The sequence below is a fragment of the Actinokineospora diospyrosa genome, from assembly GCF_024171925.1.
GTDB lineage: Bacteria > Actinomycetota > Actinomycetes > Mycobacteriales > Pseudonocardiaceae > Actinokineospora > Actinokineospora diospyrosa.
Genome location: NZ_JAMTCO010000011.1, coordinates 1 through 111,475, shown reverse-complemented (window position 1 = coordinate 111,475; position 111,475 = coordinate 1). Strand labels below are relative to the sequence as shown.

123 protein-coding genes and 4 tRNA genes are annotated in these 111,475 nt (G+C 69.0%); 90 read left to right on the top strand and 37 right to left on the bottom strand.

Going from position 1 to position 111,475, the window contains the following annotated elements:
- The first annotated feature begins 15 nt into the window (after positions 1-15).
- Positions 16-2,118: a sunset domain-containing protein gene (locus LV75_RS22845; protein ID WP_253889037.1), complete on the top strand. Its 2,103-nt coding sequence runs from the start codon at positions 16-18 to the stop codon at positions 2,116-2,118.
- A 147-nt stretch (positions 2,119-2,265) separates the two neighbouring features.
- Positions 2,266-2,652: a sunset domain-containing protein gene (locus LV75_RS22840; RefSeq protein ID WP_253889036.1), complete on the top strand. Its 387-nt coding sequence runs from the start codon at positions 2,266-2,268 to the stop codon at positions 2,650-2,652.
- Here the strand turns inward: LV75_RS22840 and LV75_RS22835 are convergent.
- From LV75_RS22835 to LV75_RS22800, 8 genes are all read right to left on the bottom strand, one after another.
- Complete coding sequence (locus tag LV75_RS22835) at positions 2,649-3,695, bottom strand: hypothetical protein (protein ID WP_253889035.1); 1,047 nt, start codon at positions 3,693-3,695, stop codon at positions 2,649-2,651. The genes LV75_RS22840 and LV75_RS22835 overlap by 4 nt on opposite strands.
- Complete coding sequence (locus tag LV75_RS22830) at positions 3,692-5,560, bottom strand: hypothetical protein (protein WP_253889034.1); 1,869 nt, start codon at positions 5,558-5,560, stop codon at positions 3,692-3,694. Before LV75_RS22830 ends, LV75_RS22835 begins: the two co-directional genes overlap by 4 nt.
- On the bottom strand, positions 5,557-6,375 hold the full coding sequence (locus tag LV75_RS22825; RefSeq protein WP_253889033.1) for a hypothetical protein: 819 nt from the start codon (positions 6,373-6,375) through the stop codon (positions 5,557-5,559). The genes LV75_RS22830 and LV75_RS22825 overlap by 4 nt, the downstream gene beginning before the upstream one ends.
- 89 nt (positions 6,376-6,464) lie before the next feature.
- Positions 6,465-7,028 carry a Crp/Fnr family transcriptional regulator gene (locus tag LV75_RS22820; RefSeq protein ID WP_308211027.1) on the bottom strand — a complete coding sequence of 188 codons (564 nt, stop codon included), beginning with the start codon at positions 7,026-7,028 and terminating at the stop codon, positions 6,465-6,467.
- A 219-nt stretch (positions 7,029-7,247) separates the two neighbouring features.
- On the bottom strand, positions 7,248-8,306 hold the full coding sequence (locus tag LV75_RS22815; protein WP_253889031.1) for a 2-oxoacid:ferredoxin oxidoreductase subunit beta: 1,059 nt from the start codon (positions 8,304-8,306) through the stop codon (positions 7,248-7,250).
- Positions 8,303-10,204 carry a 2-oxoacid:acceptor oxidoreductase subunit alpha gene (locus tag LV75_RS22810; RefSeq protein ID WP_253889030.1) on the bottom strand — a complete coding sequence of 634 codons (1,902 nt, stop codon included), beginning with the start codon at positions 10,202-10,204 and terminating at the stop codon, positions 8,303-8,305. Before LV75_RS22810 ends, LV75_RS22815 begins: the two co-directional genes overlap by 4 nt.
- Positions 10,205-10,430: 226 nt before the next feature.
- Positions 10,431-11,195, bottom strand: a complete 765-nt coding sequence (locus LV75_RS22805; protein ID WP_253889029.1) for an enoyl-CoA hydratase — start codon at positions 11,193-11,195, stop codon at positions 10,431-10,433.
- 29 nt (positions 11,196-11,224) lie between these two features.
- Complete coding sequence (locus LV75_RS22800; protein WP_253889028.1) at positions 11,225-11,677, bottom strand: Lrp/AsnC family transcriptional regulator; 453 nt, start codon at positions 11,675-11,677, stop codon at positions 11,225-11,227.
- Between the two features lie 74 nt (positions 11,678-11,751).
- On the opposite strand from LV75_RS22800, the gene ddaH reads away from it, so the two are divergent.
- From ddaH to LV75_RS35090, 3 genes are all read left to right on the top strand, one after another.
- Entirely contained in the window at positions 11,752-12,609 is an 858-nt protein-coding gene (gene ddaH / locus LV75_RS22795; protein WP_344800999.1) for a dimethylargininase, read from the top strand.
- Positions 12,610-13,335: 726 nt separating this feature from the next.
- Positions 13,336-14,013: an HAD family hydrolase gene (locus LV75_RS22790; protein WP_253889027.1), complete on the top strand. Its 678-nt coding sequence runs from the start codon at positions 13,336-13,338 to the stop codon at positions 14,011-14,013.
- Between the two features lie 159 nt (positions 14,014-14,172).
- Entirely contained in the window at positions 14,173-14,307 is a 135-nt protein-coding gene (locus tag LV75_RS35090) for a hypothetical protein (RefSeq protein ID WP_301319628.1), read from the top strand.
- Here LV75_RS35090 and LV75_RS22785 read toward each other — a convergent pair.
- Both LV75_RS22785 and LV75_RS22780 read right to left on the bottom strand, forming a co-directional pair.
- Positions 14,288-14,812: a TetR/AcrR family transcriptional regulator gene (locus tag LV75_RS22785; protein ID WP_253889026.1), complete on the bottom strand. Its 525-nt coding sequence runs from the start codon at positions 14,810-14,812 to the stop codon at positions 14,288-14,290. The two genes, LV75_RS35090 and LV75_RS22785, sit on opposite strands and share 20 nt — an antisense overlap.
- The gene (locus LV75_RS22780; RefSeq protein ID WP_253889025.1) at positions 14,809-16,140 is read right to left on the bottom strand and encodes an amidase; all 1,332 of its coding nucleotides are present in this window, start codon (positions 16,138-16,140) and stop codon (positions 14,809-14,811) included. Before LV75_RS22780 ends, LV75_RS22785 begins: the two co-directional genes overlap by 4 nt.
- 75 nt (positions 16,141-16,215) lie before the next feature.
- Here LV75_RS22780 and LV75_RS22775 point away from each other — a divergent pair, with 75 nt between their 5' ends.
- Together LV75_RS22775 and htpX are read left to right on the top strand one after the other, a co-directional pair.
- Positions 16,216-16,998, top strand: coding sequence for a siderophore-interacting protein (locus tag LV75_RS22775; RefSeq protein ID WP_253889024.1), 783 nt, complete (start codon positions 16,216-16,218; stop codon positions 16,996-16,998).
- A 75-nt stretch (positions 16,999-17,073) separates the two neighbouring features.
- Positions 17,074-17,940 carry a zinc metalloprotease HtpX gene (gene htpX, locus LV75_RS22770; RefSeq protein ID WP_253889023.1) on the top strand — a complete coding sequence of 289 codons (867 nt, stop codon included), beginning with the start codon at positions 17,074-17,076 and terminating at the stop codon, positions 17,938-17,940.
- A 482-nt stretch (positions 17,941-18,422) separates the two neighbouring features.
- Here htpX and rfbA read toward each other — a convergent pair whose 3' ends face one another.
- Both rfbA and LV75_RS22760 read right to left on the bottom strand, forming a co-directional pair.
- Positions 18,423-19,304 carry a glucose-1-phosphate thymidylyltransferase RfbA gene (gene rfbA, locus LV75_RS22765; RefSeq protein WP_253889177.1) on the bottom strand — a complete coding sequence of 294 codons (882 nt, stop codon included), beginning with the start codon at positions 19,302-19,304 and terminating at the stop codon, positions 18,423-18,425.
- Positions 19,305-19,536: 232 nt separating this feature from the next.
- The gene (locus LV75_RS22760; RefSeq protein WP_253889022.1) at positions 19,537-20,028 is read right to left on the bottom strand and encodes a YajQ family cyclic di-GMP-binding protein; all 492 of its coding nucleotides are present in this window, start codon (positions 20,026-20,028) and stop codon (positions 19,537-19,539) included.
- A gap of 157 nt (positions 20,029-20,185) precedes the next feature.
- On the opposite strand from LV75_RS22760, the gene LV75_RS22755 reads away from it, so the two are divergent.
- Positions 20,186-20,266: transfer RNA gene (locus tag LV75_RS22755), tRNA-Tyr, on the top strand.
- A 225-nt stretch (positions 20,267-20,491) separates the two neighbouring features.
- Here LV75_RS22755 and LV75_RS22750 read toward each other — a convergent pair.
- On the bottom strand, positions 20,492-20,740 hold the full coding sequence (locus LV75_RS22750) for a hypothetical protein (RefSeq protein WP_253889021.1): 249 nt from the start codon (positions 20,738-20,740) through the stop codon (positions 20,492-20,494).
- A gap of 527 nt (positions 20,741-21,267) precedes the next feature.
- Between LV75_RS22750 and LV75_RS22745 the strand changes: the two genes are divergently transcribed.
- Positions 21,268-21,762 (top strand): DUF1842 domain-containing protein, encoded by a 495-nt coding sequence (locus LV75_RS22745; RefSeq protein WP_253889019.1) that lies wholly within the window; start codon positions 21,268-21,270, stop codon positions 21,760-21,762.
- A gap of 59 nt (positions 21,763-21,821) precedes the next feature.
- Here the strand turns inward: LV75_RS22745 and LV75_RS22740 are convergent, their stop codons facing one another.
- Together LV75_RS22740 and LV75_RS22735 are read right to left on the bottom strand one after the other, a co-directional pair.
- The gene (locus LV75_RS22740; protein WP_253889018.1) at positions 21,822-23,045 is read right to left on the bottom strand and encodes a hypothetical protein; all 1,224 of its coding nucleotides are present in this window, start codon (positions 23,043-23,045) and stop codon (positions 21,822-21,824) included.
- Complete coding sequence (locus tag LV75_RS22735) at positions 23,042-23,551, bottom strand: sigma-70 family RNA polymerase sigma factor (protein WP_253889017.1); 510 nt, start codon at positions 23,549-23,551, stop codon at positions 23,042-23,044. Before LV75_RS22735 ends, LV75_RS22740 begins: the two co-directional genes overlap by 4 nt.
- 99 nt (positions 23,552-23,650) lie before the next feature.
- Here LV75_RS22735 and LV75_RS22730 point away from each other — a divergent pair, with 99 nt between their 5' ends.
- Positions 23,651-24,070: a VOC family protein gene (locus tag LV75_RS22730; protein ID WP_253889016.1), complete on the top strand. Its 420-nt coding sequence runs from the start codon at positions 23,651-23,653 to the stop codon at positions 24,068-24,070.
- Positions 24,067-25,032 carry a winged helix DNA-binding domain-containing protein gene (locus LV75_RS22725; RefSeq protein ID WP_253889015.1) on the top strand — a complete coding sequence of 322 codons (966 nt, stop codon included), beginning with the start codon at positions 24,067-24,069 and terminating at the stop codon, positions 25,030-25,032. Before LV75_RS22730 ends, LV75_RS22725 begins: the two co-directional genes overlap by 4 nt.
- Here the strand turns inward: LV75_RS22725 and LV75_RS35605 are convergent.
- A complete protein-coding gene (locus tag LV75_RS35605) occupies positions 25,029-25,919 on the bottom strand; it encodes a GNAT family N-acetyltransferase (RefSeq protein ID WP_253889014.1) in 891 nt (296 codons plus the stop codon). The two genes, LV75_RS22725 and LV75_RS35605, sit on opposite strands and share 4 nt — an antisense overlap.
- Positions 25,920-25,951: 32 nt before the next feature.
- Between LV75_RS35605 and LV75_RS22715 the strand changes: the two genes are divergently transcribed.
- The 13 genes from LV75_RS22715 to rplA all read left to right on the top strand — a co-directional run bounded on the left by LV75_RS22715 (position 25,952) and on the right by rplA (position 35,478).
- On the top strand, positions 25,952-26,755 hold the full coding sequence (locus LV75_RS22715) for a PhzF family phenazine biosynthesis protein (RefSeq protein WP_253889013.1): 804 nt from the start codon (positions 25,952-25,954) through the stop codon (positions 26,753-26,755).
- 145 nt (positions 26,756-26,900) lie between these two features.
- Positions 26,901-29,591, top strand: a complete 2,691-nt coding sequence (locus LV75_RS22710) for a putative bifunctional diguanylate cyclase/phosphodiesterase (protein WP_253889012.1) — start codon at positions 26,901-26,903, stop codon at positions 29,589-29,591.
- Positions 29,592-29,656: 65 nt separating this feature from the next.
- Positions 29,657-29,729 (top strand) — tRNA-Thr (locus tag LV75_RS22705).
- A gap of 62 nt (positions 29,730-29,791) precedes the next feature.
- Positions 29,792-29,864: transfer RNA gene (locus LV75_RS22700), tRNA-Met, on the top strand.
- A 304-nt stretch (positions 29,865-30,168) separates the two neighbouring features.
- Positions 30,169-30,333, top strand: a complete 165-nt coding sequence (gene rpmG, locus LV75_RS22695) for a 50S ribosomal protein L33 (RefSeq protein ID WP_092777594.1) — start codon at positions 30,169-30,171, stop codon at positions 30,331-30,333.
- A gap of 109 nt (positions 30,334-30,442) precedes the next feature.
- Positions 30,443-30,901: an FAS1-like dehydratase domain-containing protein gene (locus LV75_RS22690; RefSeq protein WP_253889011.1), complete on the top strand. Its 459-nt coding sequence runs from the start codon at positions 30,443-30,445 to the stop codon at positions 30,899-30,901.
- Positions 30,898-31,341, top strand: a complete 444-nt coding sequence (locus LV75_RS22685) for a MaoC family dehydratase (RefSeq protein WP_253889010.1) — start codon at positions 30,898-30,900, stop codon at positions 31,339-31,341. The genes LV75_RS22690 and LV75_RS22685 overlap by 4 nt, the downstream gene beginning before the upstream one ends.
- A 76-nt stretch (positions 31,342-31,417) precedes the next feature.
- Positions 31,418-32,515, top strand: a complete 1,098-nt coding sequence (locus LV75_RS22680) for an aminotransferase-like domain-containing protein (RefSeq protein ID WP_253889009.1) — start codon at positions 31,418-31,420, stop codon at positions 32,513-32,515.
- A 214-nt stretch (positions 32,516-32,729) separates the two neighbouring features.
- Positions 32,730-32,802: transfer RNA gene (locus LV75_RS22675), tRNA-Trp, on the top strand.
- Positions 32,803-32,867: 65 nt separating this feature from the next.
- On the top strand, positions 32,868-33,287 hold the full coding sequence (gene secE, locus LV75_RS22670; RefSeq protein WP_253889008.1) for a preprotein translocase subunit SecE: 420 nt from the start codon (positions 32,868-32,870) through the stop codon (positions 33,285-33,287).
- A 52-nt stretch (positions 33,288-33,339) separates the two neighbouring features.
- Entirely contained in the window at positions 33,340-34,098 is a 759-nt protein-coding gene (gene nusG / locus LV75_RS22665) for a transcription termination/antitermination protein NusG (RefSeq protein WP_253889007.1), read from the top strand.
- A 114-nt stretch (positions 34,099-34,212) separates the two neighbouring features.
- The gene (gene rplK / locus LV75_RS22660) at positions 34,213-34,644 is read left to right on the top strand and encodes a 50S ribosomal protein L11 (RefSeq protein ID WP_092777606.1); all 432 of its coding nucleotides are present in this window, start codon (positions 34,213-34,215) and stop codon (positions 34,642-34,644) included.
- Positions 34,645-34,758: 114 nt separating this feature from the next.
- A complete protein-coding gene (gene rplA / locus LV75_RS22655; RefSeq protein ID WP_253889006.1) occupies positions 34,759-35,478 on the top strand; it encodes a 50S ribosomal protein L1 in 720 nt (239 codons plus the stop codon).
- 54 nt (positions 35,479-35,532) lie between these two features.
- Here the strand turns inward: rplA and LV75_RS22650 are convergent, their stop codons facing one another.
- Positions 35,533-35,754 carry a hypothetical protein gene (locus LV75_RS22650; protein ID WP_253889005.1) on the bottom strand — a complete coding sequence of 74 codons (222 nt, stop codon included), beginning with the start codon at positions 35,752-35,754 and terminating at the stop codon, positions 35,533-35,535.
- A 127-nt stretch (positions 35,755-35,881) separates the two neighbouring features.
- On the opposite strand from LV75_RS22650, the gene LV75_RS22645 reads away from it, so the two are divergent.
- Positions 35,882-36,394: a hypothetical protein gene (locus tag LV75_RS22645; RefSeq protein WP_253889004.1), complete on the top strand. Its 513-nt coding sequence runs from the start codon at positions 35,882-35,884 to the stop codon at positions 36,392-36,394.
- Between the two features lie 3 nt (positions 36,395-36,397).
- Here the strand turns inward: LV75_RS22645 and LV75_RS22640 are convergent, their stop codons facing one another.
- Positions 36,398-37,165, bottom strand: a complete 768-nt coding sequence (locus tag LV75_RS22640) for a hypothetical protein (protein WP_253889003.1) — start codon at positions 37,163-37,165, stop codon at positions 36,398-36,400.
- A gap of 261 nt (positions 37,166-37,426) precedes the next feature.
- On the opposite strand from LV75_RS22640, the gene rplJ reads away from it, so the two are divergent.
- Positions 37,427-37,987, top strand: a complete 561-nt coding sequence (gene rplJ / locus LV75_RS22635) for a 50S ribosomal protein L10 (RefSeq protein WP_253889002.1) — start codon at positions 37,427-37,429, stop codon at positions 37,985-37,987.
- 61 nt (positions 37,988-38,048) lie between these two features.
- Positions 38,049-38,435, top strand: a complete 387-nt coding sequence (gene rplL / locus LV75_RS22630; protein WP_253889001.1) for a 50S ribosomal protein L7/L12 — start codon at positions 38,049-38,051, stop codon at positions 38,433-38,435.
- Positions 38,436-38,495: 60 nt separating this feature from the next.
- Here the strand turns inward: rplL and LV75_RS22625 are convergent, their stop codons facing one another.
- The 3 genes from LV75_RS22625 to LV75_RS22615 are packed head-to-tail and all read right to left on the bottom strand — an operon-like array spanning position 38,496 to position 39,615.
- Positions 38,496-38,702, bottom strand: a complete 207-nt coding sequence (locus LV75_RS22625) for a hypothetical protein (protein WP_253889000.1) — start codon at positions 38,700-38,702, stop codon at positions 38,496-38,498.
- Entirely contained in the window at positions 38,696-39,286 is a 591-nt protein-coding gene (locus LV75_RS22620) for a hypothetical protein (protein ID WP_253888999.1), read from the bottom strand. Before LV75_RS22620 ends, LV75_RS22625 begins: the two co-directional genes overlap by 7 nt.
- The gene (locus LV75_RS22615) at positions 39,283-39,615 is read right to left on the bottom strand and encodes a PadR family transcriptional regulator (RefSeq protein WP_253888998.1); all 333 of its coding nucleotides are present in this window, start codon (positions 39,613-39,615) and stop codon (positions 39,283-39,285) included. Before LV75_RS22615 ends, LV75_RS22620 begins: the two co-directional genes overlap by 4 nt.
- Positions 39,616-39,854: 239 nt before the next feature.
- On the opposite strand from LV75_RS22615, the gene LV75_RS22610 reads away from it, so the two are divergent.
- From LV75_RS22610 to LV75_RS22550, 13 genes are all read left to right on the top strand, one after another.
- Positions 39,855-40,931, top strand: a complete 1,077-nt coding sequence (locus LV75_RS22610) for an ABC transporter ATP-binding protein (protein ID WP_301319626.1) — start codon at positions 39,855-39,857, stop codon at positions 40,929-40,931.
- On the top strand, positions 40,928-41,716 hold the full coding sequence (locus tag LV75_RS22605) for an MlaE family ABC transporter permease (RefSeq protein ID WP_253888997.1): 789 nt from the start codon (positions 40,928-40,930) through the stop codon (positions 41,714-41,716). Before LV75_RS22610 ends, LV75_RS22605 begins: the two co-directional genes overlap by 4 nt.
- 1 nt (position 41,717) lies before the next feature.
- Positions 41,718-42,518, top strand: a complete 801-nt coding sequence (locus LV75_RS22600) for an MlaE family ABC transporter permease (protein WP_253888996.1) — start codon at positions 41,718-41,720, stop codon at positions 42,516-42,518.
- Positions 42,515-43,843, top strand: coding sequence for an MCE family protein (locus tag LV75_RS22595; RefSeq protein WP_253888995.1), 1,329 nt, complete (start codon positions 42,515-42,517; stop codon positions 43,841-43,843). Before LV75_RS22600 ends, LV75_RS22595 begins: the two co-directional genes overlap by 4 nt.
- A complete protein-coding gene (locus LV75_RS22590) occupies positions 43,840-44,874 on the top strand; it encodes an MCE family protein (RefSeq protein ID WP_253888994.1) in 1,035 nt (344 codons plus the stop codon). Before LV75_RS22595 ends, LV75_RS22590 begins: the two co-directional genes overlap by 4 nt.
- The gene (locus tag LV75_RS22585) at positions 44,871-45,866 is read left to right on the top strand and encodes an MCE family protein (protein ID WP_253888993.1); all 996 of its coding nucleotides are present in this window, start codon (positions 44,871-44,873) and stop codon (positions 45,864-45,866) included. The genes LV75_RS22590 and LV75_RS22585 overlap by 4 nt, the downstream gene beginning before the upstream one ends.
- Positions 45,863-47,056, top strand: a complete 1,194-nt coding sequence (locus LV75_RS22580) for an MCE family protein (protein ID WP_253888992.1) — start codon at positions 45,863-45,865, stop codon at positions 47,054-47,056. Before LV75_RS22585 ends, LV75_RS22580 begins: the two co-directional genes overlap by 4 nt.
- Entirely contained in the window at positions 47,056-48,219 is a 1,164-nt protein-coding gene (locus LV75_RS22575; protein WP_253888991.1) for an MCE family protein, read from the top strand. Before LV75_RS22580 ends, LV75_RS22575 begins: the two co-directional genes overlap by 1 nt.
- Positions 48,219-49,484, top strand: a complete 1,266-nt coding sequence (locus tag LV75_RS22570) for an MCE family protein (RefSeq protein WP_253888990.1) — start codon at positions 48,219-48,221, stop codon at positions 49,482-49,484. The genes LV75_RS22575 and LV75_RS22570 overlap by 1 nt, the downstream gene beginning before the upstream one ends.
- Before the next feature lie 27 nt (positions 49,485-49,511).
- Positions 49,512-50,072 carry an Rv1363c family protein gene (locus LV75_RS22565; RefSeq protein ID WP_253888989.1) on the top strand — a complete coding sequence of 187 codons (561 nt, stop codon included), beginning with the start codon at positions 49,512-49,514 and terminating at the stop codon, positions 50,070-50,072.
- 10 nt (positions 50,073-50,082) lie between these two features.
- The gene (locus LV75_RS22560) at positions 50,083-51,111 is read left to right on the top strand and encodes a hypothetical protein (protein ID WP_253888988.1); all 1,029 of its coding nucleotides are present in this window, start codon (positions 50,083-50,085) and stop codon (positions 51,109-51,111) included.
- 334 nt (positions 51,112-51,445) lie between these two features.
- Positions 51,446-54,949: a DNA-directed RNA polymerase subunit beta gene (gene rpoB / locus LV75_RS22555; protein WP_253888987.1), complete on the top strand. Its 3,504-nt coding sequence runs from the start codon at positions 51,446-51,448 to the stop codon at positions 54,947-54,949.
- 99 nt (positions 54,950-55,048) lie between these two features.
- Positions 55,049-58,945 (top strand): DNA-directed RNA polymerase subunit beta', encoded by a 3,897-nt coding sequence (locus tag LV75_RS22550; protein WP_253888986.1) that lies wholly within the window; start codon positions 55,049-55,051, stop codon positions 58,943-58,945.
- Positions 58,946-58,997: 52 nt separating this feature from the next.
- Here the strand turns inward: LV75_RS22550 and LV75_RS22545 are convergent, their stop codons facing one another.
- The 8 genes from LV75_RS22545 to LV75_RS22510 all read right to left on the bottom strand — a co-directional run bounded on the left by LV75_RS22545 (position 58,998) and on the right by LV75_RS22510 (position 64,586).
- Complete coding sequence (locus LV75_RS22545; protein WP_253888985.1) at positions 58,998-59,663, bottom strand: hypothetical protein; 666 nt, start codon at positions 59,661-59,663, stop codon at positions 58,998-59,000.
- The gene (locus LV75_RS35600) at positions 59,660-60,250 is read right to left on the bottom strand and encodes an RNA polymerase sigma factor (RefSeq protein ID WP_253888984.1); all 591 of its coding nucleotides are present in this window, start codon (positions 60,248-60,250) and stop codon (positions 59,660-59,662) included. The genes LV75_RS22545 and LV75_RS35600 overlap by 4 nt, the downstream gene beginning before the upstream one ends.
- Positions 60,247-60,507, bottom strand: coding sequence for a hypothetical protein (locus LV75_RS22535; RefSeq protein WP_253888983.1), 261 nt, complete (start codon positions 60,505-60,507; stop codon positions 60,247-60,249). Before LV75_RS22535 ends, LV75_RS35600 begins: the two co-directional genes overlap by 4 nt.
- Positions 60,508-60,608: 101 nt before the next feature.
- Complete coding sequence (locus LV75_RS22530) at positions 60,609-61,343, bottom strand: DUF4082 domain-containing protein (RefSeq protein WP_253888982.1); 735 nt, start codon at positions 61,341-61,343, stop codon at positions 60,609-60,611.
- A 141-nt stretch (positions 61,344-61,484) separates the two neighbouring features.
- A complete protein-coding gene (locus LV75_RS22525) occupies positions 61,485-62,357 on the bottom strand; it encodes a DUF4082 domain-containing protein (protein ID WP_253888981.1) in 873 nt (290 codons plus the stop codon).
- A gap of 16 nt (positions 62,358-62,373) precedes the next feature.
- Positions 62,374-63,267 (bottom strand): DUF4082 domain-containing protein, encoded by an 894-nt coding sequence (locus LV75_RS35595; protein WP_253888980.1) that lies wholly within the window; start codon positions 63,265-63,267, stop codon positions 62,374-62,376.
- Between the two features lie 17 nt (positions 63,268-63,284).
- Positions 63,285-64,136 (bottom strand): DUF4082 domain-containing protein, encoded by an 852-nt coding sequence (locus LV75_RS22515; protein ID WP_253888979.1) that lies wholly within the window; start codon positions 64,134-64,136, stop codon positions 63,285-63,287.
- A gap of 249 nt (positions 64,137-64,385) precedes the next feature.
- Positions 64,386-64,586, bottom strand: coding sequence for a hypothetical protein (locus tag LV75_RS22510; protein ID WP_253888978.1), 201 nt, complete (start codon positions 64,584-64,586; stop codon positions 64,386-64,388).
- A gap of 151 nt (positions 64,587-64,737) precedes the next feature.
- Between LV75_RS22510 and LV75_RS22505 the strand changes: the two genes are divergently transcribed.
- Genes LV75_RS22505 through LV75_RS22495 form a run of 3 tightly spaced genes read left to right on the top strand, consistent with a single transcriptional unit; the run spans position 64,738 to position 65,928 of the window.
- On the top strand, positions 64,738-65,604 hold the full coding sequence (locus tag LV75_RS22505) for a helix-turn-helix domain-containing protein (protein WP_253888977.1): 867 nt from the start codon (positions 64,738-64,740) through the stop codon (positions 65,602-65,604).
- 13 nt (positions 65,605-65,617) lie between these two features.
- Entirely contained in the window at positions 65,618-65,776 is a 159-nt protein-coding gene (locus LV75_RS22500) for a DUF397 domain-containing protein (RefSeq protein WP_253888976.1), read from the top strand.
- 2 nt (positions 65,777-65,778) lie between these two features.
- The gene (locus LV75_RS22495; protein ID WP_253888975.1) at positions 65,779-65,928 is read left to right on the top strand and encodes a DUF397 domain-containing protein; all 150 of its coding nucleotides are present in this window, start codon (positions 65,779-65,781) and stop codon (positions 65,926-65,928) included.
- An 88-nt stretch (positions 65,929-66,016) separates the two neighbouring features.
- Here LV75_RS22495 and LV75_RS22490 read toward each other — a convergent pair whose 3' ends face one another.
- Positions 66,017-66,223 carry a hypothetical protein gene (locus LV75_RS22490; RefSeq protein WP_253888974.1) on the bottom strand — a complete coding sequence of 69 codons (207 nt, stop codon included), beginning with the start codon at positions 66,221-66,223 and terminating at the stop codon, positions 66,017-66,019.
- Positions 66,224-66,318: 95 nt separating this feature from the next.
- On the opposite strand from LV75_RS22490, the gene LV75_RS22485 reads away from it, so the two are divergent.
- The 26 genes from LV75_RS22485 (at position 66,319) to rplO (ending at position 81,909) form a co-directional block, all read left to right on the top strand.
- Positions 66,319-66,903, top strand: coding sequence for a hypothetical protein (locus LV75_RS22485; protein WP_253888973.1), 585 nt, complete (start codon positions 66,319-66,321; stop codon positions 66,901-66,903).
- A 532-nt stretch (positions 66,904-67,435) separates the two neighbouring features.
- Positions 67,436-67,810, top strand: coding sequence for a 30S ribosomal protein S12 (rpsL, locus tag LV75_RS22480; RefSeq protein ID WP_092777655.1), 375 nt, complete (start codon positions 67,436-67,438; stop codon positions 67,808-67,810).
- Position 67,811: 1 nt separating this feature from the next.
- Positions 67,812-68,282: a 30S ribosomal protein S7 gene (gene rpsG / locus LV75_RS22475; RefSeq protein ID WP_026424116.1), complete on the top strand. Its 471-nt coding sequence runs from the start codon at positions 67,812-67,814 to the stop codon at positions 68,280-68,282.
- 67 nt (positions 68,283-68,349) lie between these two features.
- Positions 68,350-70,455, top strand: coding sequence for an elongation factor G (gene fusA / locus LV75_RS22470; protein WP_253888972.1), 2,106 nt, complete (start codon positions 68,350-68,352; stop codon positions 70,453-70,455).
- Positions 70,456-70,590: 135 nt separating this feature from the next.
- Positions 70,591-71,784 (top strand): elongation factor Tu, encoded by a 1,194-nt coding sequence (gene tuf, locus LV75_RS22465; RefSeq protein WP_253888971.1) that lies wholly within the window; start codon positions 70,591-70,593, stop codon positions 71,782-71,784.
- Positions 71,785-72,132: 348 nt separating this feature from the next.
- Positions 72,133-72,438, top strand: a complete 306-nt coding sequence (rpsJ, locus tag LV75_RS22460) for a 30S ribosomal protein S10 (RefSeq protein ID WP_003938093.1) — start codon at positions 72,133-72,135, stop codon at positions 72,436-72,438.
- A 35-nt stretch (positions 72,439-72,473) separates the two neighbouring features.
- A complete protein-coding gene (gene rplC, locus LV75_RS22455) occupies positions 72,474-73,124 on the top strand; it encodes a 50S ribosomal protein L3 (protein WP_253888970.1) in 651 nt (216 codons plus the stop codon).
- Positions 73,124-73,816, top strand: coding sequence for a 50S ribosomal protein L4 (gene rplD, locus LV75_RS22450; protein ID WP_253888969.1), 693 nt, complete (start codon positions 73,124-73,126; stop codon positions 73,814-73,816). Before rplC ends, rplD begins: the two co-directional genes overlap by 1 nt.
- Positions 73,813-74,112: a 50S ribosomal protein L23 gene (gene rplW, locus LV75_RS22445; protein WP_018682831.1), complete on the top strand. Its 300-nt coding sequence runs from the start codon at positions 73,813-73,815 to the stop codon at positions 74,110-74,112. Before rplD ends, rplW begins: the two co-directional genes overlap by 4 nt.
- Before the next feature lie 14 nt (positions 74,113-74,126).
- Positions 74,127-74,963: a 50S ribosomal protein L2 gene (rplB, locus tag LV75_RS22440; protein WP_092777665.1), complete on the top strand. Its 837-nt coding sequence runs from the start codon at positions 74,127-74,129 to the stop codon at positions 74,961-74,963.
- 16 nt (positions 74,964-74,979) lie between these two features.
- Positions 74,980-75,261, top strand: a complete 282-nt coding sequence (gene rpsS, locus LV75_RS22435) for a 30S ribosomal protein S19 (RefSeq protein WP_092777667.1) — start codon at positions 74,980-74,982, stop codon at positions 75,259-75,261.
- Positions 75,262-75,311: 50 nt separating this feature from the next.
- On the top strand, positions 75,312-75,737 hold the full coding sequence (gene rplV, locus LV75_RS22430; protein ID WP_253888968.1) for a 50S ribosomal protein L22: 426 nt from the start codon (positions 75,312-75,314) through the stop codon (positions 75,735-75,737).
- Positions 75,737-76,561: a 30S ribosomal protein S3 gene (gene rpsC / locus LV75_RS22425; protein ID WP_204449053.1), complete on the top strand. Its 825-nt coding sequence runs from the start codon at positions 75,737-75,739 to the stop codon at positions 76,559-76,561. Before rplV ends, rpsC begins: the two co-directional genes overlap by 1 nt.
- 4 nt (positions 76,562-76,565) lie before the next feature.
- Positions 76,566-76,985, top strand: coding sequence for a 50S ribosomal protein L16 (rplP, locus tag LV75_RS22420; protein ID WP_204449052.1), 420 nt, complete (start codon positions 76,566-76,568; stop codon positions 76,983-76,985).
- Entirely contained in the window at positions 76,985-77,230 is a 246-nt protein-coding gene (gene rpmC, locus LV75_RS22415) for a 50S ribosomal protein L29 (protein WP_253888967.1), read from the top strand. Before rplP ends, rpmC begins: the two co-directional genes overlap by 1 nt.
- Positions 77,227-77,520 carry a 30S ribosomal protein S17 gene (gene rpsQ / locus LV75_RS22410; RefSeq protein WP_253888966.1) on the top strand — a complete coding sequence of 98 codons (294 nt, stop codon included), beginning with the start codon at positions 77,227-77,229 and terminating at the stop codon, positions 77,518-77,520. The genes rpmC and rpsQ overlap by 4 nt, the downstream gene beginning before the upstream one ends.
- 67 nt (positions 77,521-77,587) lie before the next feature.
- On the top strand, positions 77,588-77,956 hold the full coding sequence (gene rplN, locus LV75_RS22405) for a 50S ribosomal protein L14 (RefSeq protein WP_018682823.1): 369 nt from the start codon (positions 77,588-77,590) through the stop codon (positions 77,954-77,956).
- A 1-nt stretch (position 77,957) separates the two neighbouring features.
- A complete protein-coding gene (gene rplX, locus LV75_RS22400; RefSeq protein WP_253833580.1) occupies positions 77,958-78,275 on the top strand; it encodes a 50S ribosomal protein L24 in 318 nt (105 codons plus the stop codon).
- A 2-nt stretch (positions 78,276-78,277) separates the two neighbouring features.
- Complete coding sequence (rplE, locus tag LV75_RS22395; protein ID WP_253888965.1) at positions 78,278-78,841, top strand: 50S ribosomal protein L5; 564 nt, start codon at positions 78,278-78,280, stop codon at positions 78,839-78,841.
- Between the two features lie 3 nt (positions 78,842-78,844).
- Complete coding sequence (locus tag LV75_RS22390; protein ID WP_035279543.1) at positions 78,845-79,030, top strand: type Z 30S ribosomal protein S14; 186 nt, start codon at positions 78,845-78,847, stop codon at positions 79,028-79,030.
- Positions 79,031-79,217: 187 nt separating this feature from the next.
- Positions 79,218-79,616, top strand: a complete 399-nt coding sequence (gene rpsH, locus LV75_RS22385) for a 30S ribosomal protein S8 (RefSeq protein WP_253833584.1) — start codon at positions 79,218-79,220, stop codon at positions 79,614-79,616.
- Positions 79,617-79,628: 12 nt separating this feature from the next.
- Positions 79,629-80,168, top strand: a complete 540-nt coding sequence (rplF, locus tag LV75_RS22380) for a 50S ribosomal protein L6 (RefSeq protein ID WP_253888964.1) — start codon at positions 79,629-79,631, stop codon at positions 80,166-80,168.
- Positions 80,169-80,170: 2 nt separating this feature from the next.
- Complete coding sequence (gene rplR / locus LV75_RS22375) at positions 80,171-80,572, top strand: 50S ribosomal protein L18 (RefSeq protein WP_239573263.1); 402 nt, start codon at positions 80,171-80,173, stop codon at positions 80,570-80,572.
- A gap of 31 nt (positions 80,573-80,603) precedes the next feature.
- A complete protein-coding gene (gene rpsE, locus LV75_RS22370) occupies positions 80,604-81,269 on the top strand; it encodes a 30S ribosomal protein S5 (RefSeq protein WP_253888963.1) in 666 nt (221 codons plus the stop codon).
- 5 nt (positions 81,270-81,274) lie between these two features.
- Positions 81,275-81,457 (top strand): 50S ribosomal protein L30, encoded by a 183-nt coding sequence (rpmD, locus tag LV75_RS22365; RefSeq protein ID WP_204456040.1) that lies wholly within the window; start codon positions 81,275-81,277, stop codon positions 81,455-81,457.
- Positions 81,454-81,909, top strand: coding sequence for a 50S ribosomal protein L15 (rplO, locus tag LV75_RS22360; protein ID WP_253889176.1), 456 nt, complete (start codon positions 81,454-81,456; stop codon positions 81,907-81,909). The genes rpmD and rplO overlap by 4 nt, the downstream gene beginning before the upstream one ends.
- 59 nt (positions 81,910-81,968) lie before the next feature.
- Here the strand turns inward: rplO and LV75_RS22355 are convergent, their stop codons facing one another.
- Positions 81,969-82,763 (bottom strand): class I SAM-dependent methyltransferase, encoded by a 795-nt coding sequence (locus LV75_RS22355; protein WP_253888962.1) that lies wholly within the window; start codon positions 82,761-82,763, stop codon positions 81,969-81,971.
- 149 nt (positions 82,764-82,912) lie between these two features.
- On the opposite strand from LV75_RS22355, the gene LV75_RS22350 reads away from it, so the two are divergent.
- The 15 genes from LV75_RS22350 to truA all read left to right on the top strand — a co-directional run bounded on the left by LV75_RS22350 (position 82,913) and on the right by truA (position 92,828).
- Positions 82,913-83,527, top strand: a complete 615-nt coding sequence (locus LV75_RS22350; RefSeq protein ID WP_253888961.1) for a LysE family translocator — start codon at positions 82,913-82,915, stop codon at positions 83,525-83,527.
- Between the two features lie 208 nt (positions 83,528-83,735).
- Positions 83,736-85,043: a preprotein translocase subunit SecY gene (gene secY / locus LV75_RS22345; RefSeq protein WP_253888960.1), complete on the top strand. Its 1,308-nt coding sequence runs from the start codon at positions 83,736-83,738 to the stop codon at positions 85,041-85,043.
- The gene (locus tag LV75_RS22340; RefSeq protein WP_253888959.1) at positions 85,040-85,594 is read left to right on the top strand and encodes an adenylate kinase; all 555 of its coding nucleotides are present in this window, start codon (positions 85,040-85,042) and stop codon (positions 85,592-85,594) included. The genes secY and LV75_RS22340 overlap by 4 nt, the downstream gene beginning before the upstream one ends.
- 53 nt (positions 85,595-85,647) lie before the next feature.
- Positions 85,648-86,418: a type I methionyl aminopeptidase gene (map, locus tag LV75_RS22335; protein ID WP_253889175.1), complete on the top strand. Its 771-nt coding sequence runs from the start codon at positions 85,648-85,650 to the stop codon at positions 86,416-86,418.
- Between the two features lie 213 nt (positions 86,419-86,631).
- Positions 86,632-86,982: a hypothetical protein gene (locus LV75_RS22330; protein WP_253888958.1), complete on the top strand. Its 351-nt coding sequence runs from the start codon at positions 86,632-86,634 to the stop codon at positions 86,980-86,982.
- A gap of 321 nt (positions 86,983-87,303) precedes the next feature.
- Entirely contained in the window at positions 87,304-87,666 is a 363-nt protein-coding gene (locus tag LV75_RS22325; protein ID WP_253888957.1) for a hypothetical protein, read from the top strand.
- A 324-nt stretch (positions 87,667-87,990) separates the two neighbouring features.
- The gene (infA, locus tag LV75_RS22320) at positions 87,991-88,212 is read left to right on the top strand and encodes a translation initiation factor IF-1 (protein WP_005166804.1); all 222 of its coding nucleotides are present in this window, start codon (positions 87,991-87,993) and stop codon (positions 88,210-88,212) included.
- A gap of 81 nt (positions 88,213-88,293) precedes the next feature.
- On the top strand, positions 88,294-88,407 hold the full coding sequence (gene rpmJ / locus LV75_RS22315) for a 50S ribosomal protein L36 (protein WP_018682809.1): 114 nt from the start codon (positions 88,294-88,296) through the stop codon (positions 88,405-88,407).
- Positions 88,408-88,582: 175 nt separating this feature from the next.
- Complete coding sequence (rpsM, locus tag LV75_RS22310; protein WP_253888956.1) at positions 88,583-88,963, top strand: 30S ribosomal protein S13; 381 nt, start codon at positions 88,583-88,585, stop codon at positions 88,961-88,963.
- On the top strand, positions 88,960-89,142 hold the full coding sequence (locus LV75_RS22305) for a hypothetical protein (RefSeq protein WP_253888955.1): 183 nt from the start codon (positions 88,960-88,962) through the stop codon (positions 89,140-89,142). Before rpsM ends, LV75_RS22305 begins: the two co-directional genes overlap by 4 nt.
- 15 nt (positions 89,143-89,157) lie before the next feature.
- Positions 89,158-89,565: a 30S ribosomal protein S11 gene (rpsK, locus tag LV75_RS22300; protein WP_091454169.1), complete on the top strand. Its 408-nt coding sequence runs from the start codon at positions 89,158-89,160 to the stop codon at positions 89,563-89,565.
- Between the two features lie 23 nt (positions 89,566-89,588).
- Positions 89,589-90,194: a 30S ribosomal protein S4 gene (gene rpsD, locus LV75_RS22295; RefSeq protein WP_253888954.1), complete on the top strand. Its 606-nt coding sequence runs from the start codon at positions 89,589-89,591 to the stop codon at positions 90,192-90,194.
- Positions 90,195-90,323: 129 nt separating this feature from the next.
- Positions 90,324-91,373 (top strand): DNA-directed RNA polymerase subunit alpha, encoded by a 1,050-nt coding sequence (locus tag LV75_RS22290; RefSeq protein ID WP_204449037.1) that lies wholly within the window; start codon positions 90,324-90,326, stop codon positions 91,371-91,373.
- A 46-nt stretch (positions 91,374-91,419) separates the two neighbouring features.
- A complete protein-coding gene (gene rplQ / locus LV75_RS22285) occupies positions 91,420-91,986 on the top strand; it encodes a 50S ribosomal protein L17 (RefSeq protein WP_253888953.1) in 567 nt (188 codons plus the stop codon).
- 68 nt (positions 91,987-92,054) lie between these two features.
- Positions 92,055-92,828, top strand: coding sequence for a tRNA pseudouridine(38-40) synthase TruA (gene truA / locus LV75_RS22280; protein WP_308211026.1), 774 nt, complete (start codon positions 92,055-92,057; stop codon positions 92,826-92,828).
- 1,038 nt (positions 92,829-93,866) lie between these two features.
- On the opposite strand, the gene LV75_RS22275 is transcribed toward truA, so the two are convergent.
- The 3 genes from LV75_RS22275 to eccE all read right to left on the bottom strand — a co-directional run bounded on the left by LV75_RS22275 (position 93,867) and on the right by eccE (position 97,908).
- A complete protein-coding gene (locus tag LV75_RS22275) occupies positions 93,867-95,495 on the bottom strand; it encodes a S8 family peptidase (protein WP_372504212.1) in 1,629 nt (542 codons plus the stop codon).
- A gap of 411 nt (positions 95,496-95,906) precedes the next feature.
- Positions 95,907-96,635 carry a hypothetical protein gene (locus tag LV75_RS22270; RefSeq protein WP_204449034.1) on the bottom strand — a complete coding sequence of 243 codons (729 nt, stop codon included), beginning with the start codon at positions 96,633-96,635 and terminating at the stop codon, positions 95,907-95,909.
- Between the two features lie 40 nt (positions 96,636-96,675).
- Entirely contained in the window at positions 96,676-97,908 is a 1,233-nt protein-coding gene (gene eccE / locus LV75_RS22265) for a type VII secretion protein EccE (RefSeq protein ID WP_253888950.1), read from the bottom strand.
- A 471-nt stretch (positions 97,909-98,379) separates the two neighbouring features.
- Here eccE and eccB point away from each other — a divergent pair, with 471 nt between their 5' ends.
- The 4 genes from eccB (at position 98,380) to LV75_RS22245 (ending at position 102,296) form a co-directional block, all read left to right on the top strand.
- On the top strand, positions 98,380-100,014 hold the full coding sequence (eccB, locus tag LV75_RS22260) for a type VII secretion protein EccB (protein ID WP_253888949.1): 1,635 nt from the start codon (positions 98,380-98,382) through the stop codon (positions 100,012-100,014).
- A gap of 79 nt (positions 100,015-100,093) precedes the next feature.
- Entirely contained in the window at positions 100,094-100,408 is a 315-nt protein-coding gene (locus LV75_RS22255; protein ID WP_253888948.1) for a hypothetical protein, read from the top strand.
- Positions 100,409-100,418: 10 nt separating this feature from the next.
- Positions 100,419-101,642, top strand: coding sequence for a WXG100 family type VII secretion target (locus LV75_RS22250; RefSeq protein WP_253888947.1), 1,224 nt, complete (start codon positions 100,419-100,421; stop codon positions 101,640-101,642).
- 276 nt (positions 101,643-101,918) lie between these two features.
- The gene (locus LV75_RS22245; protein ID WP_253888946.1) at positions 101,919-102,296 is read left to right on the top strand and encodes a hypothetical protein; all 378 of its coding nucleotides are present in this window, start codon (positions 101,919-101,921) and stop codon (positions 102,294-102,296) included.
- Positions 102,297-102,318: 22 nt separating this feature from the next.
- Here LV75_RS22245 and LV75_RS22240 read toward each other — a convergent pair whose 3' ends face one another.
- The 3 genes from LV75_RS22240 to eccD form a co-directional block, all read right to left on the bottom strand.
- Positions 102,319-103,125, bottom strand: a complete 807-nt coding sequence (locus LV75_RS22240) for a hypothetical protein (protein WP_253888945.1) — start codon at positions 103,123-103,125, stop codon at positions 102,319-102,321.
- A 73-nt stretch (positions 103,126-103,198) separates the two neighbouring features.
- The gene (gene mycP, locus LV75_RS22235) at positions 103,199-104,641 is read right to left on the bottom strand and encodes a type VII secretion-associated serine protease mycosin (protein ID WP_253888944.1); all 1,443 of its coding nucleotides are present in this window, start codon (positions 104,639-104,641) and stop codon (positions 103,199-103,201) included.
- Positions 104,638-106,032: a type VII secretion integral membrane protein EccD gene (gene eccD / locus LV75_RS22230; RefSeq protein ID WP_253888943.1), complete on the bottom strand. Its 1,395-nt coding sequence runs from the start codon at positions 106,030-106,032 to the stop codon at positions 104,638-104,640. Before eccD ends, mycP begins: the two co-directional genes overlap by 4 nt.
- A 133-nt stretch (positions 106,033-106,165) precedes the next feature.
- Between eccD and LV75_RS22225 the strand changes: the two genes are divergently transcribed.
- Together LV75_RS22225 and eccCa are read left to right on the top strand one after the other, a co-directional pair.
- Entirely contained in the window at positions 106,166-106,525 is a 360-nt protein-coding gene (locus LV75_RS22225; RefSeq protein ID WP_253888942.1) for a hypothetical protein, read from the top strand.
- Positions 106,526-106,571: 46 nt separating this feature from the next.
- A complete protein-coding gene (gene eccCa / locus LV75_RS22220; RefSeq protein WP_253888941.1) occupies positions 106,572-110,564 on the top strand; it encodes a type VII secretion protein EccCa in 3,993 nt (1,330 codons plus the stop codon).
- The last annotated feature ends 911 nt before the right edge of the window (positions 110,565-111,475 follow it).

The window sequence follows — 111,475 nt, the reverse complement described above, 5'->3', positions numbered from 1 at the left end:
AGGGAGACTTCGGCGATGCCGTTCTTCGGGCAGGTGTGGGTCTACAGCCTCGCCGGTTTCCTGGTCGGTGCGGCACTGTGCTGGCTCCTGCTCGCCCTGCCCGCCCGCAAGCGCGCCACCGAGCTGCAGGACCGGCTCGCCGCGGTGCGCAAGCGCGAGTCCCGGCTCGCCGCCGAGGACAGCGGCTACACGGCCTCCGCGCTGGTACCCGGTTTCGCCGAGGACCGCGGCTACGCGCAGCAGCGGCCCACCAAGCCGGGCGAGGAGTCGATCCGCCGCGGCCTGCTCACCCTGTCCGACGATGACGAGGACGGTCTGCGCGCGCTGCCCGCGCCCGACCAGCGCCACGATCACGACGACCGGCACGATCACGACGACCGGCACGAGCACGGTGAGCACGACGAGCACGGCGACCGGGCTGACCTGCTTGAGCACGGTGACCAACTTGACCACGGTGACCACGACCGTCGCGATGACCGTGACGACCGTGCTGACCACAGCGATCACGACGACCGCGATGAGCACGACCGCCGCGATGACGACCTGCGCGCCGGGGCGGACGACGACCGGGTCGAGCACCCCGACGAGCACGGCGAGCTGGACCGGCGGGACGAGGTGGGCGCGCCGGACTGGGAGCGCGAGCCGGAGCCCGTGTCCGCCGCGGAGCTGACCCAGTACATCCCGCCCGCCGTCGAGCCCGGCGAGGACTACCGCGACGAGCAGCGCGAGGGCGCCGAGGCCGACCCCGACCGCGACTGGTTCGGCGACCGCGACCGCGCCGCCGGTGACCGCCTGATCGACGACCTCGACGAGACCGAGGACACCGCCGGGCGCCCCGCCGAGTACCGGGACGAGGCGGGGGAGTCCGGGGAGCCCGGCTACCAGGGCGACTACAGCGACGACGAACGCGCCGACGAGTACGAGCGCGCCGACGACACCGGCACGATCTTCACCCAGCACACCACGCCGATCCCGGCCGAGCTGATCCGCCGCATCGACGCCGAGGGCAAGGTCGACGGCGACGCGGACCTGCCGCACGCGGACGCCGACCGCGCCGAGTACGCCGACGCCGACCGAGCTGACTACGCCGACGCCGATCGGGTCGGCTACGCGGACGCCGAGCGCGCCGACCACGCGGACGAGCGCACCGAGTACACCGACCCCGCCGAGTACGCCGACGAGGTCCCGGCCCGCGCGAGCGCCCGGGCCGACGACGACGCCGCGCTGGTCGACGACCTCGACGGCGAGCCGGACTACGACCGCACCGGGTACCTCGACCCCGAGCAGGTCGCCCGCTACGGCGACCACGCCGCCCGCGGCGACCTCGCCGACCCCGAGGACCGCTACCAGGACCCCGTCCGCGCCGAGGAGCGCTACGCCGACGAGCGGCCGGTCGAGGAACCAGCACTGCTGCAGGTAGACGCCACCCAGTTCGTCCCGGTGGTGCGCGACGAGCCGGTCGAGGTCGACCCGGTCGTCGTCGAGCCAGATGTCGAGCCACAACGCCAGCCCGCCCACGCGGCCGTGGAGAACGCCGTCGGGTACGCCGATCTCGAGCCTTCGCGGACGGCGGTGACCGAACAGCCGGGGTTCCAGCAGCCGATAGAGCCCACCCCGGCTTACGGGCAGGCGCCGCCGGAAAGGAACTCGAGCTTGTTGCCGAAGCGGATCCCGTCGAAGCCGCAGAACCGAATCCCCTTCGGCGTGCAGACCGCCACCGCCCCGGTTCCGGCCCCGGTGGTCCCGGAGCCCGCCCCGGTGCTGCAGACCACGCCGGACCGCGAGCGCTCCCTGTTCGAGCCGATCCTGCCCGCGGACCTGTCGGAAGCGGCCAAGCCCGCGCCGCCGCCCCCGCCGAACCGGCTGCGCGGCGCCCGCACGCTGCAGCAGGCCCCGACCGGGATCGACCCGTTCGTGCCCCCCGGCCCGTTCGGCCCCGGCTCGGCCATGCCGCTGCCCGGCGGCCGGTCCCCGTCGAGCGAGTACACGATCAAGGCCAGCGTCACCGCGCTGCGCTACTGCGCCCCGGAGTCGGCCAAGTTCGACCGCACGGTCGCCGAGGTCTGGTTCCGCTCGGTCGCCGACGCCGAGCGGGTTGGTTTCCGCCCGCTCGCCTGACCAGGCGTCACTCGATGGTGCCGGGTACCCGCACCGTCCGGCCGCGCCTAGGTGGCAGCTGTCCACCCAGAGTGATACAAGGGATCTCTGGTTACGGACACTGTTGAACCCCGGTGACGGTCAGACGGCGGCGCGAGGAGGCATCCGGTGAGGCGACCGGTTCTGTGGTGCGTGCTGTCGTTCCTGGCGGGGGTGGTCCTCACCTGGGCCTACCTGGCCCGCAAACTGACCCCCCAACCCCCCTGGGTCCTCCCCACCCCCGCCGTCCGCATCCCCCTCCAAACCCGCGACGACGAGTACACCGGCGTCTCCGGCACCCTCGACAACGCGTTCGAGGGCCCAGCCGCCCCCGCGGGCCCCGACGGCCTAGCCCCCTCCACCGACTTCACCGTCAAAGGCAACCACGGCATCTTCCACACCACCGAATCCCCCGCCTACCCCACCACCACCGCCACCGTCTGGTTCCGCACCCCCGCCGACGCCGAACGCGCGGGCTTCACCCCCTGGAACGCCGAGGAAACCAGCGAGCCCTAGTCCTCCGGCCCCGGTTGTTCCACGGGTTCCGCACCGGCGGCCGACCAGTCGTCCACCCCGTACCGCTGCCTGGCCTTGGCTGCCAGGTCGCTGTGGCCGTGCCGGTCCAGCAAGATCACCAGGTCGCGGCCGAACAGCGCGTGGTTGTCGTCATCCGGGTCGGGGAGCAGGTCCGGCGCGTCTTGCCCGTTGGTGGTGGGGCTGTCGACGACGAACAGGCTGTGGCCGTTGTCCGACCAGGTGCTGCCGGGGACCAGCGCCCGGAACGCCCGGTCGACCTCCCGGTCGTTGGCCGCTGCCGACAGCTGGGCGAGTGGGCCGATCAGGTCGACGGTCTCCCGGACCTTGGTCGAGTCCTTCGCCAGCCACCACACCACGGTGCTCCCGGCGCTGGTGAGCACCTCTTCGGTCAGGTAGCCGCGGAGGAACCGCTCGTTGTCGATCTCCAGTTGGGCGAGTTGCCGCTGCCTGCCCAGCCGCAGCCGGTTCCGCAGGTAGGAGTCGTGCTCCTCACCGACGGTCAGGTTCACCTCGGTCGCCCAGGCCTGCACCGCGTTCCCGCTGTCGGTGCCGGGGGTGCTGAGCTCCGCGGCCAGGGCGTGGACCGCGCCGCTGTCCTGCGGGTGGTGCAGGTGGGTCAGCTGCCGGGCCCGGCTGATCACCGACTGGACCGCGAGCGCGCCGGGGTCCGGGTGTCCCTGCCCCCGCGGGTACCAGCGCACGGTGCAGGTGAGGGTGAACGGGATGTCCTCGATCGCGCTCGGCAGCCGCACCGAGGTCAGCGTGCGCGCCCCCGGCGGCGGGGGAGCCGGGGCGGGTGGGGGCACGACGACCGGTTCCGGGAACCGCCGGTCCCCGAGTGGGCGGCCGCGCAGCCGGGCGGCCGTGGGGGAGACCTGCGGCGCCACCACCGCGACCGCGCCGAGCAGCACGGCGATGACCACGGCGGTGATCCAGCCGTCCCACTTGAAGATCGCGCCGACCACGAATGGCACCATCACCGCCGCCACGGCGGCGATGACTACTCGCATGTCCCTGGTCATCCTTGTCCTTCCGGCGTTGTCACGTGCGGTGCCGCGTCGATGTGGCGCAGCAGTTCCCCGGCGCGGTCGTGTGCCACCCGCAGCTCCTCGGGGTCGATGGCGTGGCGCACCCGTTCCCGGGTGAACACGAAGAGTTGGTTCAGCAGGTCCGGGTTCCCGTCGCAAGCGCGCACCACGAGGTCTGGATCCCGTCCGATCCACGTCCACAGGCCCTCTTGTGGAACTGCACGGGTGCCGGACGAGAGCATCTGCCGCCACAGCTCCAGCAGGTTGTCGCGCGCCTGGTGCTCCCGCGCAAGGCGGACCGGGATATCGAGGTTGGCCAGGATCGCGTGGTCGTGCTCGGTGAAGTTGTACTTGCGCAGGTGGTAGAGCAGCCAGCGCTGGAAGCCGTACTGCCGCACCTGGCCCAGGAGCGCGTCGAGCGCGGTGTCCCGAATAGACGTTCGACTGTGCCGGGTGAGGTGCCGCAGTCGCACGAGCGCCTGCGGCGGCTGGTTGGGCGCGATGTCCTCGACGCACGCCTCGATGAGGACGCGGGCCAACGGCTCCGGCAGCTCGCGCTCACGTGACCAGTCGTAGACGTACCGCCGGAACTCCTTCGACCGCCCGTCGTGGCGCAGGCCGATCGCCAACACCTGCGCGGCCAGGTCCGGATGTCCCCCGGTGGCCCAGGCCCTGACCAGGTGCCGCAGTGGTTCAGCGGGGCCGGTCGCGAGTTGGACATCGGCGAAGCGGTCCACCAGTTCGGCCTTGGCGGAGTAGGGCAGGACCGCCGACGGGGCCACCTCCTGGACCCAAGCCGCGACACCGTCGCGCAAAGTCGGGAAGTAGGTCCAGAAGTGGGTGCGCAGGGCGCCGTCGAGGGCGAGGTCGGCGAACTCCACGCGGTCGTGGCCGTCCACGCGCAGGTTCACCGCGGCCATGCGCTCGGCCAGGTGGGCGCCGTCGAGGGTGTGCCGCTGCGCGGCGGGGATCGCGGTCTTCTCGTGGAACACCGCCTCGGCCGTTGCCAGTGCCTCGACTGGCGCGCCCGGTAGGAAGGCCGCGACCGTGAGCAGTGCCCGGTCCGCCGCGCCTTGTTGGCCGGAGAACAACTTCCTGGCTTGCGCGGCGCGCTCGGACTGGGCCGCGAGCGCCTCGGTGAGCCAGTCCGCCAGGTTGTCACCGTGCTTGGTGTCGCGGGCCTTGACGACCAGCCTGGCCAGGGCGGCTATGCCCCCGGTCGACTCGGACCGCAGGAAGCGCGCCAACCGATCTGTCGCGAGCAGCGGGTCGGGCGGGGTGATGCCCTCCGCGGCCAGGTGTGCTCGCAGTACCTGTGCCCCGTCCGGGCGCTCGACGTGGATGTGCAGTGCGGCAAGCGAATCGGCCAACAGGTCGACCTGGTTGGGCCGGACCAGGACGACGAGCCTGGCTTGCCCGACGGCGGCCTGGTAGGTCTCCAGTTCGGAGCGCAGTGCCACGACGCTGCTGTCGTCCGCCGCGCACAGGTCGAGCAGCAACCGGTCTTGGGGCCGCAACTCCGCGGTGTCGAGGGCTGATTCCCGGTCGTCGGCCCGGTAGTCGAGCACCCGGAGGTGGTCCACGTGCCTCGTTCCGCGCTCGGTCAGCAGCATCAGCGCGGTGGTGCGGGTACCCGCCTCGGCCGATCCGGCCAGCACGGCCGTGTTCGACCGGCTGAACGCCGCGAAGGGGTAGCCGCGTGGTTCGACGAACCGCTGCGCGCGCCGGTGGATCTCCTCGGCGGCGATGAACCGGCGTTCTCGCCGCCTCCGCATCGCTTGCGTGATGTGCAGGTTGAACTGCGGACCGGGGCCGTTGTTGACGTTCCCGATCTCTTCGAACTGGTAGTTCGACGTCATCGCGATCCGCGGTGGTCGTTGTAGGTGGCGCCCGATCCGTTGATCTGGGCGCCGGAACCGTTGTTGACGTTGCCGGGCCCGTTGAACGTGTAGGTCGTGTTCCCCTGGTTGACGTCGCGGCCCGCGTGGATGGCGGCATCGCCCGGGCGGTGTGTGTCCTTTGTGTCCGCTGAGCTCTCGCTGTGCGGCAGGAAACCGTGGTGCAGCAGGTCGCCGGTCGGGGACGGCACCCTGAGGTAGGCGACGTCGGTGAAAGCCTTGACCCGCACCGGGGCCGGGACGTAGAGGTCGGCCGGTTCACGGCTGTACCCGCTCGCGACGGCGTCGTGGAAGGCGCGGCCGGACACGATCGCCGCGACCCTGGTGGCTGTGCCGGAGCGGATCAGCAAGTCGCGCACCGGATCCGCGTCGAGCAGCCGGTGGGTCTCGATCCGCGCGACCCCGCTGCCCTCGCTGACCAGCCCGCGGCCGGTGTCGGTCACCGGCCCGACGTTGACGCTGACCCGCATCCGCAACGGCACCGGATCGGCCCGCACCTGCTCCCGGTAGTCCAGTTCGCCTTGCAGCGAGGCGAGGAACGGGGTGAGCAGCAGCGGCAGCACATCGGTGTCGAAGCCCGCCAGGTACCCGTCACCGGTGTTGAAGCCGAAGCGCTGCTCGTCCCACACCGCCCGCAGCCCGCACTTCTCGAACGCCGTGGCCAACACCACCGCGATCCGCTCGGTGATCTCGGCGTGGTGGCGCCCGGCCACCCCGCTGAAGTCCTTGATGTCCACCCCGAGCAACGCCCGGTACGGCGGCAGCCTCGACGCCACGTCTTCCTCCTCGTCGCAGTTCGCGACGAGCCTCGCGGTACCGGCCTAACGGAACTGTCCGGCAGCGGACAGTTCCGCGGCGACGTGGGTCACAGTCCGGCGATGCCGCGCAAGCGGGCGACGTCCGAGATCACCAGCCGCGGCCCCGGCCGCAGCGCGCCGCTGTCCTTGAGCCGCTGCAGGTGGTTCGCGACGGTGCTACGGGCCATACCGAGCGAGTCGGCCAGTTCCTGTTGCGAGAACGGCACCCGCTCGGCCCCACCACTGCTGTCGTCAGCCAGCGCGGCGACCTCCAGCAGCAACCGGGCGATCTTGCGCTCCGGTCCGAAGTGCACCAGTCCAACCTGGTAGGCCGCTGTCTGCGAGAGCTTCGACATCGTGTACTCCAACAGCGCCGACTGCCCGTCCTGCTCAGCGAGAAAGCTGTTGAGCCGCTCCGCCTGCACCACCCGAACACTGCACCGGTCAATGGTCTCCACAGTCGCGGTCCGCCGCTCCGCCGACCGCGCCGCCAACTCCCCGAGCAAGTCCCCGGCACCGCGCAACGCCAGCAACAACCGTCCCCCGTCCGGTTCCGTACCGAACACCTTCACCCGCCCGGAAACCAACAACAGAACCGCTGTCCCTGGTTCGCCTTGGCGCAATAACGGCACCTTGGGCCCATGAACCCGCGGCAACCCCAACTCCAGTAGTTGCGCCCATTTCCGCTCCCCCAAAACCGCGCGGAATCCCCGCGCCCCTCTGCTCACGCAGAGATGAATACCGCACCACCCGCAGTGACTGCGGCCCCTTCTTCGCCCTTCACCCGAACGCTCGAACCGCAAAGCAAACAGGCCCCCGCCGAAGCGGGGGCCTGTTCACGCGATAGGGACTTAGGCGATCACGGTCCAGGTGTCCTTGCCGCGCAGGAGCGAGGTCAGGTCGGCAGCCTTGGAGGCCTTGGCGTCGTCTACCTGTGCTCGGGCCTGGTCGTCGTACGTGGCCCTGGAGACTGAGCGGAACACGCCGGTGACGGTGTGGCTCAGGTCTTGGGTGGAGAGGCGGGACAGGGCGAAGGCGAAGGACGGGTCCTCGGCGTGGGCGTCGTGGACTACGAGGGCGTCTTCGCCGACCTCGCTGACCTTGGCCACCTCTAGCGAACCGAATCCGGCCCGCACGACGCCGTACTCGCCCGAGGCGCCGAAGCGGATGGGCTTGCCGTGCTCCAGGGGGATGAGGCGGCGCTCGGCTTCGCCTGCTTCCTTGAGCACGTCGAACGCGCCGTCGTTGAAGATGGGGCAGTTCTGGTAGATCTCGACCAGGGCTGAGCCGCGGTGTTCGGCCGCCTGGCGGAGGACCTCGGTGAGGCCAACGCGGTCGGAGTCCAGCGCGCGGCCGACGAAGGTCGCCTCGGCGCCGAGGGCCAGCGAGACCGGGTTGAACGGGTAGTCCAGCGAGCCCATCGGGGTGGACTTGGTGACCTTGCCCGGCTCCGAGGTCGGCGAGTACTGGCCCTTGGTGAGCCCGTAGATCCGGTTGTTGAACAGCAGGATCTTCAGGTTCACGTTGCGGCGCAGCGTGTGGATCAGGTGGTTGCCGCCGATGGACAGCGCGTCGCCGTCGCCGGTGACGACCCAGACCGAGAGGTCCGGGCGGGCGGTGGCGAGGCCGGTGGCGATGGCCGGGGCGCGGCCGTGGATGGAGTGCATCCCGTAGGTGTTCATGTAGTACGGGAAGCGCGACGAGCAGCCGATGCCGGAGATGAAGACGATGTTCTCCCGGCGCAACCCCAGCGTCGGCAGGAACGACTGCACGGCGTTGAGCACGACGTAGTCGCCGCAGCCCGGGCACCAGCGGACTTCCTGGTCGGACTTGTAGTCCTTGGCCTTCTGCGGTTCGTCGGTGGTCGGCACCCCGGCGAGTCCGGGGAGCCCCAAGTCGATCGTGGTCATGCCGCATCGACCCCCTTCACGATGTCGGTGAGCACGTTCTGCAGTTCCTCGGCTTTGAACGGCAGGCCTGCGACCTTGGTGTAGCTGACGACGTCGACCAGGTACTTGCCCCTGAGGAGCAACGCCAGCTGACCCAGGTTCATTTCCGGCACGACGACCTTGTCGTAAGAGCGCAACACGTCGCCGAGGTTGGCCGGGAACGGGTTCAGGTTCCGCAGGTGGGCCTGCGCGACCGAATGGCCGAGCTTGCGCACCCGGCGGCACGCGGCGCCTATAGGCCCGTAGGACGAGCCCCAGCCCAGTACCAGGACCCGCGCCTTACCGGACGGGTCGTCAACCTCTAGGTCGGGAACCGGGATGTTGTCAATCTTGGCCTGCCGCAACCGGACCATGCGGTCGTGGTTGTCGGGCTCGTAGGAGATGTTGCCGGTGCCATCGGCCTTCTCCAGCCCGCCGATGCGGTGCTGCAGACCGGGCGTGCCCGGGACCGCCCACGCGCGCGCGAGCGTCTCCGGGTCGCGCAGGTACGGCCAGAACGCCGACCCGTCCGGCGAGTTCGGCTCGGTCGCGAACTCCACGGTCAGGTCGGGCAGGTCCTCGACGTCGGGGATCAGCCAGGGCTCGGAGCCGTTGGCGACCGCGCCGTCGGACAGCAGCAGCACCGGGGTGCGGTACTTAAGCGCGATGTGCGTGGCTTCAAGCGCCGCGGCGAAGCAGTCGGCGGGCGACTGCGGCGCGATGATCGGCACCGGGGACTCGCCGTTGCGGCCGTACATCGCCTGCAGCAGGTCGGCCTGCTCGGTCTTGGTGGGCAGACCGGTCGACGGGCCACCGCGCTGCACGTCGACGACCAGCAGCGGGAGTTCGGTCATCACGCCGAGGCCGATGGTCTCGGACTTAAGCGCGACACCCGGCCCGGAGGTCGAGGTGACGCCCAGGGCACCGCCGTAGCTAGCGCCCAGCGCGGCGCAGATACCCGCGATCTCGTCTTCGGCCTGGAAGGTCGTAATGCCGAACTGCTTGTACTTAGACAGCTCGTGCAGGATGTCCGACGCCGGGGTGATCGGGTACGTGCCAAGCAGCACAGGCAGCTTCGACTGCTGCGCGGCGGCGACGATCCCGTACGCCAAGGCAGTGTTGCCGGTGATCTGGCGATAAGTGCCCGGCGCGAGCTTGGCGGGGGCGACCTCGTAGGTGACCGCGAACGCCTCGGTGGTCTCGCCGTAGTAGAAGCCCGCGCGGAAGGCCAAGACGTTCGCCTCGGCGATCTCCGGCTTCTTAGCGAACTTCTCGCGCAAGAACCGCTCGGTGCCCTCGGTCGGCCGGTGGTACATCCACGACAGCAGACCCAGCGCGAACATGTTCTTGCAGCGCTCGGCGTCCTTCTTACCGAGCCCGGTGTCGGCGAGCGCGCCTTGGGTGATCGTGGCCATCGCGACCTGGTGCACCTGGTACCCGGCGAGGGAATCGTCCTCGAGCGGGTTGGCCGCGTAACCGACCTTGGTCAGGTTCCGCTTGACGAACTCGTCGGTGTTGACGATGAGGGTGCCGCCCGCGGGCAGGTCGGCGATGTTGGCCTTGAGCGCGGCCGGGTTCATCGCGACCAGCACGTCCGGCCGGTCACCCGGGGTCAGGATGTCGTAGTCGGCGAAGTGCACCTGGAAGCTGGAGACCCCGGGGATGGTGCCCTGGGGGGCGCGGATCTCCGCGGGGAAGTTGGGCATGGTGGACAGGTCGTTGCCGAAGGCCGCGGCCTCCGAGGTGAAGCGGTCGCCGGTGAGCTGCATGCCGTCACCGGAGTCCCCGGCGAACCGGATCACCACTCGATCGAGTTTGGTGACCGCGGCCGCCCGCGAGGTCCCGGTGGCGGCCGTACCACCGTCCACACCTGTGCTCATGAGCTGCCGAACCCTCTCTCCTGACACCCGGACTCGCTGGTCGTGTCGCGTTCAACGGTAGGCATCGCCGGTCCCCGGACCCGTGCAACGCGCTGCAGATCACAGTCCCGCGCGAGACCCCATCCCAAAGTATCGGGTAAGGGCCTGGTGCGGTCCCAGTTTGAGTGTAACCGGCGGTTACACTTATCTCGCATGGTGGGCGGTCCGGTGGGACGCCGCGAACAGCCTACGGGGTCGCCGCCGAGGAGATCCGCGCCTTCATCTCGGCCAGGAGCTGGGCGAACGCCGGGGAGTCCATCGAGGTCAACTGGGCCGCGAGTTCGGTTTCGATGGCGTCGTCGTGGCTGACCTGCGCCGCTGTGGCGCGCATGGACCTCTTGATCGAGAGCACTAGTTCTTTAGGGGCCGCTGTGGTGGGCGCGGCAAGGTCAACCGCGGCCTGGACGAGGGCCTCGTGGTCACCTTCGATCGTGCTCAAAGTCAGGCCGACCCGCCGTGCCTCGGCAGCGTCAACGACGTGCCGGAAGAGGGTCATCGCAGTGGCTGTCTGGGGCCCGACGAGCCGCTGCAGCATCCACGTCATGCCACCCCCGGGGTGGATGCCCAACTGCAGGAAGCGCGCGTCGAACCGCGCCTTGGGTCCCGCGATCCGGACGTCTGCCGCTAGCGCCAAGTTCAGCCCGGCGCCCACGGCAGCCCCGCCGACCGCCGCGATCGTCGGTAGCGAGCACCGCGCGACGGCGAGGAAGCCCGCGTAGATCCCACGCAGCCCTTCTTCGCGCGACTCACCGAGCACGCTTAGGTCTGCCCCGGCGCAGAACGCTGGCGGGGTGCCGGTCACTACGAGCGCCGCGATCTCCGGGTCGGCCTCGCACTCGGCGACCAGCTCGGCCAGCCGTGCGGACATGGGCAGCGTAAGAGCGTTGCGCCGGTCGGGGTCGTTGAGCGTGATCACGGCGACGCCCTCGCGCCGCTGCAGCAGGACGGTCATGTCAGCGCACCCTAGCGGCTCAATTCACGTCATTGGCCGGGCTCTGGGGCGGGTGGGCGCTCCAAGAGGGTCGAGAGGACGACCGTGGAGACGGTGCGCGAGACCATGTCGACCGCCCGCAGCCGCTCCAGGGCGTCCTCCAGGTGGTGGATGTTGGCCGCGCGCAGGTGCACGATCGCGTCGGCCGCCCCGGAGACGGTGTACGCGGCCACGACCTCGGGCAGCGGTTCGAGGCGCTGGCGGATCCGGTCGGGGGACACGTTGCCCTGGCAGTGCACCTCGACGAACGCCTCGGTGCCCCAGCCGAGCGCCTCGGGGTTGACCACGGCGGTGAACCCGCGCAGCACCCCGGTCTCCAGCAGCCGGTCCACCCGCCGCTTCACCGCGGGCGCCGAGAGCGAGACGGCCTTCCCGATCTCGGCGTAGCTGGACCTGGCGTCGGCCACGAGCCGTGAAATGATTCGCTGATCAATGACGTCCACACGCAACATTCTGCATGCTGAAGGGCAGCGAAGCGACATTGATGGTTGCTTCAGGTGCCCTTACATTTCGATCCATGACCTCGGCACCCGTGCGCCAGCCCGCGACCACCCGGCTCGCCACCTCGCGGCGGTACCTCATGTGCGCGCCCACGTACTTCGCGGTCGAGTACGCCATCAACCCCTGGATGGACCCGACGCGGCCGGTGAGCACCGCGGGCGCGATCGCGGAGTGGTCGGCCCTGAAGGAGACCTACGAGCGGCTGGGCCACGTGGTGGAGACCATCGCCCCGCAGCCCGGCCTGCCGGACATGGTCTTCTCGGCCAACTCCGGCACGGTCATCGACGGGGTCGTGCTCGGTGCCCGCTTCCGCGCCCCCCAGCGCGCCGCCGAGGCCGACTTCTTCCGCACCTGGTTCCTCGACCACGGCTACCGCGACATCGTGATGCCCGAGAAGATCAACGAGGCCGAGGGCGACCTCACCTGGACCGGCGATTTGTTGCTCGCGGGCACCGGCTTCCGAACCGACCCCGGCGCCCACGCCGAAGCCCAGGAGATCCTCGGCGTCCCCGTGGTCTCCCTGCAGCTGGTCGACCCCCGGTACTACCACCTCGACGTGGCCCTGGTCGTGCTCACGGAGGCAGGCCCCGGTTCCCGAGCCCACATCGCCTACTACCCAGCCGCGTTCTCCCCCGGCACCCAACGCCTACTCCGCCGCCTCTACCCGGACGCCATCCTGGCCACCGAAGAAGACGCCGCCTGCCTGGGCCTCAACGCCGTATCCGACGGCCGGAACGTGATCATCGCCAAAGAAGCCACCAACCTCGCCGCCCAACTAGAAGCCCACGGCTACGCCACCCACCACGTAGACATCACCGAACTCCGCAAATCCGGCGGCGGCCCGAAGTGCTGCACCATGGAACTCCGGGGCTGATTCATCACTTTCGGTGGATATCGTTCCGGGACCTTGGCCGACCGCCGAGGCTTGCCAGACGGTGAGCACACGGCCACCAGTCAGGTCGACCTTGTCTGGGGACGGTGCAGTGACCTGAACCGGGCTCGGCAGCTCGAGTCGATCGAAAGACTGCGCTTGCCATGCGAGTAGGGCCGGGCGGTCGCAATTGGTTCGTCGGTGAGTGCCGCCTCAGCCGCCAGCAGACCGCTGGTCTATCACTCTTGATCTCCGGGGAGCGGAACTCACAGCCCTTCCGCTGTGTCCGTCGAGGGCTACACCGTGATGGCCACGCTGATCGAAAGAGCCCTGAGAGCGGCAAGACAGGAATGCCCCTCAGGTGAGCGTCAGCCATGAGCGTTCAGCTACGCTACGTGCATGGAAAAGTGCCCTGAGTGCAAGGCGGGCGAGCTGGTTTTCGTCAAGATCGACAGCTTGCCAGGTGGCGGCCTCCGCAAGTGCAACAACTCTGACTGCGAGGCCACGTTCCCCGCGAGATAGCGCCGCGGGCTCCAGGCTGACGTGCGCCGACTAGGTACGGGACCGGTGCAGGACACCAGACTCAACGTCGGGCCTTCCTCAGTGGAAGGGATGGAGCCCAGATGGCCAAGTGCTGAACCATGAAACTCCTGGGCTAGCCGACAACATCGACGAGTTGGGCTCACTCGGCCTAGGCACGTGGAGCGCGGTCAGGGTCGAGGTCAGCGCGTGACTGTGGTCGACGACGCGCGCGGCCTTCGGCGGCTTTTGGCTGGTGCTGATGTTCTGCTGCTCGACTTCGACGGGCCCATTTGCTCTGTCTTTGCGGGCGTTCCGGCCCCTGTCGTGGCTGGTCGACTGCGTGGGGTGCTCGCGAGCGGTGGGCGTGGGCTTCCGCATGGGGTTAGCGTCAGCCAAGATCCGTTCGACGTTCTCCAGTACGCGGTGACTCTTGGCCCTGAGGAAGCGGGCGTCGTCGAGGCGGCTCTGGCTGCGTATGAGGCTGAGGCCATCGTCGGGGCTGTTCCCACGCCGGGCGCGCGCGAGTTGATGCGCGCGTGGCACGGGAGCGACCGTCCACTGGTGGTCGTCAGCAACAACAGCCGCGTAGCGATCGAGGCGTATGTTGCCCGCCACGGTCTAACGCACCTGATCAGTGGCATCTCGGCACGTGAGGACGCTCGGGTAGACCACCTTAAGCCGAGCCCGTATCTCGTTGACCAAGCGCTGGCTGGTCGTCCACCGGCATCGGCTGTCTTCGTCGGTGACTCGGCTAGCGACATGCTCGCTGCCCGAGCATCAGCGGTGCCGTTCGTCGGCTACGCGAACAAGCCGGGCAAGGTCGACCGCTTGGCTGGCGCTGCTGCTGTGACCACGTCAATGAAGCTGCTGGGCGACGTTCTATAGGGGGCTTGCCTGTCCACGTGCGACAAGAGCACCCGCTTCGGTGACGTGTCCTGCGCGGAACTGTCGTACCCCGGTGGTCCAATTTTCGCGAGGCCGTTAGGGCTCGGCGGGAGCTGGGCACTTCAGGGCCGACAGTGATCACTTGCCAGGAGGAAAGTCATGATCAGCACTACGCGTCCGGACAAGCCCGCGATGCCGGTGTTCCGGGGCTCGGTTGTCGTTGAGGAGCCCAAGGTGGTTCCCGCGCCGCGGGTGTCGGTGGAGAACCCGGTGTTCAGTTCGGGGAAGCGCTGACCAGCAGCAACAGGGCGGCGGCGATCTCCGGGGTGGTGCCGGTGGCGAGGCGGCGGAGTTGCATGCCTGCTACTAGGGCTACGACGGGGGCGGTGAGGGGTTCGGGGTTGGGGAGGCCCAGGGCCTTGAGGACAGTTAGGGCTAACGCGTCGTAGGCGGCGAAGCAACGGGATGCGGCGTCGCGTAGAGATGGGTCTCGGGCGGCTTGTAGGTAGAGCTCGAAGGGGGCCAACTCCGACGGCAGGCTTTCGATCACCTGTTGGACCAAGACCGCGGCTTGTTCGACCGTCGCTGGTTGTTGGGCTAGGGCTGCCAAGCGGGTGGTTTCCTCGTGGACGAACAACAAGAGGCTCTCGCGCAGTAGGTCCGACTGCGTGGCGAAGTGGTAGGTGATCGACCCCAGGGACACCTCTGCCTCTCGGGCGATCCGCCGGTTGGTCACCCCGGCGACCCCTTCGGCCGCGATCACCCGCAGCACTGCGCGCAAGATCCGCTCTCTAGTCACGACGGCCACCTCTGGTCCCACCGCTCTACCGACTCCAGTTGCGCGGCAAGGGAAATCAGCTGCCGCTCGCTGTTGGCAGGCCCAAGCAACTGCGCGCCCACCGGTAGCGGCGTAAGACCCGCGGGCACGTTGATCCCTGGCCACCCCAACACATTCCACGGCCACGCGTACGGACACGCCCTGACAATCGCTTGGTCGGTCTGCCATCCACGCAGGCCGTCGATAGCGCCAACAGGCAGCGGCAGGGTCGCCGTGGTTGGGGTCAGTAAGACGTCGACGCGGTCGAAGACCCGGCCGATTCGGCGTTGGAACGACCGGAGGGTGGCGTTGGCCGCGCGCAAGCCTTGGCCGCGCAGCAGCGCGCCGAGGCGGCTGTTGTCGCGCGTGCGTGGGTCGAGCAGCGCCTGGTCCGGCACGCGGCCGTGCCAGTCGTGAACGCCACCGAGGGAGCGGGGGAGGAAGTTGAGTCCGATGAGGCCGTAGTCGGGGTTCACGATGGAGATCTCGTGTCCTAGTGATCCCAACACCCGCGCCAGTCGCACGACCGCCGCCCGCACCAACGGATCCAGCACAACGCCGCGTACACCGGTAAAGGCAGGGCGCAGCGATAGTCCTACCCGTAGTCGGCGGGGCTCCACAGTGGCCGCATCCCGGAACGGCCTATCGGCAAGGACTTCCAGCAATAGAGCGGCGTCAGCGACTGTACGGGCCAAGACGCCGTCGGTAGTGATGCCGTGGAACAAATCTGGACTGGACACCCGTCCCCGCTGGGGTTTGATCCCCACCAGGTGCGTCCACGCTGCCGGGATCCGGACCGAACCAGCGCCGTCAGACCCAACTGCCGCAGGTACTAACCCGGCAGCAACCGCGGCAGCAGACCCACCGGAGGACCCGCCAGGCGTGCGCGAGAGATCCCAAGGGTTCCGCGTGGTCCCAAACGCGGGCCCTTCGGTGATCGGCCACTGACCGAACTCAGGCGTGTTGGTCTTACCGACGATGACGGCCCCGGCATCCCGAAGGCGACCTACTAAGGCACAGTCGGCCTCCGCGGCTGGGAACTCGCCCGCGCATCCAAACGCGGTGGGCTCGCCAGCGATGTCGATGTCGTCCTTGATGGCGACCGGCACGCCCAGCAAAGGCTTGCGTACCCCTTCGCGCAAGAGTCCGTCGGCGGCTTCAGCCTCAGATAGGGCTGCCTTGCGAACGAGCCGAAACGCGTTGAGCGTCGGTTGGCTCTGCCCGATCGCGGCTAGAACCTGGGCAGTTAGGTCTACCGAGGTGGTCTCCCCGGCGGCAAGAGCATGAGCGGTGGCCTCGAGTCCGAGCACGGCGACCTCCTTGTTCGTTCGAACGAACAGTAGCCCGCGCGAGCGCCGAGGACCACGGGCGCGAAGATGGGGGTGATGAGCACGAACCCCGAAACCCGCAGGCGTTCCCGCAGGCAAGAGACCCGCCTCTGGCGCGTCCCGGTCGTCCGCGTCGAGCGCGTCACCCCGCACATGGCGCGGGTCACCGTCCAGGACGAGTCGCTGGCGAGCCTGGCGGGCGCGGGCACCGACCAGAACGTGATGCTCTACCTCTACCCCGAGGGCACCGTGCTCCCCGAGCCGCTGACCCTGGAGTCCGCACGCGGATTGTGGGCCCAGGTCCGGCCGCTCACCCGGACCTACACGCTGCGCAGGCACGACCCGGTCACCAACGAGGTCGACTTCGACTTCGTGCTGCACGGCGACGCCGGACCGGCCTCGGCGTGGGCGGCCAGGGTCCGCCCCGGCGACCAGATGATCTTCGTAGGTCCCTCGCCCGCCTACCAGCCCGACCCGGCCGCCGACTGGTACCTGCTCGCGGGCGACGAGACCGCGATCCCCGCCATCGCCGCGATCCTGGCCGCCCTGCCGCCGGACAAGCAGGTCCTCGCCTACGTCGAGGTGGCGGACGCGGCCGAGGAGCAGCCCATCGACGGCATCACCTGGCTGCACCGCGACGGCGCGCCCGCGGGTCAGAACACCGTTCTGGTCGACGCCATCCGCGCCGCCGAACTACCGGGGGGACTGCCCGAGGTCTGGCTGGCAGGGGAGCGGTCGGCCATGCTCGCCGTCCGGGCGCACCTGCTCGACGATCGAGGCTATCCCCGCCAGCGCGTCCGCCCCACGACCTACTGGCGGCTGGGCGAAAGCGGCAACTGATCGACTGTCTGGTTGGAACTTCTCACCCGGGGCGCTCGTTGAACCCAGCGGACCAACCGGACTGAGGAGGCGGGCGTGCACGGGCATTTCAACGGACTGCGCACCGCCCTCCTGCTCGGCGGCATGAGCGGGCTGATCATCGCGATCAGCTCGTTCTTCGGCAGGACCGCGCTGATCATCGGCGTGCTGGTCGCCGTCGGGATCAACGGCTACGCCTACTTCAACTCCGACAAGCTGGCCCTGCGCGCGATGCGGGCCCGGCCGGTGTCGCAGGCGGAGCACCCCGCGCTGTACCGGATTGTGCGCGAGCTGGCGACCGCCGCGCGGCAGCCGATGCCGCGGCTCTACATCAGCCCGACCCAGGCCCCGAACGCCTTCGCGACCGGCCGCAGCCCGCGCACCGCCGCCGTCTGCTGCACCACCGGCCTGCTCGAGCTGCTCGACGAGCGCGAACTGCGCGGCGTCCTGGGCCACGAGCTCTCGCACGTCTACAACCGCGACATCCTCATCTCCTGCGTCGCGGGCGCGCTCGCCAGCGTGGTCAGCCTGCTGGCCAACCTCGCCATGTTCGCGGGCATCTTCGGCGACGGCGACGACGAGGACCGGATGAACCCGCTGGCGCTGCTGCTGGTCGCGCTGCTCGGCCCGATCGCGGCGACCATCGTGCAGATGGCCGTCAGCCGCTCCCGCGAGTACCAGGCCGACGAGTCCGGTGCCCGGCTCACCGGCGACCCGCTGGCCCTGGCCTCGGCGCTGCGCAAGCTCGACGAGGGCACCCGCGCCGCGCCGCTGGCCCCCGAGCCCGCGCTCGCCGCCCAATCGCACCTGATGATCGCCAACCCCTTCCGCCCCGGCGACGGCATCTCCCGGCACTTCTCCACCCACCCACCGATCGCCGACCGCATCGCCCGCCTCGAACGCATGGCGATGGAACAGCAGTAGCCCAGCTTGCGGCCTTCGCGGTTCGCCTGCCTGGAGCGGATGGCGCTTGGCCTTCGCGACGCATCTGCCGATCGTCGAGCGAATCGCCCGCCTGGTGCGGAGGGCTTTGGTCGGGCGGTGGCAGCCTTGTCGACGCTTTCGCCGATCGCCTGCTTGGAGCCGATGGCGTTAGGGCGGCGGTGACTCAGTCGGCAGTGCCAGTGGCCATCTCGACGCTCTCGGCAAGAGTCGCCCGCATCGCTCGCCTTGAGTGCACGGCGATGGAGCAGCGGTAGCTCGGCCTGTGGCCTTCGCGATGCATTCGCCGATTGCCTGCTTGGGGCGGATGCCGTTGGGGCAGCGGTGAGTCGGTCGGTGGTGCCTGCGGACTTCGCGAGGCACTCGGCGATCGCCTGTTTGCAGAGGACGGCGTGGGGCAGCGTGACTTAGCAGTGGTGCCCTGCGGTCTCGGCGATCGTCGAGCGGGGTGGTTGGGCTTTGGCTCAGCCGGTGGTGCCTGCGGCCTTGGCGACGCTCATGACGTACTCGCCGTAGCCGGACTTGGCCAGCTTGGCCCCGAGGGCGTGACACTCGTCCGGGGTGATGAAGCCGCGGTCGAGGGCGATCTCCTCGAGGCAGGCGATCCGCACGCCGGTGCGGTGCTCCAGGACCTGCACGAACTGGCCCGCCTCCAGCAGCGAGTCGTGCGTGCCGGTGTCCAGCCAGGCGAACCCGCGGCCCAGGTCGATCAGCCGCGCCCGGCCCTGGCGCAGGTACTCGGCGTTGACGTCGGTGATCTCCAGTTCGCCGCGGGCGGACGGGGTGAGGCTCTTGGCGATCTTGATGACGTCGTTGTCGTAGAAGTACAGCCCGGTGATCGCCCGGTTCGACTTCGGCGCCTGCGGCTTCTCCTCGATCGAGACCAGCCTGCCGTCCCCGTCGACCTCGCCGACGCCGTAGCGCTGGGGGTCCTTGACCGGGTAGCCGAACAGCACGGCGCCGTCGAGGTCGGTGGTGTTGGCCTGCATGATCTGGGAGAACCCGAGGCCCCAGAAGATGTTGTCGCCGAGCACCAGCGCGACGGGGTCCCCGCCGACGAAGTCCTCGCCGATGATGAACGCCTCGGCGAGCCCGTTGGGCTGGGCCTGCTCGGCGTAGGAGAAGGCGACCCCGAACTGGCTGCCGTCACCGAGCAGCCGCTGGAAGTTCGGCAGGTCGGCGGGCGTGGAGATGATCAGGATGTCCCGGATCCCGGCCAGCATCAGCACCGAAAGCGGGTAGTAGATCATCGGCTTGTCGTACACCGGCAGCAGCTGCTTGGACACCGCCTGCGTGATCGGGTGCAACCGGGTCCCACTGCCCCCGGCTAGAACGATGCCCTTCATCGCGGCTCCTGTCGTGTTCACCGATCCGAGGCTACCCACGTAAGAGACGCCCACATCCCCTATCCGAAGGCGACCCCCCGACAGTGCATCGCCCCTACTACACGCAGGGTTACCGGTGACCCAGGACACGATGACGGTGCGTTCACTCGGTCGGCTCAGCCGCAGCCGGCCTGCGCAGTGCAACCGGGTCTGACGACTGTGGCGGGCGTCACGCGACGCCCGCCACAGCGGGTCAGCGGTAGTTGGTGAACTGCAGGGCGATGCCGAAGTCGGCGCCCTTGAGCAGGTTGATGACGTCCTGGAGGTGGTCCTTCTTCTTGCCCGAGACGCGCAGCTGGTCGCCCTGGATCTGCGCCTGGACGCCCTTGGGGCCCTCGTCGCGGATCTTCTTGGCGATCTCCTTGGCCTTCTCGGTCGAGATGCCCTGGACCAGGCTGCCGGTCACCTTGTGCACCTTGCCCGAGAGCGCCGGGTCGCCGATGTCGAAGGCCTTCTGGGAGATGCCGCGCTTGATCAGCTTCTCCTTGAAGACCTCGATCGCGGCCGCGCAGCGCTCCTCGGTCTCGGCCTCGAAGGCGATCGCCTCCTCGCCGGACCAGTTGACCTTGGCCCCGGTGCCGCGGAAGTCGAACCGGGTGGACAGCTCCTTCGCCGCCTGGTTGAGCGCGTTGTCCACCTCCTGCCGGTCAACCTTGCTCACCACGTCGAATGACGGGTCCGCCACGTGCTTCGCACCTCCGCGTTCAGGGGTTGGTCAAGTCGGCACGGATGCTACCGCCGTGACCGCCCACCAGGGGGTCGCCGCGCAGAAGGGGTACCCGTTGGAACTCCCCCCGCCCCATTGGGTATGGTTCCGGTCGTCCAGCAACACCGGACACCCCGGCGGGTTGCCCGAGCGGCCAATGGGAGCGGACTGTAAATCCGTCGCGAAAGCTTCAGAGGTTCGAATCCTCTACCCGCCACAACATGCTCTGACCAGCGTTTATGGTCAACTGGTAGATCGCCGAGCGCGGCGATGACGGTCTCTGGGTGCGGCCCCGGGTGCGAACGCACCCGGGGCCGTTCTTCTTTTGCCTGGTGGTTCCCCTGCCCGCACGCCGGTGGTCACCGAGGTTGTGCACGGGGGGATCGTGGGCCACGAGGCCCTTTGTCGCGGTCATCAAGGGATCCGCAATTGGTGGACCGCGTCAGTCAGCGGTGGTCGAGCGGCGGCCGCGGTACCAAGCGAGGGTGCCGGAGGCGGTTAGGCCTATGCCCGCGGACAGCGGTAGGACCGGCCACGAGATGCCGTCTTCGTAGTGGGCGGGGCATTCGGGCATGCATTGGGTGATGGTGTAGCCGGGGCTGGGATTCTCGTTCGGGGTCAGCAGGTATGCGGAGCTGATTGTCAGGGCTATGCCGGTGAGTAGCAGGGTGTTGCGCCAGTCTGGCGTCATCTGGCCTTCCCGGGGTTCGCGATTGGGGTGCGGGGCCCTAGCGTGCCAGGGCCCGGAATGGGGGACCGGCCACACCCCTGCACAGTGTGGCCGGTCCCTGCGTCCGCATCGCGCGCGAGGGCGGCGCGATGCGGACGCTATTTCCGCGGGGGAGCCAACCCGGCGGAAAACCCTTGTTCACATATACCCAGAATAGGTTCGCCGCGGCCCGGTCCGCTCGTGCGGACGCGCGACACCCTGGCTGGACCAGTGGTCGGTGGCAGCCGGTAATTCACAGAACATCCCCACTGCGCTGAACGGCGGTGACCTCTGGTCCGCTCAGTCATCGGTGATGCAACCATCTGCGTCATTACCCCTGGTCAACGGCCTATTTACCGGTGGTGTCACCCGAACGCCGGACGTGCGGTGCGCGGTGCACTGGCTAGCTTTCCTTTCCTGTCTTCCGGGTCCTAGTCGCGGGGGTTTAGCCCATGTCTTCGATAAAGCGTTTTGCCGCTGTTCTTCTGGCAATAGTGGCGGTGTCCTCGGTGACCACCGAGGCCGCCGCCGATGCCAGGGACAAGAACGACGACCTGGTCGAAGTGGCCAAGTTGACCACCGCTCGACCAAGTCCAGGCGCTCCGGTGCTGCCATTGCTCCCCGATGACGGCAAGGACCGGCCGACCGGGGACGGGGTCGTCGCCCAGGCCGCCCAGTTGCCGTTCACCTACGCCTTCGACTTCTCCTCGTCGCTGGTCTCGCGCACCTTCTGGCCCACCAGCGGTGGCCGGGCCTGCGTGAGCCTGCGCGGCACGGGTGGGAGCGATCCCAGCTACTACGGCAAGGAGATCAGAGTCGAGATGTGGAACGCGTACGGCACCGACACCAGGGTCGGACCGTCGGTGCGCTACACCCTCAACGGCAACTCCTACGGCTACTGCTGGAGCGGCCTCTACCCCTACCACGAGCACTACTTCCGGCTGGTCAAGGACTGGAGCCCGACCATCCGGGTGTGGGGCACCGGCTGGGCCTCGGCGACCTGAGCGGGTCCACGGGCGGGACGACCCCGGTCGTCCCGCCCGCGTCCTGCCGACCCGCCCGGTCACGGGCTCCCGACCCGCAGCGCCGACGTCGCGGACACCAGGCCCGGGACGCGGTCGGTGAGCCAGCCCTGGTTGCCCTGCCTGAGCTTGCCGATGTTCAGCGCGATCTGCGGCCGGTTCCACGCCAGCAGCACCAATCGGTTGCCCGGCGCGAGCGGCCCCATCGCGGTGGGCGCGAAGCTGACCCCGGCGGCACCGTCGACCAGCTGACCCGGCACCGCCGAGACCGCGGTCTGCACCCGACCCGCGGTGGCGAGCGAGCTCAGCCTGGTGTCGACGGTCCCGTCCGGGGCGCTGACCACACCGACCACCCCGTCCGGGGTCGCGATGAGGTCGCCCCGGCGCACGCCCTGCCCGGTCGCGCGCAGCACACCGCCCTCGGTCCGCAGCGCCACCTGGTCGACCGGCACGTCGCCGAGCCCGGCCGCGATGGGGTACCGCTGCTTGTGGTCACCGGGGGTGCGGACCACCAGTTCGGCGTTCCACGCCCCCGCCCCCTGCTCCGGCGCGGGCCACACCGCGCCGATCGGGGTGTTCGTCTGCGGGGTCGGGTAGTCGACCGCCGAGGTGCGCACCTCGATCTCGGCGACGCCCGGCGCCGTCAGCGCCAGCCCGACCGGGCCGCCGCTGATGATCGGTTCGTCCTGGGGGTCCGGGGTGGCCGCGAGGAAGCCGACCGCGCGCTGCCCGTCGGGCACCGTGGTCAGCGCCCGCAGCAGCAACTTCGACCGGTCCGGTTTGCCGGTCACCGAGACCGGCGTGGTCACGAACGCGACCTGTTCGCGGCCGCCGGAGATGTCGGCGACCAGCACCACGATGTCCAGGCACGCCGACACGTTCGGCGACCGCCCGGCGAACACCGCGCGCACCGCGCCGGACGGCGGGTGGGCGGAGGTCTTCCACGTCTGTTCCGCGCGGTGCACCAGGTCGGCGTCCCCGGCCAGGTCCCCGCGCAGTTGCCACTGCGTGACCGCGGCGACGGTGGTGCCCTCCTGGTCCGGTCCGGTGTCGGACTGCGAGGTGACCACGAACGCCCCGGCCACCGCGAACACCACCACCGCGACCGCGGTCAGCATCTGCACCCGCTGGTGCCGTTGCGCGCGCCTGCGCCCGTGCACGTGCCGGAGCACGCGGTCGACCTGGTCGCCGCTGCTCGACAACCGCACCGAGCCCAGTTCGTCGCGCAGCCGGGCGATGGCGCGGTCTTCGTCTTCCGCGATCACGCCCCCCTCCTTCCGGGTGACGCGGGTGCTTGGGCCGCCCACAACTGCCTGACCCGAGCCATCCCCCTGCTTGTTAGCGACTTGACGGTGCCAACGGAGCAGGCAAGCTCAACTGCGGTCTGTGCTTCGGACAGGTCCAGCACCACTCTTGCCACTACCGCCGCCCGTTGCCGGGGCGGTAGCTGTTGCAGTACGACCAGGACGTGGTCTCGCTCGACCACCGCGCCTGCGAAGTCGTCCAAGTCCAGTTGCTCGGTTAGCTCATCGAGCGACACTTGTTGCTTCCGCTTGGCCACGCGCAAGAACTCGTTGTAGACGGCCTTACGCGCATACGCGAGGGCGTTGTCCGCGGGCACACGGCGCCACCTGCGTAGACAGCGTAAGAGCGCCTCCTGGACGATTTCCTCAGCGTCCCAGCGCCTGCCGGTGAGCATGACGGCGTAGCGCAGCAGTTGGTCGTACCGGTCCCGGACGAACTGGTCGAAACCGGTCTCACTGCCGTGCACTCCGTCACCCCCTCCCAAACCCAGTCACCCCCTAGACCGGACCCACCCCGGGAAAGGTTGCCAAGTCCGCCGGAAATTTCTGCCGGTACCGTCAGGACCATGACCAGGCCCGCCTTCCACCTCGCCATCCCGGTCGACGACCTGACCGCGGCCAGGCACTTCTACGGCGAAGTCCTCGGCTGCCCGCAGGGCCGCGACTCCGACTCCTGGGTCGACTGGAACCTCGCGGGCCACCAGGTCGTGACCCACCTCGCCCCCGGCCGCCGCGGTGACGCGGCCACCAACCCGGTCGACGGCCACGGCGTCCCGGTCCCGCACTTCGGCTTGGTCCTGGCCGTCCCCGACTTCCACGCCCTCGCCGACCGGCTGCGCGCCGCGGGCACCGAGTTCGTCATCGAGCCGTACGTCCGGTTCGAGGGCCAGCCAGGTGAGCAGTGGACCATGTTCCTGCGCGACCCGGCGGGCAACGCCCTGGAGTTCAAGGCGATGGCCGACCCGGACCTGCTGTTCGCCAGGTGAGCGGGCCCAGCCACGCGGACCTGGTGGCCCGCACCGTCGCCAACGGCCTGGCCGGACCGCGCGCGGCCACCGTGCTCGCCGCGGTCGAGCGGGTGGTCGGCGTCCAGTCGCAGGACGTGCGGCCCGCGCGCCTCGCCGTCCGCGCCCGCAGCACCGGCCTGCGCAGGTCCGATGTGGACAGAGCGGTCGCCGACGGCACCGTGGTCCGGACCTGGGCCATGCGCGGCACCCTGCACATGGTCGCCGCCGGGGACGCGGGCTGGCTGGTCTCGCTGCTCGGCCCGCGCTTCGCCCACGCCAACCGCGGCAGGCGGCACAGCCTCGGCCTCGACGACGCGCTCGCCGAGGTGGGCGCCCAGGTCATCGCCACCGAGCAGCCGCACAGCCGCGCCGAACTGGTCGCGCTGCTGGCCGACAACGGCATCCGGCTCGACCCCAAGACCCAGGCGCCCGCGCACCTCATCGCCTACGCCGCCATGACCGGCCGGATCCGCCGCGGCCCCGACCGCTCCGACACCGAACCCACCTACGTCCGCTTCGACCCCGGCCCGCCGGTCGACGAGCAGCGGGCCGTCGAGCGCTTGGCTGACCGCTACCGCAGCGGCTACGGGCCCGCCACGGCCGAGGACTTCGCCGCCTGGTCGGGCCTCCCGCTCGGCAAGGCCCGCGCGGGCTTCGGTGAACCAGGCGATCCAGGTGAACCAGAGCTGGTCGCCGACCCCGGGCCCACGACCAGGCTGCTCGGTCACTTCGACACCTATCTACTGGGCTACAAGAGCCGCGACGGCATCGTGCCGCCCGAGTTCGCTAAACGCGTGCAAGCGGGCGGCGGCTTCATCATGCCGGTGGTCCTGCGCGACGGCGTGGTGGTCGGCACTTGGCGCATGGACAAGAACAAGGTCGTCAGCGAGGTCGACGTCGAAGAGGAAGCCCAGGACATCGCCCGCTGGAACTCCGACTAGCGCAAGATCGGCCGCCGCATCCAGGTCGTCCACAGCGGGCGGTACCCGTTGCGGTACCAGAACGGCGTCGACCGGGGATTCGGCAGCGCGTGGTGCAACAGGGTCAGGGGAGCGCCCGCGTCCATCACGGCGTGGGCGTGCGCCGCCAGCGCCGTGCCCACACCGGAACCGCGTTGATCAGCCCGGACGCTCATGCTGGCCAGGTACGCGGGGCCGGGCACGGATGTGTACCTCGCGCACCACGCCGACTCCGGCGGGAGCTGGACGTAGACCGAGCCGAGGACCTCCCCGTCTCGGCAGCCGACCCAGATCCGCGGGTCGGGCGTGGCTAAGAGACCGGCCATCTGGTCCCGCAGGGCCTCGATGGCCGCTGGCCGCGGGGTGATCTTCCCGAACGGCGCGTCGTACTCGACCACGGCGACGGCCAACTCCAGCACGGTCGCCAAGTCCGCGGGCTCGGCCGGGCGGACCAGCACGTCGGCGGGCCCCGCCAAACCCCGGCCCGCCATCCGGGCCGCCGCGACGCTCACGGGGACGAAACCGCGCTGCACCAACGCGAACACGCCCTCGGTGTCGCGGCTGGGCACCTCCACGACCGCCGCGCACTCCAGGTCGCCGGGCTCCACCGAGCTGTGGATCAGGTCGAACCACTGGTCCAGCAGGTCCCCGAGCGCGTCCGGCCGCGCCAACCGCACCTCCAGCAGGTGCCTGCGCAGCGGCCCCCACGGATCGCTCTCGAGACCCCGCTGCGGCCACGCGATCGCCGCACCGCCCGTGCTCGTCAGCAGGTGACCCGCGCCGGGCGCGAGCGGCGGGGGAGCGGGCAGCAGCGGGTCGAGCGCGTGCACCCGGGCGGCGTGTTCGGCCTCGATCTCAGCGACATCCACCCGGCCATCCAAGCGCAGTACCGTCGACGCCCATGGACGTTTACGTGGTTGACGCGTTCACCGACCAGGCCTTCCGGGGCAACCCCGCGGCGGTCGTGCTGCTGACCGAGGACCGCTCCGCCGAGTGGATGCAGTCGGTCGCCGCCGAGATGAACCTCTCCGAGACCGCCTTCGCCGACCTCCGCTGCACCGACCCCACCCACCCCATCCCAGCCCCTCTTGACCCCACCCACCCCATCCCACTGCGCTGGTTCACCCCCAAAGCCGAGGTAGACCTCTGCGGCCACGCGACCCTCGCGACCGCGCACGTGCTGGAAGGCGCGCGCCGCTTCAGCACCCGCAGCGGCGTGCTGACCGCGACCCCCACCGACACCGGGATCGAACTCGACTTCCCCGCCGACCCGCTGCAACCGGTCGAACCACCCGCCGCACTGGTCGCCGCGTTGCCCGGCGTGACCGTGCTGTCCGCCCACCGCGGCCGGGAGGACTTCCTGATCCGGGTCGCCTCCGCCGACGAGGTGCGGGCGCTGAGGCCTGATCTCTCTGCGTTCGCCCAGGACTCGTCCAGAGGAGTGATTGTCACCGCACCCGGTGATCAGGGCGCCGACTTCGTCTCCCGCTGCTTCTACCCGGCCGTAGGCATCGACGAGGACCCGGTGACCGGTTCGGCGCACTGCACGCTGGCAGGCTTCTGGGGCCACGAGCTCGACCGGTCCTTGCTGGTCGGCAAGCAACTGTCGGCGCGCGGGGGCACTGTGACGGTCCAGCTCGACGGCGACCGGGTGCGGTTGACGGGCCGGGCCGTGACGGTGCTGTCCGGCCGTCTCACCTGCTGAACGGCCGCTGAACTTGGTGGCCGCGGGTAACTAGCACACGTGCCTCTTTCGCCTGATCGGGGTACAGTCAGCGGGCCGTCGGGGTCCCGCCACGCGCGGGAAGGTCACCAGGACCACCCTCCCGCGGCCGTTGGAGGAGGTTGCAATGCCGGACCACCCTGGCGCGGACCACCCCGGCGCGGCCGAGCAAGGACCGGCACTCGCGGACCCCGCTGAACCGGGTGCGCACCCGGAGCAGTGGCAGGCCGAGGAGCAGGCACCGGACCGCCGCTTCCTCTTCTTCTCCATCCTCGTCCTGGTCTCCGGTCTCGTCGCGGCCGGACTGACCTCCTGGTGGCTGCCCGCCCGCGACACCCCGCAGGTTGTCGTGGTCGGCCTGCTGCTCGCGCTGGGCTTCCTGCTCGCCGAGCAGCTCGCGATCAACATCGACGTGCGCACCGGGGTGTCCTGGTCGATCTCCTTCTGCGAGATCCCCCTGGTGATCGGCCTGTTCGTCGCCCCGTTCGAGGTCGTGCTCGCCGCGCACCTGCTCGCGGGCGTCGGCACCCTGCTGGTGCGCAAGGTGCAGGACCGGATCCTCTACAACGCTGGCGCGATGATCTTCGAGATCACCAGCGCGTTCGCCGTCGCCAAGTGGGTCAACGACGTGCTGCAGGGCATCGGCCCGGCGTGGGCCGGTGTGCTGGCTGGCGCGCTCGTCGCGCCGCTGTCGAGCACCCTGCTCGCCCTGGTCTGCGTGCGGGTGCTCGGCCGCACGATGCGCCTCAACGCCGCCGTCCGGCTCGTGCTGCGCACCCTGGTCCTCGGCCTGGTCAACGCCTCGATGGGCGTCGTCGGCTACCAGGTCGTCTCGCACGCCGAGGCGGGCTGGCCGCTGCTGGTGCTCGCCCTCGCCGGCCTGTCCGCGCTCTACATCGCCTACTCCGGCCTGCTCCGCGAACAGCGCGACCTCGAGGCGCTCTCCGAGGTCAGCCTCATCGTCGCCCGCTCGGGTCACCAGGCCGCGGCGAAACCGTCGTTGGGCCGCACCGACCCGACCGAGACGGCCAAGGTCGCCGACTGCGACGAGTGGCAGATCATCGCCGACCGGATCAAGGACCAGCTCGGCGCCGCCCGCGTCGTGCTCCGGCTGCGCTTCGAACCGCAGTTGCCGCTGCACACCGTCGTCTCCGGCGACGAGCTGCCGCCCGAGTCGCACGACGTCGAGGCCACCGGCTCCCGCGCCGACGCCCTGCTGCGGCTGCCCGGCTCGCACGTGCGCCACTTCCGCCGCGGCGACGCGACCCCCGAGATCCGCCACGCCCTGCTGCGCCGCGAGGCCGACGAGGCGCTCGTCGTGCCGCTGCGCAGCGCGAGCCACCTGCTCGGCGTGGTCGAGGCGCACGACAAGCTCTCCCGCTGGCGCGGCTTCGGCCAGGCCGACCACCGGCTCATCGGCACCATGGCCAGCCACCTCGCCACCGCCATGGACAACCGGCGGCTGCTGGCCACCCTGCGCCACGACGCCTACCACGACCCGCTGACCAACCTGCTCAACCGGCCCGGCTTCCGCCGCGCAGCCGGTGACCCGCTGCGCCGCCACCAGGACTCGGTGGTGCTGCGCATCGACCTCGACGTCCTGTCCACCGTCAGCGACGCGCTCGGCTACGCCTGGAGCGACCGGATGGTCGTCGCCGCGGGCCGCAGGCTGCGCGACGCGCTCGGCCCCGACGTGGCGCTCGCCCGGCTCGAAGGCGGCCAGTTCGCCGCGTTGCTGCTGCGCACCACCCCCGAAGAGGCGCACGGGATCGCCGAGCGGTTGCGCGCCGAACTGGCCGCCCCGTACCCGGTCGACCGGCTCACCGTCGAGGCCAACTCGGTCGTCGGCTACTCCGGTCCGCGCTGCGGCGAGCACGACGGCGCCCAGGTCGAGACCGACGTCGACGCCCTGCTGCAGCGCGCCGACGTCGCGCTGCGGGCCGCCCGCTCCAGCGGCGACACGGTCAAGGCGTACCTGCCCACGATGGGCCAGATCTTCCTGCGCCGGTTCCAGCTGGTCACCCAGTTCCGCCAGGCGCTGGAGACCGGCCAGGTCAAGGTGCACTACCAGCCCAAGGTCGCGCTCCCCAGCCGCCAGGTGCTCGGCGTCGAGGCGCTGGTCCGCTGGCGCCACCCCGAGTTCGGCCGCCTGGACCCCGACGAGTTCGTGCCAGCCGTGGAGGCCGCCGGTCTCGTCGACGCGCTCACCACCTTCGTCATGGACCAGTCGCTGATCCGGGTCCGCAAGTGGATGGACCGCGGTCTGCGCATCGCCGCCGCGGTCAACCTGTCGGTGCGCAGCCTCGACGACCCGACCTTCCCGGACCGGGTCGCCGCCGCGCTCGACCGGCACAACGTGCCGCCGGAGCTGCTCACCCTGGAGCTCACCGAGTCCGGCGTGATGGCCGACCCGCAGCGCGCGCTGCCGGTGCTGCGCCGCCTGCACACCCTCGGCGTCGTGCTCGCGGTGGACGACTTCGGCACCGGGTACTCCTCGCTCGCCTACCTGCGCCAGCTCCCGGTGGACGAGGTGAAGATCGACAAGAGCTTCGTGCTCGGCATGGGCACCGATCTCGGCGATCTCGCCGTGGTCCGCTCGATCGTGGAACTGGGTCACTCGCTCGGGCTGACCGTGGTCGCCGAGGGTGTCGAGGACGACGCCGCGCGCGACCAGCTCGCGGGCATGGGCTGCGACGTCGCGCAGGGCTACTTGATCTCCCGGCCGCTGTCGGAGAGCAGGCTCGAAGCCTGGCTGCAGGCCAGGACCACGCAGGCCAGGGGCCTGCGGGACGAGACGGTGCTGACCCTGCTGTCCTAGATCGACCCCCCGTTTTGGACCCTGCGGGCAGGCTGTGTAAAGTACTGCTCGTCCCCAGGGACAAGGCCCCTTTAGCTCAGTCGGCAGAGCGTCTCCATGGTAAGGAGAAGGTCTACGGTTCGATTCCGTAAAGGGGCTCGACGGTTCGGCCGCGGTACACCGGGAACATCAGCGGTGTGGCGCGGCTTGATCCATGTCACAGCGGTGTAGCTCAGTTGGTAGAGCAAGCGGCTCATAATCGCTGCGTCGCCGGTTCAAGTCCGGCCACCGCTACGCGATGGGTGACGTGTGTCAATGGAGAGCATTGACCTTGTCGCTTCGCCATTGTTCTGGGGGCCAGCCCCCAGGCCCCAGCCGGGGCTCGCCCCGGACCCCAACCCGGGGGGCGGCTCGCCGGGACCCCACACCCGGGGGTGATTCACCGGGGACCCCAACCCGGGGGGTGGTTTGCCGGGGACCCCGCCGAGGGGGGCGAGATCTCGGAACCCAGCCGGGGTTAGGCCCCGGACCCCCATGCCGGGGCGGCCCTGTTGGGTTGGCTTCGGGGTTGTTGATCTTTTGTGAAGGGCTGGTTGTTGTGGCTTCTACTGACGTGCGGCCGAAGATCACGCTCGCGTGTGAGAGCTGCAAGCACCGCAACTACATCACCAAGAAGAACCGGCGCAACGACCCGGACCGGGTGGAGCTGAAGAAGTTCTGCCCGAACTGCAAGACCCACAAGCTGCACAAGGAGACCCGCTAAGACGGGTTCACCGGGGCTCACCGTGCGCGGTGGCTTTGGTGATGTGAACGACGCGAGGCCATCCCACCTGTGTGGGGTGGCCTTTGTCGTGCATGGGTAGGGTTGCCGCGTGGCGCTTGAGCAGTCGTTCGTGGGGCGGGAGTACCCGCCGGAGTCGGTGTACGAGGTCGGCCGGGAGAAGATCCGGGAGTTCGCGGAGGCGATCGGGGACCCGCGGCCGGAGTACGTGGACGTCGAGGTGGCCCGGTCGCTCGGGTACGCCGACGTGGTCGCCCCGCCGACGTTCACCACCATCGTGAACCTGGCGTCGATCAACCGGATCGTCAACGACCCCGAACTGGGGCTGGACTACAGCCGGATGGTGCACGGCGACCAGAGCTTCACCCACCACAGCCCGGTCGTGGCCGGTGACCGGCTCGAGGTCACCACCACCGTGGAGAGCATCTCGCGGCGCGCGGGCAACGACTTCATCACCCTCAGGGCCGAGATCCGCACCGAGGCGGGCGACCCGAGGGTGACCACCAAGGCCCTGCTCGTGGTGCGCGACGCGGACGAGGAGCAGGCGTGAGCGAGATCCTTGGTGATTCGGCCGCCTCCAGCGAGGCTGGACCGGCCGTGGCCGTCGGGGACCAGTTGCCCGAGCTCAAGGTGCACCTCACCCGGGCCGACCTGGTCCGCTACGCCGGTGCCGCGCTGGACTTTAACCCGATCCACTGGAACGAGGCGTTCGCCAAGGGCGTCGGCCTGCCGGACGTGATCGCGCACGGCATGCTGACCATGGCGCTGGCCGGTCGGGTCGTCACCGACTGGGGCATGGGCGCCCTCGTCGACTACCAGGCCCGCTTCACCCGCCCGGTCGTCGTGCCCAACGACGACACCGGCGCGCTGGTGGAGCTCAGCGGCAAGGTGGGCGCGATCCTCGACGACGGCAGCATCCGGGTCGACCTGTCCGCCAAGTTCGAGGGCCGCGCGGTGCTCGGCAAGGCCATCGCGATCGTCCGGCCCTAGGCCGGGCCCCAGGAGCACCGGGAGGCGTGGTCGACCCCGACGGTTCGACCACGCCCGGTTCATCTAGATTCCACGCGTGACGGCATCAGAACTCATCTCCTTCGCCCGCGGCGCCCCCTCCCTCGACATCATCGACGTGGAAGGCCTCAAGGCCGCCGCGGACGCCGCACTCACCAAGGACCCCGGCGCCGCGCTCGGCTACGGCACCGCGGTCGGCTACCTCCCGCTGCGCAGGCACCTCGCCGAGCAGCACGGCGTCGCCGAGAACCAGGTACTGGTCACCAACGGCTCGATGCAGGCCGACGCGTTCCTGTTCGACCGGTTGGTCACCCCGGGCGCGCCGGTCGTCGTCGAGCGCCCGACCTACGACCGCACGCTGCTCGGGCTGCGCCAGCGCGACGCCGACGTGCGCCCGGTGTCGCTGCAGGTCGACGGGATCGACACCGACGAGCTGGCCGAACTGCTGGCCGGTGGCCTGCGCCCGACCTTCGCGCACGTCATCCCCAACTTCCAGAACCCGGCGGGCTACACGCTGAGCCTGGCCAAGCGCAAGCGCTTGCTGGAGCTGGCCGAGCAGTACGACTTCGTCATCTTCGAGGACGACCCGTACGTCAAGATCCGCTTCGCAGGCGAGTCGCTGCCGACGATGCTGGAGCTCGACGAGGGCCGCGGCCGCGTGGTCTACGCGAGCTCGTTCTCCAAGACCGTCGCCCCGGGCACCCGGGTCGGCTACCTGGTCGGCCCGGCCGCGCTGATCGACGACATCCGCGTCGCGGCGACCAACACCTACATCTCGCCGAACATGCTGGCGCAGGCGATCGTGCACCAGTTCAGCATCGGCGGGCGCTTCGACGCCGCGGTCGCGGGCGTCAACGCCGCGCTGGCCGAGCGGGTCCGGGTGCTGTGCGACTCGCTGAGCGAGCACCTGCCGGAGGCGAAGTTCACCGCCCCCGAGGGCGGGTACTTCATGTGGGTCGAGCTGGCCGGGGACGTGGACGTGGCCAAGCTGCTGCCCGCAGCCGAGGAGCGCGGGGTGACCTTCGTGAAGGGCACCGACTTCCTGCTCGACGGCGGCCAGTCGACCATGCGGGTGGCCTACTCCGGCGTGCGCGCCGACCAGATCCCCGAGGGCGTCGCCCGGCTCGCAGCCGCGCTGGGCGCCCTGCGGGGCTGAGCGGTCCCGACCGTCCCGCCGGTTCGCCGTGTTCTTGATCACCACGGCGAACCGGCTGGTCAGGGCCGTGATCGGTACTCGGTTTAGGTCCGTGCGAGCGGGTACCGTATGCTCTCGTGCTTGGAACGACTTGACCGTCCCCCTCGGGTCTCCGGTGGGGATAGTGGAGTGCGTCCGAACGCGGTCCGCCGGTAGTGTTGGTGGCGGAGTGCGAAGGGGTGTAGCTCAATTGGCAGAGCAGCGGTCTCCAAAACCGCAGGTTGCAGGTTCGATTCCTGTCGCCCCTGCGTTTGACGTCCGGTCCGGTTGATCCCGCGCCGGGTCGGGAGTTTCCAGCGAGCGGAGGAATCGCGTGGCCGAGGACCAGGAGCGGGAAGAGGGGCAGGAGCGCCCGTCTCGTCCGTCCACCGCCGCTGCCCGGCGTGAGCGCCGGGGCACGGCTCGCCCTGCCGCGCGCAAGGACGCCGACGGCAAGTCGGAGGCGCGGGCCAAGGCCCGCCCGGAGCGCGCGGCCAAGTCCGACGCCGTCGACGCCAAGGGCCGACCGACTCCCGCGCGCGACCGCAACAAGGACGACAAGGGCTCGATCTTCAGCCGGATCACCCGGTTCCTCCGGGAGGTCGTCTCCGAGCTGCGCAAGGTCATCTGGCCCACCCGCAAGCAGCTGATCGGCTACACCGCCGTCGTACTGGTGTTCGTCGCCTTCATGGTGGCGCTGGTCGCGGGTCTGGACGTCGCCCTGGGCAAGGGCGTGTTCTGGCTGTTCGGCTGAGTCCCCGCCGCTCGGCCGAACACGTGCTGCACGAAAGGAAGCGAGACCAACTGTGACCTCCGAGAACGGCGCGGCCCAGGCCGGCGACCTGACCGAACTCTCCGAGGACCACCCCGTCATCGACGCCGAGAACGCCGACGAGGTCCACGCGGACGAGGCCGCCGAGGCCCCCGTCGACGAGACGCCGATCGACGCCCCCCCGGCCGACCCGGTCGCCGAGATGCGCGACGCGCTGCGCGCCGCCCCCGGTGACTGGTACGTGGTGCACTCCTACGCGGGGTACGAGAACAAGGTCAAGACCAACCTCGAGACGCGCATCCAGACCCTGGACATGGAGGACTACATCTTCCAGGTCGAGGTGCCGACCGAAGAGGTCACCGAGATCAAGAACGGCCAGCGCAAGCAGGTGCAGCGCAAGGTGCTGCCCGGCTACATCCTGGTCCGGATGGAGCTCAACGACGGCTCCTGGTCCGCCGTGCGCAACACCCCCGGCGTCACCGGGTTCGTCGGCGCGACCTCCAAGCCGTCGCCGCTGACCATCGACGACGTGCTCAAGTTCCTCCTCCCCCAGGTCGAGGAGGCCAAGCCGAGCTCGGCCAAGGGCTCCGCCGGGTCCGCCTCGCGCGGCCCGACCGTCGAGGTGGACTTCGAGGTCGGCGAGTCGGTCACCGTCATGGACGGCCCGTTCGCCACGCTGCCCGCCACCATCAGCGAGGTCAACGCCGACGGGCAGAAGCTGAAGGTCCTGGTGTCGATCTTCGGCCGGGAGACCCCGGTCGAGCTGTCGTTCAACCAGGTCTCCAAGATCTGACCGGTCCGAGGGATCGGGCCGGGCAGGCACAACCGGGACGCAGCCATTCGTCGCGGGTGTGTCCACCGCGGTGCCGCGCGCGCCGCACACCGGAAGCACTAAGGAAGCACTGAGATGCCACCCAAGAAGAAGAAGCTCGCAGCGATCATCAAGCTGCAGATCAAGGCGGGTCTGGCCAACCCGGCCCCGCCGGTCGGCCCCGCGCTGGGTCAGCACGGCGTCAACATCATGGAGTTCTGCAAGGCCTACAACGCCGCGACCGAGTCGCAGCGCGGCACCGTGGTGCCGGTCGAGATCTCCGTGTTCGAGGACCGCTCGTTCGACTTCAAGCTCAAGACCCCGCCCGCCGCGAAGCTGCTGCTCAAGGCCGCCGGGATCGAGAAGGGCTCGGCAGAGCCGCACAAGACCAAGGTCGCCAAGGTCACCTGGGACCAGGTCCGCGAGATCGCCGAGACCAAGAAGACCGACCTCAACGCGATCGACATCGACCAGGCCGCGAAGATCATCGCCGGTACCGCCCGGTCCATGGGCATCACGGTCGAATAAGGCAGCAGCAGTACCCCGTGGGAGGGCCACGCGCTGGCTCGCACCACACCTGATCCGCGCTCGGCTGGTCCGCTTCCCGATCGGCCGCGCACACTTTCGTTAGAAGGAACAGCAATGGCAAAGCGCAGCAAGGCATACCGCCAGGCGGCCGAGCTGATCGACCGCGAGCGGCTCTACACCCCGCTCGAGGCCGCCCAGCTCGCCAAGGAGACCTCCAAGGTCAAGCTGGACGCGACCGTCGAGGTCGCCATCCGCCTCGGCGTCGACCCCCGCAAGGCCGACCAGATGGTCCGCGGCACCGTCAACCTGCCGCACGGCACCGGTAAGACCGCCCGCGTCATCGTGTTCGCGACCGGCGACAAGGCCGCCGAGGCCGAGGCCGCCGGAGCCGACGCGGTCGGCTCCGAGGACCTGATCGAGCGCATCCAGGGCGGCTGGCTGGACTTCGACGCCGCGATCGCCACCCCGGACCAGATGGCCAAGGTCGGCCGGATCGCCCGCATCCTCGGCCCGCGCGGCCTGATGCCGAACCCGAAGACCGGCACGGTGACCCCCGATGTCACCAAGGCGGTCAACGAGATCAAGGGCGGCAAGATCAACTTCCGGGTCGACAAGCAGTCCAACCTGCACCTGGTGATCGGCAAGGTCTCCTTCGACCAGTCCAAGCTGGTCGAGAACTACGCCGCCGCGCTCGACGAGGTCATGCGGGCCAAGCCGTCCGCGGCCAAGGGCCGGTACCTGCGGAAGATCACCTTCTCCACCACGATGGGCCCCGGCATCCCGGTCGACCCGGCGAAGCTGCGCAACCTCCTCGAAGAGGACGTGCAGGCCTGAGTTTCCCCAAAAGGGGCCCCGCTGCGGCGGGGCCCCTTTTGCGTTACCGGGTGCTTACCGGACCCGTTTCTTGGCCCGGTCGAGCAGTTCCAGCAGCACCAGGCAGATCACGACGACCGCCGCGGCGACGATCCACCACAGCGGCGCGGGCAGCCGCAGCGGGAAGGCCAGGAACGGGTCCCAGTCGAAGACCTTGGACGCGAAGGGCAGCAACCCCTCGTAGATCCCGACCAGGAACACCACCGCCTGCAGCCCGTCGTACCCCTTCTCGTCCATGGCCCACACGCTAGGACCGGGCGGTCTAGCGCCGAGTCATGCTGGGGTCGGGCCCGGTACTACCCCTTCGGGTGGAGATGCCGGTTTCGAGTGATCATCACCGCGGCCCGCTCGGGACCATCGGCGCATGATGAACCTCGCTCGCGTTCTCGCGGCCGCCGTCCTGGCGAGCGCCGCCCTGATCGTCCCCGCCACCTCGGCGCAGGCCGCCCCGACCACGGTCGTCGAACCGCACTGCGGTGAGTGGGTCGACTACAACAGCAACGAGAACCGCCGGATGAAGAGCTGGCTGTGCTTCTACGACTCCGGCGACGGCGGCGTCTACCCGGTGCTGTGGACCGAGTGCGGCTGGCTGGCCCTCTTCGGCATCGGCTGGGAGAAGCCGCCGAACGGCTGCCGGATCTGGGAGCCGAGCTACTACGAGATCACCTTCCCGGACGGCACCAAGACGCGGGACAAGACCTTCCCCGGCGCCTCCGGCTCCAACACCGCCAACTCCACCGCCGAGACCTACCCCTGCCAGCCGGGCGACTGGCGGATCCACTCCTACTACGGCGTCCAGATGAAGGACGTCCTCGGCAACTGGGGCAGCAGCGTCTCCGCCACGCACGAGGTGACCGTCAGCGTCAGCTGTCCATGATCGTCAGCCGGTGGGCTGGGTCGCCTTGGCCGGGCAGGGGTTCGGTTCGTCGTCGTGGCGGGAGATGGTCCACTGGTCGCCGCGGGAGCCGGGGATGACCTTGACGGTGAACCTGCCGAGGCGGGGGCCGTCGTAGACCTCCATCTCGCACGAGCTGACCACGATCGTGCCGTCGGTGCGCGGGGTGAAGTCCATCGCCAGCGGGAAACGGGGTTCCGCGTACTCGTTGGCCGTGCCGACCTCGGCGTTGAGGCGCTGGACGGCCGTGCGGCAGTCGGGGGCGTTGAAGTGCCGGGCGAACTGGTCCTCGACCTGCTGCGTCTCGAACCGAGTGCAAGCGTCGTCCGGGATGTTCTGGGCGATGTTGTCGTAGAACGCGCGCACGGCCTCTTTGGGAGTGGTCGCGAAGAGGACCGTGCGCGTGGTCTTACCGCCGCCGGTCTGCGAGGCGGGCAGGTCCTCGTCGGGGCCGCCGAAGAAGTGCTGGTAGGCCCAAGTGAGGGCGAGGAGCACGAGGAGCAGGTAGACCAAGCGGCGGAACCACTTCGCCAGCAGCACGCGCAGCCACAGCGGTCGGCGCTTAGCGCGCGGCGGCGGGGGGAGCGTGCCGTCGGCCTGGCCGCGTTGGAAGTCCTGGAACCGCTGGAACTCCTGGAACTGGCGCCACTGCTCGTCATCGGGCATCGGCACCGCGGGTGGCTGGCCCGGTGGTCGGATCGCGGGCGGCCCGGCGGGTGGTTGGTCGCGGTCCGGCTGCTCGTGATCGGCCATGGTCACCATCATGCCGTTGACCCCGGTTTGGAGTCGACGGTGGACACCGCGTACGCTGGATCCCGGTTCACCGAAGACCGCTGGTCTCCGCCGCGCTAGTGGCGGATGAAGGTCCCACCGACGTGGGCGGCCCGCGCAGGAGGACATGGATCGTGCTTCTCCGGCTGTTCGCAGCCTGTCGCGCCCCGTGCCGCCTCACGCGCCGGGGCGTTCCTCGTTCTCGGGGTCGGCCAGCGACCCGAACACGAGAGGAGGCGACCCATGGCGAAGCCAGAGAAGGTGGGCGCAGTCGCCGAGATCGCGGACAAGTTCCGCACCAGCTCGGCCACCGTCGTCACCGAGTACACCGGCCTCTCCGTGGCCCAGCTGACCACGCTGCGTCGCGCTCTCGGCACCGGCACGTCCTACCGTGTCGCGAAGAACACCCTGGTCAAGCGGGCAGCCGCGGACGCCGGGGTGGAAGGTCTGGACAGCCTGTTCATCGGTCCGACCGCGATCGCCTTCGTCGAGGGCGAACCGGTCGACGCCGCGAAGGCCATCCGCGACTTCGCGAAGGACAACAAGGGTCTGGTCATCAAGGGCGGCTACATGGACGGCCGCCCGCTCACGGTGGAAGAGGTCGCGCAGATCGCGGACCTCGACAGCCGTGAGGTGCTGCTCGCCAAGCTGGCGGGCGCGATGAAGGGCAACCTCGCCAAGGCCGCCGGGCTGTTCAACGCCCCGGCCTCGCAGATCGCCCGCCTTGCCGCGGCCCTGCAGGAGAAGAAGGCAGCCGAAGGTGGCGCCGCCGCTCCCGCCGAAGACGCCGCAGCCGAGAGCTGAACACCCCACCCGGAAGAATCGCGCCCGCTAGCCCGGGTGTGTTAGTGAAAGGAACGCCACCATGGCGAAGCTCAGCACCGACGAGCTGCTCGACGCGTTCAAGGAGATGACTCTCCTCGAGCTCTCCGGCTTCGTGAAGCAGTTCGAGGAGACCTTCGAGGTCACCGCCGCCGCCCCGATCGCCGTTGCCGCCGCCGCCCCCGGCGCCGCCCCGGCCGAGGCCGTCGAGGAGCAGGACGAGTTCGACGTCATCCTCGAGTCCGCTGGCGACAAGAAGATCCAGGTCATCAAGGTCGTCCGCGAGGTCGTCTCCGGCCTGGGCCTGAAGGAGGCCAAGGAGCTGGTCGAGGCCGCTCCCAAGGCCATCCTGGAGAAGGTCGCCAAGGAGGCCGCCGAGGCCGCCAAGGAGAAGCTCGAGGCTGCGGGCGCCAAGATCTCGGTCAAGTGATCTAGCACCACCCTCGTCGAAGGGCCCGACACCGCACCGGTGTCGGGCCCTTCGCGTTCCTCAGGTCCGCCTCCGGCGCAGGGCGGACAGCCCGGTGGCCGCAGTGACGACTCCCGCGGCGGCGAACGGGTTGACGACCAAGAGCGCGATCGCCACGAGAACCGCGGCTGGGACGATCCACCTGAGCAGCCGCAACGCCTGACTGGTTCGGGTGGCGTCCTCGAGGACATAGCCGATCAGGCCGTGGGGGTGTTTGCGGGTCACCACGACCGGATCCGCTCAGCCGGGGTGCGTAGTTCGCGGCGCAGCAGTGGGGCGCGGACCAGGACTCGGAGCGCGTGGCGTGCTTGGGCCCGTTTGCTGCCGGCTTCGGCGATCTCCCAGATCTCGGCGAGGAAGTCTTCCCGGAACCGCTCGCGGTCTGCGGCGGGGAGCAATCGCACGGCCAGGCTGGTCAGCCCGCGCGACAGCCGCCCCACCGGGGGTGCTGTGACTGGATAGGTGGCTGCGACCTCGGCTGCGAGGCGATCGAAATCGCGGGAGAGCTGTTTGAGGGTGCTGCCCAGACTCGCGGGGTGGTGCTGTTCCCGGCGCTCGTTCCTCAGTAAGAAGGCGGTGTAGCGCAACCTGTAGAAGGCATCGATGGAGGCCCCGGGTACCACCAAGGTATGAGGGTCCACGCGTTTGAGCACGGCGCTCAACCGCAGGGCATGTTCCAGTGCGTATTCGGGCAAGCGGTCGGGGTCGCCAGTGATCATCACCCCTGGGGTGGGGTGGAGCATCTTGATGATCGACTCCGCGTCCTGCAGGGCGTCTTCGAGGATGTGGGGGAAGACGATGAAGTCGATCACTGGGCACCCCCGGCGATGCCCGGGCGGAGACGGGCGAGTGCGGCGCGGCTGGCTTCGGTGCGGCTGAGGGCGGCGCGGATCGTCGCGGTGCTGTTGGGGTCGAGGCTGTAGTAGCGGCGCCGGGGCCTGCCCTCGTGGGCCGGGTCGACCTGCTCCCAGCGGCTGCGCAGCCAGCCGACCCGCTCCAGCCGGGCCAGCAGGGGGTGGATCGTGCCGCTCGGCAGCCCCGCCGCCGCGCAGATCTCCAACCCGTACCGCTCCTGGTCGGGGTCTTCCAGCAGCACCCGCAGCACCAGTTGGGTCGGCAGTGTCATCCGTGGACCGGCCATACCCAGAACTCTACCTAGCCCTATCTAGAGATGTACCGAGATGGCTGAAACCGGCTGGTCGCGCAGGGTGTCGACGGGTGACCCAAAGCGATGGTGTGGGCAATCTCATAACCCGGTTGAGCGAATGGGGAGGGATCCGAGTACTTTTCCAACTCGGCAGTAACTTCGCGAGTAACCCGGTCGGGTCGCCCTCGTTGCACGGGGGTGAACGCCGGTGGGCAACACGGGCTGGAGGGTCGATGGGCGCCGAGGTGGTCGTCGAGGGGCTGACGAAGTCCTTCGGGAACCAGGCCATCTGGCGGGACGTCACGCTGACCCTCCCGCCGGGTGAGGTGTCGGTGATGCTCGGGCCGTCGGGGACCGGGAAGTCGGTGTTCCTCAAGTCCATGATCGGCCTGCTCAAGCCCGACCGCGGCCGCTGCGTCATCAACGGCGTCGACATCGTGACCTGCTCGGAGGCCAAGCTCTACGAGGTCCGCAAGCTCTTCGGCGTGCTGTTCCAGGACGGCGCCCTGTTCGGCTCGATGAACCTCTACGACAACGTCGCCTTCCCGCTGCGCGAGCACACCCGCAAGTCCGAGGCCGAGATCAAGCGCATCGTCCTGGACAAGCTGGAGCTGACCGGCCTGCAGGGCGCCGAGCGCAAACTCCCCGGCGAGATCTCCGGCGGCATGCGCAAGCGCGCGGGCCTCGCCCGCGCCCTGGTCCTCGACCCCGAGATCATCCTGTGCGACGAGCCGGACTCCGGCCTCGACCCGGTCCGCACCGCCTACCTGAGCCAGTTGCTCATCGACCTCAACGCCCAGATCGACGCCACCATCCTGATCGTCACGCACAACATCAACCTGGCCAGGACCGTGCCGGACAACCTGGGCATGCTCTTCCGCAAGGAACTGGTGATGTTCGGCCCCCGCGAGGTCCTGCTGACCAGCGACGAGCCCGTGGTCGCCCAGTTCCTCAACGGCCGCCGCCTCGGCCCGATCGGCATGTCCGAGGAGAAGGACGCCGCGCAGATAGCCCAGGAAGAGGCCCACGCGGCGGCAGGCCACTCCGACGGATCGTCCGAAGAGGACCTGCGCGGGGTGGTGCCGCAACTGGAGCCGACGCCCGGCCTCCCGGAGCGGATGGCGGTGCGCAGGCGCAAAGACCGGGTCATGCAGATCCTGCACTCCCTCCCGCCCGCGGCCCAGCAGGGCATCATCGAGTCCCTCACCCACGACGAACTCCTCCGCTACGGCCTCACCGCCCCCCGCCCCCGCCCCGCCGAGGTCGACGACACCCAAGAAATCCCAGCCTGGCCCGGCGGCCGCCCATGACCGCTCCCACCAGGTCTTTCCCCGGTGCGGGTGCCCTGCGCGAGACCGGGCGGCTGTTCGCGCTCGCCATCGACGTGGTCGTGAACATCTTCAAGCGGCCGTTTCAGACGCGGGAGTTCATCCAGCAGTGCTGGTTCATCGCCAGCGTCACGATCTTGCCGACCGCGTTGGTCGCGATCCCGTTCGGTGCCATCGTCGCCCTGCAGCTCGGCACGTTGATCGTCCAGTTGGGAGCGCAGTCCTTCACCGGTGCCGCCAGTGTTCTGGCGATCATCCAGCAGGCGGCGCCCCTGGTCACCGCCCTCCTCGTCGCGGGTGCGGGCGGTTCGGCCATTTGCGCCGACATCGGCTCGCGCACCATTCGCGAGGAGATCGACGCCATGGAGGTCCTCGGGGTTTCTCCGGTGCAGCGGCTGATCGTCCCCAGGGTCCTCGCGGCGATGCTCGTGGCGGTCCTGCTCAACGGTCTGGTCAGCGTCGTAGGTGTGATGGGCGGCTACTTCTTCAACGTCGTCCTACAAGGCGGCACCCCCGGCGCCTACCTGGCCAGTTTCTCCGCTCTAGCGCAGCTGCCCGACCTCTGGATCAGCGAGCTCAAGGCCCTGATCTTCGGCTTTATCGCGGGTGTCGTCGCTGCCTATCGCGGGCTCAACCCGAAGGGCGGGCCGAAGGGGGTCGGTGACGCGGTGAACCAGTCCGTGGTCATCACCTTCCTCCTGCTGTTCTTCGTCAACTTCGTGCTGACCGCGGTCTACCTGCAGGTCGTCCCGGCGAAGGGGAGCTGACGTGGTCCTCAAAGCGCTCGACAACCTCGGCGACCAGCTGTCCTTCTACGTCCGCGCGATCGCCTGGATCCCGCGGGCCCTGCGCCGCTACACCCGGGAGACCCTCCGCCTGCTGGCCGAGGTCAGCTTCGGCAGCGGCGCGCTCGCGGTCATCGGCGGCACCGTCGGCGTCATGGTGGGCTTGACCGTGTTCACCGGGGTCGTGGTCGGCCTGCAGGGCTACGCCGCGCTGGACCAGATCGGCACCGCCGCGTTCTCCGGGTTCGCCTCGGCCTACATCAACACCCGCGAGATCGCCCCGCTCGTCGCGGGCCTGGCCCTCTCCGCGACCGTCGGGTCCGGCTTCACCGCGCAGCTCGGCGCGATGCGCATCTCCGAGGAGATCGACGCGCTGGAGGTCATGGCCGTCCCGAGCCTGCCGTTCCTGGTCACCACCCGGATCATCGCGGGCTTCATCGCGGTCATCCCGCTCTACATCATCGGCCTGCTGACCTCGTACCTCGCGTCCCGGACGATCACCGTCCACTTCTACGGCCAGTCCGCGGGCACCTACGACCACTACTTCAACCTGTTCTTACCCCCCGAAGACGTCTTCTGGTCCTTCGGCAAGGTGCTGATCTTCGCGATCATCATCATCCTGTCGCACTGCTACTACGGCTACACCGCCAGCGGCGGCCCTGCCGGGGTCGGCATCGCGGTCGGGCGGGCCGTGCGGACCACCATCGTCACCGTCGCGCTGGTGAACTTCTTCATCGGCTTCGCGATCTGGGGCACCACGACGACCGTGCGGATCGCCGGATGAGCGCGACGATCCGGCGCAGGCTCAACGGGCTGCTGTTCATCGTGGTGGTCGCGGCCCTGGTCGGGCTCAGCATCGCCATGTACACCAAGGCGTTCACCCCGGTCGCCGCCGTCACGCTGACCACCGACAAGGTCGGCAACCAGCTGTCGGTGCACTCCGACGTCAAGGTGCGCGGCCTCATCGTCGGCGAGGTCCGCAAGATCACCCCGACCGCGGGCGGCGCCGAGCTGGACCTGGCGCTGGACCCGGACAAGATCGACCTGATCCCCGGCAACGTCTCCGCCCGGTTCCTGCCCAAGACCCTCTTCGGCGAGCGCTACGTCGCCCTGCAGATCCCCGAGGACGCCTCGCCGCGGCCGCTGACCGCGGGGGACCGGATCAAGCAGGACACCTCGGTGCGCGCGGTCGAGCTGGAGGAGGCCTTCGAGAGCCTGCTCCCGGTCCTGCAGGCCGTCCAGCCGCAGAAGCTGTCCAGCACGCTGACCGCGATCGCCACCGCCCTCGAAGGTCGTGGCGAAGACCTCGGCAAGACCCTCGCTGACCTGGGTGAACTCGTCGGCGAGCTGAACCCGCACCTGCCCCGGCTGCAGCAGGACCTGCGCACCCTCGCCACCGTCGCCGACACCTACAGCGACGCCACACCCGACTTGGTCGCCGCGCTGACGGACCTGACCGCCACCTCGAAGACCATCGCCGACCAGCGCGCCAACCTCGACGCCCTCTACGCGACCACCACCACGGCCGCCCGCGACCTCGACGCGTTCCTGCGGGTCAACAAGGGCAACCTGATCCAGCTCGCCGACTCCTCCCGGCCGACCCTGGAGACGCTGGCCAGGTACTCCCCGGAGTACCCGTGCCTGTTGCAGCTGATGGCCGAGGCCGTGCCGGAGCTGGACAAGGCGTTCGGCAAGGGCACCAACAAGCCCGGCCTGCACGCGACCATCGAGATCACGGTCAACCGCGGCCCCTACCGGCCGGGCAAGGACGAGCCGCGCTACGAGGAGAACCGCGGCCCGCGCTGCTACGACTTCACCCAGTTCCCCTCGCCGTTCCCGCAGTCCCCGCCCGACGGCCCGCTGCGCGACGGCGCGAGCAGCCCGGCGCCCGCCCGGTCCGTCCAAGATGGACTGCTGCCGCCGGGCAACACCACGCCCAACGCCGCCACGGACGGCGCTGACATCGGCATCGCCAACTCCCCGCAGGAAGCGGCGTTCCTGGCGCAGATCATCGCCCCCGAGCTGGGCGTCGAACCGGAGCAGGTCCCCGGCTGGTCGACCATGCTGCTCGGCCCGGCGTTCCGGGGCGCGGAGGTGAGGTTCCAATGAGGGGTCTCGCGGCACCGCTGATCAAGCTGGCCGTGTTCACGGTCGTCACGATCGCGGCCACGGCGGTCCTGGCGATCAGCATCGCCAACGTCAACCTCAGCTCCACCACCGGCTACCAGGCGCGGTTCACCGACGCGACGCTGCTGCTGCCCGGTGACGACGTGCGGATCGCGGGCGTGCGGGTCGGGCAGGTCGACGAGGTCGAGGTGGTCGACCGGACCCAGGCGCTGGTCCGGTTCTCCGTCGCCGCCGACCGCAAGCTGCCCGCCGCGGTCACCGCGCAGATCAAGTTCCGCAACCTGGTCGGCCAGCGCTACGTCGCGCTCGGCCAGGGCGCGGGCGACGACCCGAACGCGGTCCTCAACCCCGGCGACACCATCTCGGTGCAGCGCACCAAGCCCGCGCTCGACCTTACGCAGCTGTTCAACGGCTTTAAGCCGCTGTTCCAGGCCCTATCGCCGGACGAGGTCAACAAGCTGTCCTACGAGATCATCCAGGTGCTTCAGGGCGAGGGCGGCACGGTCGAGACACTGCTGTCGCACACGGCGTCGCTGACCAGCACCTTGGCCGAGAAGGACCAGGTCATCGGCGAGGTCATCACCAACCTCAACAGCGTGCTGACCACCGTCAACGCGCACGGCGACCAGCTGTCCACGGTGATCACCCAGGTGCAGCAGCTGGTCAGCGGCCTCGCCGAGGACCGCGAGCCGATCGGGCAGGCCATCGACGCCCTCGGCGGCCTGACGACCACGACCGCGGGCTTGCTCGACGAGGCGCGTGAGCCGCTCAAGCAGGACATCGCCAACCTCGGCGGCCTGGTGCGCACGCTCAACGAGAACGAGCAGACCGTCGAGCACTTCATCCAGTTCCTGCCGACCAAGACCTCCGCGCTGACCCGCACCGTCAGCTACGGCTCGTGGTTCAACTTCTACCTCTGCGAGGCGTCCGGCGAGGTGAGCGTGCCCGGGCTGATCAGCACGCCGCTGAACATCCCCGTGCTGCCCGCGAGCCAGGCGAGGTGCCTGCGATGAGCCGGTCGTTCCGCTCCCGCAACCCGATCCCGATCGGGCTGGTCAGCCTGCTCACCATCGCGCTGGTCCTGCTGGCCGCGATCAACTCCGACGACCTGCCGATCATCGGCGGCGGCACCACCTACAGCGCGGAGTTCAGCGAGGCCGCGGGCATCCAGGCCGACGACGAGGTGCGGATCGCGGGCATCAAGGTCGGCACGGTGTCCGACGTGGCCCTCGACGGCGACCGCGTGGTGGTCCGGTTCAAGGTCCGCGACGCCTGGGTCGGCGACCGCACCAGGGCCGAGATCAAGATCAAGACGCTGCTGGGCCAGAAGTTCCTGTCGTTGCAGCCGGACGGGACCGACGTGCTCGACCCCGGCACCCGCATCCCGCGCTCCCGCACCACCGCCCCCTACGACGTCCTGGAAGCCTTCCGCGGCCTGGCCGACACCGTGAACGAGATCGACACGACCCAGCTGGCCCGCAGCTTCGAGGTCATCGCCGACACCTTCGCCGACACCCCCGGCGAAGTCCGCGGCGCCCTCACCGGCCTGCAGTCCCTCTCGCGCACCATCTCCTCGCGCGACGACCAGCTGGCCTCCCTGCTGGCCAACACCCGCGAAATCTCCACCACCCTGGCCGACCGGGACGCTGAGGTCGCCAAGCTCCTGGCGGACGGCAGCCTGCTGCTCAACGAGCTCAACAACCGCAAGAACGCCATCTCCGCCCTGCTGACCGGCACCAAGAACCTGGCGACGGAACTCCAGGGCCTGGTCGCGGACAACAACGGCCAGTTGGCCCCGGTCCTGCAGAGCCTGGACCAGCTGACGACGATGCTGCAGCGCAACCAGGACTCCCTGGCCGAGGGCATCAAGAAGTTCGCCCCCTTCGTGCGCCAGTTCAACAACGCGATCGGCAGCGGCCGCTGGTTCGACAACTACATCTGCGGCCTGCTCCCCCCATCAATCGGCCAGTTCAACCAGCCCGGATGCCTGGGGGAGGCCAAGTGAGCACCTTCACCACCAAGGCCCGTCGGGACGCGACGAGGATTCTGGTTCTTCTCTGTGTCCTGGCCCTAGTCGTCGCAGGCGCACTGTGGTGGTTGCTGCGCGAGCCCAACGACAAGCGGTACACGGCTGTGTTCTCCGGTGTCGTCGGGCTCTACGAGGACAACGATGTGCGGGTCCTCGGCGTTCGGGTCGGCACCGTCAACAAGATCACGCCGAGGGGAGACCGGGTCGAAGTCGAGATGTTGGTAGACCGGACCGTCGAGGTGCCCGGGGATGCCAAGGCGGTCATCGTCGCGCCGTCCCTCGTGTCGGACCGGTATGTGCAGCTCACCCCCGCCTACACCGGCGGCGCCGTCCTCGCGACCGGCGCGGTCATCCCCCGCGAGCGCACCGCGACCCCGCTGGAGGTCGACGACCTGTACGCCAGCCTGGCCCGGGTCAGCGAGACCCTCGGCCCGAACGGCGTCAACAAGGACGGGGCCCTCTCCGACTTGCTGACCACCCTCGCCAAGAACCTCGACGGCAACGGGCAGGCGGTCAACGACACCGTCACGCAGCTCGGGCAGCTCAGCAGCACCCTGTCCGGCAACTCCGAGGACCTCTTCGCCACCATCACCCAGCTGCAGAAGTTCACCAGCACACTGGCCGCCAACGACAAGAACGTCCAGACCTTCACCACCGAGCTCGCCGAGGCGTCGAAGTTCCTGGCCGGTGAGCGCGGCAACCTCGCCGCCGCCGTCGACCAGCTCGGGATCGCCCTCGGCGCGGTGCAGCGGTTCATCAACGAGAACCGGGGCAGCATCAAGTCCAATGTGGACAAGTTGGCCTCGGTGACCCAGGTGCTGGTCGACCAGCGGGCCGCGCTCGCCGAGACGCTCGACATCGCCCCGCTGGCGTTGAGCAACGTGATCAACACCTACAACGCGTCCTCGGGCACCCTCGACGCGCGGGCCAACCTCAACGAGTTGACCCAGCCGCCGATCGTGACCGTGTGCAAGTTGGTCCGCCAAGGCACCGCGCAGCCGCTGCCAACGACCCTCGCGGACCTGTGCGATCAGCTGGCCCCGGTCGTGCAGGGCGCGATACCGCTGCCGTCTCCCGCGCAGGTCATTGAGGGCATGCGCAGCGGCAAGCTCCCGACTCTTCCGCTGCCTATCGCCGGTGACGCCTACTCGCTCGGAGGCCGGTGATGAAACGTCTCGCTGTCACGCTCGCAGCTGCGATGGCCCTGTCTGGCTGCGGTTTTACCGGCATCTACGACCTCCCCCTCCCCGGCGGCGCTGACCTCGGCGACCACCCATACAAGGTGAAGGTCCAGTTCCACGACGTCTTGGACCTAGTGCCTCAGTCCGGTGTGAAGGTCAACGAAGTCACCGTCGGCCGAGTCGACGAGATCGCGCTCGCTGCCGACGGCTGGACCGCTGAAGTCACCGTTCTGGTCAACGGCGAGGTAGAGCTACCTGCCAACGCATTGGCCAAGCTGCGGCAGTCGAGCCTGCTCGGGGAGAAGTACGTCGAGCTAAGCGCGCCTTCGGCAGCCAGCGGCAAGCTCACCGACGGCGCTCTTATCCCTCTCGACCGCACCAACCGCAACACCGAGGTCGAAGAAGTACTAGGCGCGTTGTCGCTGCTGCTCAACGGTGGCGGGGTCGAGCAGTTGCAGACCATCACCAAGGAGCTGAACGCGGCCACGTCCGGCAACGAGACCGCCCTCCGCGCGCTGCTCGACAACGTCAACACCATGGTGACCACCCTCGACGCCGGGAAGTCCGACATCACCCGCGCCCTCGACGGCGTCAACCGGCTCGCCAGCACCCTCAACGCGCAGAAGGACCAGCTCGTCGGCGCCGTGGACGACATCGGCCCGGGCCTGCGGGTCCTGTCCGACCAGCGCCGCCAGCTGGTGACGATGCTGCAGAGCCTCGACACCCTCTCCGACGTCGCCGTGGACACGGTCAACAAGAGCCAGGCCGACCTCGTCGCCGACCTCAAGGCGCTCGCGCCCACCCTGCAGAAGCTCGGCGAGGCGGGCGCGAACCTGCCCAAGTCGCTGGAGCTGATGCTGACCTTCCCGTTCACCGACCAAGCGGTGAAAGGCGTGCAGGGCGACTACTTCAACCTCTACGCGAAGATCGACCTGAACCTGCAGAGCGTGCTCGACAACCTCAGCCGCAGCCGCCAGAACCCGTTGCAGGACATCCCGATCATCGGTCCGGCGACCAGCGGCACCAGCGGCGTCCCCGCGAACGCGCCCGCCCCGTTGCCGTTGCCCGCGCTCGGCATCCCGCAGCCGACCCAGAACCAGCCCGGGCTCGGCGGCCTGTTCGACATCCTGCTGGGAGGCGGTTCCTGATGCTCACAAAGAAGGTCCGCCTCCAGCTCGTCGCGTTCTTCCTGATCGCCGTCGTCTCCGTGGTCTACGCCGCGTTCCGGTTCACCGACGTCGGCCGGGTCTTCGGCGCCAGCGGCTACCGGGTCACCCTCCAGCTCACCGACTCCGGTGGCATCTTCACCAACGCCGAGGTCACCTACCGCGGCGTGAACGTCGGCCGGGTCGGCGAGATCCGGCTGACCCGCGCGGGCATGGACGTCGACCTCGACATCGAGCCCTCCGCCCCGGACATCCCCGCCGACCTGGACGCGGTGATCGCCAACCGCTCGGCCGTCGGCGAGCAGTTCGTCGACCTGCGCCCGCGCGCCGAGGGCGGCGACCACCTGACCGAGGGCGCGGTCATCCCCGCCGACCGCGCCAAGACCCCGGTCAGCACCGACACCGTCATCCGCGACCTGGACAACCTCGCCACCTCGGTCCCGACCGACGCCCTGCGCACGGTGGTCGACGAGCTGGACAAGGCCTTCGCGGGCACCGGCGACGACCTGCGGCTGCTGATCGACACCACCGGCGAGTTCACCCAAGCCGCCAAGGCGAGCCTGCCGCAGACCATCAAGCTCATCGACGACGGCGCGATCGTGCTCGGCACCCAGGCCGCCCAGTCCGGCAACATCAAGTCCTTCGCCGCCGATCTACGCGACCTGTCCGCGCAGCTGCGCACCTCCGACCCGGCCATCCGGCAGTTGATCGCGGCCACCCCCGGCGCTGCCGACGCCGTCACCGGCCTGCTGCGCGAATCCGGCCAGGGCATCGGCTACCTCACCGCGAACCTGCTGACCACGTCGAACATCCTGCTCACCCGGGTCGACGGCCTGGAACTCGCGCTGGTCGCCTACCCCGTGGTCGCCGTGGGCCCGAAGACCGTCGTCCCCGGCGACGGCACCGCCCACCTCGGCCTCGCGCTGAACCTGTTCGACCCGCCCGCCTGCACCCGCGGCTACGAGGGCACCCAGCGCCGCGCGGGCAACGACACCGCCCCGGTCCAGGAGAACGCGCAGGCCTACTGCGCCGAACCGGTCGGCAGCCCCATTAACGTGCGCGGATCGCAGAACGCGCCCTTCGGCGGCAAGCCCGTCCAGCCGACCCAGCAGGACCTCGCCGCCAACCGGGACCGCCCGGCCCAGCAACTCGCCGACATGGCCCAGAACAGCATCCCCGGCACGATCACCCAGCCCGGCCTCGGCGGGTTGGCCAGCCTCGCCGGGCTGCTCGGCCTGGGGGGCTAACCTACCTCCGGGTAGAGAAGGAGTGCGATGACCGCCGACACCGAGCCGGACACGCGGGAGCGCCGACCGCGGTTCCGCGCCACCGCGAGCATGCTTGGCGCGCTCCTGCTGATCACCGTGGCAGCGTTCGGCTTCGCCGCGTGGTTCGGCATCGCCTGGTTGCGCGCGGGCACCGACGACGACCTGGACATCGCGGGCACCCGCGACGAGGTCTCCCGGGTCGCGAGCGCCGCGCTGGTCACCGTCAGCACCCTGGACTACCGCAAGGTCGACGAAGACCTCACCCGCTGGATCAACGCCTCGACCGGCCCGCTGCGCGAGGAGTTCGAGACCCGGCGCACCTCCAGCAAGGCCGCGTTGGAGCAGGCCAAGACGGTCACCACCGCGACCGTGCTCAAGATCGCGGTGACCGACCTGCGCGAGCGCGAGGGCAAGGCCGAGGTCATCGCCGCGGTCCGGGTGGACGTCACCCCGGAGGGCAAGCAGGCCACCCCGAAGTACCTGCGCCTGCAAGCCGCGGTCGACCGCGTCGGCGACGACTGGAAGCTCAGCGGCGTCACCCCCGTGCCCTTCACCCCGGCAGGCTGAGAGGACACCCGTGCCAACCCCACCCCGCCGCCGCACGCCAGCCGCCGGTCCGACCCGCCGCCCCCGCGTCGCGGGCCTGCGCAAGCCGAGCGCCCCCGCGCCGGAGACACCGGGAACGCCGGACGAAGCGATCCCGGCCGAACCCGCGCTCACCGAACCCGCGCTCACCGAACCCGCGCTCACCGAACCCGCGGTGACCGAACCTGCGGTGACCGAGCCCGAGCCTGCCCCGGAGCCGGAACCCGAGGTCGCCCTCGGTCAGCCGGTGGACCTCGCCGCGCCCGCGCGAGCGGTGCCCGCCCCCGCCGAGCCCGCCCCGGACCGTGTCGAAGACCAGGTCGAGGACCAGATCGGTGACCAGGTCGTCGCCGACGGCGTCATCGGTGCCGAGCCGGTGTCCCGCCCGACCGGCAAGCGCCGCGAGGCGGGCACGCCGGTGCCCGCCCGAATCCCCGAAGTCCTCGAGCTCGCGGCCGACACCGAGCCGAAGCGCTCCGGCCGCGGCACGGTCCTCCTCCTGCTCGTCCTGCTCACGGTCCTCTTCACCGCGGGCGCGCTCTACTTCAAGGGCCAGTACGACTCGAAGACCTCCGGCGTCGACAGCACCAACGAGGCCCTGGTCAACGCGGCCCTGACCAGCGAGGTCACCGGCAGGCTCACCGTGGCCGTCGAGCGCACCCTCTCCTATAGCTACACAGACCTCGACGCGAACGCCCAGGCGGTGAAGGAGACGCTCGCCGGTACCGCCACCTGCGAGTACGACAAGCTCTTCGGCCAAGTGCGCAAGCTCGCCCCCGAGCAGAAGCTCGTGCTGACCACCAAGGTCCGCAAGATCGGCGTCACCCGGCTCGCCGGGGACAAGGCCGACCTCCTGGTGTTCGTCGACCAGTCGACCACCCGGGCCGACCAGAACCAGACGACCGCCAGCGGCGCGGTCTTCGGGGTGCGCGCGGAGAAGGTCGACGGAGCGTGGAAGATCACGGATTTCGACATGCTCGACCAGGCCCTCCCGGGCGGCCAGCAGGCCACCGGGTGCTAGTGCGCGAACGGGCTAGCAGCTGCGTTTGCGCTGGTCAAGCGTTGATCGGTGAACGGATTCGGACTGCTGCAAAAGTGGTCTGGTTCGCGTGGCATCTTGACTCGGCGACCACTCGGGGTCAGTCTGTTACCCAGCACGTACTGAGCGGGAGGACCGATTGAGCGGCGGGCCTCGACAGTCGCCTCTATAGTGGCTAGACTGCCCCTTTGCGCTGCCCACTTTCCGCACGCCCTTTGCCAAGAGCTAGGATGTTGGGCACCACGGCACCCTTGACAGGCGCTCTAACTGTTGCTAGCGCGACTGTCAACCGCTCATAGTCCTGGAAGGACGCATCTTGGCAGTCTCCCGCGCGACCAAGGCCACTGCTGCGACCAACTCCACCCCCTCGAACTCGGGCATCCCGAACGCCCCCCGCCGGGTCTCGTTCGCCAAGATCCGCGAGCCCCTGGGTACCCCCAACCTGCTGGACCTGCAGATCCAGTCGTTCGAGTGGTTCACCGGCGCCGAGGCGTGGTTCCAGCGCCGCGTCGACGCCGGTGACGAGAACCCCGTCGGCGGCCTTGAGGAAGTCCTCAACGAGATCTCCCCGATCGAGGACTTCTCCGGCTCCATGTCCCTGTCCTTCTCGGACCCGCGCTTCGACGAGGTCAAGGCCTCCGTGGAGGAGTGCAAGGACAAGGACATGACGTACGCGGCCCCGCTGTTCGTCACCGCGGAGTTCACCAACAACACCACCGGCGAGATCAAGAGCCAGACGGTGTTCATGGGCGACTTCCCCGTGATGACCAACAAGGGCACGTTCATCATCAACGGCACCGAGCGTGTCGTTGTCTCGCAGCTGGTCCGGTCGCCCGGTGTCTACTTCGACACCAACATCGACAAGACGACCGACAAGGACGTCTTCAGCGTCAAGGTCATCCCGAGCCGGGGTGCGTGGCTCGAGTTCGACGTCGACAAGCGCGACACCGTCGGTGTGCGCATCGACCGCAAGCGCCGCCAGCCGGTCACCGTGCTGCTCAAGGCGCTCGGCTGGACCACCGAGGCGATCCGCGAGCGGTTCTCCTTCTCCGAGACGCTGCTCGCCACGCTGGAGAAGGACCACACCGCGGGCACCGACGAGGCGCTGCTCGACATCTACCGCAAGCTGCGCCCGGGTGAGCCGCCGACCAAGGAGTCCGCGCAGACCCTGCTGGAGAACCTGTTCTTCAAGGACAAGCGCTACGACCTGGCCAAGGTGGGCCGCTACAAGGTCAACAAGAAGCTGGGGCTGCGGTCGCCGACCCAGGTCGGGGTGCTGACCGAGGACGACATCGTCACCACCATCGAGTACCTGGTCCGCCTGCACGCTGGCGACACCAACATGACCGTCGGCAAGGGCGAGAACGCGATCGACGTGCCGGTCGAGGTCGACGACATCGACCACTTCGGCAACCGCCGCCTGCGCACCGTGGGTGAGCTGATCCAGAACCAGATCCGGGTCGGCCTCTCCCGGATGGAGCGCGTGGTCCGCGAGCGGATGACCACCCAGGACGTCGAGGCGATCACCCCGCAGACCCTGATCAACATCCGGCCCGTGGTGGCGGCGATCAAGGAGTTCTTCGGCACCTCGCAGCTCTCGCAGTTCATGGACCAGACCAACCCGGTCGCGGGCCTGACCCACAAGCGCCGCCTGTCCGCGCTCGGCCCCGGCGGTCTGTCGCGTGAGCGCGCGGGCATGGAGGTCCGCGACGTCCACCACAGCCACTACGGCCGCATGTGCCCGATCGAGACCCCGGAAGGCCCGAACATCGGCCTGATCGGCTCGCTGTCGAGCTACGCGCGGGTGAACCCGTTCGGCTTCATCGAGACCCCGTACCGCAAGGTCGTCGAGGGCCAGGTCACCGACCAGATCGACTACCTGACCGCGGACGAGGAGGAGCGCCACGTCATCGCGCAGGCCAACGCGCCGCTCGACGACCAGAGCCACTTCGCCGAGGAGCGCGTGCTCGTGCGCAAGAAGGGCGGCGAGGTCGAGTTCATCGAGCCGTTCGACGTGGACTACATGGACGTCTCGCCGCGCCAGATGGTCTCGGTCGCGACCGCGATGATCCCGTTCCTCGAGCACGACGCGGCCAACCGCGCGCTGATGGGCGCCAACATGCAGCGCCAGGCGGTGCCGCTGCTGCGCAGCGAGTCGCCGCTGGTCGGCACCGGCATGGAGCTGCGCGCCGCGGTCGACGGCGGCGACCTGGTCACCGCCTCGAAGGCCGGTGTGGTCGAGGAGCTCTCCGCCGACTTCATCACGATCATGGCCGATGACGGCACCCGGCAGACCTACGGGATGCACAAGTTCCGCCGGTCCAACCAGGGCACCTGCATCAACCAGAAGCCGATCATCGCCGAGGGCGACCGGATCGAGGCTGGCCAGGTCATCGCCGACGGGCCGTGCACCGAAGACGGCGAGATGGCGCTCGGCAAGAACCTGCTCGTGGCGATCATGCCGTGGGAGGGCCACAACTACGAGGACGCGATCATCCTGTCGCAGCGCCTCGTGCAGGACGACGTGCTCACCTCGATCCACATCGACGAGCACGAGATCGACGCCCGCGACACCAAGCTCGGCGCCGAGGAGATCACCCGGGACATCCCGAACGTCTCCGAGGAGGTGCTCGCCGACCTCGACGAGCGCGGCATCATCCGCATCGGTGCCGAGGTCGGCGCCGGTGACATCCTGGTCGGCAAGGTCACCCCCAAGGGCGAGACCGAGCTGACCCCGGAGGAGCGGCTGCTGCGCGCGATCTTCGGCGAGAAGGCGCGCGAGGTGCGCGACACCTCGCTGAAGGTGCCGCACGGCGAGACCGGCAAGGTCATCGGCATCCGGGTGTTCTCCCGCGAGGACGAGGACGAGCTGCCCCCCGGCGTCAACGAGCTGGTCCGGGTCTACGTCGCCCAGAAGCGCAAGATCCAGGACGGCGACAAGCTCGCGGGCAGGCACGGCAACAAGGGCGTCATCGGCAAGATCCTCCCGGTCGAGGACATGCCGTTCCTGCCCGACGGCACCCCGGTCGACGTCGTGCTGAACACCCACGGTGTGCCGCGTCGTATGAACATCGGGCAGATCCTGGAATCGCACCTGGGCTGGATCGCGAAACAGGGCTGGCAGATCGAGGGCAACCCCGAGTGGGCCTCGAAGCTGCCCGAGGACCTCTACGACGTCGAGCCGGACACCAACACCGCCACCCCGGTGTTCGACGGCGTCAAGGAGAACGAGCTCTCCGGTCTGCTCGCCTCCACCCGGCCCAACCGCGACGGTGAGCGGATGGTCAAGGAGGACGGCAAGGCGCAGCTGTTCGACGGCCGCAGCGGTGAGCCGTACCCGTACCCGGTCTCGGTCGGCTACATGTACATCCTCAAGCTGCTGCACCTGGTCGACGACAAGATCCACGCCCGCTCGACCGGCCCGTACTCGATGATCACCCAGCAGCCGCTCGGCGGTAAGGCCCAGTTCGGTGGCCAGCGCTTCGGTGAGATGGAGTGCTGGGCGATGCAGGCCTACGGCGCCGCGTACACGCTGCAGGAACTGCTGACCATCAAGTCCGACGACGTCCTCGGCCGCGTGAAGGTCTACGAGGCGATCGTCAAGGGCGAGAACATCCCCGAGCCGGGCATCCCGGAGTCGTTCAAGGTGCTCCTCAAGGAGCTCCAGTCGCTGTGCCTGAACGTGGAGGTCCTCTCCAGCGACGGTGCCGCGATCGAGATGCGCGACGGGGACGACGAGGACCTGGAGCGCGCCGCGGCCAACCTCGGCATCAACCTGTCCCGCAACGAGTCGCCGTCCGTCGACGACGTGGTGAATTAACCTCGCTGCCGCCGCCGGGACGGCTCGGAAAACCGTCCCGGCGGGCAGGCGCTGATCCCCCATTTACGTGCTGTAACCAAGAAGGGGAGAAGAACAGACGTGCTGGACGTCAACTTCTTCGATGAGCTCCGCATCGGTTTGGCCACTGCTGACGACATCCGCCAGTGGTCCTTTGGTGAGGTTAAGAAGCCCGAGACCATCAACTACCGGACGCTGAAGCCGGAAAAGGATGGGCTGTTCTGCGAGAAGATCTTCGGTCCCACCCGGGACTGGGAGTGCTACTGCGGCAAGTACAAGCGCGTGCGCTTCAAGGGCATCATCTGCGAGCGCTGTGGCGTCGAGGTCACCCGCGCCAAGGTGCGCCGCGAGCGCATGGGCCACATCGAGCTGGCCGCGCCGGTCACCCACATCTGGTACTTCAAGGGCGTCCCGTCCCGGTTGGGCTACCTGCTCGACCTGGCCCCCAAGGACCTCGAGAAGATCATCTACTTCGCCGCCTACGTGATCACCTCGGTGAACGCCGAGCTGCGGCACAACGACCTGCCGACGCTCGAGTCCGAGATGGGCGTCGAGCGCAAGCAGGTCGAGAACAAGCGCGACGCCGACATCGAGGGCCGCGCGCAGAAGCTCGAGGCCGACCTGGCTCAGCTCGAGGCCGAGGGCGCCAAGAGCGACGTCCGGCGCAAGGTCAAGGAGGGCGGCGAGCGGGAGATGCGCCAGCTCCGCGACCGCGCCCAGCGCGAGCTGGACCGCCTCGACGAGATCTGGACGACCTTCACCAAGCTCGACTCCAAGCAGCTCATCGCCGACGAGCTGCTCTACCGCGAGCTGATCGACCGCTACGGCGACTACTTCACCGGCTCGATGGGCGCCGAGGCCATCCAGACCCTGGCCCGCGACTTCGACGTCGACGCCGAGGCCGACATCCTGCGCGAGACCATCCGCAGCGGCAAGGGGCAGAAGAAGCTGCGCGCGCTCAAGCGGCTCAAGGTCGTCGCCGCGTTCCAGGCGACCCGCAACTCGCCGATGGGCATGGTCCTGGACTGCGTCCCGGTCATCCCGCCGGACCTGCGGCCGATGGTGCAGCTCGACGGTGGCCGCTTCGCCACCTCCGACCTCAACGACCTGTACCGCCGCGTGATCAACCGCAACAACCGGTTGAAGCGGCTGATCGACCTCGGCGCGCCCGAGATCATCGTCAACAACGAGAAGCGGATGCTGCAGGAGGCCGTCGACGCGCTGTTCGACAACGGCCGCCGCGGTCGTCCGGTCACCGGCCCGGGCAACCGGCCGCTGAAGTCGCTGTCCGACCTGCTCAAGGGCAAGCAGGGCCGGTTCCGCCAGAACCTGCTCGGCAAGCGCGTCGACTACTCCGGCCGTTCGGTCATCGTCGTCGGCCCGCAGCTCAAGCTGCACCAGTGCGGCCTGCCCAAGGCGATGGCGCTCGAGCTGTTCAAGCCGTTCGTGATGAAGCGGCTCGTGGACCTCAACCACGCGCAGAACATCAAGTCCGCCAAGCGGATGGTCGAGCGCGCCCGCCCGGCCGTGTGGGACGTGCTCGAAGAGGTCATCACCGAACACCCGGTGATGCTCAACCGCGCACCCACCCTGCACCGCCTCGGCATCCAGGCCTTCGAGCCCCAGCTGGTCGAGGGCAAGGCCATCCAGCTGCACCCGCTGGTCTGCGAGGCGTTCAACGCGGACTTCGACGGCGACCAGATGGCGGTCCACCTGCCGCTGTCGGCCGAGGCCCAGGCCGAGGCCCGCATCCTGATGCTGTCCTCGAACAACATCCTGTCCCCGGCCTCGGGTCGCCCGCTGGCGATGCCGCGACTGGACATGGTCACCGGCATCTACCACCTGACCCGCCCGAAGGACGGCGGACTGGGTGAGGGCCTGGCGTTCTCCTCGCCCGCCGAGGCGATCATGGCCTTCGACCGCAAGATCATCGGTCTGCAGTCCTCGGTCAAGATCCGCATCCACGACCGCTACCCGGGCCCGGGCATGCAGCCCGAGGACTGGACCCCCGGTCAGCCGTGGCTGGCCACCACCACCCTCGGTCGCGTGCTGTTCAACGAGCTGCTCCCGGCGGACTACCCGTTCATGAACGAGCCGATGCCGAAGAAGCGTCAGGCCGCGATCGTGAACGACCTCGCCGAGCGGTACCCGATGGTCACCGTGGCGCGGACGCTGGACAAGCTCAAGGACGCGGGCTTCTACTGGGCCACCCGCTCGGGTGTCACCATCGCGATCTCCGACGTCGTCGTGCCGCCCGCCAAGCAGGGCATCCTCGACGAGTACGAGAAGAAGGCCGACACCGTCGAGAAGCGCTACCAGCGCGGCCAGCTCTCCTCGACCGAGCGCAACAACGAGCTCGTCAAGGTGTGGTCGAACGCGACCGAGGACGTCGCGCGCGCCATGGAGGAGAACTTCCCCGACGACAACCCGATCCCCACGATCGTGAAGTCCGGCGCCGCGGGCAACATGACCCAGATCCGCCAGCTCGCTGGCATGAACGGTCTGGTCACCAACCCGCGTGGTGAGTTCATCCCGCGCCCGATCAAGGCCAACTTCCGCGAAGGCCTGTCGGTGCTGGAGTACTTCATCGCGACGCACGGTGCCCGCAAGGGTCTGGCCGACACCGCGCTGCGCACCGCCGACTCGGGTTACCTGACCCGGCGTCTGGTGGACGTGTCGCAGGACGTCATCGTCCGCGAGGTCGACTGCGGCACCTCGCGCGGCATCCTGATGAAGCTCGGCGAGCACGCGGGCGACAAGGTCGTGCGCGCGCAGTACGTCGAGACCGGCGTCTACGCGCGTTGTGTCGCCGGTGAGGTCAAGGACTCCTCGGGCGAGGTGCTGCTCAACCGCGCCGACGACCTGGGCGACCCGGCCATCGAGCGGCTGCTGTCCTCGGGCGTCACCGAGGTCAAGGTGCGCTCCGTGCTCACCTGCGAGGCCCAGGTCGGCGTCTGCGCGACCTGCTACGGCCGTTCGATGGCGACCGGCCAGCTGGTCGACATCGGTGAGGCCGTCGGCATCGTCGCCGCGCAGTCCATCGGTGAGCCCGGCACCCAGCTGACCATGCGCACCTTCCAGCAGGGTGGCGTCGTCAACGACGACATCACCACCGGTCTGCCGCGTGTGCAGGAGCTGTTCGAGGCCCGCGTCCCCAAGGGCAAGGCCCCGATCGCCGACGTCGACGGCCGCGTCCGGATCGAGGACGGCGACCGCTTCTGGAAGATCACCCTCACGCCGGACGACGGCAGCGAGGAGATCATCTTCGAGAAGCTGTCCAAGCGCCAGCGGCTCGCGGCCACCCCGGACGGCCCGCTGTCCGACGGCGACCACGTGTCGGTCGGCCAGCAGCTGCTCGAGGGCACCCGGGACCCGCACGAGGTCCTGCGCGTGATGGGTCCCCGCGAGGCGCAGCTGCACCTGGTGGACGAGGTCCAGAAGGTCTACCGCGCGCAGGGTGTGTCGATCCACGACAAGCACATCGAGGTCATCGTCCGGCAGATGCTGCGCCGGGTCACCATCCTCGACAGCGGTGCCGCGGAGTTCCTGCCCGGAGCGCTCATCGAGCGCGCCGAGTTCGAGTCCGAGAACCGCCGCGTCGTGGCCGCAGGCGGCGAGCCCGCCTCCGGTCGCCCGGTCCTGATGGGCATCACCAAGGCCTCGCTGGCCACCGACTCGTGGCTGTCGGCGGCCTCCTTCCAGGAGACCACCCGCGTGCTCACCGACGCGGCCATCAACGGCCGCTCGGACCGGCTCGTGGGCCTGAAGGAGAACGTCATCATCGGTAAGTTGATCCCGGCCGGTACGGGCATCAACAAGTACCGCAACATCCAGGTCCAGCCGACCGAAGAGGCCCGGGTCGCCGCCTACGCGATCCCCTCCTACGACGACGGCTACTACACCCCGGATGTCTTCGGTACCGGCACCGGTGCTGCCGTCCCGCTGGACGACTACGACTTCGGTCGCGACTACCGCTAGTCCTATAGACAACGGAACGCCCCCAGCCACCACGGCTGGGGGCGTTCCGCTTTTAAGCGCCCGCCGCGATGTCTGGCTTTCCACGGGGGTGCTCCGCGAGAATCTTGTCGATCTTGGCCAGCCCGCGTTCGGACTTTCCGGTCACCTTGCCGATGCGGGTTGAGACCTCTTCGATCCGCCGGTTCAGCTCGGCCAGCTTGTCGCGCACTGGCCCAATGGCTTCCAGCGCCGCAAGCCTGGCGCGCACCTCGTCCAGGGTGTTGAGGACCTGCTGCTCCTCGCGCTCCCGGGTTTCGGCCGCGCGGGTGAGCGTGGAGCGCATCCGCGCGAACGCCGCCGCCTGGCTGTCTCCGGTGATGACCTCGGCCTGGGCAATCGCCCGTGCGGACTCGAAGCGGCTGGTCTCGAACGTCCATGCGGGCTTGGGGGCAGCAGGGGTGCCACGACCGCCCGTGGCCTCGATGCGCGCGTCGACCCCCGCGAGCATCAACTCCGCACCGGGGGCGTCGTTGCGGGCCGCAGTAGCCAGCCACTGCCTGGCACGGGCCAAGTCGTCCCGGGCGAGGAACTCCGCACCGAGGGCAGCCGCCTCCAAACCGAGGGCGACCCCTTCGGCGAGTTGGAGTTCAGCTCGACGCTCTTCGGCGCTCATCGCATCGATGGCCCCGGTCAGTGCGGCCATGTCGAAGGCTTTCGGAGAACGCTCGGGAGTGGTCATCGCGCCTCCTTGGGGTCTGTGCTGATGCCGAACTGGTCGCTGACGTCCCATTTCCGCAGCTTCGTGCGCGCTGCGGCGAGGTGCTTCTGGACCGTGCTGATGGACACCCCCATGATCCGGGCGGTCTCGTCCTGCTGACGTCCCTCGAGGCAGTGCAATTCGATCGCCTGCTGTTGTCGATCGGTCAACGGGATGTCCCTGGTCGCACCGACCATGCGCTGCAGCAGCCCGTCGAGCCAGTCTTCGCCGGATGGGTCAGCGAGGTCGTGCCCGTTGTTGCCGTGCTCCCACGGCGGCGCGGTGAGCGGGGAAGTGCGCTTGTGTTCGCGTATGAGGAAGCGGAAGTGGTCAGCGACCTTCTTGTTCGCGATGCCATAGAGCAGCGGGGCGGCCTCAGCCGCCTCGATCCCAGCTCGCGCTCGCCACAAGAGGATGAATGCCGTCGCAGTCTGCTGTCGCACGTCTTCGGCCCTGTGGGTGTCGTTGACCCGGTGCCTGACGTACTCGTACAGGACCGGCCACTCCTGCTTCAGGAAGGCGGCGAGCGATTCCTCGTCAGCGCCCTGGTCGGTGTGCCCGGACGTCACCGGTCCCGTGGCTCCCTCGATGCGTGCCCGCTGGTGAGGGTCACCGACCACGTGCTCCCGTCCGGCTCGACCACGTGGATCTCGGCGTCGAGGTCGTCGGCGGCGGCGATGCTGTCCACCAACGACACCATCGTTGTCCCGCGGTCGCGTCCTCGGACCGTGTGTCCCCGGCTGACCACCACCGTCTCGGCCAACCGTCTCGCACCTCGGCTGCTCGCCGCGGCACCCGCGGCTGCGGCGATCTCCTCGATCGTCATTTCCACCTACCTCGTCCAGTACCGCCTTGCGTGTACCGGGTTCATCGCTGACGGGGCCCATCACCCCCAGTAGCCCATCCGGGTGATCTAGTGGGCCGTGGCTAGCGGGTAGGCAGGAAAGTCGGGGAGACCCAGTAGTAGCTGGATTTGTAGGTCTTCGTGGGGAAGCCGCCGGTTTCGGGTTCGGGGCCTTCGTCGGCGTAGTAGTAGACGCCTGCGTCGGGGGGTGCGGTGAAGGGGGGTTGGACTATGGCGCCGCGGTGGTGGTTCTCGGTTACGGCGTACTGGCCCCAGGGGGTGAAGAAGGACGCGATGTAGGTGGCGCCCGCGGTGATGGGGACCGGGGTGGGGAAGGTGAAGGTGAAGGTGTCCGAGGTGGCCTCGGCCAGCAGGGTGCCGTCTGCGGCCCACAGGCGGACGTGCGGGGTGCCGGGGCCGATGGCGTAGTGGGTGACCTTGACGCCGGTGATGGTGCCGGGGCGGTCTACCTGGAAGCGGAGACCTAGCTCTACTGGGCGCGGGTCTGAGTCGGTGCGCAGGAACGTTGTGCTGGGGCCGAGGTTGGGCTGCTTGAACTCGCAGGGGGAGCAAGCGACGAACCCGATTGGGCCGGTGCCAACGGTGAAGTGGCGGGTAAGAGGGCGAAATGTGGTGGTGTCGTCCCGGACTCGGGTGAGGACGGTGAGGATGCCCGGGACCGTCGGGGTGTAGATGATCGCCCACTGCTCCGTGCCGGGAGCGACTTGCCAGGTAGTGCCGCCGTCGAAGGACAGGTCTACCGCGGTGATGTTGTCCCAGAGGGTGCGGTTGACGTGGCCCGCGAAGGTGATCGGCACGTTAAGAGGGACCACCCCGTTGTCGGAGGGCGTGGTGATGATTGCTCCGGGTATCGCGTGCGCTATCCCTGGCGAGACTGTTGGGAGCAGCAGGAGAGCAGACAGGATCGAGATGAGTCTGCGGAGCAAGGGGGCCTCCGGTTAGGGCTTGAACACGGGCATAACCCAGTAGTAGCTGCCTTCGTAGGTGTGTTCCGGGAAGCCACCGTCTGTCGGCGTGGGGCCTTCGTCGCCGTACCTATAGACACCCGCGTCCGGTAGGGCCGTGAAGGGGGCACGGACAGTCGCCGCGGTGAAGTGACCTTCGGAGACCGCGTAGTGGCCCCACGGGGTGTAGTACGACGCGATGTAGGTCTTGCCAGGCTCAACGGGGACCGGCTGGGCGAAGGTGAAGTCGATGGCAGACGGGTAAGACTTGGTGCCTTCCGCCAGGAGTTCACCGTCGGAGCTCCAGAGTCGGCCGACCTGGGTGCCTTCGCCGTTGTAGTGGTTGAAGCCCATGACGGCGGTGATGTGACCGGGGCGGTCCACCTGGAAGCGGGTCCCCACCTCCACCGGGCGCGCGTCGGAGTCAGAGTCGACGTAGGTGACGTCGCCGCGGGTGGGCTGCCAGAACTCGCAGCGGGTGCAGTCCAAGGCCGGGAGAGGACCCGCTCCCGCCCACAGATGACGCTGCCGGTGCGGGGTCTCCACCTCATTTCCCGCCCAAGCGCGGGAAATGACGACCAACGGCCCCGGCGTGGTCACCGTCTTCACCAGGCTCCACGTGCCCGTACCGTCCGCCAACTCCCAGGTGTCTCCGCCATCGAACGAGACCTCCACCGAGGTGATGGCCTGAGGATTGCTGCCGGTGTACCCAGCCCCGCCCGCGAACACCACCGGTACGTCAAGAGGCACGACGTTGCTCTCTAGCGGGGACTGCACAAACGAGTCGGGGTGCCCGGCAACGACATCTGCGCTCGCCGCGACCGGCACGAGCAAGAGAACCGATACGAGCGCGACCAGTTTGCGCAACAAAGCCCCTCCAGGCCTAAGAGGTGAAAACGGGGACCACCGAGTAGCTGCTCCCACGGTAGGTCTGTGTGGGAACACCCTCCGAGCCCTCGTCTGTGTACCTGTACACCCCAGCATTCTCGTTGATGATGAAGGGAGACTGAACGACAGAAGCCGTGAAGTAGCCCTCGACCACGGGGTAGTGACCCCACGGGACAACGTAAGAGGCCACGTACGTCTTGCCAGGCTCTACCGCCACCGGAGGATCGAAGACGAACTCCGAGGTCCGTGGGGACCCCTCTGGCGCCTCTCCAAGCAGCTCGCCGTCGGTGTTCCAAAGCCGGGCTGTCCGGGTGCCTTCGCCCTCGGAGTAGTTGTTGCCACCCCAGATGCTCTGGATGTGACCAGCCCGGTCGACCTCGAACCGCACGCCGAGCTCCACCGGCCGCGGATCGGGGTCTATGTCGACGTAAGAGACGTCGGCACGGGTGGGTAGGCGTAGCGAGCACTCCGTGCAGGGCAGCGCAGGCAGCGGGCCAGAGCCGACCCAGTAGTGCGCTTGCTCCAACGGGGCGGCCTGCACCTCGGTAGCGGTAGAGGCGCGCGAGAGCACGGTGACCGGGCCAGGACTGGTAAAGGTGTGAATAAGACTCCAGGTCGTCGCTGAGTAGCGCTTGCCCACCACAGCGCCAACCCAGGTCTGCCCGCCGTCGAACGATAGGTCTACCGCCGTGATCGGCTGCTCCGGCGCACCTGACCAGACGGAGTGTCGCGCGGTCCCCGCGAGGAGCACTGGGCTGCCAAGAGGCAGCACGTTGTCCGGCCCGGGGGAGTCGATCCACGACAAGACCCGGTCGGGAGGTACGGCAGCGGAAGCGGTGAGCGGCACGAGTAGCACGACGGCGATCAGCGCGACGAGCCTGCGGAACACGAGTTGTCTCCTCCGGTTCACGAGGTGAACACGGGCGACACCCAGTAGTTCCCGCCGTTGTAGGTGGACCGCGGGAACGCTCCGGGTGCGCCGAAGATGCCGGGGGCCGAGTGCGGGAACGGCTCGTAGTTGTCGTAGTGCGCGACGATCGGCGGGATGCCGACGCGCTGGGTGAAGTAGCCCGAGGTGGCGTAGTAGACCCCGTTGGGTGAGGTGTAACTGACCACATAAGCAGCATAGGGATCTACAGCGACCGGGGTGGCGAAGTTAAGACGGGGATAACTCCCGTGCTCCGTAGTTGTCGCGAGTAGGGATCCCTTGGCGCTCCACAGATGCGCGGTAAGCCCCTCAGTCCAAGGCAGGTCTGCCGCGAGCTGAACACCGGTAATGCTGCCGGGGCGATCGACGAAGAATCGCAGCCCGAGCTCTAGAGGTGTGCGCTCGTTGTAGAGCCTGCCCGCGCCCGGCGGTTCAAACACGCAAGGACACATTGCCGTGGGCCGCTGGCTTTCACCGACTCGAAGATTCAGCACCTCAGCCGTGGTCGTCTGCCTGCTGTCGAGCACAACCCGCGCGAAGACGACCAGCGGTCCTACTTGCGGCGCGGTGGGGGTGAAGGTGTATTCCCAGTCGGTCTGGCCCGCGCCCGCGACGATGACGAAGTGGTTCTGGTCGTGCAGCGCGATCTCGGTGTACTTGACGCCATCGCCCGGGAGGCCGAGGGAGTGACCGCGCAGCGTGATCGACTGGTCGACCGGCACCAGCGCGTTGTCGACGGGGAGGTCGACCCAGACTCGGGGGCTCTCGGCGGTGGCCGTGCCCGGGGTGAGCAGCAGGATGGCGAAGATGAGCGCGACCAGACGGCGCACGGTGCCTCCCTCGGTGGAAACGTTGCGCGCCAACGTAACCGAGCCGGTGGAGGACCGGACGCGGCCAAGCGGGTGACTAGCGCCGCACGGGTCATGACCACTGCGACGAGCGGCGGCCGACACCCCGAGTGGGCGGCTCGGCCCAGCTCGGGGGGCCGGGCGGGGGGCGGCCGAATGCGTTCACCCGGCCGTCCGCACCGGACACGTGCCCCGCGTGTCGACACCACCCGGGGACCGTGTCCGCCCCGGCTACCTGCCTGCCAGCGCCTCGGTGGCGACCGAGACCAGGCGGCGCAGGCCCTCGGTCCGGTAGACCATCTCGACCCCGTCCCTGCCGTCGCCGAGCACGATGACGATCGAGTCGTCGCCGTTGTCGTAGCTGCGCATGGCGCAGTCGGCGGAGACCTCGAGCCCGGTGCTCACCCGGACCTCGGTGTTGGTCGCGTACATCGGAAGTTCCTCCTCGTCGCTGCTGTTGCGTGCCCGGTCAGGGTATAGCTATCAACTCAGCTCGATCTATAACACTATCGGGTGATATCGCTGAGGGTGACGAATGCGGCACACTGGGCTGCCTCAACGACCAACCGGGAGAGCGAAGATCGTGGAACGTGTTGACCCCTCGGCGCTGCGCTGGCTGATCGGTGTCGAGCTGACCAACTACCGCAAGCAGGCGGGCGCGTCGCAGGCGGAGGTCGGCAAGGCCTTGAAGATATCGGGCGGAATGGTCGCCCACTTCGAAGTCGGACGGCATTTGCCCTCACCGCAACAGATAGACGTGATGCTCACCCACTACGGCGCCCCGCGCTACGACATCGACCGGCTGAGCTACCTCGCAGGTCGGGCCGATAAAAGCAGCTGGCTGGCGCGCTGGAACGACGTCATCCCGGACTGGCTGCGCACCTACATCGGCCTGGAGGGATTGGCCTCCCACGTTGTCACCTACGCACCATTGGTGCTCAATGCGCTGACGCAGACACGGGAGTACTCGGCAGGCGTGACAGCGCCAAGTTCAAGGGTGCGGCCAGACCAGGAAGAACGCTTGGTGAATCTGCGGATGGAGCGCCAAGAGCGCGTGTTGGCCGATGAGAATCCTTTGCACCTAACGATGATCCTCGAGGAGTCGGTGCTTTCTCGGCCTATAGGCGGCCTGGAAGTGATGCGCGGTCAGTTGCGGCACCTGCTCGAACTGGGCGAGCGCGACAACATTGAGATTCGCGTGCTGCCAACGGCAATCGGCCGCCACGACGGTCTCGAGGGGCAGTTCAGCTTGCTCCACTTCCGCGACGCGGAGGACAACCTCCAGGCGCAGTCGGTTGTCTACGTCGAGATCCCGGATGACGCGATCTACATCCAGGAGCAGCGGCAGGTGTCCCAGTACACTCGTAACGCGGACCAGCTCACCGAGGTGGCTCTCTCACCGGCAGAGTCCGCCACCGCGATCCGAACCCGGCTGGCCGCGTTCGAGTGATCCGGAGGCCCCTGTGCAGAACCCCACCTGGCGCAAGTCCACCCGCAGCAGCAACGGCAGCAACTGCGTCGAGGTCCGCAGCGACCTCTCCGCGGTCCGGGATTCCAAGAACCCCGGCGGTCCCGCGCTGCCCGTGGACATCCAGTCCCTGGTCCGCCACCTGAAGGGGTAGTCATGACTTGGCGCAAGTCCACCCGCAGCAACAACGGCACCGACTGCGTCGAGGTCCGCAGCGACCTTGCCGCTGTGCGGGATTCCAAGAACCCCACGGGCGCCGCGATCTCCATCGACGTCCGCGACCTGGTCCGCCACCTCAAGGGCTGACCCCCGGCGCCCCTGGCCCCCGATCCCGGGTCAGGGGCGCCACCCGCCAGATACCGTGATCAGGTGCCCGGCGGCTGGCAGACCGTTGCTATAGCGGCAACACAATCCCCGGAAACCGCCCCTCCGTATCGCAGTGCAAACACGGCCGCCCGTTGTCCAACGTCTTCGCGACCCCGCCCACCACCGCGAACTTCGGATCGGCGATCAGCCCACCACCCCCGCACAGGTGGCACACCGTGTGCACCTCATCCGGCACATCCTGCCCATCCTCAAACTCATCCTCGTCGTCATCCACCGCCCCATCACAGCGCGAATCCCCGCTGTCCGCCATCCCCGATACGCTTTCCGCTACTTCATTGGCCGTCGATCGGATGTGGACGGGCAAGTTCAGTGGATTTCATCCCCCAGCGGATCGCCTACATCGACGAGACGAGCGCGAAAACGGGTGCGGGCACCCGTCTCTACGGCCTCGCCGCGGTGCTCACCCAAGCCCGGGACCACCCGGTGATCGAGGCCGAGCTGACCGCCGCGCTGACTCCCGGGCGCGACTACCTGCACCACTACGACGAGACGCCGGTCCGGCGGGCGGCCATCGCGAAGGTCATCGCGAACCTCCCCCTCGACGGGGCCATCCTGTGCACCGAGGTGGCGTCGAGCCAGCAGCAGGAGCGGGCGCGGGTCCGACTGCTCGCGCACCTGCTGCCCCGGCTGCAATACGACGAGGGGGTCGAACAGGTCTTCCTGGAGAGCCGCTCCGGCGCCGACCGGCACGACCGCAGGACCCGCGAGCGGCTCCGCTCGTCCCGGCGCATCTCCACCGACTTCCGCGTCGACCACGTCGGCAAGTCGGCGACGCCGCTGATCTGGTTGCCGGACTTCGTCGCGGGCGCTTACATCGCCGCCGCGTTCCACGCGGAGGGCGAGCCGTGGGGGATGATCTGCGCGAGCCACCTGGTCGACGTGACCCGGCTCTGAACAGCGCGAAACCCGGGGTCCCACGACGACGCGGGCACGTTCCCGGGTTCACTTCTGCCGCATCCGCGGACCGGCAGCTAGGGCTAAGGTTAGCCCGGTCGCACCGGATCTTCAAACGGAGTTGGCCGCGCCGCCGCGCTGACTGAGAGCGACACCACACCACCGGGTGCTTTCGAACACTCCTTCGAGTGGACCAGCCGCGCGCCCGCTTGGGTACCCCCGTTTTGACCTCCCCGTCACGACCAAGGTATCTTTGCTACTCGTGCCCGACCCATGTCGGGTCGGTCCGTGTGCCTGTGCCGTGCGGTCCGCTGTGGCGACGCCGGTCACCCGGATGTCGTTTGGTGGACTCCTGCCAGACACGCCGGAGTTCCTCCCGAACCCCGCTGGGATGGTTTTCTTCCCGTGCGGGAGCCGCGAGAGCGGGCGACACGCCCGACCTCGGGGGGCGGGCGGAGTAGCAGGAACCGCAAGTACACAGTGCCTTCGGCACCCCGCGCGGGTGTCGAGAGTGATCAGAGAAAGCCGGTCTATGCCCACGATCCAGCAGCTGGTCCGCAAGGGCCGCCAGGACAAGGTCGCCAAGCAGAAGACTGCGGCTCTCAAGGGGAGCCCGCAGCGGCGTGGCGTGTGCACCCGCGTGTACACCACCACCCCGAAGAAGCCGAACTCCGCGCTCCGCAAGGTCGCCCGCGTGAAGCTGACCAGCGGTATCGAGGTCACGGCGTACATCCCGGGCGAGGGGCACAACCTGCAGGAGCACTCGATGGTGCTCGTCCGCGGCGGCCGTGTGAAGGACCTCCCGGGTGTTCGGTACAAGATCATCCGCGGCTCGCTGGACACGCAGGGCGTGAAGAACCGCAAGCAGGCGCGCAGCCTCTACGGCGCGAAGAAGGAGAAGAGCTGACATGCCCCGTAAGGGACCGGCCCCGAAGCGGCCGCTGATCTCCGACCCGGTGTACAGCTCGCCGCTGGTCACCCAGCTCATCAACAAGGTGCTCAAGGACGGCAAGCGCTCGGTCGCCGAGCGCATCGTCTACGGCGCCCTGGAAGGTGCCCGCGACAAGACCGGCACCGACCCGGTCGTCACCCTCAAGCGCGCCCTGGACAACGTGAAGCCGACCCTGGAGGTCAAGAGCCGCCGCGTCGGTGGTGCGACCTACCAGGTGCCGATCGAGGTCAAGCCGGGTCGTTCGACGACCCTCGCGCTGCGCTGGTTGGTGTCCTTCTCGCAGGCCCGCCGTGAGAAGACCATGATCGAGCGGCTGATGAACGAGCTCCTCGACGCCTCCAACGGTCTTGGCGCCAGCGTCAAGCGCCGCGAGGACACGCACAAGATGGCCGAGTCCAACAAGGCCTTCGCCCACTACCGCTGGTGATCACGGGCGTCCGCCATCCCGGTGGACGCCTCAGCGGCGCCGTAGCTCAAGGACAGGGGAAGAACCCGTGGCACTCGACGTGCTGACCGACCTCGCCAAGGTCCGCAACATCGGGATCATGGCCCACATCGACGCGGGCAAGACCACGACGACCGAGCGGATCCTCTTCTACACGGGGATCAGCTACAAGATCGGCGAGGTGCACGACGGCGCCGCGGTCATGGACTGGATGGAGCAGGAGCAGGAGCGGGGTATCACCATCACCTCCGCCGCCACCACCTGCTACTGGAAAGACCACCAGATCAACATCATCGACACCCCCGGGCACGTCGACTTCACCGTCGAGGTGGAGCGGTCGCTGCGGGTGCTCGACGGCGCGGTCGCGGTGTTCGACGGCAAGGAGGGGGTCGAGCCCCAGTCCGAGCAGGTGTGGCGCCAGGCGTCCAAGTACGACGTGCCGCGCATCTGCTTCGTGAACAAGATGGACAAGCTCGGCGCGGACTTCTACTTCACCGTGCGCACCATCTCCGAGCGCCTGGGCGCCAAGCCGCTGCCGATCCAGCTCCCGATCGGGTCGGAGGGCGACTTCATCGGCGTCATCGACCTGGTCGAGATGCGGGCGCTCACCTGGCGCGGCGAGGTCAAGAAGGGCGAGGACTACGCCATCGAGGAGATCCCGGCGGATCTGCTCGAGAAGGCGCAGGAGTACCGCGAGAAGCTGCTCGAGGCCGTCGCCGACGTCGACGACGACCTGGCCGAGCTCTACCTCGGTGGCGAGGAGCTGACCGTCGAGCAGATCAAGTCGGGTATCCGCAAGATCGTCACCGACGGTTCGGCGTACCCGGTGCTCTGCGGCTCGGCGTTCAAGAACAAGGGCGTGCAGCCCATGCTCGACGCCGTGATCGACTACCTGCCCTCGCCCCTGGACGTCCCCGACGTCGAGGGCACGCTGCAGGACGGCGAGACCAAGGTGACCCGCAAGCCCAGCGTCGACGAGCCGTTCGCCGGGCTGGCCTTCAAGATCGCCGCGCACCCGTTCTTCGGCAAGCTGACCTACGTCCGCGTCTACTCGGGACGGGTCGCCTCCGGTGCCCAGGTCATCAACTCGACCAAGGACCGCAAGGAGCGCATCGGGAAGCTCTTCCAGATGCACGCCAACAAGGAGCAGCCGGTCGACGAGGCCATCGCCGGGCACATCTACGCCGTCATCGGGCTCAAGGACACCACCACCGGTGAGACCCTGTCCGACCCGGCGAACCCGATCGTGCTCGAGTCGATGACCTTCCCGGACCCGGTCATCCAGGTCGCCATCGAGCCCAAGACCAAGGCCGACCAGGAGAAGCTGGGCACCGCGATCCAGAAGCTGGCCGAGGAGGACCCCACCTTCAAGGTCAGCCTGGACGAGGAGACCGGCCAGACGATCATCGCTGGCATGGGCGAGCTCCACCTGGACATCCTGGTGGACCGCATGCGCCGCGAGTTCAAGGTCGAGGCCAACATCGGCAAGCCGCAGGTGGCCTACCGCGAGACCATCCGCAAGACGGTCGAGAAGCTGGACTACACCCACAAGAAGCAGACCGGTGGGTCGGGCCAGTTCGCGAAGGTCGTCATCAAGCTCGAGCCGCTGGACACCACGACCAGCGACGGCGCGCTCTACGAGTTCGCCAACGCGGTCACCGGTGGTCGCGTCCCGCGCGAGTACATCCCCTCGGTCGACGCCGGTGCGCAGGACGCCATGCAGTACGGTGTTCTCGCCGGTTACCCGCTCGTGGGGCTGAAGCTGACGCTGCTCGACGGTGCCTACCACGAGGTGGACTCCTCCGAGATGGCGTTCAAGGTCGCCGGTTCCATGGCGATGAAGGAAGCGGCCCGCAAGGCCGGTCCGGTGATCCTGGAACCGATGATGGCGGTCGAGGTGACCACGCCCGAGGACTACATGGGCGATGTCATCGGCGACCTCAACTCCCGCCGCGGCCAGATCCAGGCCATGGAGGAGCGCAGTGGTGCTCGCGTCGTCAAGGCGCTCGTGCCGCTGTCTGAGATGTTCGGGTACGTGGGCGACCTGCGGTCCAAGACCCAGGGCCGAGCCAACTACTCGATGGTGTTCGACTCCTACGCCGAGGTTCCCGCGAACGTGGCGAAGGAAATCATCGCCAAGGCGACGGGGGAGTAATCCCCTACCCCGCGTAAGCGGGGGCCACCACGGCCCCCGCGGCCCGCACAGACCCAGATAGCCGCTCCCGGGTCGGGCAGATAATGTCCGGCCCGGAAGTGGAACAAAGCGAATCCAGTCCAGGAGGACAGTCCAGTGGCGAAGGCCAAGTTCGAGCGGACCAAGCCGCACGTCAACATCGGCACCATTGGTCACATCGACCATGGCAAGACCACGCTGACCGCGGCCATCTCGAAGGTCCTGCACGACAAGTACCCCGACCTGAACCCCTTCACGCCGTTCGACGAGATCGACAAGGCGCCGGAGGAGAAGCAGCGCGGCATCACCATTTCCATCGCGCACATCGAGTACCAGACGGAGAAGCGCCACTACGCGCACGTCGACTGCCCCGGTCACGCGGACTACGTGAAGAACATGATCACCGGTGCGGCGCAGATGGACGGCGCCATCCTGGTGGTCGCCGCGACCGACGGCCCGATGCCGCAGACCCGTGAGCACGTGCTGCTGGCCCGCCAGGTCGGCGTGCCCTACATCGTGGTCGCCCTGAACAAGGCCGACATGGTGGACGACGAGGAGATCCTGGAGCTCGTCGAGCTCGAGGTCCGCGAGCTGCTGTCCGCTCAGGACTTCCCGGGCGACGACCTCCCGGTCGTGCGCGTCTCCGCGCTCAAGGCCCTCGAGGGCGACGCCGAGTGGGGCGCCCGCCTGATCGAGCTCATGGACGCTGTCGACGAGAGCATCCCGGAGCCCGAGCGCGACGTCGTCAAGCCCTTCCTCATGCCCGTTGAGGATGTCTTCACGATCACCGGCCGCGGCACCGTCGCGACCGGCCGGATCGAGCGCGGCATCATCAACGTCAACGAGGAGGTCGAGATCGTCGGCATCCGCGAGAAGGCGCAGAAGTCCACCGTCACCGGTGTCGAGATGTTCCGCAAGCTGCTCGACCAGGGCCAGGCGGGCGACAACGTCGGCCTCCTGCTGCGCGGCATCAAGCGCGAGGACATCGAGCGCGGCCAGGTCATCGTGAAGCCGGGCACCACGACCCCGCACACCGACTTCGAGGCCCAGGTCGTCATCCTGAGCAAGGACGAGGGCGGTCGGCACACCCCGTTCTTCAACAACTACCGCCCGCAGTTCTACTTCCGCACCACCGACGTGACCGGTGTGGTGACCCTCCCCGAGGGCACCGAGATGGTCATGCCCGGTGACAACACCGGCATGACGGTCGCGCTGATCCAGCCGATCGCCATGGACGAGGGCCTGCGGTTCGCGATCCGCGAGGGTGGCCGCACCGTCGGCGCCGGTCGGGTCGTCAAGATCATCAAGTAGTCCCCTCGGGGGGTCGGACCAGCCGGTTCGACCCCCCGATTTGGATCGCCACACCCGCGTGTGGCATCCTTCATGGGTTGCTCGTCGCGGGGCGGCCGGTGCTGTGGTGTTCCACCGCACGAACCGGCCGCCTCCGCGTGAGAGCCGGGGTCTGAAGACCCCTCTAGACGACAGATGCTCGGCTTGCCCAAGGATTTCGTCCAAGGGACCGCCATGCGAAACGGGCGCGACACGCCCGACCGCGTGGACCGGGAGCCGCGGGATCGCAGCATGTGAACAGGGAAGCGGCGCGGTTCGGCCTGACAGGTCTGCCGACATCGCAACGAACTAGAGGAACGGCAAGCCACCATGGCGGGACAGAAGATCCGCATCCGGCTCAAGGCCTACGACCACGAGGCGATCGACGCGTCCGCGCGAAAGATCGTGGAGACCGTGACGCGCACTGGCGCGCGGGTCGTGGGGCCAGTGCCGCTGCCCACGGAGAAGAACGTCTACTGCGTCATCCGCTCGCCGCACAAGTACAAGGACTCGCGCGAGCACTTCGAGATGCGCACGCACAAGCGTCTCATCGACATCCTCGACCCGACCCCGAAGACGGTCGACGCGCTCATGCGCATCGATCTGCCTGCGAGTGTCGACGTCAACATCCAGTAAGCGTGCGGCGCTGAGCGGCGGAGAGAAACACAGTCATGTCTGACAGGCAGATGAAGGGAATCCTGGGCACCAAGCTCGGGATGACCCAGGTCTTCGACGAGAACAACCGGATCGTCCCGGTCACCGTCGTCAAGGCGGGACCCAACGTGGTCACGCAGGTGCGCACCCAGGACACCGACGGTTACGTCGCGGTCCAGCTCGCGTACGGCGCCATCGACCCGCGCAAGGTGAACAAGCCCGAGGGTGGGCACTTCACCAAGGCCGGAGTCACCCCGCGCCGCTTCCTCGCTGAGCTGCGCACCACCGACGCCGCGTCCTACGAGCTCGGCCAGGAGATCACCGCAGAGGTGTTCGAGGCGGGCCAGGTGGTCGACGCGACCGGTACGACCAAGGGCAAGGGCACCGCCGGTGTCATGAAGCGGCACGGCTTCAAGGGTCTGGGCGCCTCGCACGGCACCCAGCGCAAGCACCGCTCGCCGGGCTCCATCGGCGGCTGCGCGACACCCGGCCGCGTCTTCAAGGGTCTGCGCATGGCCGGCCGTATGGGCCACGTGCGCGTCACCACCCAGAACCTCACGGTGCACCAGGTGGACGCCGAGTCCGGCCTGATCCTGCTCAAGGGTGCCGTTCCCGGCCCCAAGGGCGGCTTGGTGTTCCTCAAGACTGCCGCGAAGGGCGGTGCCTGATGAGCAGCGTTGACATCAAGGCCCCGGGCGGTAAGACCGACGGCAGCGTTGAGCTGCCCGCCGAGATCTTCGACGTCCAGGCCAACGTGCCGCTGATGCACCAGGTCGTGGTGGCCCAGCTGGCCGCGGCCCGCCAGGGCACGCACTCGACCAAGACCCGTGGCGAGGTCGCTGGCGGTGGCAAGAAGCCGTACCGCCAGAAGGGCACCGGCCGGGCCCGCCAGGGCTCGACCCGCGCACCGCAGTTCGTCGGCGGTGGCGTCGTGCACGGTCCCCAGCCGCGCGACTACTCGCAGCGCACCCCCAAGAAGATGAAGGCGGCCGCCCTGCGCGGTGCCCTCTCCGACCGGGCGCGCGCGGGCCAGGTGCACGTGGTGACCGGTCTGTCCGACGGGGACACCCCCTCGACCAAGACCGCCCGCCTGCTGCTGGAGTCGATCACCAGCGCGCGCCGCGTGCTGGTCGTGCTGACCCGCGACGAGGACGTCGCCTGGGTGTCGGTGCGCAACCTGCAGCACGTGCACGTGATCGCGCCCGACCAGCTCAACACCTACGACGTGCTGGTCAACGACGACGTGGTGTTCACCAAGGCCGCCTACGACGACTTCCTGTCCCGGCCGGTCAAGGTCGGCAAGGGGCGGGCCACCTCGGCCGAGGCCGTCGCGGTTGAGAAGTCCGAGGAGGACAAGTGATCCCCGACCCACGAGACATCCTTCTCGCGCCGGTGATCTCCGAGAAGTCCTACGGGCTGCTCGAGGAGAACAAGTACACCTTCGTGGTGCACCCCGACGCCAACAAGACCGCCATCAAGATCGCGGTGGAGAAGGTGTTCGGCGTCAAGGTCGTCAGCGTCAACACGTTGAACCGCAACGGCAAGCGCAAGCGGACCCGCACCGGGTACGGCAAGCGCAAGGACACGAAGCGGGCAATCGTGACGCTGTCCGCCGAGAGCAAGCCGATCGAGATCTTCGGCGGCCCGGCCGCGTAAGGGACTGAGCAGACATGGGTATCCGCAAGTACAAGCCGACGACCCCGGGTCGTCGCGGCGCCAGTGTCTCGGACTTCGCCGAGATCACGCGGTCGACGCCGGAGAAGTCGCTGATCCGTCCGCTGCACGGACGGGGCGGTCGCAACGCGCACGGCAAGATCACCACCCGGCACAAGGGTGGCGGTCACAAGCGCGCGTACCGACTGATCGACTTCCGGCGCAACGACAAGGACGGCGTGCCCGCCAAGGTCGCGCACATCGAGTACGACCCCAACCGCACCGCGCGCATCGCGCTGCTGCACTACGCCGACGGCGAGAAGCGCTACATCATCGCGCCGAACAAGCTGTCGCAGGGCGACCCGATTGAGAACGGCCCCCGCGCCGACATCAAGCCGGGCAACAACCTGCCGCTGCGCAACATCCCGGTCGGCACCGTGATCCACGCGATCGAGCTCCGCCCCGGTGGCGGCGCGAAGATCGCGCGGTCCGCGGGCACCAGCGTGCAGCTGGTCGCCAAGGACGGTCCCTACGCGCAGCTGCGCATGCCGTCCGGCGAGATCCGCAACGTCGACGTGCGCTGCCGCGCCACCGTCGGCGAGGTCGGCAACGCCGAGCACTCCAACATCAACTGGGGCAAGGCGGGCCGCATGCGCTGGAAGGGCCGCCGCCCGACCGTCCGCGGTGTCGCGATGAACCCGGTCGACCACCCGCACGGTGGTGGTGAGGGCAAGACCTCCGGTGGTCGCCACCCGGTGAACCCGGCCGGTAAGCCCGAGGGCCGCACCCGCAGCCGCAAGAAGGCCAGCGACAAGATGATCGTCCGCCGCCGCCGTACCGGCAAGAAGCGCTGAGCAGGAGGTTAAGACAATGCCACGCAGCCTGAAGAAGGGCCCGTTCGTGGATGACCACCTGCTCAAGAAGGTGGACGTCCTCAACGAGTCCGGCAAGAAGACCGTCATCAAGACCTGGTCCCGTCGCTCCACGATCATCCCCGACATGCTCGGGCACACGATCGCGGTGCACGACGGCCGCAAGCACGTCCCGGTGTTCGTCTCCGAGGCCATGGTGGGGCACAAGCTGGGCGAGTTCGCCCCGACGCGCACCTTCAAGGGCCACATCAAGGACGACCGCAAGGCCCGTCGCCGCTAGTCGGCGGCTCGATCACCAGAGCAAGCTAGAAGAGAGCAAGGGAAGCAGCGATGAACGCCCGTAACGATGCCGAGGCGCAGGAAGAGTTTCCGCGCGCCGTGGCACGGGCTCGCTACGTTCGCGCCACGCCGATGAAGGTGCGCCGCGTCGTCGAGCTCATCAGGGGACGTAGCGCCAGCGAGGCCCTGGCCGTGCTCCGGTTCGCGCCGCAGGCAGCCAGCGACCCGGTGGCCAAGGTGCTCGCGAGCGCCGTCGCCAACGCAGAGAACAACCTCAACCTCGACCCCGACACCCTCTGGGTGGCCGTGGCGTACGTGGACGAGGGCCCGACGCTGAAGCGGTTCCGGCCGCGCGCCCAGGGGCGTGCCTACCGGATCCGCAAGCGCACGAGCCACATCACGGTCGAGGTGGAGTCGCGTCCGGTGGCCAAGCAGGCGCCCAAGCGCCGGACGAGCACGAAGGGTGGTGCCCGCTAATGGGGCAGAAGATCAACCCGCACGGCTTCCGACTCGGCATCACGACCGACTGGCGGTCGCGCTGGTACGCCGACAAGCAGTACGCGGAGTACGTCGCTGAGGACGTGAAGATCCGCAAGCTGCTGTCCAAGGGCATGGAGCGCGCTGGCATCTCCCGCGTGGAGATCGAGCGCACCCGTGACCGCGTCCGCGTCGACATCCACACCGCCCGGCCGGGCATCGTCATCGGCCGCCGCGGCGCCGAGGCCGACCGCATTCGCGGTGAGCTCGAGAAGCTCACCAAGAAGCAGGTGCAGCTCAACATCCTCGAGGTCAAGAACCCCGAGGCCGACGCCCAGCTGGTCGCCCAGGTGACCGCCGAGCAGCTGTCCAACCGCGTGTCCTTCCGGCGCGCGATGCGCAAGGCCATTCAGTCGGCCATGCGCTCGCCGCAGGTCAAGGGCATCCGGGTGCAGTGCGGTGGCCGCCTCGGTGGCGCTGAGATGTCGCGCTCGGAGCACTACCGCGAGGGTCGGGTCCCGCTGCACACGCTGCGCGCGGACATCGACTACGGCTTCTTCGAGGCCCGCACCACCTTCGGCCGCATCGGCGTCAAGGTGTGGATCTACAAGGGCGAGGTCGTCGGCGGTCGCCGCGAGTCCGACGTCCGCTCGGCCGCTCCGGACAACCGGCGCGAGCCGCGCCGCGAGCGCCCGAACCGCGCTCGCCGCTCCGGTGCCACCGGCACCACCGCTACCAGCACCGAGGCGGGCCGCGCGGCCGCCGAGGCGCAGACCAAGGTCGACGCCCCCGCGGCGGAGACCGCTTCCAACGGGGAGGGCTAGACCCATGCTGATCCCCCGCAGGGTCAAGCACCGCAAGCAGCACCACCCCAAGCGGGCGGGTGCGGCCAAGGGCGGCACCAGGGTCACCTTCGGCGAGTTCGGCATCCAGGCGCTCGAGCCCGCGTACGTGACCAACCGGCAGATCGAGTCCGCTCGTATCGCCATCAACCGGCACATCCGCCGCGGTGGCAAGGTGTGGATCAACATCTTCCCGGACCGGCCGCTGACCAAGAAGCCCGCCGAGACCCGCATGGGTTCCGGTAAGGGTTCCCCGGAGTACTGGGTGGCCAACGTCAAGCCGGGTCGCGTCGTCTTCGAGATGAGCTTCCCGAACGAGCAGGTCGCGCGCGAGGCGCTGCGTCGCGCCATCCACAAGCTCCCGATGAAGTGCCGGATCGTCACGCGTGAGGGTGGTGACTTCTGATGGCGGCTGGGACCACCGCTACGGACTTGCGCGAGCTGACCGACGAGGAGCTGGTGCTGCGTCTGCGCGAGGCGAAGGAAGAGCTGTTCAACCTCCGCTTCCAGATGGCCACCGGACAGCTGGACAACAACCGCAGGTTGCGCACCGTCCGGCACGACATCGCCCGGGTCTACACCGTGATGCGCGAGCGCGAGCTCGGCCTGTCGACGTCCCCGGACGCGTCCAGCAATGAAGGTGCCGCATGAGCGAGAACGAAACCGCAGTGACCGAGACCGAGACCGAGGCGCGCAACAACCGCAAGGTCCGCGAGGGCCTCGTGGTGTCGGACAAGATGGACAAGACCATCGTCGTCGCGCTCGAGGACCGCAAGAAGCACCCGCGCTACGCCAAGGTCCTGCGCTCCACCACCAAGGTGAAGGCGCACGACGAGGCCAACACCGCGGGTGTCGGTGACCGGGTCCTGCTGATGGAGACCCGCCCGCTGTCGGCGACCAAGCGCTGGCGGCTGGTGGAGATCCTCGAGAAGGCCAAGTAAGCACAGCTAGGCCGAGCCTGTCAGGTCGGAAATCTGGCAGGCCACGAATGGTCAGGGAGTTGAGCAAGTGATCCAGCAGGAGTCGCGGCTGCGCGTCGCCGACAACACCGGTGCGAAGGAAATCCTTTGCATCCGTGTTCTCGGTGGCTCCGGCCGCCGCTACGCGGGTATCGGCGACATCATCGTCGCCACCGTCAAGGACGCGATCCCCGGCGCCGGTGTGAAGAAGGGTGACGTCGTCAAGGCGGTCATCGTCCGCACCGTCAAGGAGCGTCGCCGTCCGGACGGTTCGTACATCCGCTTCGACGAGAACGCCGCCGTCCTCATCAAGAACGAGGGCGAGCCGCGCGGAACCCGCATCTTCGGCCCGGTCGGCCGCGAGCTGCGCGACAAGAAGTTCATGAAGATCATCTCGCTGGCTCCGGAGGTGCTCTGACATGAAGATCAAAAAGGGCGACACCGTCGTTGTCATCTCGGGCAAGGACAAGGGTGCCAAGGGCAAGGTCATCCAGGCCTACCCGACCACCAACAAGGTCCTGGTCGAGGGCGTCAACCGGATCAAGAAGCACACCCGGATCTCGCAGACCCAGCGCGGCGCGCAGTCCGGCGGCATCGTGACCCAGGAAGCCCCCATCCACGTCAGCAACGTGATGCTCGTGTCCGACGGCAAGGCCGTCCGGGTCGGCTACGCGTTCAACGACGACGGCCGCAAGGTCCGCGTGGCCCGCGGCAAGGGCAACGGGAAGGAGATCTGATCATGACTACCACTGAGAAGGTCATCCCCCGGCTCAAGACCCGCTACCGCGAGGAGATCGTCACCTCGCTGCGGGGCGAGTTCGACTACGCCAACATCATGCAGATCCCGGGCGTGGTGAAGGTCGTCGTCAACATGGGTGTCGGTGACGCCGCCCGCGACGGCAAGCTCATCGAGGGCGCCGTGCGCGACCTGGCCACCATCACCGGCCAGAAGCCCGAGGTCCGCAAGGCCCGCAAGTCCATCGCCCAGTTCAAGCTGCGCGAGGGCATGCCGATCGGTGCGCGCGTCACGCTGCGCGGCGACCGCATGTGGGAGTTCCTCGACCGCCTGCTGACCATCGCGCTGCCCCGTATCCGCGACTTCCGCGGCCTCTCGGGCAAGCAGTTCGACGGCAACGGCAACTACACGTTCGGTCTCAACGAGCAGTCCATGTTCCACGAGATCGACCCCGACTCCATCGACCGGCAGCGCGGCATGGACATCACCATCGTGACCACCGCGACCAACGACGAGGAGGGCCGGGCGCTTCTCAAGCACCTGGGCTTCCCCTTCAAGGAGCAGTGATCCATGGCTAAGAAGGCTCTGGTCGCCAAGGCAGCGCGCAAGCCGAAGTTCGCGGTTCGCGCGTACACCCGGTGCAACCGCTGCGGCCGCCCGCACTCGGTGTTCCGCAAGTTCGGCCTGTGCCGGATCTGCCTGCGGCAGATGGCACACCGCGGCGAGCTCCCCGGCGTCAGCAAGTCCAGCTGGTAGGCAGTCCCGCCTCCCCGGAATTTTGACGGGTGGTTGCCGTGGCGGCGACAGGCTCGGAGTGCGTACTCCGGGGTTGGCCGCCGTCACGGTGCCCCTGAGGCCAAGTAGCGGGACAGCTAGTTCTCCACCCCCAGTTCGCCGTAGGCCCGTCACAGGGAACCCCGGCGAGAAAGGTTGACAGGTCACCATGACGATGACCGACCCGATCGCAGACTTCTTGACGCGTCTGCGCAATGCCAACTCGGCGTACCACGACGCGGTCGTGCTGCCGCACAGCAAGCTCAAGGCGAACATCGCCGAGATCCTCAAGCGCGAGGGCTACATCGCGAGCTACCGCGACGAAGACGGCGAGAAGGGCAAGAACCTCGTCGTCGAGCTGAAGTACGGCCCGAACCGTGAGCGCAGCATCGCCGGTCTGCGTCGGGTGTCCAAGCCCGGCCTGCGGGTGTACGCGAAGTCGACCAACCTGCCCAAGGTCCTCGGCGGCCTCGGCGTGGCGATCATCTCCACGTCTGGTGGCCTGCTGACCGACCGCCAGGCTGGCAAGCAGGGCGTGGGCGGCGAAGTCCTCGCGTACGTCTGGTAAGGGGGAAACAGAATGTCTCGCATCGGAAGGCTTCCGATCCCCGTCCCAGCCGGGGTTGACGTCACCATCGAGGGACAGAGCGTCAGCGTGAAGGGCCCCAAGGGTTCCCTGTCGCTGACCGTGTCCGAGCCGATCACCGTGGAGCGCGCCGACGACGGCACGCTGCAGGTCACCCGGCCCAACGACGAGCGGCAGAACCGCGCGCTGCACGGCCTGACCCGTTCCCTGGTCAACAACGTCGTCATCGGCGTGACCGCGGGTTACGAGAAGAAGATGGAGATCCACGGCGTCGGTTACCGCGTCGTGGCGAAGGGCTCGGACCTGGAGTTCGCGCTCGGCTACAGCCACCCGGTCAAGGTCGCTGCCCCCGAGGGCATCACCTTCGCGGTGGAGAGCCCCACCAAGTTCTCCGTCTCCGGCATCGACAAGCAGCGGGTCGGCGAGGTCGCGGCCAACATTCGCAAGCTGCGCAAGCCCGACCCGTACAAGGGCAAGGGCGTGCGGTACGCGGGCGAGAAGATCCGCCGCAAGGTCGGAAAGACGGGTAAGTGATCATGAGCGACACGACTGTCACCAAGCGCAAGCCGGTGGGCAAGGACATCTCGACCCGCCGCCGCGTTGCCAAGACCCGCAGGCACTTCCGGCTCCGCAAGAAGGTCGCGGGCACCGTGGAGCGCCCCCGCCTCGTCGTGCACCGGTCCGCGCGCCACATCACCGCGCAGATCGTCGACGACCTCGCGGGCCACACCCTGGCCAGCGCCTCCAGCCTGGAGGCCGACGTCCGCGCGGTCGACGGCGACAAGAAGGCCCGCGCGGCCAAGGTGGGCGCCCTGCTCGCCGACCGCGCCAAGGCCGCTGGCATCGCCAAGGTCGTCTTCGACCGGGGCGGCAACAAGTACACCGGCCGCATCGCCTCGCTGGCCGACTCGGCCCGCGAAGCGGGGCTGGAGTTCTGATGACTGTTCTGTACAAGGGAAGGAACGCCTGATGCCGGGACGTACACGGCAGTTCGGCGGTGGCCAGGGTGGCGGCCAGGGCGGCGGTCAGGGCGGTAACGACCGCGGCGAGCGCCGTGACCGTCGCGACCGCCGTGACGGCGGCGGCCGCGGTGCCGCGGCCGAGAAGACCCCGCACCTCGAGCGGGTCGTCGCCATCAACCGGGTCGCCAAGGTTGTGAAGGGTGGTCGTCGCTTCAGCTTCACCGCCCTGGTCGTCGTCGGTGACGGCGACGGCATGGTCGGTGTCGGCTACGGCAAGGCCAAGGAGGTGCCCGCCGCGATCGCCAAGGGCGTCGAGGAGGCGAAGAAGAACTTCTTCCGCGTCCCCCGCATCGGCGGCACCATCCCGCACCCGATCCAGGGCGAGAAGGCGGCTGGCGTGGTGCTCCTGCGCCCGGCCAGTGCCGGTACCGGCGTCATCGCCGGTGGCCCGGTCCGCGCCGTCCTGGAGTGCGCGGGTGTGCACGACGTGCTGTCGAAGTCGCTGGGTAGCGACAACGCCATCAACATCGTGCACGCCACCATGGCCGCCCTGCGCGGCCTGCAGCGCCCCGAGGAGGTCGCGGCCCGCCGCGGCTTGCCGCTTGAGGACGTGGCACCCGCCGGCATGCTCCGCGCCCGCGCCGCCGCGGCCACCGCGGGTACGGGGGCGTGACGACCATGGCTCAGCTGAAGGTCACGCAGGTGCGCAGCTCCATCGGCACCAAGCGCAACCACCGTGAGTCCCTCCGCACCCTCGGCCTGCGCAAGATCCGGCAGACCACCGTGCGCGAGGACACGCCAGAGGTGCGCGGCCTCATCCACACCGTCCGCCACCTCGTCACCGTCGAGGAGGTCGACTGATGGCCATCAAGATCCACCACCTGCGGCCTGCCCCCGGCTCCAACACCGCCAAGACCCGTGTCGGTCGCGGTGAGGGCTCCAAGGGCAAGACCGCTGGCCGCGGCACCAAGGGCACCAAGGCGCGCAAGAACGTCCCCGCGCGCTTCGAGGGTGGCCAGATGCCGATCCAGATGCGGCTCCCGAAGCTCAAGGGCTTCAAGAACCGCTTCCGCGTCGAGTACCAGGTCGTCAACGTGGGTGACATCGCCACCGCGTTCCCCGACGGCGGCAAGATCGGCATCGCCGACCTGGTCGCGGCTGGTCTCGTCCGCAAGAACAACCTGGTCAAGGTCCTCGCGGACGGCGACCTGAACGGCGTCAAGCTCGACGTCACCGCCGACAAGTTCTCCGCGTCCGCCGCGGAGAAGCTCGCCTCGGCCGGTGGCACCGCCACCGCGCTCGTCAGCGCGTAAGAGCTGCTCAGACCGCGGGGCCCCGGGCGTTTGTCCGGGGCCCCGCGGTCTTTGCGCTGTCAGGCGCTCGTGTCCGTGGCGGCCGGGTGCGAGGTGACCAGGATCAGGGAGCCCGCGTAGGTGGGCTGGTTGCGCAGCTGCCCGTACTTGCGGTCCCAGGTCCCGTCGGCCAGGTCCTCCTCGAGGCGGGTCGCGAACCGGTCCGCCACGGCGCCGTCGACGAAGCTCCAGGCGGAGCAGGCCTGGCGGGCGGTGGGGTCGAGGAACTTCTCCGGGCGGCCGTAGTAGGCCTCGTTGAAGCCGTCGACGCAGTTGTTGGGGATGGGCACGAGGTCGACCCGGACGCCGCCGCCGAGCCCGCTGGCCAGGTCGGTGATCGCGGGGTAGCGGCGGGCCTCGACGTCGAGGACCTCGGGGGCGTACTCGTAGAGCCAGAAGTCGCGCACCAGGTCCGGGTCGGCGGTCAGCAGCACGACCGGGCCCCTGGTGACCCGGCGCAGCTCGGCGAGGCCACCGGCGAGGTCGCTCCACTGGTGCACGGTGAAGGTCGCCATCGCCGCGTCGAACGCGGCGTCGGGGAAGGGGAGCGCCTCGGCGGTGGCGTCGACGGCCGGTCGGCTGGCCGGGCGCAGCGCGCGCATCGACGCCGACGGCTCGACGGCCGTCACGTCCCGGTCGAGCGGTTCGTACGACCCCGCGCCCGCGCCGACGTTCAGCACCGACCGCGCGTCGCCGATGGCCGCGGTGATGGCCGCCGCGATGCGCGGGTCCGGGTTGCGGTGCCCGGTGTAGACCGTCCCGATGTCGCCGTAGTCCGCGTCGCCCGCGCTGCCGTCCGCCTTCCGAGGTGTCATGGGCCGAGGCTAGCCGGCGCCTGTGGACAACTGCCCGTGATCTTGGGGACAACTCGGCGCTCCCTGTGGACAGACCGCCGCGCCGCACTCTGGTGATTTCCCGGATTAACCCCTTGGCCACCCGGTAGGTCGGATGATAGGACTCCCTCATGTGGGTCCTCGTCTTCCTCGGTGCCGCCTTCCTGGTCGCCATGACGCCCGGTGCGAACAACCTGTTGGGCATGCACCACGGCATGCGGTACGGGCCCGCCAGGGGTACCACCGCGCTGCTGGGGAGGCTCACCGGTTTCGCGCTGCTGATCACCGCCGTCGCGGCCGGGCTGGGCGGTCTGCTGGCCGCGTCGGAGGTCGCGCTCACCGTCGTCAAGTGGCTCGGTGTCGGGTACCTGGTCTACCTCGGCGTCCGCATCCTGATGACCAAGTCCACCCGGGAAGACGCCCCCGATGACCTGGCCGCGCCGGACCTGTTCGCCCTGGCGCGCAAGGAGTTCCTCGTCGCGGTCAGCAACCCGAAAGCGGTGCTGATCTTCACCGCTTTCGTGCCCCAGTTCGTCGAGCCCGACCGCGGTTCGGTGACCGCCCAGGTGCTGGTGCTCGGCGCGCTGTACCTGGTCGCCGAACTGGTCGCCGGAACGATCTACGTCGGGGTCGGCGCGGTCGTGCGGGCGGTGCGGATGAGTCGGCGGGCGCACCGCCGGTTGGACCAGGGGACCGGTGTGGTGCTCCTCGGCATGGCGGCCCTGTTAGCCACATCACCCCGGTGACGGCCCCGGGGCGCCAGGTTGTGGGTACCTCGGGGTGCTGAACCCAACAGCCGTGCTGTTAGAGTCGAGAGCACGCTTTGGGGTCTCTTGCTCCGGAGCGCTCCTGGCCTGCCAACACCTGGTAGCCCTGGCCCTGTAACCGCCGGCGACTAGCCGGTTAAGCCGTTCACCGGCAATGAGCTGCCGGTGACGCCGAGGAGGTTCTTGCGTGTTCAGCGCCTTCCGCTCGGCTCTCGCGACGCCGGACTTGCGCCGTAAGATCCTTTTCACGCTCGGGATCATCGTGGTCTACCGAGTCGGCGCACTGCTCCCTTCGCCGGGCGTGTCCTACCCGAACGTGCAGAAGTGCTTGGACCTGGTGTCCGACAGCAACAGCAGCGTCTTCGGCTTGCTGAACCTGTTCAGCGGCGGCGCCTTGCTGCAGCTGTCGGTTTTCGCGCTCGGGATCATGCCCTACATCACCGCGAGCATCATCATCCAGCTGTTGACGGTGGTGATCCCCCGGTTCGAGCAGCTCAAGAAGGAAGGCCAGGCAGGCCAGGGCAAGCTCACGCAGTACACGCGCTACCTGACGATCGCGCTCGCGGTCCTGCAGGCGACCGGCATCGTCGCCATGGCCGACCGCAAGCAGCTGTTCGGCAACTGCCCGGACGACATCATCCCGAACAGCAACGTGTTCACGCTGGCCGTCGTGGTCATCACGATGACTGCGGGCACCGCGCTGATCATGTGGTTCGGTGAGCTGATCACCGAGCGCGGGATCGGCAACGGCATGTCGCTGCTGATGTTCGTCAACATCGCCGCGCGCATCCCGGCCGAGGGCGGCAACATCCTCAACCGCAACGGCGGTCTGGTGTTCGCCATGGTGCTGGTGTTCGGCCTGCTGATCATCGGCAGCGTCGTCTTCGTCGAGCAGGGCCAGCGCCGGATCCCGGTGCAGTACGCCAAGCGCATGATCGGTCGCCGGATGTACGGCGGTACCTCGACGTACCTGCCGCTGAAGGTCAACCAGGCTGGCGTCATCCCGGTCATCTTCGCCTCGTCGCTGCTCTACCTGCCCGACCTGATCTCGCGGTTGGTCGGCCAGGACAGCTCCGCCTGGCAGCGGTTCATCTCCAACCACATCGTGAACCAGGCCAGCTGGGTGCACATCGGCGTCTACTTCGCGCTGATCATCTTCTTCACGTACTTCTACATCACCATCACGTTCAACGTGAACGAGCGCGCTGACGAGATGAAGAAGTTCGGCGGCTTCATCCCGGGCATCCGCCCCGGCCGCCCCACCTCCGAGTACCTCAGCTTCGTGTTGAGCCGGATCACGCTCCCTGGCTCGATCTACCTCGGCATCATCGCGGTGCTGCCCAACTTCTTCCTCGAGATCACCGACCCGGGTCAGAACCAGAACTTCCCGTTCGGCGGTACCGCCGTGCTGATCATGGTCGGCGTCGGTCTCGACACCGTGAAGCAGATCGAGAGCCAGTTGATGCAGCGCAACTACGAAGGGTTCCTCAAGTGACGCGTGTTGTTCTCGTTGGACCGCCGGGAGCGGGTAAGGGCACCCAGGCGGCCGCACTCAGCGAGGAGCTGGGCGTGCCGCACATCTCCACCGGGGACCTGTTCCGGGCGCACATCACGAACAACACCGAGCTCGGCCAGGACGTCAAGCGGTACCTCGATTCCGGCCAGCTGGTGCCGGACGAGGTGACCAACGAGATGGTGCGCGAGCGCCTCGACGAGGCCGACGCGCGCGGCGGGTTCCTGCTCGACGGGTTCCCGCGCAACGTCGGCCAGGCCGAGGTGCTCGGCAAGATCCTCAGCAGCACCGGCCAGTCGATCGACGCGGTGGTGGAGTTCAAGGTCGACGAGGACGTCGTGGTCAAGCGGCTGCTGGCCAGGGGCCGCACCGACGACAACGAGGACGTCATCCGCCGCCGCCAGGAGATCTACCGGTCGGAGACCGCGCCGCTGCTGGACTACTACGGCACCGCGGTGATCACCGTGGACGCCGTCGGCGAGGTCGACGACATCACCCAGCGCGTGCTCTCGGCGCTGCGCGACCGGACGTGACCGGTGGTGTGCTCGGCGGATTGCGCCTTGCCATCGCCTCCTGGAAGTCGCGGATGATCGAGATCAAGACGCCGGCCCAGCTCGAGGCCATGCGCGCCGCAGGGCTGGTCGTGGCCAAGGCCCTGGCCAACGTCGCCACCGCCGCCCGCCCGGGGGTCAGCACCCAGGAGCTCGACGAGCTCGCTGAGCAGACCATCCGCGACGCGGGCGCGGTGCCCTCGTTCAAGGGCTACCACGGCTTCCCGGCCAGCATCTGCGCCTCGGTCAACGAGCAGATCGTGCACGGCATCCCCTCGCGCGGGCAGGTGCTCGCCGAGGGCGACCTCATCTCCGTCGACTGCGGCGCGATCCTCGACGACTGGCACGGCGACTCCGCCGTCACCCTGTTCGTCGGCTCGGTCACCGACGCCGAGTCCGCGCTCTCCGCGGCCACCAAGGCGGCCATGGAGGCGGGCATCGCCGCGGTCACCCCCGGCGCCCGGCTCACCGACATCTCGCACGCCATCGAGACCTCGGTCCACGCCAGCGAACGCGCCCACGCCCGCGACTACGGCATCGTCCGCGAGTACGGCGGCCACGGCATCGGCAGCTCCATGCACATGGACCCGTTCCTGCCCAACTACGGCAAGCCCGGCAAGGGCCCCCGCCTCCGGGTCGGCATGGCCATCGCCATCGAGCCCATGCTGACCCTGGGCACCGAGGAGACCGTCGAACTGGAGGACGGCTGGACGGTCGTCACCGCCGACGGCTCCCGCGCGGCGCACTGGGAACACACGGTCGCGGTCACCGACAACGGCCCGTGGGTGCTCACCGCCCCCGAATAGTCCATTCACCTCGAGCAGAGCGCGGCACCGGTCACCGGTGCCGCGCTTTCTCATTCTTCCGGTTCCCCGGCAGCTCGGTCGCGCGCATTGCGCCTGCCGGTTATCCCGTGGAATGGTTCCTCCGTCGAGGGGTGCCCACTCGTGGCATTTCAGCCCCATTTACCAGGTGTTTCCTCGGCATGTCATCTATTCGATCCTCGGGAGGTAAACGAGATGGCTTTGGCCAAGTTCGCCCCGGTTGTGGGCGCCGCCGCGCTCGTGCTGTCCGGTCTCGGCGCCGGGTCCGCGGCCGCGCAGGCGCCGTCGTTGCTGTGCTTCAGCATCGTGGCGCAGAACCAGACGGTCCAGCTCCAGCAGTTCTGCGGCACGATCGGCACGTACCACTTCGCCGTGTACGGCGGGACCTCGTCCGGACCCCGGCCAGCGCACACCTACACCGGTTCGCCGCACTCGGTGACGTTCCCGTTCACCGCGGCCGTCGGGTCCAACGTCTGCGCCGAGCTCTGGTACCACAAGCCCGCGGGCGGGTACGAGTCGAAGGGCAACGTCTGCGATCCGATGTGAGCGGTGGTTGCCCGATTCCTCGGATCTGCCGATTTCGGTGTATGCGGACCGGCAGATCCGGACGTGGGTCCACATAGCAGACCGGGTGCGATCTCGAAACACCTCGAAAGGTGGCAAAGGAGTGTTTCGGGCTGAAGTCCTGGGTGTTTCCGGAGATCGGTGATCGGGGTCACTACCCCGATGGACTATTGTACCTGCCGGTAAACCCGTGAAATGGTTGTTTCACCGAGGGGGTCGGGAAATCAAACCGGAATTGTGTTGCGGTGGCGGTGCCCGCTCACTCGGTTGTCGGTAAATCATCTGATTCTGGGGAGGTATTCGATGAACAAGTTCGCCAAATTGGCACCGGTCGTCGGTGCGGCGGCTCTGGTGCTGTCCGGGCTGGGCGCGGGCACCGCGTCCGCGACCACCAACGGCGGCAACGGCTGCGCCTACCTGCAGGCCTACAACCAGGGCGCCACGGTCCAGCAGACCTGCGGCGTGAGCGGCACGTACCACTTCGACATTTGGGGCACCAACTACTCGCGGCGCAGCCTGGGCAACCACTACTACGGCGGTGGGACCCTGACCAGCTACCCCGGCGTGCCCGTGGCCGACGGCGGCACCGTCTGCATCGAGCTCTTCTACCACAAGCCCAGCGGCGGCTTCGAGTCCAAGGGCCTGCCCTGCGACGAGATGATCTGATCGCGCTCTAGGGAGCGGTAGCGCTTCCCAAGTGGCGGCACAGGCGGTCAGTACCCCCGGTTCGGGGTACTGGCCGCTTCGCCGTCCCTGGGCGCTGAGCTGGGGGAAGGCGGGCCGGGCCGGTGCTGCGAGCGATCCGGCGCCCGCACGTCGCCCGGTCGGGACCCCCGATTTGGGGCCTTGGTGTACACGCGCGTACACTTGACCGCTGGTGCTGTATAGGCGCCGATTCCGTCGTGCGTGTCACCCGGTGGGGTAATCCCGCCCTCGCTCGCGCCCGTCGGCAAGCCGAAGCTACACCCACCGTCACGAAACGCGGAGGACATGGGCAAGAAGGACGGGGCCATCGAGGTCGAAGGCCGCGTGGTCGAGCCACTCCCCAACGCGATGTTCCGCGTCGAGTTGGAGAACGGCCACAAGGTGCTGGCACACATCAGCGGCAAGATGCGGCAGCACTACATCCGCATCCTGCCCGAGGACCGGGTTGTCGTAGAGCTCTCGCCCTACGACCTGTCCCGCGGCCGCATCGTCTACCGCTACAAGTGACGTTCCCGGGCCGACCAGCCCGGGAAGCCACTACTGGTGCCCCAGCACTGGGGCACGCGGCCGAAGCAGGAGAAGACAGACGTGAAGGTCAACCCGAGCGTCAAGAAGATCTGCGACAAGTGCAAGGTGATCCGCCGCCACGGCCGGGTCATGGTGATCTGCGAGAACCTGCGCCACAAGCAGCGCCAGGGCTGAGCGAACTCACCGCCTAGCCGGTCGCCGACCTACGCGACAGCAAGGAAAGAGGACCTCCCGCCACCTGTCGGGTCATTGGGACCCGATTCACCCCCGGACTCCAGGCCGGGGCCCGAGTCGACACTCGGGGCGGTGCGGGAGCAGACCTGGATGACAACGAGGAGACACCGCCGCAATGGCACGCGTCGCAGGCGTCGACCTCCCCCGCGAAAAGCGGATGGAGATCGCGCTGACCTACATCTTCGGTATCGGCCGGACACGCTCCAAGGAGCTGCTGGACGCCACCGGGATCAGCCCGGATCTGCGGGCCAAGGACCTGACCGACGAGGACGTCGTCCGGCTCCGCGATCACATCGAGAACAACTACAAGGTCGAGGGTGACCTCCGCCGCGAGGTGCAGGCCGACATCCGGCGCAAGATCGAGATCGGCTGCTACGAGGGTCTGCGCTGGCGCCGCGGTCTTCCCGTCCGCGGACAGCGGACCAAGACCAACGCCCGCACCCGCAAGGGCCCTAAGAAGACCGTCGCCGGCAAGAAGAAGGCCGGCAAGAAGTGAGCAAGAGCTGCGAGACCGTGGTCGCCGTCGTTCCCCAACGACGTCGGAACCGGGCCTTCATGGCCCTCACCGTCGCGCCGAAGTGCGCCCGCCCGGCTGCACTGCGCGAGCTCTACACGGACGCCGGATCAATCATCCGCAACGCAGCTCCCGAGTTCACCACCTCGCGCCCCAGCTAGGAGAAACCCGAAGACATGCCACCGAAGTCTCGTACCGGCGCCGGAGTCAAGAAGGTCCGGCGCAAGGAAAAGAAGAACGTCTCGCACGGGCACGCCCACATCAAGAGCACGTTCAACAACACCATCGTCTCGATCACCGACCCGACCGGCGCCGTCATCGCGTGGGCGTCCTCCGGTCACGTCGGCTTCAAGGGCTCCCGCAAGTCCACCCCGTTCGCCGCGCAGATGGCTGCTGAGAACGCCGCCCGCAAGGCCGCTGAGCACGGGATGAAGAAGGTCGACGTGTTCGTGAAGGGCCCCGGCTCCGGCCGGGAGACCGCGATCCGCTCGCTGCAGGCGGCGGGCCTCGAGGTCGGCACCATCCAGGACGTGACCCCGCAGCCGCACAACGGTTGCCGCCCGCCCAAGCGGCGCCGGGTCTGAGGAACGGGGAGGACTAAGCAGTCATGGCACGTTACACCGGTCCGGCCACCCGGATCTCCCGTCGGCTCAAGGTCGACCTCGTCGGCGGCGACCAGGCGTTCGAGCGGCGTCCGTACCCCCCCGGCCAGCACGGCCGCGGGCGGACCAAGGACACCGAGTACCTGCAGCAGCTGCAGGAGAAGCAGAAGGCGCGCTACACCTACGGCATCCTCGAGCGGCAGTTCCGCCGCTACTACGAGACCGCCGTGCGCCGCCAGGGCAAGACCGGCGAGGTCCTGCTCCAGCTGCTCGAGTCCCGTTTGGACAACGTGGTCTACCGCGCTGGCCTGGCCCGCACCCGCCGCCAGGCGCGGCAGCTGGTCAACCACGGGCACTTCATCGTGAACGGCAAGAAGGTCAACATCCCCAGCTTCCAGGTGTCGAAGTTCGACATCATCGACGTGAAGCCGAAGTCGTTGCCGACCCTGCCCTTCGTCGCCGCCAAGGAGTCCGTCGGCGACCGCCCGATCCCGGGCTGGCTGCAGGTCGTGCCGTCGACCCTGCGGATCCTCGTGCACCAGTTGCCCGAGCGCGCGCAGATCGATGTGCCGGTCACCGAGCAGCTGATCGTCGAGTTCTACTCGAAGTAAGGCGTGTGGGGCGGCGGCGCCGAGAGCCGCCGCCCCGACCGCCCGCCCCCGCACTGTCGGGAGTGGGCGGTCGTCCCAGTCACCACCGGCGTCAAATAGCGGGCGCCAACGGGAAGGAAGAACCAAGAAGTGCTCATCTCACAGCGTCCTGGCCTCGCCGAGGAGCCGGTCAACGAGACCCGCTCCCGCTTCGTCATCGAGCCGCTCGAGCCCGGATTCGGCTACACCCTGGGCAACTCGCTGCGGCGGACCCTGCTGTCCTCGATCCCCGGCGCCTCGGTCACCAGCATCCGCATCGACGGCGTGCTGCACGAGTTCACCACCGTGCCGGGGGTCAAGGAGGACGTCACCGACATCATCCTCAACCTCAAGGAGCTCGTCGTCTCCTCCGAGGAGGACGAGCCGGTGACGATGTACCTGCGCAAGCAGGGCCCCGGTGAGGTGACCGCCGGTGACATCGTGCCGCCAGCGGGCGTCACGGTGCACAACCCCGACCTGCACATCGCGACCCTGAACGGCAAGGGGAAGCTGGAGATCGAGCTCGTCGTCGAGCGCGGTCGCGGCTACGTCCCGGCCGTGCAGAACAAGCAGGCGGGCGCGGAGATCGGCCGGATCCCGGTGGACTCGATCTACTCGCCGGTCCTCAAGGTCACCTACAAGGTCGAGGCCACCCGCGTCGAGCAGCGCACCGACTTCGACAAGCTCATCCTCGACGTCGAGACCAAGCCGTCGATCACCCCGCGCGACGCCGTGGCGTCCGCTGGCAAGACGCTGGTCGAGCTGTTCGGGTTGGCGCGCGAGCTCAACGTCGACGCCGAGGGCATCGAGATCGGCCCGTCGCCGCAGGAAGCGGACACCATCGCCGCCTACGCGATGCCGATCGAGGACCTCGACCTCACCGTGCGCTCCTACAACTGCCTCAAGCGCGAGGGCATCCACACCGTGGGTGAGCTCGTCTCGCGCAGCGAGGCGGACCTGCTGGACATCCGCAACTTCGGTGCCAAGTCCATCGACGAGGTCAAGATGAAGCTCGTCGGCCTGGGCCTGGCGCTCAAGGACAGCCCGCCCGGGTTCGACCCCACCGCGGCCGCGACCGACTTCGCTGCCGACACGTGGACCGACAGCGCGGACACCGGCACCGACGACGGCCAGGACTACGCAGAGACCGAGCAGCTCTAGTCCGGACTGGACTCCCTGAGCAGCGGATTTCCCCAAGGAGCAAGCAATGCCCACCCCAACCAAGGGCGCCCGCCTCGGCGGCGGTCCGGCCCACGAGCGGCTGCTGCTGGCCAACCTGGCCACCGCGCTGTTCGAGCACGGCCGGATCACCACCACCGAGGCCAAGGCGAAGCGGTTGCGCCCCTACGCCGAGAAGCTCATCACCAAGGCGAAGGTCGGTGACCTGCACAACCGCCGCGAGATCATGAAGGTGATCCGCGACAAGGACGTCGTGCAGCGCCTGTGCACCGAGATCGGCCCGTTCTTCAGCGACCGCAACGGTGGCTACACCCGGATCACCAAGACCCTGCCGCGCAAGGGCGACAACGCCCCCATGGCCGTGATCGAGCTGATCCAGGAGAAGACGGTCACCGCCGAGGCCGAGGCCGCGCGCAAGACCAAGTTCGCCAAGGACGCCAAGAAGGACGAGGCGCCCGCGGCGGAGGACACCAAGGTCGAGGACGCCAAGGTCGAGGACAAGGTGGAGGACGCCCCCGAGGCCGACACCACCGCGACCGACGCCGCCGAGTCCGCTGAGTCCACTGAGGACAAGGCAGCCGGGGACAAGTCCTGACCCAGCAGCACCGCGACGAGCCCGCCGCCCCCACCGGGGACGGCGGGCTCGTCCGCGTTCGGCTCGACATCGCTTACGACGGCACGGATTTCTCCGGGTGGGCCGTGCAGCCCGAGCGGCGCACGGTGTGCGGCGTGCTCGAGGAGGCGCTGTTCCACGTGCTGCGCCGCAAGGCCCGGCTCACGGTCGCGGGCCGCACGGACGCGGGCGTGCACGCCACCGGCCAGGTCGCCCACGTCGACCTGCCCGCCGACGTCGAGCCCGAGGCGCTGGTGTTCCGGCTCGCGCGCGCTTTACCCGCTGACGTGAGGGTTACCGGCGCGCGACGGGTGCCGCCCGCGTTCGACGCCCGCTTCGGCGCCCTCCGCAGGCACTACGCGTACCGCGTGTGCGACCGCCAGTGGCTCGCGGATCCCTTGCGCCGCAACCACATCGTCACCTGGCCCCGGCCGCTCGACCTGGACGCCCTCAACGCCGCGTCCGCCCTGCTGGTCGGCGAGCACAACTTCGTGGCCTTCTGCAAACGCCGCGAGGGCGCCACGACGATCCGCGAACTCCAGCGCCTGCAGTGGTCCCGCGAGCCCGACGGCACCCTCACCGCCCGGGTCTCCGCCGACGCCTTCTGCCACTCCATGGTCCGCAGCCTCGTAGGCGCCCTCCTGGCCGTCGGCGAGGGCCGCAAGGACCCGGACTGGCCCGCGTCCATGCTCACCGCCACCGAGCGCCCCAGCGCCATCACCGTCGCCCCCGCCCACGGCCTCTCCCTAACCGCCGTCGACTACCCGGCGGACGAAGACCTGGCCACCCGCGCCGAACAAACCCGCCGCGTGCGAACCCTGTAGCCACTCCCCGCTCCGCCCCGGCTCTCCCGCGCACCTTCTCCGCCCCACCACCCCGCACGCTGCGCCCACCCCCGACGCTCCGCAGCCTGACGCTCCGCGGCCGACCAAGATCGCTCGCCCCAGCCCCCACCACACCACGGGGGGCGTCCCCGGTGCCAGTCTATCGACAGTCAAGATCAAACGGGGTGCTGGCGAAAATCTGTGGACAACTAGGGCGTTGTGGATAACTCGCGCAACGAGCTGACCAGGGCAAATAGCAGGTCGAGGCAGGATTGATCGGGATCATTCACCCGGTCGAGCCGATTCACCGGACGACGAAGCGCTCGCATTCTGTGCCTATCGGCCGCCCGGTCGCATCCCCAGACCTCGACCGTCGGCCAATCAACCGGGGCCCTGACGCCCCTGCTTCGAAGCCCCCACCGGAGCCCTCCGGCGTCCCGCGGCCGACCAAGATCGTTCGCCCCAGCCCCCACCACACCACGGGGGGCGTCCCCGGTGCCAGTCTATCGCGGGTCAAGATCAAATGGGGTGCTGGCGAGAATCTGTGGATAACCGGGGCGTTGTGGATAACTTGCGCAGCGCGCTGACCTGGGCGGATGGCAGGTCAGGGCGGGATCGATCGCGATGGTTCACCCGGTCGGGCAGGCTCGCCGGACGATGAGGTGTGCGCGCTAGGTGCTCGGCGACCGCCCAGGATGGGCTCGATCGTCGGCTGGGAGTCCGATCGAGCAACCTGCGCTGAGGTCCGCCGACGTCCCGCCGCCGATCAAGATCGTTGGCCCCAGCCCCCACCACACCACGGGGGGCGTCCCCGGTGCCAGTCTATCGCGGGTCAAGATCAAACGGGGGGTCGGCGGAAATCTGTGGATAACTGGGGCGTTGTGGACAACTGCAGCCAGGCGCTGACCTGGGGAATGTCCAGGGGATGCGCGGACAAGCGGGCGGGATTCACCTGGTCGGGCAGCGAACAAAAGGCAGGGAAAGCCCCCGGGAGACGTCCGTGTCTCCCGGGGGCCGGTTAGAAATGGGTTGTCTCGATCAGACGTCGAGGGTCCAGCTGTTGAGGTAGCCGACGTCGGCCTTGTAGCCGTCCTTGACGGAGAGCTTCCAGAGCCCGGCGGCGTTCTTGGCGGACAGGTTGACCGTGTAGGTCTCCTTGATGTTGTCCGCCGAGTCGCTGGTGGAGGTGTTCTTCAGCCGGTAGGTGGTGCCGTCCGGCGCGATCAGGTCGATGCTGATGTCACCGCGGTAGGTGTGGATGACGTCGACGGTGACCTTGCTGGCCGCGTCCGCCTTGCCGGTGCAGTTGACGGTGACCTGGCTGGTGACCGCCGCGCCCATGTCCGGGATGGTGACCTTGGTCGCGCCGGTGACCGCCGCGCAGCCGACCGGGGTCGGCGTCGGGGTGGGGGTCGGCGTGGGGGTCGGGGTGGGCGTGGGCGTCGTGGTGGGGGCCGCGACGACCTGCAGCAGCTTGTTCGGCGAGCCGGTGCCCTCGTTGGTGACCTTGCCGGTGGCCGCTGCGCCCAGCAGGGCGGTGGCGACCTGCGCCGGGGTGGCGTTCGGGTTGGTGGCCAGGTAGAGCGCGGCGACGCCCGCCACGTGCGGGGAGGCCATCGAGGTGCCGGAGATGGTGTTCTTGGCGGTGGTGCCGCCGATCCACGCCGAGGTGATGCCGTCGCCGGGGGCGAAGATGTCGGTGCACGAGCCGTAGTTGGAGAAGCTGGCGCGGGCATCGGTCTTCGTGGTGGCGCCGACGGTGATCGCCTCCGGCACGCGGGCCGGGGAGTAGCTGCACGCGTTGGCGTTGGAGTTGCCACCGGCCACCGCGAAGGTGACGCCCGCGGCGATGGAGCGCTGCACGGCCTGGTCGAGCGCGGTGGAGGCCGCCCCGCCGAGGCTCATGTTGGCGACCGCGGGCTTGACCCGGTTCGCGGTCACCCAGTCGACACCGGCGATGACACCGGCGGTGCTGCCGGAGCCGTTGCAGTCCAGCACCCGGACGCCGATGATCTTGGCGGCCTTGGCGACGCCGTAGGTGCTGCCCGCGATGGTGCCCGCCACGTGCGTGCCGTGGCCGTTGCAGTCGGTGGCGTTGTTGTCGTTGTCGACCTTGTCGGTGCCGCTGACCGCGCGCCCGCCGAAGTCGGCGTGGGTCAGGTTGACACCGGTGTCGATGACGTAGACGTTCACGTTCGACGCGGTGGTCGAGTAGGTGTACTTGGTGTTCAGCGGCAGCGCGGCCTGGTCGACCCGGTCGAGGCCCCACGACGGCGGGGTCAGCTGGTCGACGTTGGCGGTGATCTTCTGGTCGGCCTCGACGTAGGCGACCGACGGGTCGGCCGCGGTGTACTTGGCCTGCTGCTCGGTCATCTTCGCCGAGTAGCCCTTCACCGTCTGGGAGAAGCGCTGCTTGATCGTGCCGCCGAACTTCTTGGTGATGCCGTCGGAGGTGGCGGTCGCCGCCTGGGCGCTCACCCCGTCCTTGAGCACGACGATGTAGCTGCCCGCGATGGCGGTCGGCTTGTCGGCGCCCAGGATCGGACCCTCCGCGGCCGTCGCCGAGTTGGACAGACTGAAACCGACAGCGGCGGTGGCGACCGTCGCGGTGACCGCGAGACCGATTCCGCCAATTCGCCGCATCCGTGCGGCGCGAGACATACCCATTCCTTGGACTCCTTCACAGGAGGACACCAAGCGTTCCGGACCGTTTCGCGGTGGCGGGGTCACCAACAGGATCAGGCGCGCGGAAACGACGACTTTCCTGTCTGGTGATCTCGCTGCCGCGAAGGGAGGACCGACCCGTTCGTGTGCCTGAGACCGACAATCACGGAGCTCTCGGTTACCCGCTAACTCCGCTCGGGTCTGTCAGTTCGGCCGATCGGGCACACTTCTGAGGTGTCATGACTGCGGAGGGTGTGATGGGCGCCCTGCTGCGCCGGTATGTCGCCGGTCTAGGACACCGGGTGTTCGTATTCGGTTCCGGTGCGCGACGGTAGCGGGACGGTAGTGGCGGAAAAGGGCGCGAAAAGGAACGGAACGCACCCGTGCGATTACCGTGCGCGCACCCGTGTGACCCTAGTCTCCGCGGCGGACCGGCCCCAGGATCTGCTGTTCCTTCTGGGTGGTCACCAGCCGCAGCGGCCGCCACAGGTTCTTGCCGAGCGCGACCACCTGGTCGTCGGCGAGCGTGGTCAGCTGCTGGACCATCGGCGGCGGGAGGCGCCACACCCGAGCGGCCAGTTGGGCCTGCCCGACCGGGAGGCGCTGCAGCAGCACCAAGTCCGCGGCGTTGGCGGTCGCGCCTGCCTGCGGGTGCATATAAGGCAGCACATAGACAGTGGTCTGCCACGGCGAGCGCGGCGGGAACAACTCCTGCGGGGTAGGCCCACCGTCGTGCACGACCAGCAGTGGCCCATCCTCTGACGGGCGCGGTAGCTCTACCGGGCTAAGCCTGCGGATCTGCACAAGAGGCGCTGGACGCCCGTCCGGCCCGGTGCCCGCGGCCTTCTGCAGCACCTGCCACGCCGCAGGTCGCCCGGTCGCGACGACGACCCAAGCGCCGACGGCCATCGCCCGCAGTGCCACCTGCCTGGCCAGGTACAGACCACCCACCAGCACGATCCTGGTCGGCGCGGGCCGCAGCGCGGAGATCGTCAGCGGCTCCCCCTGGAGCCCGGAACCGAGCACCATCCCGCCGCGGTCCCCGGACGGGCTGACCGCGTCGAGCATGTCCGGGGAGACGAGGAACTCCGGCGCGATGCCCCCGGCACCGCCCTTGGTGTCGAGCAACCGGCTCGAGCTCATGCTGCCTGCCCCTTCAGCGGCGACCGTGTGGTGGCGGCCCTCATGCCTGGCCGCCCAGCGGCAGCGTGGCGGCCAGCCCGGCGACCTGCAGGCCGCGCAGCGGGGTCAGCGTGATGCCCAGCCGGTCGGAGATCGCGTCCAGCCGCTCGTCGGCGTGGCTGAGCTCCTCCGGGGTGCGGGCGCTGACCCGGACCAGGCCGCGCAGGCCGACCTGGCCCTCGTCGGCGCCCGGCGAGATCGACATCGCCACGGTCGCCGACAGCGCGCGCACGCCGGTGAGCGCGTTCAGGCTGGTCGCCGCCTTGCCCTGCGGCCAGCCGGTGATCGCGTAGCTCGCGTGGCCGATGCCCGCCGCGGTGACCCCGGTCCAGCGCTCGCGCAGCCCGACCTGGGTGTTGGACCCGGCGACCCCGGTCAGCTCCGCGGCGGCGATCCCCGCCTTGAGCAGCTCGTCCGGGTCGAGCGGTCGGGTCGGCACGCCCCGCGACTCCAGGGCGTTGCGGACCCGCGACAGCGCACCGATCAGCGCCCGGTGCGCGCCGACGACACCGCCGCCGCGCTCGCGGACCGCGGCCGGGCACCGCCTCGGGTCCAGCCGCACCGCGACCCAGGTGGTGCGCCGGGCGGCCGCCGACAGCGGGCCGAGCACCTCCAGGTACGACGCCAGCGCGGGGGAGTTGGGGGGGAGGGCGGCGCTACCGGGGTAGCAGTGCCAGATCACCTGGATCGCGTCGAGCACCACACCGCGGTCCTCCAGGCACGGCGCCAGCGCGCCGAGCGGCAGGCTCGGCGTGGACCCGACCTGGCTGACCAGCGCGGGCGCCGGGTCGACCAGCAGCACCGCGGTCCAGGTGCCCTCGTGCCAGGCCATGCCCAGCGGCCTGCGCTCGTGGTCCACCCCGTGAGCGACGACCAGGTCCGGCACGGCCAACCGCAGCAGGCTCACCCGGGGGTCGTCCGGGCCGGTGACCGCGGACCCGTCGGTGGCGGCCAACTCCTCGATGCTCACCGGGGCGGCGGGCTTGCTGACCCGCGAGTGCGCGCGGAACGTGTAGCGCACGGTCAAGCCGATCCACTGGGTGAACCAGCGACCGCGCCAGCGCAGGAACGCCATCACCAGCGCGACCGCGGCGACCGCGATCGCGATGTAGACCAGCTTCGTGTCGATCGCCAGCAGCACCAGGCCGATCGCGACGCCGACCTCCAGCACCACCAGGTTCGCGACCGGCAGCGCGCCGAGGCTCGCGCCCCGGTTGCGCCTGCGCGCGGACACCCGGGTGGTCGGCTTCGGCGGCTGCGGGGGGTGCCCCCCGGACGGCGGTCCGGGCGGCTTGGCACCGGGGGGTGGGCCGGGTGGTTGGTTGCCGGGCGGTGGCCCAGGGGGCGGACCGGGCGGCGGGCCGGGGGGCTGGTTGCCCGGGGGTTGGCTGCCGGGCGGCGGTCCGGGGTGTTGACCAGGGTGCTGTCCGGGGTGTTGACCGGAGTGCTGACCACCGGGCGGCGGGCCGGGCGGGCGGCCGGGACCACCGGGCCCCGGCGGCGGGCCAACCGGGCGGGGTGGCTGACCGGGGGGAGGCGTGCGGCCGTGCCGTCCAGACGTGCTCACCGACATCCGCTCGTTCTCTTCCCCTCGTTCCGGCCACCGCGCGGGTTGTCCACAGGTTTCCCGGAGACCCGCTCCCGGCCGACACCGTACGGCTATCCTGCGGAACCGTACCGCGACGGGGAGAGCAGCAGGCCGAGAATGCCATCAACACCGACAACCAAGTCCCAGGTCCAGGCGTACCGCTTCGTGCTGCGGCGGATGCAGTCCGCCCTGGTGCGCAAGGACGCGGTCATGCTCCACGACCCGATGCGCACGCACAGCAGGGCCACCGTCGTCGGCGTCTGCATCGCCGCCGTCGCCGTGATCGGCTTCCTGGTCTACGGGCTGCTCAAGCCCGCGCCGAAGCTGCCCAACGAGTCCGGGATCATCATCGCCAAGCCCTCGGGCGCGGTGTACGTGCTGCTCACCAACACCGAGAAGGGCAAGGTGCTCATCCCCACCTTCAACCTCGCCTCGGCGCGGCTGCTGCTGCTCGCCCGCACCAACCCGGGCGCCCAGGGCCAGCCGGGCAGCCAGACCGACGCCGGTGGCGGGACCGGTCCGATGGAGGCCGAGGTGATCCCGGACGACAAGCTCGTCGGCATCGCCCGCGACCGGCTCACCGGCATCCAGGACGGCCCGCAGCTGCTGCCCGGCGCGGGTCAGCGCATCGGCGCCGACTGGGCGGTGTGCGACGAGTACAAGATCGACCAGAGCCTGAACAACCCGGCCGCCGACAACAAGATCGAGACGACCGTGGCTGGCGGGCACACCGACCTCGGCCCGGAGTTGGCGGTCAACGAGGCGCTGCTGGTCAAGTCCGACACCGGCGAGACGTACCTGGTCTACCGGACCCCGTCGACGGCGAACATCAAGAACGCCAACACGGTGCGCGCCAAGGTGGATATGAGCAAGGGCAACGTCCGCGCCGCGCTCGCGCTGTCGGACGGCTCGGTGCGCAAGATCACCACCGGCCTGCTCAACGCCATCCCGGAGGCCCCCGCGCTCACGCCGCCGACCATCCCCGGCCGCGGCGAGCGCAGCCAGATCAACATGAACGGCATGCCGGTCGGCACGGTCGTGCAGGTGGAGCGCGCCGGGCAGACCGACTACTACGTGCTGCTGCTCGACCGCGTGCAGCAGGTGAAGAAGACCACCGCGGACCTGATCCGGTTCACCACGACCGAGGGCGGCGCGGAGATCACCAAGGTCCGGCCGGACCAGATCCCGGCCGCCTCGGCCACCCGCGTCGTCGACGACACCACGTACCCGGAGTCCGTGCCCGAGGTGCTCAGCCCGGCGAACTACCCGGTCGCCTGCCTGGGGTGGAACATCGTCGGCACCGGCCCGACCGCCGACCAGCACACCGAGGTGCACGTGGGCAAGGAATTGCCGCTGCCGCGCGACGCGTCCGGCAAGCCCGCCTCCATCGAGGTGACCACCCCCAGCGCCGACGGGCAGCGGCTGAACCACTTCTACATGCCGCCCGGCCGCGCGGCCGTCGTCCGCGGCGCCACCTCGAGGCAGGACTTCGCGACCGGGCCGATCTACCTGATCTCCGACCGCGGCGTGAAGTTCGGCATCCCCGACCAGCGCACGGCCGTCGCGCTCGGCCTCGCCGACCAGCTGCCCGCCCCGGACGCGATCGTGCGGCTGCTGCCCAACGGGGCGTCGCTCAACACCCGCGACGTGCTGCAGACCTACGACGTGGTGCCGGTCGGCGCGGGCAAGTTCCCGTCCACCACACCGTCCGCGCTACCCGCCCCAGCACCGCAACCGACGCCGGGCGGCTGATCTCCCCTTCCCAGCCGGGAACCAAGCGGGGAGCATCGACGTCGAACCGGCACCGGACTCGACGACCGGGAGGTCCGCCATGGCTGCAATCGAGGTAGATCCCGCCTGGATCAGCGGGTACGCCACCACGGTGGCGACCGCCGCCGACGAACTCGGCAAGGGCGCGGACACCCTGCGCACCGCGCCGCTGACCCCGGAGTCCTTCGGGTCGATCGGCAAGACGACCCGGGTCACCGACTCGTACCTGCGCGCGGCCGACCTGCTGCGCTCGCAGTTGACCCGCGGCGTCGAGGCGCTGACGGCGGCGTCCACGGCGCTGTCGCAGATCGCCGACAAGCACCAGGGTTCCGACGACGACGGCGCCCAGTCGATCAAGCGCAGCGGCCAGGGCTGAGGGGGCGGCGATGCGGCGAGCCGACGACAACGAGAGCTGGGACTGGGCACCGGTCGTCAGCACCACCGACGACTGGCAGCCGACGCGGCAGGAGGCCGCGCTGGCCACCGCCGCCGAACCGGTCGCCGCGGCCGAGCAGCCGTGGGGGCAACCGGAGTTGGCCTCGGCGGCCCAGCCGCTGCCCGCGCGCGGTGGCCTGGACGGCGCCGACATCGAGTCGAACTACGCGGCGTACCTGGACTTCCTGAGCCGGTTGTGCCGTGAGCTCGGCGTGCCCGACCCGGTCGAGGAGTACTTCGCGCCGGTGGTCGGCCGGTGGAGCGAACTGCACGCCGAGGCCGACCGCTGGCGGGCGGTCGGCGCGTACTCCGAGGTCGTGGTCGGCGAGCTGACCAAGCCCCTCGGCGGCCTCGACGCGGCCTGGCAGGGGGCCGACGCCGACTCGTTCATCGAGTACATGACCCGGGTCGGCCTGGCTGGCAACGACATGTCCGACGCCATGATCGCCATGGGCGAGGTCCTCGACCTCACCGCGGACGGCCTGCGCGAGGTCGTCATCGAGATGGCCGGGGTGCTCGCGGAGGTCGCGCACAACACCTCGCAGGCGATGGCCCAGCCGGGCCGCGGCGAGGACCGCACCCGCCAGTACCTGGACCAGATGAACCGCCCCACCCGGCAGCTGTTCGAGGCGGTCCGCCAGATCATGGAAGCCCTGGTGCGGCTGTTCGACGGGATGGACGGGTCCAAGGTGTTCGAGCCGATCACCATGGCGCACACCTTCCCGGAGGACAACTGGGCCGTCACCCCGGTCCAGGTCCCCTCCGTGACGGTCCCCGGCGGCCCCGGCACCTCCGTGCCGTCTTCGTCCACCATCCCGTCCTCGCCCGACTTCGGCGGGTCCGGCGGCTTGGGGGGCGGCGGTGGAGGCTTCGGCGGCACGGGTAGCGGTCTTAGCTCCGCCCCCGGAACCCAGCCACAGCCCGGCGCTTACGTAACCCTGGGCGAGGCAGGCCCAAGCAGGCCCGCGGGCATGCCCGTCGCAGGTGCCCCTGCCGCATCCGGTGGCGCTACCGGCGCAGGCGGCATGATGGGCGGCATGCCCATGGGCATGGGCGGAATGGGCGGCGGCGGGGGCAGCACAGACCACAAGCGCCGCACCCGCCTATCGGGCGACCCCGAAGAGATCTTCGGCAAGCCCACCAAGTCCTCCCCACCGGTTATCGGCGACGACTGAGCCGGATTCCGGCCAACTCTTCGACGCGGTTGGCAGAACTTGGACATTCGCTTCCGGCCTTTGTCGAACTTCCGCGACCGCGGAGGAAAACAGACACCACAAAGCTGATCACATCGGGTGTCACCCGATAGCACCTTGCGCGATCATGGTCGCCCAACACCAGGTCGTGGAAGGCGCGGTGAACAGGTCGTGGTCGGCGAACAACCCGGGGCGAGTAGCAACGAGGTCAGCGCGGTGGGCGGTGACTCGGTCCAGATCGGGAACAACATCGGCGATGTGCACGTCACGACCGCTGTCAACCGCGGCAGGCGGGCGAGCGGATCGGTGGTCGCCGCGACCGCTGTCGTCGTTCTCACGCTCTCGGCAGCCGCATTGGTCATGCTGCCCCTGACGCGCCCGGCGGAGAGCCAGCGGTTCACCATCCTGTTGGACACCTCCGCGCCCCAGCCACCCGATCCCGCTGACCCGGTGCCGTCTCCCGTGTCGCAGCCTTCTCCCGTGGCGCAGATCGACGACGATCTGGTCCCGTGCTGGGACACCGGAGGCGCGTCGCAGGCGGGCGCCCAGTCCGACTGCGACCCCAAATCCGCGCGCCAGAAGCGCAAGGGCGATCCGAAGTCCGGGCAATCGGATCGAAGATGTCTACCCCGGTGATTCCGGGCCGTGCCGTGAGCGTTCAGATCCAGCGCAGGCACACCGTGTAGTCCAGTTCGGGGAACTGCGGCTGGTCGTAGAACACGGCGACGTCGTTGTTGCAGTAGGGCTTGTTGTTCCCCTTGGTTCGACCGGTCAGGTAGAGGTTGCCCTTGACGCAGTCGCCGAATCGCAGGAGTTCTATGCCGTTCTCGAGGACCTTCGTAAGACAGTTCCGCACTTCGGCCGCGCCTGTGTCGTCGATGTACCGGTAGCGCAAGCACAAGACAACGCTAAGAGCCGCCCGTGTGGGATGGGGCTGAGCGAGCGGTACGTCCTTGCCGCACTTGCTCGTGTCCGCGGTCCCGTAGTGCTTGCCAGAAACGGTGAACGCACCTGGACGACAGTCACCCGGAACCGTCTTACCGCCAGAGGTCCGCACAGCGCACTGGCCGACCTCGAGGTTGCCCGTTCCATTCGGGTAGCGGTACCGCAGGCAGAGAGTCGTGTCGTGCGAACGTGCGGACCAGTTCGCCTTCGGACATGTGTCTGTGTCGCCAGGACGCCGCTCTAGGAGTTCGTAGGTGTCGTAACCGCAGTCCGTCAACCTGAAGTCGTGGGTGTCGCCCATGCTCAAGTCCTCGAAGCAGTTGCCGATCTGCGCCCGCTCCACGTCGTCGACCACGGTGGGCTCAACAGTTCGCGTAGTGGTCCCGGGCGCTGCGCCCACGGCAGGCTCGCCGGACTCGGCGGCGCGGATCAGGACCATAGCCACCAGCACCACGCCGACGACCGGCCAGATCAGGACAGCGGAGAACCTGGTCTTTGCGAGGCGCAGCCGACGAGCCACAGTTCCTCCCGTTGTCCCACAAGGAGGATACGGCCATCTGGCCTAATAGATTCCGCATTACTGCGGAATCGGATCAAGCCGAGCCGCGGATCTCGCGCTGCGCGCCGGGGCGGTTGCGGCGGATCGTGTGCACCGCGAACAGCGTGAGCAGCAACAACAGCACCCCACCCGCCGCGCCGACCAGGGCGACCTGCATCGGGGCCCAGTTCTTGATCTCCGGGGCCGGGAGCGCCGCCTTGATGTCGAGCGCGGCGTCCGGGCGCACGCCCTGCTCGCTGGGGATCAGGGTGGTCAGCGCGCCGATCGGGTTGATCATGCCGTAGCCGACCAGGTTGTCCCGGCCGCCCGGCGCCGCCGGGTGCGAGGCGGAGACCTTGATCCGGTTGGTGACCTCGCTGGCCTTGAGGTAGGGGAAGCGCTCGCGGATCAGCGCCGCCAGGCCCGCCACGTACGGCGCGGCGAAACTGGTGCCCTGGATGGACACCTGCTTGCCGTCGGCGAGGACCTGCAGGTTCGCCAGGCCGTTGGTGGCCGGGTCGAGCGAGATGATGTCGGTGCCCGGCGCGGCGACGCTCACCCACGGGCCCTGCACCGAGAACTCCGCCGGGTCGCCGTTGCGGGCCATGGCGGCCACCGAGATCACGTAGTCGGCGAACCAGGGCGGAGTGACGATGTGCGTCGGCTTGTTCGGGTCGACGCCGTTGCGCTGGTCCGGGCAGCCCTTCTCGCCGGTGTTGCCCGCCGAGGCGACCAGCACCACGTCCTTCTGCTCGTAGGCGTAGCGCAGCGCGGCCTGCAGCTGCCGCTCCGCCGCGGTGATCGGGCCCTCGGCGACCGCGCGGCAGTTGTCCACCGACATGTTGATCACGCGCGCGCCCTGGTCGGCCGCCAGCACCACGGCCTTGGCCAGGGTCTCCAGCGTGCCCGCGGGCAGCGCCTGCTCGCCGGGCACCCGCACGCCCTTGTAGTTCGCGCTCGACTGGCGGATCGACAGGATCCTCGCCTCCGGGGCGATGCCGCGGAACCCGATGTCGCTGTTGGCGGGCGGGTTCGCCGCGATGATCCCGGCCACCTCGGTGCCGTGCCCGTCGCAGTCCTCGAGGCCCTGCTTGTCCTTGACCACGAAGTCGCCGCCGGGCTGCACCCGGTCGCCGAAGAACGGGTGCGCGCGCACGCCGGTGTCGATCACCGCGACCAGCACGCCCTTGCCGGTGGCGAAGCGGTGCAGCTCGTCGAAGCGCAGCTGCATCTGGCCCCACGGCTTGTTCTTCAGGTCCGTGCCCTGGTTGAGCGAGCCGATGCACTGGCTCGCCAACGTGTACGCGGTGTCCGGGTCCGACCCGCTCGGCACCGGGACCGCCGGGTCCGGCGGCGGCGGCTCGGCCATCGAGGCGATCCGCTCGGCCTTCTCCGCTGGTGTCCGGGTCGGGCTGGTCTGCGCCACCCCGGGCATCGGCAGCGCGACGGCTAAGGCCGCCGCGCCGACCACCGCGGCGATCCGGCGGGCCGTCCTCATGAGAAGCTCACACCTCGCAGCGTCGAGTACAGGTCCATCACCGCGAGCGCGATCGGCAGCACCACCGCGATGCAGATGGCTTCGATGATCTCCACGGTCCGGCGCAGCGGCGGGGAGAAGCGCTGCTCCGGGAACACGACCCCGAGCACGAGCGCGCCTGCCGACAGCACCACCAGCGTGCCGAAGACCCACAGCAGCCTGCCGAAGGTGTCCGCGGTGAACAGCCAGCCGAGCAGGATCCCCGCCGCGGCGAGCATCCCGGTCGCCAGCAGCGCGATCGCCTGGCTGCCGTTGGCGTAGGTGCGCGCCCTCAGCAGCAGCACCAGCGTCGCCACGACACCGAGGAGCACGCCCCACACGCCCGGTGCGCTCGCCGAGACGATCGCGCCGATCGCGGCGGCCGACCCGCAGCCGATGATCATGCCGGTCATGTACTCGTGCGCCAGGCCCGCGCGCCGCTCGATGGAGCGGTAGTCCGGGAACCCGGTGTCTTCCTTCAGGTCCTCCGCGCTGCCCGGCACGTTCGGCAGCGGGAGCCGCGCCAGCTGGATGGTCAGCCGGGGCAGCACGGACAGCGCGCCGAGCGCCACCGCGACCGTCCCGGCCGCGATCCCCGGCGCGGGGTGCGCGATCAGCGTCGCCACGGCGAAGGCGATCACACCGAGCGCGGCGGCGGTCCCGGCCGCGACGAAGGTCGTGATCCCCGAGCCGATGACCATGATCGACGCCGAGGCCACGATCAGCACCAGCGCCGAGGCGAGCAGCAGGCTCGGCCGCCCCGGCTCACCGGGCACGATGGACAGCCCGCTGACGAACGCCAGCGGCAACCCGCCCGCGGCCGCGATCAGCACGCCGGTCGTGCGCGCCTGGTAGGCGCGGGCGAACACCGCGCCCAGCGCGACCGCGATCACCGCGCCGGTGCCCGCCGCGATCGCCGGGCCCAGGTGGCCGCCGCCCCACAGCGGTCCGGCCATCAGCACCGCGAACGCGCCTGTGATCAACGCGAGCGCGCCAGCGATGTGGCCGATCCGGTTGGCGGTTTCCTTGGTCCACGGCCGGTAGCTGTCCGGGGTGGACTCGGCGATGGCGTCGACGACGTCGTCGAACAGCGGCGGCGGCGGGTTTTCGGCGCGCTTGCGCAACTGCAGCATGTCGCCGTCGACGACGCCGAGCGAACCGAGCGTGCGGCTCGGGTCCAGCGGGTTGTCGCCCAGCTTGGCCAGGCACCAGCCGCCGTGGCGCGCGCCGCCGTCCGGGGTGGTCTCCCCGGCCATCTCCAGCAGCATCGGCAGCAGGTCGGCGACCGAGACGTCGGCCGGGAGCGCCACGTCGATGCGCGTTCTCGGCGCGACCACGGTCACTCTGCTGAACACGGTCGTACCGGCTGCCACTGCCCGCCCCCTCGTGAGTTGTCCACAGGTCTGCTCGGACCGACCCCGGCGCGACCGGAATCGGTCCTAGTATGGCCGCACCGATATCCCGGGATGCGCCGGTTCGGCGGAAGTCGGCAACGAGGGGGGTGTGATGGCCGCGCACGACCAGAGTCCTGTGCTGCCAGCGGCTGTCCTCGGGGCGGCCGCGGTGGCCGCCGCGGTGCCGTTGCTCGTCGCCGGGGCCACCACGACCAGGCTGGTCCTCGGCGGGCTGTTCCTGCTGGTCGCCGTGGTCGTGCTGCTCGGTCGCCGCTCCAGCGGGCCGGGCCGCTTCGCCGTCGCCGTGCTGGGGCTCGCGGTCGCCGCGGGGCTGACCTACTTCCAGGCGATCTCCGGCGGCGGTCTCGTCGGCGCCCTGTGCGGCGCGTTGTTCCTGGTCGCGGTGTTCGTGAGCGCGGTCTTACCCGGTGCGCGGTCGAAGTCCACCGGGAACGGACCGGTGGTTCGGTAGCTTTTCCCCGTCCTCCCGCCAGCCGAGTCGAAGAGGTGTCCACCCGGTGAGCACGCTGCAGTTCAAGCGTTCGCCCCGCCTTGCCGCGCCCAGGCAGCCCGGCGGCGAGGTCCACCTCGAACCGCCACCCGAGGTGCCCCGGGTCATCCCGGGCAACATCCTGATGAAGATCCTGCCCGGGGTCATGATCGTCGCCTCGGTGGGCATGATGGTCTTCATGTTCGTCATCGGCGGGCGCAACCCCACCTCGCTGCTGTTCGGCGGCATGTTCCTGATGTCGACGGTCGGCATGATGGCCGGTGGCATGGGCGGGCGCGGCGGCGGCCAGAAGAAGGCCGAGATGAACGAGGACCGCAAGGACTACTTGCGCTACCTCGGCCAGATGCGCGACCGGGCCCGCGAGGCCGCGCTGGACCAGCGCTCGTCGCTGGAGTGGACGCACCCGGACCCGCAGGCGCTGTGGTCGATCGCGACCAGCAGGCGGATGTGGGAGCGCCGCCAGGCCGACTCGGACTTCTGCCACCTGCGCGTGGGCCGCGGCTCGCAGCGGTTGGCGACCCGGCTGGTGCCGCCGCAGACCGGTCCGGTCGACGAGCTGGAGCCGATCGCGACGCTGGCGCTGCGCCGGTTCGTGCGCGCCCACTCGATCGTGCCCGACCTGCCCATCCAGGTCGCCGTGCGCGGGTTCGCCGCGGTCGGGCTGACCGGCGACAAGGCGCTCACCCGGGGCCTGACCCGCGCCCTGCTCGCCCAGCTGGTCACCTTCCACACCCCCGACGACGTGCTGATCGCCGTGGTCACCTCGGGCAAGGCCAAGGCGGAGTGGGAGTGGGTCAAGTGGCTGCCGCACGCCCAGCACCCGAACCTGCTCGACGGCATCGGCCAGCTGCGCATGATGAGCGGCTCGCTGGCCCAGATCGAGGCCTGGCTGGACGAGGAGCTGCGCGACCGGCAGCGGTTCACCCGCAACGCCCCGCCGCAGCCGGACCAGCCGCACGTGGTGATCGTCATCGACGACGGCGAGGTCACCAAGGAGGAGCAGATCATCCTCGAGGAGGGGCTGGTCGGGGTCACCCTGGTCGACCTCTCCGAGTGCCTGGGCAACCTCACCGCCCGGCGCGGGCTGCGGCTGGTGGTCGAGGCCGACCGGCTCGGGGCGCGCAGCGCCTCCGGCGTGGAGTGGTTCGCCAGCCCGGACGTGCTCAGCGTCGCCGAGGCGGAGGCGTTGGCGCGCAAGCTGTCGCCGTACCGGCTCTCCGCCGCGGCCGCGGACTCCGGTGACGAGGAACCGCTGCTGTCCAACCCGACGCTGCTGGAGCTGCTCGGCATCCCCGGCGACCCGATGACCTTCGACGTGCAGCAGGCGTGGCGGCCCCGGCCGGTGCGCGACCGCTACCGGGTCCCGTTCGGCGTCGGCGAGTTCGGCCAGGCCGTCGAACTCGACATCAAGGAAGCGGCGATGGAGGGCATGGGCCCGCACGGCCTGTGCATCGGCGCGACCGGCTCCGGCAAGTCGGAGTTCCTGCGCACGCTGGTGCTGGGCATGCTGGCCACGCACTCGTCCTCGACGCTGAACTTCGTGCTGGTCGACTTCAAGGGTGGCGCGACCTTCCTCGGCCTCGACAGCGCGCCGCACGTCGCCGCGGTCATCACCAACCTGCAGGGCGACCTGACGCTGGTCGACCGCATGAAGGACGCGCTGGCCGGTGAGATGAACCGGCGCCAGGAGGCGCTGAAGAACGGCGGCAACTTCAAGAACGTCTGGGAGTACGAGAAGGCCCGCGAGAACGGCGCCGACCTCGACCCGCTGCCCGCCCTGTTCATCGTGGTCGACGAGTTCTCCGAGCTGCTCTCGGCCAAGCCGGACTTCATCGATCTCTTCGTCGCGATCGGACGACTTGGTCGCTCGCTGCAGATGCACATGTTGCTCGCCTCGCAGCGGTTGGAAGAGGGCAAGCTGCGCGGTCTCGACTCGCACTTGTCCTACCGGATCGGTCTTAAGACGTTCTCCGCTGCTGAGTCGCGCGCCGCCATTGGTGTGCCAGACGCGTTTGAGCTGCCGTCGATTCCCGGTTCCGGGTACCTGAAGTTCGACACGAGCACCATGGTGCGCTTTAAGGCCGCATACGTGTCCGGGCCGTACCGGCCTGCGGGCATGCAGGCAGCAGGACCTGTCGCAGCTGTCTCCGGTGACCGGCGGGCGAAGCTGTTCGTGCCGGACTATGTGGAGATCCCCAAGGAGCCGGAGAAGCCGCTAGAGCCTGTCCTTGAGGAGAAGAAGCCCGAGGGTGGGCAAGAGGCCAGCGAGCTCGACGTCATCGTCAACCGTCTTGTGGGGCAAGGACCGCCCGCACACGAGGTATGGCTGCCGCCGCTGCACGAGCCGAACTCGCTCGACACGCTCTTCCCGCCGTTGCAGCCCACTGACGACCGAGGTCTGTCGCCGGTCGGGTTCTATGGCAACGGCAGGCTCCAGGTGCCACTGGGCATCATCGACAAGCCGTTCGAGCAGCGCCGCGATCTGTTGTGGGCGGACTTCTCCGGTGCCTCGGGCCACGCCGCCATCGCTGGGGGGCCGCAGTCGGGTAAGTCGATGATGCTGCGCACGCTGGTCATGTCCATGGCTCTTACGCACACGGCCGAAGAGGTCCAGTTCTACTGTCTCGACCTCGGCGGTGGCACGCTCGGCACGCTGGAAGGCCTACCGCACGTCGGCGGTGTCGCCGGTCGTATCGACCCGGACAAGGCACGCCGGATGGTGGCCGAGGTGACCGGTCTTGTGACCGAACGCGAACAGCGCTTCCGCGATGTAGGCATCGACTCGATGACCGACTTCCGCAACCGCAAGCGCCGCGGTGAGCTCAAGGACGACCTCTTCGGCGACGTCTTCCTGATCGTCGACGGCTGGCTGAACTTCCGCCAGGAGTTCGAGACGCTGGAGATGCAGGTCGTCAACCTGGCGGCTCAGGGCCTGTCCTACGGCATCCACGTGATCGTCGCCGCGAACCGCTGGGCCGAGATCCGGCCCGCCCTGAAGGACCTGCTCGGCACCCGCTTCGAACTCCGCCTCGGCGACCCATCGGAGTCCGATGTGGACCGCCGGGTCGCGGTGAACGTGCCAGCCGGTCGCCCCGGCCGCGGCCTCTCCCGCGACAAGCTGCACTTCCTCACCGGCCTGCCCCGCGTCGACGGCTCCAGCAACCCAGAGGACGTCGCCGGTGGCGTGCAGGACGCGGTCGCCAAGATCAAGTCCGCCTGGCGCGGCCGCAGCGCGCCGAAGGTCCGCCTGCTGCCCGAGGTGCTGCCCTACGAGGACCTCATCGCCCAGGACCCCCGCCGCGACAGCAAACTCGTCCCCATCGGCGTCGACGAGAACGACCTCGCCCCGGTCTACCTGGACCTCGAGTCCGAACCCCACTTCGTCGCCTTCGCCGACGGCGAGTCCGGCAAGACCAACCTGCTGCGCGTCATCGTGCGCGGCATCATGGACCGCTACACCCCCAAGGAAGCGGTCATCATCCTGGTCGACTACCGCCGCACCATGCTGGGCTACATCAACACCGAACACCTCCTCGGCTACGCCGTCTCCTCCAACCAACTCGGCGACATGATCAAGGACGTCCGCGGCTCCATGCTCAAGCGCCTCCCCGGCCCGGACGTCACCCAGGAGCAGCTGAAGAACCGCTCCTGGTGGAAGGGCCCCGAACTCTTCGTCATCGTCGACGACTACGACCTGGTGGCCACCCAGGGCAACAACCCCCTCCAGCCCATCGCCGAGTTCCTCCCCCAAGCCAAGGACGTCGGCCTGCACGTCATCACCGTCCGCCGCACCGGCGGCGCCAGCCGCGCCATGTTCGACCCGGTCCTCGGCAAACTCCGCGAAATCGCCAGCCCGGGCATCGTCATGAGCGGCAGCAAAGACGAAGGCGCCCTCCTGGGCACCGTCAAACCCTCCGCCCTCCCCCCTGGCCGAGGCACCCTGGTCAGCCGCAAGGTAGGCCAATCCCTCATGCACATCGCCTGGATCCAACCCGAATAACCCCCTCACTCCCAGCGGCCCGCTCCCCCTTCCCATGGAGCGGGCCGCTGTCTCTTTTCCCTTTCGCCCAAAAGACATCAACGCGAGGGCAGTCGCCGCCGCCATCCCACCCCCGCCAGCCCCAACCCCAGCCCACCTGATCGACCACTGGACACTCGAACCCAGCGGTGCCACCCCGACTTCCGTCAGGTCTGCCTCATCCCACTTGGCCAGCCCGTGCACATTCGGACCCGTCGGTGCCATCCCGGCTTCCGTCAGGTCCGCCCTAGCCCACAAACCCAGCCCCTAGCCACTCGAACGCAGCGGTGCCACCCGCCCCCCGTCAGGTCCGCCCCAACCCACCTGGCCGACCAGCGGACACTCGGCCCTGGCGGTGCCAAACCCAGCGTCCGTCAGGACCGGCCCCATCCCACCTGCCCAGCCCCTGGACACTCGGACCTGCCGGTGCCAACTGGCCTTCCGCCAGGTCCGCCTCAGCCCACCTGGCCAGCCCCTGGACACTCGGACTCAGCGGTGCCAATCTGCGCCCCGTCAGGTCCGCCCCAGCCCACATGCCCAGCCCCTGGACACTCGGAAGTTGCGGTGCCATCTCAGCCCGCTCTCGTCTGCCCTGCCAACCCAGCACCTGGACAGTCGGACTCGCTGGTGCCAGGCCGGCTCGATGGGGCGGACTTGTTTTGCGTGGGGGGACAACACCCGTAGCGTTTCCACGCGGCAGGGCCTGCTTTTGGGCCCCTGCTTTGCGGTTCTGCGTCGGGTGTTGTAGGGGCCCCGCGCAAAACAAGTTCGCCCCATCGAGCTTGTCGCATTGCCGCGTTTCCCGCCGATGTTGCCGCCAGGCGACGAGGCGTTTCCCGGAGCCGAAGGCGGAGGCCCGAATCCCTTGCGACGCACTCCCAGCCCGGGCATGC

What these genes read in the sequence shown, in the direction of transcription:
- LV75_RS22495 (WP_253888975.1), top strand. Translation starts at nt 65,779, where the DNA reads ATGACTTGGCGCAAGTCCACCCGCAGCAACAACGGCACCGACTGCGTC.
- LV75_RS35090 (WP_301319628.1), top strand. Translation starts at nt 14,173, where the DNA reads ATGATCAGCACTACGCGTCCGGACAAGCCCGCGATGCCGGTGTTCCGG.
- LV75_RS22610 (WP_301319626.1), top strand. Translation starts at nt 39,855, where the DNA reads ATGGGCGCCGAGGTGGTCGTCGAGGGGCTGACGAAGTCCTTCGGGAAC.
- rplJ (WP_253889002.1), top strand. Translation starts at nt 37,427, where the DNA reads ATGGCGAAGCCAGAGAAGGTGGGCGCAGTCGCCGAGATCGCGGACAAG.
- LV75_RS22640 (WP_253889003.1), bottom strand. Translation starts at nt 37,165, where the DNA reads ATGGCCGATCACGAGCAGCCGGACCGCGACCAACCACCCGCCGGGCCG.
- LV75_RS22595 (WP_253888995.1), top strand. Translation starts at nt 42,515, where the DNA reads ATGAGCGCGACGATCCGGCGCAGGCTCAACGGGCTGCTGTTCATCGTG.
- rplA (WP_253889006.1), top strand. Translation starts at nt 34,759, where the DNA reads ATGGCAAAGCGCAGCAAGGCATACCGCCAGGCGGCCGAGCTGATCGAC.
- rplP (WP_204449052.1), top strand. Translation starts at nt 76,566, where the DNA reads ATGCTGATCCCCCGCAGGGTCAAGCACCGCAAGCAGCACCACCCCAAG.
- LV75_RS22275 (WP_372504212.1), bottom strand. Translation starts at nt 95,495, where the DNA reads ATGGGTATGTCTCGCGCCGCACGGATGCGGCGAATTGGCGGAATCGGT.
- LV75_RS22390 (WP_035279543.1), top strand. Translation starts at nt 78,845, where the DNA reads ATGGCTAAGAAGGCTCTGGTCGCCAAGGCAGCGCGCAAGCCGAAGTTC.
- rpsQ (WP_253888966.1), top strand. Translation starts at nt 77,227, where the DNA reads ATGAGCGAGAACGAAACCGCAGTGACCGAGACCGAGACCGAGGCGCGC.
- LV75_RS22330 (WP_253888958.1), top strand. Translation starts at nt 86,632, where the DNA reads ATGGCTTTGGCCAAGTTCGCCCCGGTTGTGGGCGCCGCCGCGCTCGTG.
- LV75_RS22715 (WP_253889013.1), top strand. Translation starts at nt 25,952, where the DNA reads ATGGACGTTTACGTGGTTGACGCGTTCACCGACCAGGCCTTCCGGGGC.
- rplF (WP_253888964.1), top strand. Translation starts at nt 79,629, where the DNA reads ATGTCTCGCATCGGAAGGCTTCCGATCCCCGTCCCAGCCGGGGTTGAC.
- rpsE (WP_253888963.1), top strand. Translation starts at nt 80,604, where the DNA reads ATGCCGGGACGTACACGGCAGTTCGGCGGTGGCCAGGGTGGCGGCCAG.
- LV75_RS22575 (WP_253888991.1), top strand. Translation starts at nt 47,056, where the DNA reads ATGAAACGTCTCGCTGTCACGCTCGCAGCTGCGATGGCCCTGTCTGGC.
- LV75_RS22615 (WP_253888998.1), bottom strand. Translation starts at nt 39,615, where the DNA reads ATGGCCGGTCCACGGATGACACTGCCGACCCAACTGGTGCTGCGGGTG.
- rpsJ (WP_003938093.1), top strand. Translation starts at nt 72,133, where the DNA reads ATGGCGGGACAGAAGATCCGCATCCGGCTCAAGGCCTACGACCACGAG.
- LV75_RS22570 (WP_253888990.1), top strand. Translation starts at nt 48,219, where the DNA reads ATGCTCACAAAGAAGGTCCGCCTCCAGCTCGTCGCGTTCTTCCTGATC.
- infA (WP_005166804.1), top strand. Translation starts at nt 87,991, where the DNA reads ATGGGCAAGAAGGACGGGGCCATCGAGGTCGAAGGCCGCGTGGTCGAG.
- rfbA (WP_253889177.1), bottom strand. Translation starts at nt 19,304, where the DNA reads ATGAAGGGCATCGTTCTAGCCGGGGGCAGTGGGACCCGGTTGCACCCG.
- LV75_RS22710 (WP_253889012.1), top strand. Translation starts at nt 26,901, where the DNA reads ATGCCGGACCACCCTGGCGCGGACCACCCCGGCGCGGCCGAGCAAGGA.
- eccB (WP_253888949.1), top strand. Translation starts at nt 98,380, where the DNA reads ATGCCATCAACACCGACAACCAAGTCCCAGGTCCAGGCGTACCGCTTC.
- LV75_RS22645 (WP_253889004.1), top strand. Translation starts at nt 35,882, where the DNA reads ATGATGAACCTCGCTCGCGTTCTCGCGGCCGCCGTCCTGGCGAGCGCC.
- LV75_RS22355 (WP_253888962.1), bottom strand. Translation starts at nt 82,763, where the DNA reads ATGACACCTCGGAAGGCGGACGGCAGCGCGGGCGACGCGGACTACGGC.
- LV75_RS22250 (WP_253888947.1), top strand. Translation starts at nt 100,419, where the DNA reads ATGCGGCGAGCCGACGACAACGAGAGCTGGGACTGGGCACCGGTCGTC.
- LV75_RS22650 (WP_253889005.1), bottom strand. Translation starts at nt 35,754, where the DNA reads ATGGACGAGAAGGGGTACGACGGGCTGCAGGCGGTGGTGTTCCTGGTC.
- LV75_RS22325 (WP_253888957.1), top strand. Translation starts at nt 87,304, where the DNA reads ATGAACAAGTTCGCCAAATTGGCACCGGTCGTCGGTGCGGCGGCTCTG.
- LV75_RS22255 (WP_253888948.1), top strand. Translation starts at nt 100,094, where the DNA reads ATGGCTGCAATCGAGGTAGATCCCGCCTGGATCAGCGGGTACGCCACC.
- rplX (WP_253833580.1), top strand. Translation starts at nt 77,958, where the DNA reads ATGAAGATCAAAAAGGGCGACACCGTCGTTGTCATCTCGGGCAAGGAC.
- rplR (WP_239573263.1), top strand. Translation starts at nt 80,171, where the DNA reads ATGAGCGACACGACTGTCACCAAGCGCAAGCCGGTGGGCAAGGACATC.
- rplD (WP_253888969.1), top strand. Translation starts at nt 73,124, where the DNA reads ATGAGCAGCGTTGACATCAAGGCCCCGGGCGGTAAGACCGACGGCAGC.
- rpsD (WP_253888954.1), top strand. Translation starts at nt 89,589, where the DNA reads ATGGCACGTTACACCGGTCCGGCCACCCGGATCTCCCGTCGGCTCAAG.
- rpsC (WP_204449053.1), top strand. Translation starts at nt 75,737, where the DNA reads ATGGGGCAGAAGATCAACCCGCACGGCTTCCGACTCGGCATCACGACC.
- rplL (WP_253889001.1), top strand. Translation starts at nt 38,049, where the DNA reads ATGGCGAAGCTCAGCACCGACGAGCTGCTCGACGCGTTCAAGGAGATG.
- rpsH (WP_253833584.1), top strand. Translation starts at nt 79,218, where the DNA reads ATGACGATGACCGACCCGATCGCAGACTTCTTGACGCGTCTGCGCAAT.
- LV75_RS22835 (WP_253889035.1), bottom strand. Translation starts at nt 3,695, where the DNA reads ATGACCAGGGACATGCGAGTAGTCATCGCCGCCGTGGCGGCGGTGATG.
- rpsM (WP_253888956.1), top strand. Translation starts at nt 88,583, where the DNA reads ATGGCACGCGTCGCAGGCGTCGACCTCCCCCGCGAAAAGCGGATGGAG.
- LV75_RS22775 (WP_253889024.1), top strand. Translation starts at nt 16,216, where the DNA reads ATGAGCACGAACCCCGAAACCCGCAGGCGTTCCCGCAGGCAAGAGACC.
- rplK (WP_092777606.1), top strand. Translation starts at nt 34,213, where the DNA reads ATGCCACCCAAGAAGAAGAAGCTCGCAGCGATCATCAAGCTGCAGATC.
- LV75_RS22510 (WP_253888978.1), bottom strand. Translation starts at nt 64,586, where the DNA reads ATGTACGCGACCAACACCGAGGTCCGGGTGAGCACCGGGCTCGAGGTC.
- LV75_RS22270 (WP_204449034.1), bottom strand. Translation starts at nt 96,635, where the DNA reads ATGAGCTCGAGCCGGTTGCTCGACACCAAGGGCGGTGCCGGGGGCATC.
- LV75_RS22805 (WP_253889029.1), bottom strand. Translation starts at nt 11,195, where the DNA reads ATGACCGTCCTGCTGCAGCGGCGCGAGGGCGTCGCCGTGATCACGCTC.
- rplC (WP_253888970.1), top strand. Translation starts at nt 72,474, where the DNA reads ATGTCTGACAGGCAGATGAAGGGAATCCTGGGCACCAAGCTCGGGATG.
- rplE (WP_253888965.1), top strand. Translation starts at nt 78,278, where the DNA reads ATGACTACCACTGAGAAGGTCATCCCCCGGCTCAAGACCCGCTACCGC.
- LV75_RS22350 (WP_253888961.1), top strand. Translation starts at nt 82,913, where the DNA reads ATGTGGGTCCTCGTCTTCCTCGGTGCCGCCTTCCTGGTCGCCATGACG.
- rpsS (WP_092777667.1), top strand. Translation starts at nt 74,980, where the DNA reads ATGCCACGCAGCCTGAAGAAGGGCCCGTTCGTGGATGACCACCTGCTC.
- LV75_RS22730 (WP_253889016.1), top strand. Translation starts at nt 23,651, where the DNA reads ATGACCAGGCCCGCCTTCCACCTCGCCATCCCGGTCGACGACCTGACC.
- rplV (WP_253888968.1), top strand. Translation starts at nt 75,312, where the DNA reads ATGAACGCCCGTAACGATGCCGAGGCGCAGGAAGAGTTTCCGCGCGCC.
- rpsG (WP_026424116.1), top strand. Translation starts at nt 67,812, where the DNA reads ATGCCCCGTAAGGGACCGGCCCCGAAGCGGCCGCTGATCTCCGACCCG.
- LV75_RS22810 (WP_253889030.1), bottom strand. Translation starts at nt 10,204, where the DNA reads ATGAGCACAGGTGTGGACGGTGGTACGGCCGCCACCGGGACCTCGCGG.
- rplB (WP_092777665.1), top strand. Translation starts at nt 74,127, where the DNA reads ATGGGTATCCGCAAGTACAAGCCGACGACCCCGGGTCGTCGCGGCGCC.
- rpsL (WP_092777655.1), top strand. Translation starts at nt 67,436, where the DNA reads ATGCCCACGATCCAGCAGCTGGTCCGCAAGGGCCGCCAGGACAAGGTC.
- LV75_RS22585 (WP_253888993.1), top strand. Translation starts at nt 44,871, where the DNA reads ATGAGCCGGTCGTTCCGCTCCCGCAACCCGATCCCGATCGGGCTGGTC.
- LV75_RS22605 (WP_253888997.1), top strand. Translation starts at nt 40,928, where the DNA reads ATGACCGCTCCCACCAGGTCTTTCCCCGGTGCGGGTGCCCTGCGCGAG.
- rpsK (WP_091454169.1), top strand. Translation starts at nt 89,158, where the DNA reads ATGCCACCGAAGTCTCGTACCGGCGCCGGAGTCAAGAAGGTCCGGCGC.
- LV75_RS22225 (WP_253888942.1), top strand. Translation starts at nt 106,166, where the DNA reads ATGGCCGCGCACGACCAGAGTCCTGTGCTGCCAGCGGCTGTCCTCGGG.
- LV75_RS22545 (WP_253888985.1), bottom strand. Translation starts at nt 59,663, where the DNA reads ATGACCACTCCCGAGCGTTCTCCGAAAGCCTTCGACATGGCCGCACTG.
- LV75_RS22535 (WP_253888983.1), bottom strand. Translation starts at nt 60,507, where the DNA reads ATGACGATCGAGGAGATCGCCGCAGCCGCGGGTGCCGCGGCGAGCAGC.
- LV75_RS22590 (WP_253888994.1), top strand. Translation starts at nt 43,840, where the DNA reads ATGAGGGGTCTCGCGGCACCGCTGATCAAGCTGGCCGTGTTCACGGTC.
- LV75_RS22845 (WP_253889037.1), top strand. Translation starts at nt 16, where the DNA reads ATGCCGTTCTTCGGGCAGGTGTGGGTCTACAGCCTCGCCGGTTTCCTG.
- map (WP_253889175.1), top strand. Translation starts at nt 85,648, where the DNA reads ATGATCGAGATCAAGACGCCGGCCCAGCTCGAGGCCATGCGCGCCGCA.
- LV75_RS22565 (WP_253888989.1), top strand. Translation starts at nt 49,512, where the DNA reads ATGACCGCCGACACCGAGCCGGACACGCGGGAGCGCCGACCGCGGTTC.
- mycP (WP_253888944.1), bottom strand. Translation starts at nt 104,641, where the DNA reads ATGAGGACGGCCCGCCGGATCGCCGCGGTGGTCGGCGCGGCGGCCTTA.
- LV75_RS22815 (WP_253889031.1), bottom strand. Translation starts at nt 8,306, where the DNA reads ATGACCACGATCGACTTGGGGCTCCCCGGACTCGCCGGGGTGCCGACC.
- rpmC (WP_253888967.1), top strand. Translation starts at nt 76,985, where the DNA reads ATGGCGGCTGGGACCACCGCTACGGACTTGCGCGAGCTGACCGACGAG.
- ddaH (WP_344800999.1), top strand. Translation starts at nt 11,752, where the DNA reads ATGACCTCGGCACCCGTGCGCCAGCCCGCGACCACCCGGCTCGCCACC.
- rpmD (WP_204456040.1), top strand. Translation starts at nt 81,275, where the DNA reads ATGGCTCAGCTGAAGGTCACGCAGGTGCGCAGCTCCATCGGCACCAAG.
- rplQ (WP_253888953.1), top strand. Translation starts at nt 91,420, where the DNA reads ATGCCCACCCCAACCAAGGGCGCCCGCCTCGGCGGCGGTCCGGCCCAC.
- LV75_RS22750 (WP_253889021.1), bottom strand. Translation starts at nt 20,740, where the DNA reads ATGACGCCAGACTGGCGCAACACCCTGCTACTCACCGGCATAGCCCTG.
- LV75_RS22830 (WP_253889034.1), bottom strand. Translation starts at nt 5,560, where the DNA reads ATGACGTCGAACTACCAGTTCGAAGAGATCGGGAACGTCAACAACGGC.